At 33.9% G+C, this 115,343-nt stretch carries 94 protein-coding genes, 1 tRNA gene and 1 rRNA gene (1 of these 96 running past the window's edge); 32 read left to right on the top strand and 64 right to left on the bottom strand.

Going from position 1 to position 115,343, the window contains the following annotated elements; translation table 11 throughout:
• The 6 genes from BUB89_RS15495 to BUB89_RS15470 form a co-directional block, all read right to left on the bottom strand.
• On the bottom strand, positions 1-202 hold the beginning of the coding sequence (locus BUB89_RS15495) for an efflux RND transporter permease subunit (RefSeq protein WP_073246658.1). It extends 2,912 nt beyond the left edge of the window; 202 of the gene's 3,114 nt are visible here — the first part of the coding sequence; its start codon is at positions 200-202; its stop codon lies off the left edge, out of view.
• Between the two features lie 31 nt (positions 203-233).
• Positions 234-1,337, bottom strand: a complete 1,104-nt coding sequence (locus tag BUB89_RS15490; protein ID WP_073246656.1) for an efflux RND transporter periplasmic adaptor subunit — start codon at positions 1,335-1,337, stop codon at positions 234-236.
• Between the two features lie 209 nt (positions 1,338-1,546).
• Positions 1,547-1,909: a hypothetical protein gene (locus BUB89_RS15485; RefSeq protein WP_073246654.1), complete on the bottom strand. Its 363-nt coding sequence runs from the start codon at positions 1,907-1,909 to the stop codon at positions 1,547-1,549.
• A gap of 236 nt (positions 1,910-2,145) precedes the next feature.
• On the bottom strand, positions 2,146-5,322 hold the full coding sequence (locus BUB89_RS15480) for a CheR family methyltransferase (protein ID WP_073246652.1): 3,177 nt from the start codon (positions 5,320-5,322) through the stop codon (positions 2,146-2,148).
• Between the two features lie 71 nt (positions 5,323-5,393).
• Positions 5,394-5,681, bottom strand: coding sequence for a hypothetical protein (locus tag BUB89_RS15475; protein WP_073246650.1), 288 nt, complete (start codon positions 5,679-5,681; stop codon positions 5,394-5,396).
• 271 nt (positions 5,682-5,952) lie between these two features.
• A complete protein-coding gene (locus BUB89_RS15470) occupies positions 5,953-6,348 on the bottom strand; it encodes a YidH family protein (protein ID WP_073246648.1) in 396 nt (131 codons plus the stop codon).
• 248 nt (positions 6,349-6,596) lie between these two features.
• Between BUB89_RS15470 and BUB89_RS15465 the strand changes: the two genes are divergently transcribed.
• A complete protein-coding gene (locus BUB89_RS15465; RefSeq protein WP_073246639.1) occupies positions 6,597-7,181 on the top strand; it encodes a YciE/YciF ferroxidase family protein in 585 nt (194 codons plus the stop codon).
• A 93-nt stretch (positions 7,182-7,274) separates the two neighbouring features.
• On the opposite strand, the gene BUB89_RS15460 is transcribed toward BUB89_RS15465, so the two are convergent.
• On the bottom strand, positions 7,275-7,718 hold the full coding sequence (locus BUB89_RS15460) for an adenylyltransferase/cytidyltransferase family protein (protein WP_073246637.1): 444 nt from the start codon (positions 7,716-7,718) through the stop codon (positions 7,275-7,277).
• Between the two features lie 112 nt (positions 7,719-7,830).
• Positions 7,831-8,970: a glycosyltransferase gene (locus BUB89_RS15455; RefSeq protein WP_073246677.1), complete on the bottom strand. Its 1,140-nt coding sequence runs from the start codon at positions 8,968-8,970 to the stop codon at positions 7,831-7,833.
• Between the two features lie 440 nt (positions 8,971-9,410).
• Between BUB89_RS15455 and BUB89_RS15450 the strand changes: the two genes are divergently transcribed.
• Positions 9,411-9,785 carry a response regulator gene (locus BUB89_RS15450; RefSeq protein WP_073246675.1) on the top strand — a complete coding sequence of 125 codons (375 nt, stop codon included), beginning with the start codon at positions 9,411-9,413 and terminating at the stop codon, positions 9,783-9,785.
• Positions 9,786-10,026: 241 nt separating this feature from the next.
• Positions 10,027-10,920, top strand: coding sequence for an SDR family NAD(P)-dependent oxidoreductase (locus tag BUB89_RS15445; RefSeq protein WP_073246635.1), 894 nt, complete (start codon positions 10,027-10,029; stop codon positions 10,918-10,920).
• 282 nt (positions 10,921-11,202) lie between these two features.
• On the opposite strand, the gene BUB89_RS15440 is transcribed toward BUB89_RS15445, so the two are convergent.
• The 5 genes from BUB89_RS15440 to BUB89_RS15420 all read right to left on the bottom strand — a co-directional run bounded on the left by BUB89_RS15440 (position 11,203) and on the right by BUB89_RS15420 (position 23,796).
• Positions 11,203-14,106, bottom strand: coding sequence for an exo-beta-1,4-galactosidase (locus BUB89_RS15440; RefSeq protein WP_073246632.1), 2,904 nt, complete (start codon positions 14,104-14,106; stop codon positions 11,203-11,205).
• A gap of 10 nt (positions 14,107-14,116) precedes the next feature.
• On the bottom strand, positions 14,117-16,465 hold the full coding sequence (locus BUB89_RS15435; RefSeq protein ID WP_073246630.1) for a beta-galactosidase: 2,349 nt from the start codon (positions 16,463-16,465) through the stop codon (positions 14,117-14,119).
• Between the two features lie 169 nt (positions 16,466-16,634).
• Entirely contained in the window at positions 16,635-19,055 is a 2,421-nt protein-coding gene (locus BUB89_RS15430; RefSeq protein ID WP_073246628.1) for a beta-galactosidase, read from the bottom strand.
• Between the two features lie 2 nt (positions 19,056-19,057).
• Positions 19,058-22,336, bottom strand: coding sequence for a DUF5107 domain-containing protein (locus BUB89_RS15425; RefSeq protein WP_073246626.1), 3,279 nt, complete (start codon positions 22,334-22,336; stop codon positions 19,058-19,060).
• A 62-nt stretch (positions 22,337-22,398) separates the two neighbouring features.
• Complete coding sequence (locus BUB89_RS15420; RefSeq protein WP_073246624.1) at positions 22,399-23,796, bottom strand: sugar porter family MFS transporter; 1,398 nt, start codon at positions 23,794-23,796, stop codon at positions 22,399-22,401.
• A gap of 135 nt (positions 23,797-23,931) precedes the next feature.
• Between BUB89_RS15420 and BUB89_RS15415 the strand changes: the two genes are divergently transcribed.
• The 3 genes from BUB89_RS15415 (at position 23,932) to ligD (ending at position 27,956) form a co-directional block, all read left to right on the top strand.
• A complete protein-coding gene (locus BUB89_RS15415; protein WP_073246622.1) occupies positions 23,932-24,810 on the top strand; it encodes an AraC family transcriptional regulator in 879 nt (292 codons plus the stop codon).
• 141 nt (positions 24,811-24,951) lie between these two features.
• Positions 24,952-25,395, top strand: a complete 444-nt coding sequence (locus tag BUB89_RS15410; RefSeq protein WP_073246620.1) for a hypothetical protein — start codon at positions 24,952-24,954, stop codon at positions 25,393-25,395.
• Positions 25,396-25,412: 17 nt separating this feature from the next.
• On the top strand, positions 25,413-27,956 hold the full coding sequence (gene ligD, locus BUB89_RS15405; RefSeq protein ID WP_073246616.1) for a DNA ligase D: 2,544 nt from the start codon (positions 25,413-25,415) through the stop codon (positions 27,954-27,956).
• On the opposite strand, the gene ku is transcribed toward ligD, so the two are convergent.
• Together ku and BUB89_RS15395 are read right to left on the bottom strand one after the other, a co-directional pair.
• Positions 27,953-28,723 carry a non-homologous end joining protein Ku gene (gene ku / locus BUB89_RS15400; RefSeq protein ID WP_073246614.1) on the bottom strand — a complete coding sequence of 257 codons (771 nt, stop codon included), beginning with the start codon at positions 28,721-28,723 and terminating at the stop codon, positions 27,953-27,955. The two genes, ligD and ku, sit on opposite strands and share 4 nt — an antisense overlap.
• A gap of 79 nt (positions 28,724-28,802) precedes the next feature.
• On the bottom strand, positions 28,803-29,567 hold the full coding sequence (locus tag BUB89_RS15395) for an XRE family transcriptional regulator (RefSeq protein WP_073246612.1): 765 nt from the start codon (positions 29,565-29,567) through the stop codon (positions 28,803-28,805).
• A 93-nt stretch (positions 29,568-29,660) separates the two neighbouring features.
• Between BUB89_RS15395 and BUB89_RS15390 the strand changes: the two genes are divergently transcribed.
• Positions 29,661-30,287, top strand: coding sequence for an alpha-ketoglutarate-dependent dioxygenase AlkB family protein (locus BUB89_RS15390; RefSeq protein WP_073246610.1), 627 nt, complete (start codon positions 29,661-29,663; stop codon positions 30,285-30,287).
• A 321-nt stretch (positions 30,288-30,608) separates the two neighbouring features.
• Here the strand turns inward: BUB89_RS15390 and BUB89_RS15385 are convergent, their stop codons facing one another.
• From BUB89_RS15385 to BUB89_RS15275, 24 genes are all read right to left on the bottom strand, one after another.
• Positions 30,609-31,397: a 4'-phosphopantetheinyl transferase family protein gene (locus tag BUB89_RS15385; protein WP_083552841.1), complete on the bottom strand. Its 789-nt coding sequence runs from the start codon at positions 31,395-31,397 to the stop codon at positions 30,609-30,611.
• Positions 31,375-35,373, bottom strand: coding sequence for a non-ribosomal peptide synthetase (locus BUB89_RS15380; protein WP_073246606.1), 3,999 nt, complete (start codon positions 35,371-35,373; stop codon positions 31,375-31,377). Before BUB89_RS15380 ends, BUB89_RS15385 begins: the two co-directional genes overlap by 23 nt.
• A gap of 60 nt (positions 35,374-35,433) precedes the next feature.
• The gene (fbp, locus tag BUB89_RS15375) at positions 35,434-36,447 is read right to left on the bottom strand and encodes a class 1 fructose-bisphosphatase (protein WP_073246604.1); all 1,014 of its coding nucleotides are present in this window, start codon (positions 36,445-36,447) and stop codon (positions 35,434-35,436) included.
• 85 nt (positions 36,448-36,532) lie between these two features.
• The gene (locus BUB89_RS18090) at positions 36,533-36,700 is read right to left on the bottom strand and encodes a hypothetical protein (RefSeq protein ID WP_159434581.1); all 168 of its coding nucleotides are present in this window, start codon (positions 36,698-36,700) and stop codon (positions 36,533-36,535) included.
• 17 nt (positions 36,701-36,717) lie between these two features.
• The gene (locus BUB89_RS15370; protein WP_073246602.1) at positions 36,718-38,118 is read right to left on the bottom strand and encodes an exopolysaccharide biosynthesis polyprenyl glycosylphosphotransferase; all 1,401 of its coding nucleotides are present in this window, start codon (positions 38,116-38,118) and stop codon (positions 36,718-36,720) included.
• Positions 38,108-38,524 carry a VanZ family protein gene (locus BUB89_RS15365; RefSeq protein ID WP_073246600.1) on the bottom strand — a complete coding sequence of 139 codons (417 nt, stop codon included), beginning with the start codon at positions 38,522-38,524 and terminating at the stop codon, positions 38,108-38,110. Before BUB89_RS15365 ends, BUB89_RS15370 begins: the two co-directional genes overlap by 11 nt.
• 11 nt (positions 38,525-38,535) lie before the next feature.
• Entirely contained in the window at positions 38,536-40,854 is a 2,319-nt protein-coding gene (locus tag BUB89_RS15360; RefSeq protein WP_073246597.1) for a GumC family protein, read from the bottom strand.
• 86 nt (positions 40,855-40,940) lie between these two features.
• Positions 40,941-41,702, bottom strand: a complete 762-nt coding sequence (locus tag BUB89_RS15355) for a polysaccharide biosynthesis/export family protein (RefSeq protein ID WP_073246595.1) — start codon at positions 41,700-41,702, stop codon at positions 40,941-40,943.
• A gap of 55 nt (positions 41,703-41,757) precedes the next feature.
• Positions 41,758-42,519, bottom strand: a complete 762-nt coding sequence (locus BUB89_RS15350; RefSeq protein ID WP_073246593.1) for a glycosyltransferase family 2 protein — start codon at positions 42,517-42,519, stop codon at positions 41,758-41,760.
• Between the two features lie 165 nt (positions 42,520-42,684).
• Positions 42,685-43,770, bottom strand: coding sequence for an acyltransferase family protein (locus tag BUB89_RS15345; protein WP_073246590.1), 1,086 nt, complete (start codon positions 43,768-43,770; stop codon positions 42,685-42,687).
• A 65-nt stretch (positions 43,771-43,835) separates the two neighbouring features.
• Positions 43,836-44,387, bottom strand: coding sequence for a WcaF family extracellular polysaccharide biosynthesis acetyltransferase (locus BUB89_RS15340; protein WP_073246588.1), 552 nt, complete (start codon positions 44,385-44,387; stop codon positions 43,836-43,838).
• Positions 44,381-45,565, bottom strand: a complete 1,185-nt coding sequence (locus tag BUB89_RS15335) for a glycosyltransferase (protein WP_073246585.1) — start codon at positions 45,563-45,565, stop codon at positions 44,381-44,383. Before BUB89_RS15335 ends, BUB89_RS15340 begins: the two co-directional genes overlap by 7 nt.
• A gap of 315 nt (positions 45,566-45,880) precedes the next feature.
• Positions 45,881-47,050 (bottom strand): glycosyltransferase, encoded by a 1,170-nt coding sequence (locus tag BUB89_RS15330; protein WP_073246583.1) that lies wholly within the window; start codon positions 47,048-47,050, stop codon positions 45,881-45,883.
• Positions 47,051-48,349: a hypothetical protein gene (locus BUB89_RS15325; protein WP_073246581.1), complete on the bottom strand. Its 1,299-nt coding sequence runs from the start codon at positions 48,347-48,349 to the stop codon at positions 47,051-47,053.
• Positions 48,350-48,368: 19 nt separating this feature from the next.
• Entirely contained in the window at positions 48,369-49,601 is a 1,233-nt protein-coding gene (locus BUB89_RS15320) for a glycosyltransferase family 4 protein (RefSeq protein WP_073246579.1), read from the bottom strand.
• On the bottom strand, positions 49,598-50,188 hold the full coding sequence (locus tag BUB89_RS18325; protein ID WP_083552838.1) for an acyltransferase: 591 nt from the start codon (positions 50,186-50,188) through the stop codon (positions 49,598-49,600). Before BUB89_RS18325 ends, BUB89_RS15320 begins: the two co-directional genes overlap by 4 nt.
• 10 nt (positions 50,189-50,198) lie before the next feature.
• Positions 50,199-51,317 (bottom strand): glycosyltransferase family protein, encoded by a 1,119-nt coding sequence (locus tag BUB89_RS15310; RefSeq protein ID WP_073246577.1) that lies wholly within the window; start codon positions 51,315-51,317, stop codon positions 50,199-50,201.
• A gap of 51 nt (positions 51,318-51,368) precedes the next feature.
• A complete protein-coding gene (locus BUB89_RS15305) occupies positions 51,369-51,947 on the bottom strand; it encodes an acyltransferase (RefSeq protein WP_073246575.1) in 579 nt (192 codons plus the stop codon).
• Positions 51,948-51,994: 47 nt separating this feature from the next.
• Entirely contained in the window at positions 51,995-53,293 is a 1,299-nt protein-coding gene (locus tag BUB89_RS15300) for a lipopolysaccharide biosynthesis protein (RefSeq protein ID WP_073246573.1), read from the bottom strand.
• A 70-nt stretch (positions 53,294-53,363) separates the two neighbouring features.
• Positions 53,364-54,446 carry an acyltransferase family protein gene (locus BUB89_RS15295; RefSeq protein ID WP_073246571.1) on the bottom strand — a complete coding sequence of 361 codons (1,083 nt, stop codon included), beginning with the start codon at positions 54,444-54,446 and terminating at the stop codon, positions 53,364-53,366.
• Between the two features lie 3 nt (positions 54,447-54,449).
• Positions 54,450-55,574, bottom strand: coding sequence for a GDP-mannose 4,6-dehydratase (gmd, locus tag BUB89_RS15290; protein WP_073246672.1), 1,125 nt, complete (start codon positions 55,572-55,574; stop codon positions 54,450-54,452).
• Positions 55,575-55,673: 99 nt separating this feature from the next.
• On the bottom strand, positions 55,674-56,627 hold the full coding sequence (locus BUB89_RS15285) for a GDP-L-fucose synthase family protein (protein WP_073246569.1): 954 nt from the start codon (positions 56,625-56,627) through the stop codon (positions 55,674-55,676).
• 107 nt (positions 56,628-56,734) lie between these two features.
• Complete coding sequence (locus BUB89_RS15280; RefSeq protein WP_073246567.1) at positions 56,735-57,736, bottom strand: mannose-1-phosphate guanylyltransferase; 1,002 nt, start codon at positions 57,734-57,736, stop codon at positions 56,735-56,737.
• Positions 57,736-58,161 (bottom strand): adenylyltransferase/cytidyltransferase family protein, encoded by a 426-nt coding sequence (locus BUB89_RS15275; protein WP_073246564.1) that lies wholly within the window; start codon positions 58,159-58,161, stop codon positions 57,736-57,738. The genes BUB89_RS15280 and BUB89_RS15275 overlap by 1 nt, the downstream gene beginning before the upstream one ends.
• Positions 58,162-58,687: 526 nt before the next feature.
• Here BUB89_RS15275 and BUB89_RS15270 point away from each other — a divergent pair.
• From BUB89_RS15270 to BUB89_RS15260, 3 genes are all read left to right on the top strand, one after another.
• Positions 58,688-59,155 (top strand): UpxY family transcription antiterminator, encoded by a 468-nt coding sequence (locus BUB89_RS15270; RefSeq protein WP_073246562.1) that lies wholly within the window; start codon positions 58,688-58,690, stop codon positions 59,153-59,155.
• Between the two features lie 414 nt (positions 59,156-59,569).
• A complete protein-coding gene (locus BUB89_RS15265) occupies positions 59,570-59,800 on the top strand; it encodes a helix-turn-helix transcriptional regulator (protein WP_073246560.1) in 231 nt (76 codons plus the stop codon).
• Positions 59,801-59,896: 96 nt separating this feature from the next.
• Entirely contained in the window at positions 59,897-60,100 is a 204-nt protein-coding gene (locus BUB89_RS15260; RefSeq protein ID WP_073246558.1) for a helix-turn-helix transcriptional regulator, read from the top strand.
• A gap of 86 nt (positions 60,101-60,186) precedes the next feature.
• Here the strand turns inward: BUB89_RS15260 and BUB89_RS15255 are convergent, their stop codons facing one another.
• Genes BUB89_RS15255 through BUB89_RS15245 form a run of 3 tightly spaced genes read right to left on the bottom strand, consistent with a single transcriptional unit; the run spans position 60,187 to position 63,510 of the window.
• Positions 60,187-62,346 (bottom strand): hypothetical protein, encoded by a 2,160-nt coding sequence (locus BUB89_RS15255; protein WP_073246556.1) that lies wholly within the window; start codon positions 62,344-62,346, stop codon positions 60,187-60,189.
• Positions 62,343-63,080, bottom strand: a complete 738-nt coding sequence (locus tag BUB89_RS15250) for a hypothetical protein (protein WP_073246554.1) — start codon at positions 63,078-63,080, stop codon at positions 62,343-62,345. Before BUB89_RS15250 ends, BUB89_RS15255 begins: the two co-directional genes overlap by 4 nt.
• A 4-nt stretch (positions 63,081-63,084) precedes the next feature.
• On the bottom strand, positions 63,085-63,510 hold the full coding sequence (locus BUB89_RS15245; RefSeq protein WP_141384476.1) for a T9SS type A sorting domain-containing protein: 426 nt from the start codon (positions 63,508-63,510) through the stop codon (positions 63,085-63,087).
• Between the two features lie 388 nt (positions 63,511-63,898).
• On the opposite strand from BUB89_RS15245, the gene BUB89_RS15240 reads away from it, so the two are divergent.
• The 5 genes from BUB89_RS15240 to BUB89_RS15220 all read left to right on the top strand — a co-directional run bounded on the left by BUB89_RS15240 (position 63,899) and on the right by BUB89_RS15220 (position 68,374).
• Complete coding sequence (locus BUB89_RS15240) at positions 63,899-64,849, top strand: isopenicillin N synthase family dioxygenase (RefSeq protein ID WP_073246550.1); 951 nt, start codon at positions 63,899-63,901, stop codon at positions 64,847-64,849.
• 366 nt (positions 64,850-65,215) lie between these two features.
• A complete protein-coding gene (locus BUB89_RS15235; RefSeq protein WP_073246548.1) occupies positions 65,216-65,548 on the top strand; it encodes a translation initiation factor in 333 nt (110 codons plus the stop codon).
• Positions 65,549-65,626: 78 nt separating this feature from the next.
• Positions 65,627-66,493, top strand: coding sequence for a nucleoside phosphorylase (locus BUB89_RS15230; RefSeq protein WP_073246546.1), 867 nt, complete (start codon positions 65,627-65,629; stop codon positions 66,491-66,493).
• Positions 66,494-66,570: 77 nt separating this feature from the next.
• Positions 66,571-67,422 carry a substrate-binding domain-containing protein gene (locus BUB89_RS15225; RefSeq protein WP_073246544.1) on the top strand — a complete coding sequence of 284 codons (852 nt, stop codon included), beginning with the start codon at positions 66,571-66,573 and terminating at the stop codon, positions 67,420-67,422.
• A gap of 19 nt (positions 67,423-67,441) precedes the next feature.
• Positions 67,442-68,374 carry a transglutaminase-like domain-containing protein gene (locus BUB89_RS15220; protein ID WP_073246542.1) on the top strand — a complete coding sequence of 311 codons (933 nt, stop codon included), beginning with the start codon at positions 67,442-67,444 and terminating at the stop codon, positions 68,372-68,374.
• On the opposite strand, the gene BUB89_RS15215 is transcribed toward BUB89_RS15220, so the two are convergent.
• The gene (locus BUB89_RS15215; RefSeq protein WP_073246540.1) at positions 68,375-69,382 is read right to left on the bottom strand and encodes an LLM class flavin-dependent oxidoreductase; all 1,008 of its coding nucleotides are present in this window, start codon (positions 69,380-69,382) and stop codon (positions 68,375-68,377) included. It abuts the gene before it with no gap.
• A gap of 122 nt (positions 69,383-69,504) precedes the next feature.
• On the opposite strand from BUB89_RS15215, the gene BUB89_RS15210 reads away from it, so the two are divergent.
• The 9 genes from BUB89_RS15210 (at position 69,505) to BUB89_RS15170 (ending at position 80,583) form a co-directional block, all read left to right on the top strand.
• Positions 69,505-70,884, top strand: coding sequence for a sigma-54-dependent transcriptional regulator (locus tag BUB89_RS15210; RefSeq protein WP_073246537.1), 1,380 nt, complete (start codon positions 69,505-69,507; stop codon positions 70,882-70,884).
• Positions 70,885-71,116: 232 nt separating this feature from the next.
• Complete coding sequence (locus tag BUB89_RS15205) at positions 71,117-71,398, top strand: DUF7674 family protein (RefSeq protein ID WP_073246535.1); 282 nt, start codon at positions 71,117-71,119, stop codon at positions 71,396-71,398.
• Between the two features lie 83 nt (positions 71,399-71,481).
• A complete protein-coding gene (locus tag BUB89_RS18380) occupies positions 71,482-71,559 on the top strand; it encodes a potassium-transporting ATPase subunit F (protein WP_073246669.1) in 78 nt (25 codons plus the stop codon).
• Between the two features lie 2 nt (positions 71,560-71,561).
• Positions 71,562-73,262 carry a potassium-transporting ATPase subunit KdpA gene (gene kdpA, locus BUB89_RS15195; protein ID WP_073246533.1) on the top strand — a complete coding sequence of 567 codons (1,701 nt, stop codon included), beginning with the start codon at positions 71,562-71,564 and terminating at the stop codon, positions 73,260-73,262.
• 137 nt (positions 73,263-73,399) lie between these two features.
• On the top strand, positions 73,400-75,418 hold the full coding sequence (gene kdpB / locus BUB89_RS15190) for a potassium-transporting ATPase subunit KdpB (RefSeq protein WP_073246530.1): 2,019 nt from the start codon (positions 73,400-73,402) through the stop codon (positions 75,416-75,418).
• Positions 75,419-75,606: 188 nt separating this feature from the next.
• Complete coding sequence (locus BUB89_RS15185) at positions 75,607-76,167, top strand: K(+)-transporting ATPase subunit C (protein WP_073246667.1); 561 nt, start codon at positions 75,607-75,609, stop codon at positions 76,165-76,167.
• A 294-nt stretch (positions 76,168-76,461) separates the two neighbouring features.
• The gene (locus BUB89_RS15180) at positions 76,462-77,538 is read left to right on the top strand and encodes a porin (RefSeq protein ID WP_073246664.1); all 1,077 of its coding nucleotides are present in this window, start codon (positions 76,462-76,464) and stop codon (positions 77,536-77,538) included.
• A 114-nt stretch (positions 77,539-77,652) separates the two neighbouring features.
• Entirely contained in the window at positions 77,653-78,780 is a 1,128-nt protein-coding gene (locus tag BUB89_RS15175; protein WP_073246528.1) for a sensor protein KdpD, read from the top strand.
• Between the two features lie 75 nt (positions 78,781-78,855).
• The gene (locus tag BUB89_RS15170; RefSeq protein WP_073246526.1) at positions 78,856-80,583 is read left to right on the top strand and encodes a sensor histidine kinase; all 1,728 of its coding nucleotides are present in this window, start codon (positions 78,856-78,858) and stop codon (positions 80,581-80,583) included.
• A 109-nt stretch (positions 80,584-80,692) separates the two neighbouring features.
• Here the strand turns inward: BUB89_RS15170 and BUB89_RS15165 are convergent, their stop codons facing one another.
• Positions 80,693-80,944 (bottom strand): GIY-YIG nuclease family protein, encoded by a 252-nt coding sequence (locus tag BUB89_RS15165; protein ID WP_073246524.1) that lies wholly within the window; start codon positions 80,942-80,944, stop codon positions 80,693-80,695.
• 57 nt (positions 80,945-81,001) lie between these two features.
• Positions 81,002-81,079 (bottom strand) — tRNA-Val (locus tag BUB89_RS15160).
• A gap of 197 nt (positions 81,080-81,276) precedes the next feature.
• Between BUB89_RS15160 and BUB89_RS15155 the strand changes: the two genes are divergently transcribed.
• Positions 81,277-83,067 (top strand): ABC transporter ATP-binding protein, encoded by a 1,791-nt coding sequence (locus BUB89_RS15155; RefSeq protein ID WP_073246522.1) that lies wholly within the window; start codon positions 81,277-81,279, stop codon positions 83,065-83,067.
• Between the two features lie 71 nt (positions 83,068-83,138).
• Here the strand turns inward: BUB89_RS15155 and ettA are convergent, their stop codons facing one another.
• The 5 genes from ettA to holA form a co-directional block, all read right to left on the bottom strand.
• Positions 83,139-84,830: an energy-dependent translational throttle protein EttA gene (ettA, locus tag BUB89_RS15150; RefSeq protein ID WP_073246520.1), complete on the bottom strand. Its 1,692-nt coding sequence runs from the start codon at positions 84,828-84,830 to the stop codon at positions 83,139-83,141.
• A 101-nt stretch (positions 84,831-84,931) separates the two neighbouring features.
• The gene (locus tag BUB89_RS15145) at positions 84,932-86,749 is read right to left on the bottom strand and encodes a cytochrome-c peroxidase (RefSeq protein WP_073246518.1); all 1,818 of its coding nucleotides are present in this window, start codon (positions 86,747-86,749) and stop codon (positions 84,932-84,934) included.
• A 73-nt stretch (positions 86,750-86,822) separates the two neighbouring features.
• Entirely contained in the window at positions 86,823-88,301 is a 1,479-nt protein-coding gene (locus BUB89_RS15140) for a PhoX family protein (RefSeq protein ID WP_073246516.1), read from the bottom strand.
• Between the two features lie 234 nt (positions 88,302-88,535).
• Complete coding sequence (locus BUB89_RS15135; RefSeq protein ID WP_073246514.1) at positions 88,536-88,718, bottom strand: CAL67264 family membrane protein; 183 nt, start codon at positions 88,716-88,718, stop codon at positions 88,536-88,538.
• Between the two features lie 55 nt (positions 88,719-88,773).
• Positions 88,774-89,778: a DNA polymerase III subunit delta gene (gene holA / locus BUB89_RS15130; protein WP_073246512.1), complete on the bottom strand. Its 1,005-nt coding sequence runs from the start codon at positions 89,776-89,778 to the stop codon at positions 88,774-88,776.
• Positions 89,779-89,856: 78 nt separating this feature from the next.
• Here holA and BUB89_RS15125 point away from each other — a divergent pair, with 78 nt between their 5' ends.
• From BUB89_RS15125 to BUB89_RS15115, 3 genes are all read left to right on the top strand, one after another.
• Entirely contained in the window at positions 89,857-90,300 is a 444-nt protein-coding gene (locus BUB89_RS15125; RefSeq protein ID WP_073246510.1) for a type I restriction enzyme HsdR N-terminal domain-containing protein, read from the top strand.
• A 15-nt stretch (positions 90,301-90,315) separates the two neighbouring features.
• Positions 90,316-91,311 carry a glycosyltransferase family 2 protein gene (locus tag BUB89_RS15120; protein WP_073246508.1) on the top strand — a complete coding sequence of 332 codons (996 nt, stop codon included), beginning with the start codon at positions 90,316-90,318 and terminating at the stop codon, positions 91,309-91,311.
• A gap of 70 nt (positions 91,312-91,381) precedes the next feature.
• Positions 91,382-92,212, top strand: a complete 831-nt coding sequence (locus BUB89_RS15115) for an OmpA/MotB family protein (protein ID WP_073246506.1) — start codon at positions 91,382-91,384, stop codon at positions 92,210-92,212.
• Between the two features lie 88 nt (positions 92,213-92,300).
• Here the strand turns inward: BUB89_RS15115 and BUB89_RS15110 are convergent, their stop codons facing one another.
• The 3 genes from BUB89_RS15110 to BUB89_RS15100 all read right to left on the bottom strand — a co-directional run bounded on the left by BUB89_RS15110 (position 92,301) and on the right by BUB89_RS15100 (position 96,049).
• A complete protein-coding gene (locus tag BUB89_RS15110) occupies positions 92,301-92,921 on the bottom strand; it encodes an L-threonylcarbamoyladenylate synthase (RefSeq protein WP_073246504.1) in 621 nt (206 codons plus the stop codon).
• 233 nt (positions 92,922-93,154) lie between these two features.
• Positions 93,155-93,442 (bottom strand): GIY-YIG nuclease family protein, encoded by a 288-nt coding sequence (locus BUB89_RS15105; RefSeq protein WP_073246502.1) that lies wholly within the window; start codon positions 93,440-93,442, stop codon positions 93,155-93,157.
• A gap of 273 nt (positions 93,443-93,715) precedes the next feature.
• Complete coding sequence (locus BUB89_RS15100) at positions 93,716-96,049, bottom strand: ATP-dependent helicase (protein ID WP_073246500.1); 2,334 nt, start codon at positions 96,047-96,049, stop codon at positions 93,716-93,718.
• Positions 96,050-96,381: 332 nt separating this feature from the next.
• Between BUB89_RS15100 and BUB89_RS15095 the strand changes: the two genes are divergently transcribed.
• A complete protein-coding gene (locus BUB89_RS15095; protein ID WP_073246498.1) occupies positions 96,382-96,903 on the top strand; it encodes a DUF7935 family protein in 522 nt (173 codons plus the stop codon).
• On the opposite strand, the gene BUB89_RS15090 is transcribed toward BUB89_RS15095, so the two are convergent.
• Together BUB89_RS15090 and BUB89_RS15085 are read right to left on the bottom strand one after the other, a co-directional pair.
• The gene (locus BUB89_RS15090; protein WP_073246496.1) at positions 96,904-97,830 is read right to left on the bottom strand and encodes a patatin-like phospholipase family protein; all 927 of its coding nucleotides are present in this window, start codon (positions 97,828-97,830) and stop codon (positions 96,904-96,906) included.
• Positions 97,827-99,896: a M1 family metallopeptidase gene (locus BUB89_RS15085; RefSeq protein WP_073246493.1), complete on the bottom strand. Its 2,070-nt coding sequence runs from the start codon at positions 99,894-99,896 to the stop codon at positions 97,827-97,829. The genes BUB89_RS15090 and BUB89_RS15085 overlap by 4 nt, the downstream gene beginning before the upstream one ends.
• A 93-nt stretch (positions 99,897-99,989) precedes the next feature.
• Between BUB89_RS15085 and BUB89_RS15080 the strand changes: the two genes are divergently transcribed.
• Positions 99,990-100,727: a Dph6-related ATP pyrophosphatase gene (locus tag BUB89_RS15080; RefSeq protein ID WP_441316641.1), complete on the top strand. Its 738-nt coding sequence runs from the start codon at positions 99,990-99,992 to the stop codon at positions 100,725-100,727.
• 108 nt (positions 100,728-100,835) lie between these two features.
• Here the strand turns inward: BUB89_RS15080 and lon are convergent, their stop codons facing one another.
• From lon to BUB89_RS15040, 8 genes are all read right to left on the bottom strand, one after another.
• Positions 100,836-103,286 (bottom strand): endopeptidase La, encoded by a 2,451-nt coding sequence (gene lon / locus BUB89_RS15075; protein ID WP_073246487.1) that lies wholly within the window; start codon positions 103,284-103,286, stop codon positions 100,836-100,838.
• A 220-nt stretch (positions 103,287-103,506) separates the two neighbouring features.
• Entirely contained in the window at positions 103,507-104,379 is an 873-nt protein-coding gene (locus BUB89_RS15070) for a DUF6252 domain-containing protein (protein ID WP_141384578.1), read from the bottom strand.
• A 53-nt stretch (positions 104,380-104,432) separates the two neighbouring features.
• Positions 104,433-105,722, bottom strand: a complete 1,290-nt coding sequence (locus tag BUB89_RS15065) for an MFS transporter (protein WP_073246483.1) — start codon at positions 105,720-105,722, stop codon at positions 104,433-104,435.
• 122 nt (positions 105,723-105,844) lie between these two features.
• Positions 105,845-106,663: a M48 family metallopeptidase gene (locus BUB89_RS15060; protein WP_073246481.1), complete on the bottom strand. Its 819-nt coding sequence runs from the start codon at positions 106,661-106,663 to the stop codon at positions 105,845-105,847.
• A gap of 93 nt (positions 106,664-106,756) precedes the next feature.
• Positions 106,757-109,153, bottom strand: a complete 2,397-nt coding sequence (locus BUB89_RS15055; protein ID WP_073246479.1) for a glycoside hydrolase family 31 protein — start codon at positions 109,151-109,153, stop codon at positions 106,757-106,759.
• A 206-nt stretch (positions 109,154-109,359) separates the two neighbouring features.
• Positions 109,360-111,264 carry a 1,4-alpha-glucan branching protein GlgB gene (gene glgB / locus BUB89_RS15050; protein WP_073246477.1) on the bottom strand — a complete coding sequence of 635 codons (1,905 nt, stop codon included), beginning with the start codon at positions 111,262-111,264 and terminating at the stop codon, positions 109,360-109,362.
• 60 nt (positions 111,265-111,324) lie between these two features.
• The gene (locus tag BUB89_RS15045; protein WP_073246475.1) at positions 111,325-112,605 is read right to left on the bottom strand and encodes a glucose-1-phosphate adenylyltransferase; all 1,281 of its coding nucleotides are present in this window, start codon (positions 112,603-112,605) and stop codon (positions 111,325-111,327) included.
• Complete coding sequence (locus tag BUB89_RS15040; RefSeq protein WP_073246473.1) at positions 112,602-114,023, bottom strand: glycogen synthase; 1,422 nt, start codon at positions 114,021-114,023, stop codon at positions 112,602-112,604. Before BUB89_RS15040 ends, BUB89_RS15045 begins: the two co-directional genes overlap by 4 nt.
• A gap of 361 nt (positions 114,024-114,384) precedes the next feature.
• On the opposite strand from BUB89_RS15040, the gene BUB89_RS18375 reads away from it, so the two are divergent.
• Complete coding sequence (locus BUB89_RS18375; protein ID WP_373862915.1) at positions 114,385-114,657, top strand: hypothetical protein; 273 nt, start codon at positions 114,385-114,387, stop codon at positions 114,655-114,657.
• A complete protein-coding gene (locus BUB89_RS15035; RefSeq protein WP_234982660.1) occupies positions 114,575-115,036 on the top strand; it encodes an endonuclease III domain-containing protein in 462 nt (153 codons plus the stop codon). Before BUB89_RS18375 ends, BUB89_RS15035 begins: the two co-directional genes overlap by 83 nt.
• Before the next feature lie 215 nt (positions 115,037-115,251).
• Here BUB89_RS15035 and rrf read toward each other — a convergent pair.
• Positions 115,252-115,343: ribosomal RNA gene (gene rrf, locus BUB89_RS15025) — 5S ribosomal RNA — on the bottom strand; the annotation flags it as partial.

The following is a 115,343-nucleotide window of genomic DNA, read 5'->3' as shown; positions in this document are numbered from 1 at the left end:
CTCTTTCTAACGGAAGAGCAACAGCATTAGCAGAAACCTCAGCATTGGCTCCGGTGTATTTAGCTGTAACAGTTACAGATGGTGGTACAATATCCGGGAATTGTGTTATGGGAAGCTGGAACAAAGCCAACAAACCTAAAAGTACTATCATAACCGAGATGATTAATGACAATATCTTTCTTTTGATAAACATTTCTATCATTTCTTTTTCTTTTTAATAATGTATAATTGAATTACAGGTTTACAACTTTCGTTTCTTTAATATTGATTTTGTCACCGTCGCGTAAGGACTGAATGCCTTCCTGAACAATTAAATCATTATTTTTCAAACCTTTATTTAATATATATACATCATCAAGAGTACTTCCAATAGTAATGTTGGTCATTTTTACAATGCCTTCTTTATCCACTCTAAATACAAATTGTTTGTCCTGAATAGAAAAAACAGCTTTTTGGGGAATAACAATTGCATTGGTTTTGGGCTCTGAAATAATCAGTTTTCCTGAAGTCCCGTGTTTGATAAATCCTTGTGGATTGTGAAATTTAGCTTTGTATTGGATAGAACCTGTTTGTCTGTCAATATCTCCATCGGCAGTTTTTAATTCTCCTCTTTGATTGTAAATAACACCATTGGGTAAAACTAATTTTATCTCTTCTTTTGTATGGATACTTTTGTCAGCCATCATTTGGAAATAAATATTTTCCGGAATCGAAAAATAAGCATACACATCATCCAGTTGTGAAACAGTAGTAAGCAATGAACCGTTTTCTACAAGACTGCCTTCTTTAAAAGGAATACGATCCACTGTCCCATCAAACGGTGCTCTTATGGTTGTAAAACTTATTTGTTGATTTATGGCTTTTTTCTCTGCAGCAGCGTGAGCAACTTTGGCGGCAGCCGCTTCATATTTTGCTTTAGCTAATTCTAATTCGTTATCTGCAATTACTTTTTTATTGTATAGGGTTTGGGCTTGTTCAAGATGAACGTTAGCAATTCTAAGATCAGCCATAGCTGTTTTATAAACGGCTTGTGCTTTTAGCAATTGTATTTGAAGTTCTACATCGCTTATTTTAAATAAAAGTTGGCCTTTTTTTACTTTTTGTCCTTCGCTTACGTAAACTTTTTCCAGTAATCCCGGAATACGAACGTGGATTTCGACATTATTTTTGGCATGCACATCGGCAACAAATCGGTTTGTAATAATGGTATCTTTTAAAGTTACCTTGTAAACAGGAACTGTTTTTATGTTGTTAGCTCTCTTTTTTGCTTTATCTCCGCACGAGACTAAAACGAATAATGATAAAATAGACAGGAAAAATTGTTTGTAAATTCTCATAGTTAATTATTAAAAAATAGTATATAAATAGGTTTTCTCCCTGATAAAAAAACACAGAGAGTAATCGATAAGTGGTATATTAGAAAATGGGAAATATAACGGCCTCAGATTTGAGACTGCGCCATTTTAAAAAATATTTTACATAGTAATATTCCTTTTATATAAAAACATAAAAGGTCATTAAACTGAAAAATACGATAAAGTAAATTCTAAAAAAGATGATACAAGTGAAGATGAGTATGCTGTTGAATTTTAAGAATGCCGGCAATGCCATAAATTACACTGTCTTTTAAAATTCTGAAACCCACAAAGTTCGTGTGGTAAATATTTTTTAAAATACGATTTTGAGAATCTTCAACACGGGTTTTTACTTTCTTTTTAAGAATAAAATGCATCTGTACGTCGCAAGACATCGATGCCAGAGAGGACTCAAGCTGAGAGGTGTCCGAATCTGAAAAAATATTTTTTGTATGACAATAATTCGGTTCAGAAGAATATTTATAAAATTCTACACCGCCAGAAAAAGTAAGCAGTGATAAAATAATGATATAGATAAACTTAATAGATTTCATAAATTAAAGAATCAAACTTTTCTTTTGGGGTCGTTCAAAAAATATACTCTTATAAGTATTTTGACGCCAAATATAGCCATTTGAGAAGTTAATGTTTCTTAATTTTTCTTTAAAAAAAGATATTTCTACAAAGCTTTATGATGAACCAACAGGGATACAAAATTTAGTTTTTTTTTAAAATTAGGGAGTGTCTTACTAATTGTGTAAGTTGAAACTTAATTTCCGGACAGCCTTTATTAATTCAATAACGGAATATAAATCATCATCGTTGTTCCTCTATTTTTTTCACTGGAGGCTTTTATAAATCCGCGATGATTAGCCATTATTTTTTTAGCTAAAGTAAGCCCCAGTCCACTGCCTTTAAATTGGTTATCATGATGTAAGCGGTAAAATGGTTCAAAGACTTTAGTTTCATAATCTTTTTCAAAACCAATTCCGTTATCTATTACACAAATTTTTACATAATCCATATCCAGATTACCGTCCAGTGCAATGATTTCTTCACTGGATGCTGACTGAGATTCAATTTTTATTCGCGGATCTTCCCCTTCCTCTGAAAACACAATCGAATTGATAATCAAATTGCTGAATAATTGCTGGATTTGTTGTGGAATTATATTTAATACCGGAAGATGGGTAACCAAAATTTTAGCATTTTTTTCAGTAATGATATCCTTCAAATCTCTTATAATCTTTTTAAACAGTTTGTTTAAATCTGTTTTCTTATATTCTCTTTCCAGAAAATTAACCCTTGAGTAATTAATAACATCGTCTATTAACTGACTCATATTGGTTATTAAATACTGAATACGCTCCAGATAATGTCTGCCCAGTTCACTTATATTATTTTCGTTATCAAATGTTCTTTTACTAAACATATGAATCTTTCTGAGTGGCTCATGCAGCACGTCACTGGCTGCCGTGGTAAATGCTTCCAGCTGAGTGTTGTATTTTTGTATTTCTGCTTTTTTAGCCATCAAAATTTCGTTAACATGTACTAATTCTGTTATATCATTAAATGTTAAAAGAATGTCACTTTCGTTTGAAGTTTGTATAGGACGAGCATTAATCAGCATTATTTTTTTTCCAATGCCATCACAAACTACTTCAACTTTATTTTGTTCAATAATCAGTTGATGGTCTAGAATTTTAGAAACTTGTTCTTTAAACTCCGGAATATTCCATTGGCAATTTCCTATTTCGAAAAAAGAATGATCTTCAATTTCAGTCTCTGTCGTTTTAAAACACTCATAGAAAGCCGGATTTGCATTTTTTATAAAAAAATAGCTATCCATAATCAGCAAGGGTTCGTGGATAGTATTAATGATAGCTTCTCCGTAATCTAATGCCCGTCTTAATTCTTTCTGACTTTCTTTAAGTTCCGTATTGATACAAGACAATTCCTCCTTTGTAGAAGCTAATTCCTGATTTTTTGCTTTTAAAATTTCATCTGTAAAAAATAAATTATCACTATTTATTACCGGAGATTGTTTCAGTTCTTTGCTAGTAATGACATTCTCTGATTTGTTTTTCTTTATGTTTTGAGCTGATTCTTTATAAAAGATAATTACCAAATGCTGATAATCATTTTCAAGTACTACAATTTCAAAAGAAATAGTATCATGTTTTTTTCCAACCTCAATGTTCTCTTTTCGAATGTTTATTTTTTGTGTTTTTGCTTTTAATATTGCGTCCTGCAATTGTAATCCCACTTCTTCATCGGTCATTTTTAAAATATTAAAACTGGGTTTACCTTGTGAAGGAGATAAAAAGGGACTTGTATCACCATGAAAATGAACAATTTCTAAATTTTCATCTATAACTACACATACAGGAGTGTATTTTGAAAACAAAAGATCAGATACAATTTTTTGAAAATCTGTTTCTGTTTTTTTTCTAAATTCGGATACTTTTTCCGGTGAATTGTTTTGAACTGCTAAAAGTGTTTCTGAAACATTTTGACCCGGAATACCTTTTCGTATATAAATTGTTTCCTCTTTTTCTAAATTTTCAAATAAGTCTTCGGCATGATTCACTGTTTCTGATTTTCCAAGGAAAAGAATTCCTTTATCATTTAGCGAATAAAAGAAAGATACTAAAGCCTTATTTTGTAGAAAAGGGTTAAAATATTTTAATACATTGTGGCAATTGATGAAATCCATTTTGGCAAAAGGAGGATCTTTAACAAAATTATGTACGGCAAAAACACACATATCACGGATGATTTTACAAACACGATATTCTCTGTTATTTTTTACAAAATAATTTTGCAGTCTCTCTTTATCTATTTGCTGAACATCAAAATTAGAATAAATCCCAGCCCTCGCTTTTATAATTGCTTTTTCGGATAAATCAGAGGCAAAAATCTGAACTTTAACAGCATGGTGATTATTTTTCAGCAAATATTCCTGTAAACTAATTGCCAGCGAATAGGTTTCTTCTCCGGTTGCACATCCTACAATCCAGATTCGCAAAGTATTATTGGCAATATTGCTTATCAATGACGGAAAAACAACATCAGTCAAGTATTTAAAATAATTTGGATCTTTAAAAAAGTAAGTAACAGGAATCAAAAAATCATTGAATAAAATATCCTGTTCTGTTTTATTATGCTGAAGTGAATTATAGTAACTCTGTAAAGTACTTTTTTGCAGCACTGCCATTCGTATTGCAATACGTCTTTTTAAGTTAGCTTGTTTATAATTGCTAAAGTCATGTCCGGATTTCTCAGCTATAAGTTCAATAATCTGAGTAAGAAATTCTTTTTCATTTTGCAAAATATTCTCTTCTTCATTATCAAACTCAGTAAGGTATTTTTTTTGGATTTGGAGTAATTCAAAAGGAAAATTATCTGTAGTCATTACATAATCAACCATATAAATATCCTTCAAATGCTGAGTTATTCCTCTAAAAACTGCTTTTTTGGGATTTTGGATTATAGTAATTCCACCCTCTTCTTTGACTTTTTTAAATCCGCGAACGCTTTCAAAATTAGAATCGGACAATAACATTAATCCGGTTAAAGCGCTTTTATACACTTCTGCTAAGGATTCAAAAAAAACATCTATACTATTATTTTGTCTTTCATTACGTGTATAATGTTTCAGTTTTAACACACCGTTTAATGTGATCAGAACATTGTTTTCCGGCATCACATAAATATGGTTGGGTTCTAAATTTACTTCATTTATAATTTCATTTACAGGGATTTCTGTATGTGAAGCTAATATTTCAGATAGATTTGTAGGTAAATCTAATGTATGTCTTACAATTATATATGCTATTCCAGAATCCTGGGGTATATCTGAGAGTATTTTCTTTAATATATCTAAAGCCCCAATAGAAACTCCAATTCCTACAACGGAAAAATTGGATATATTGGTATGTACTTCTTTTGTGACAAGGATTTCCATGGAATAAATAAAAAATGTTTATTAATACAAACAAGAAAACCACTTGCACTATCAAGCGGTTTTCTTATTTTTTAAGATAAGGGGTAAAATATACGGGGATCGTTAGGATCAGTGTTATTAACATCGTCGTTATTCAAATTTTCATCGAATTCGTCCCTATACGTATTTTCTCTTTCAAAATCATCGTCTTCAAGAGGATCATTTTCTAAATCATCTTTATGAAGGTTAGGATTTATATATTGTTCATCATCTTCAAGGAAAGAATTATCCAGTGAATCTGAATCTGTATTATATCGATTTGTGCTGTCTTGAGAATACAAGTCGTCCTGATTGTAGTTCTCTCTTCTGTCTAAATTCATAATAATTCGATTTAAGGGTTATTTTATTTTTTACATCCAATTTCAAAACAGGTTTTGTTCAAAATAGTTTCCTTATAACTTCTGTTTTTTTTTAATTCGAATAGTAAAATTCTAAAGGTTTATGTAAAATTATATTTGTAAATGTATCAGTATGAAACAAGTGTATTTTATATAATATTTAGAGGTCGTTATATAATTCCCATATCAGAAAATTTTCAAACACAAAACTTAAAAAATAAATAAGCTGTTTATTTTTCTCATGGCCATATCGTTAGTCAAAAAACATAGGATATGCAGCCATAAGCAAATAAGCAATTATTATTAAACTCATCATAAAAATAATTACAGTTAAAACCGTCAATAAAACGGTCGAATAGAGAAATTTCCCTTCCGTTAATTCCTTATGGGTTTGCCTGTATTTCAAATAAGCTAACAGAATCATTATAGCTCCTGTAACTACAAGCACAATTCCCAAAAAAATGCTAAATCCGTTTTTTGGAATAGCAGCGCCTTCAAATAAACTTGCCGGTAATTCATTCACCACTAGTGAAAATTTAACGAGTACAAATCCAAATACCATAATTCCGATACCCGTGCGTATCCACGACAAAAACGTTCTTTCATTATCAAAATGTTCTGAAATTATAGGGTTGTTATCTCTGCTCATAGTAGTTCCTTTTAGTAATTAATTAGCATCTATTTTGATACTTATAAATTTATAAACCTTAGAAGGACTAAGCTTTATACAATTTTAACAGGAGTTTATATAATTCCAAATGCAGATTACATATTGACTCACAAGTAATTACAACTTCACAAAAGTGCTAATTTTATAATTACTCTCAAGAATTATGTAAAAAGGACTTCCCCTATCTCTTTATTTTAGGTTTTATTAATATTTAATTTAAAAGAGTTATGAAAACAGCAAAAAGTACAACAGCAGCTACTAAAACAAAAGCAAGTAGCAATTCAAAAAGAAAATCTTCGGCAGCAGATGGCTTAAGAGAATTATTTATAGAGTCATTAAAAGATATTTACTGGGCCGAAAAAGCATTAACCAAAGCATTGCCTAAAATGGCTAAAAATGCCACTTCAGAAAGCCTGATAACCACTATAAATGATCACCTTACCATAACAGAAGATCAAGTTACCCGTCTGGAAGAAGTATTTGAACTACTGGGTGAAAAAGCATCAGCAAAAAAATGTGAAGCTATGGAAGGCCTGATTAAAGAAGGCGAAAGCATAGTTGAAGAAACAGAAGCAGGACCTGTAAGAGACGCAGGAATTATAGGTGCTTCACAAAAGATTGAGCATTATGAAATTGCTACTTACGGTACATTAGCAGCATTTGCCCAAACCCTAGGCGAAGATGATGTCTTAGCTTTATTACAACAAACCTTAGAAGAAGAAAAGGAAGCAGATACGATGCTAACGGATGTGGCCTACAACAACATTAACTTTGAAGCCGCTTCAGAGGACGAAGACGAAAACGAAGACTAAGTATAAACAATCCGGTATTTAAAAAACGGGCTATCTGAGATTTACTATTCAGATAGCCCGTTTTCTATAAGGATAAGCTGTGTTATCAGTATACTATTCAATTAATTTTGAAGATTCACATTCGTATACTTCTTTTCTTAATCCGCTACTTGAAAAACGGTGATCGCGTTTATTAAATACAAGTTTAATACCCGTACTTTCACAATAGTCACGCCCGGTGAAATTTTTATCTTTGTATTCTTCTCCTATAATTCTAACATCTATTGGAAATGCCTGCAAAATATCCTGAAGATCCTGCTCAGTCGCATAAGGAACAATCTCATCGACAAATTTACATGCTTTAAGCTGGATATAACGCTCCACTACAGATTGTGTAGGTTTATTTTTCTCCGGTCTGTCTAATGTAGGATCTGTTTGTAATCCCACAATCAGATAATCGCAGTATAGCTTTGCTTCTTCAAGCATTTTAACATGACCTGCATGTAATAAATCAAAAGCGCTAAAAGTGATACCGGTTATTGTTTTTTTAAGTTCCATATTCTGTATTTTTAATTAAACATTATTTAAAAAAGACAATTCATTGAATGTCTTAGTATTATTTTTATCTAAAGTGATTGGTGTTTTTTATCAAAATTTCGAAAACCAAAAGCTATTTTGCATATGCTTTAATTACTAACTCCATTTTATAAGCAGTAGCGTCCCAGGAGGTCTCCTGCAAAATTTTATAGTATTCCATTTCCATAGACAAGCGATCTCTTTTTTCTAACAAAAAGCTAATGGCCTCACAAAAATCATCTGCGGTATCAATTAAGCTTACACAAATGCTGTAATCACGTACTACATCTTTAATTTTAGTCGAAATGATAGGTTTTGCCGCCGCCATATACTCTAATGTTTTAGTCGGGCTGCTATATTTAGTGGCATCTTTTAATGCAAAAGGCATCATAGCAATATCAAAAGCCTTTAAGTAATTGGGTAGCTCATTGTAAAATTTCATTCCCAAATAATGAATATTGGACTCCTTAGGTAAATCGGCTTCTTCAATTTTTGCCAAAGGGCCAATCATAACAAATGAAACATCAGGCATTCTTTTAGCCACTTCGTGAAGCAATGGCAAATCAATTCGTTCGTCAATCACTCCGTAATAACCTACAATGGGTGATTTTACAGCAGCAATATCATCCGGAATGGCAATACCGTTTAATGCTTTCGAAAAATGAAATTCATCTACCGAATTAGGAAAACAATGTACATTTTTATGAAGTTGCTTTTTTGATTCATACAATGATTTTCCTCCGGTAAAAACAATATTGGCCTGAGCCATCAAATATTTTTCCTGATGAACTAATTGAGCCGAAGCATCTTTTAATAAAGAAAGTTCATCGATACAATCATAAATAATATTTTCAAAATTGATGTGTTCCAGCAAAGGACAAAAAGCAGCTGAATAAAACCAGCCAAAAGAAACCGTATTGTTGTTTACATAATTAGGAATAATAGTAGCTATGGATTGAATATCGCGCACATTGGGCTGTAATACATGCAATATTTCATCTACAATGATAAGATTTCCCGACTTTTTATTTTCATCGTATGGCACAGGCTCTTCGATAAAAAGTACTTTCAGTTTTTTTGCCATTCGGCTAATGATATGCTGAGGCCGATGATAAACATATTGCCATCTTAAATGACTAAACACAATCATATCATAATGCTGCGGAGCATTTCCATAAGAGCGTTTTTTTCTATTTAACTTATTTTTTTGAGCATTTTTTACATTGTTTATCATACGTGCCATTTTTAGGTTATAAAAATTTGATTTGGGAAAACATATTGAAAAAGAGGGCTTGTTCTTCAATACCATTGACTACAAAAGTATTGGTAAGCTTTGATAAATTCTTACATATTAAAACGATAGATTTATATAATTTACAGTTATGCTTTTCTACTATAACTTTATTTTCACCTTTTATTGGGTGTAAATTAAATGCTGCGGGCTAGCGAAAGATGGATTCAAACACATAGATAGTAATTATATAATACTTAAGAAAAATTATATAAATTTGTACTTGCGTTCTAATCTATTTTTCATTGGAATAATTTCAAATAATTATTTTAATGGCTTTAAAAACAAATCTTGTTTGTACCGCTGATCACATACATTAGAATTTATTAACAATTACTTTCGAACATTTCCCAAAAATGTTGGAGAGACAAAAACCTACTAAAATGAAGTATAAAAACATTTTACAAATTGATGATGATTTTGATGATTGCGATTTTTTTGAACAGGCTGTAAAAACGGTAACTAATGCTGCTTACACTTCGATTCAAAATCCCATAGAAGCGCTACATAAATTAATAAAAGGAGAAATAAACCCCGATCTTATTTTTCTGGATGTCAATATGCCTTGTATGTCAGGAAAAGAAGTATTAATTGAAATAAAAAAAACAGAAAGCACAAAAAACATTCCTGTAATCTTGTTATCTACATCACCACTACATGTACAAGAGGCAAAAGATGCCGGTGCCAAAGATTATCTGGTAAAGCCTAATTCTTTGTGTGAACTGAAAAATCTTTTAAGCAAAATTCTTTTAATGTAATATGAAACGCTCATTTTACTCTAGCAAACTTGGGTATCTTATTATCAGATACCTGAAATTTTCTATGATTACTCCTCTGCTAACAGTTACAATCAACGGAAAAAATTCCTCCATATTCTAAAACGATTGCTAATTATATAATTTAAACCTCGAATTTTATAAATTAGTTTTTTCTTCTTCCTATAGATTTAATTTTAGTTAAACCTATATTATTCAACCATTTATACTAAAATAGTCTATTATGAAAAAGAAAAACGTATTAATTACAGGAGCCACCAGTGGAATAGGTTATGAATTTGCCAAACTGTATGCTGAGAAAAACTACAATCTCATTTTAGTGGCACGCAATGATGAAAATCTACAAAAGACTGCAACTGAAATGAAAGAAATTTCAAAAGACAAAACCATTCAGATTATAGAAATCCCTATTGACTTATTTGACAGGGAATCGGCTCACAAAATTTATCAAACCACTAAAAAATTGGATATTTTTGTTGACATCTTAATCAATAATGCGGGTCAGGGAGAATGGGGAAAATTCCATAAAACAGATATTGACCGGGAAATAGATCTGATTGAACTTAATATCAATACCGTATTAAGTCTTACTAAATTATACCTCAGGGATATGGTATTGCATAATAAAGGAAAAATCCTGTTTCTTGCTTCTTCAGTATCCAATGCACCATCGCCTTATTTCTCAGTGTATGCAGCAACAAAAGCATTCATCCTTTCATTTGCAGAAGCAATTGCTTATGAAGTAAAAGATACGAATATAACCATTACCGCTCTTAGACCGGGTCCTACAGATACCGATTTCTTTCATAAAGCAAAAGCCGAAAATAGTGTAACCTATAGAGAAAAAGAACTGGCCAATCCTGAAGAAGTTGCCAAAGCCGGTCTGGAAGCTTTGAAAAAAAAGAAGCATATAGCAATGCCGGGCTTTCAGAACAAATTTCAAAGTATGCTGAACAATATTATGACGGATGATAAGATTGCCGCTAATATGGAAAAACAATTGAAAAAAAGCACTAAAAAAGAAGGACGTGTTAAACCGAACCACCTAGCATCATTAAGAGAATGGGAATATATTAATGCTGTAAGAGAAAAAAGGAATATACTATTCGAACAATAATCTTAACCCGTTGGGCAATGTCATTAAGTTAAGCGAATTCTGTGTCATTTCGACAAAGGAGAAATCACATAACGTGAGCAGCTAGTGAGATTCCTCATTCTTCGGAATGACAAAACAAGGTGTATCTACCCTTAACTTAATGACATCGCCCGTTAGGTGTAATTAGTTTTTGATAATTACACCTAACGGAAAAAATACTTACATAAATATAATGGAAGAGCTACAACAGAAAATTTTTTATTAACTGTTGTGGCTCTGGGATTTATTCTATTTTATTTAGGTTTATTTCACTTTATTCTGATTCGAATTGGGTTTCAATTCGTCAGGACTGTCTTTAGTATAGTTTTGAAATTGCTCTTTTGAAGAACTTACAAAAATATCCTGGATCAAATCAAGAGTCAGTTGATTTTTAGGATTGAACTGATCTGAATTCATATAATTTTGCAGCGAGAAAAACAATTCTCTTGAAGCTGGTTTATCCTGAACTTCTGGTCCTAAATCAGCACTACTAACTATAATTTTTCCTTTTCCAACCTGTGCTTCAAAAACCAAAGCCAATCGGCGATTCATAAACCAGGTATCAATAGGTTGAATCAACGGACGAAAATCAGCCGGAAAATCTTCTAAATTCATCACCTGAGCACGGTTTTGAATATCCCACCACTGTAAATCACTATGGAAGCTAGTTGGAAAATCAGCAAAAGCGGGACTTTTATCCTGAATCAACATTCCTGTAACATGCGGCGGACGCATTTTAAACCAAGAGGTATTCCAGAAAACGGGTAGAAAATGCATTTCTACTTCTTTCCCTTTCACCACTTTTCCTGATGCATTCAAAAACACCTTTCCACCATTATTCAGTACTTCTTTTGCTTTTGCATCTAACACATTTGTATAATAAACAGAAGAAGAAATTTCAGGTTTTCTATTTGGATACACCCAAAAATCCCAATCGTTAGCAAAATCAGTACCATCCACTTTTACTTCTAATTTTAGTTGTGAAGCTGCTGTTATTTCGCTCAAAGCAAAATCAATATTGCCTGCAAAAATTCCATTTTCATTTTCGAATGTTTTAGGATCGAATTTTCCGGAAGAAACAGTTGCTCCTTTTTCGTTTTTAATGGTCCAACTCATGACTGCATTTTGCAATGGCGTTTTACCCGAGTGAAAAAGAACGATTTCAGCCTTAAAAGTTTCGTCATTAGTATAAACAAATTTTGGAATCTTAGCCAAAGGAACTGTTGAATTAGTAAATCTCGAATATTCTTTAGCTGTAACATATCCTTTTTCCTGAAAAAAAGCATCCAGCACTCCTACAAGAGCTGTTCCCTGACCTGGAAAATCTTGTAAGCCTAGTGCTTGAAAACCAGCATAACCTGGCGTTCTTAACATTTTTTCAATTTCGCCTTTATAACATAAAACCTGTAATTTTCCGGAAGCATTCAGGAAGTCTTGAGACTGATCGGCCATATTATGATCAGCTAAATCCTGACGGAACATCTCAAAGTTTTTAGCTCTGTAAACTCCTGTGTATTTTTGAATTTCTTCGAAATTTGGAAAAACACAATACTGACCAATTTCGTGAGCCACAAAGGGAACTTTAAACGGTGCAATTCCGGCACTAAAATCCGATTCGGTTTCAGGCATTTTTTTCCATTCTAAACCTCTTACACCACCACGTGACTGATATTCTGCATTAGGAACTACAGGCCAGCTTCCTCCTACTGACATTCCTGTATAGACTCTTCTGCTATCTTTTGCTTTCCAAAAATCAACAAAAGCATTCAAATATTTCACCTGATTTCCTGCTGGCTCATTTCCAGCTGATAACATAGTAAAAGAAGCATAATTGCCATATTCTTTAGCCATTCTGGTTGTTTCATCATACAAAAACTGATCAATTGGCTGACCCAATCCTATTTTAGGACCATGATTAGGCCAACTTGGTCCTTCCGGCTGTAAATAAAATCCAACAATATCAGCTGCAATAAAAGCAGCTTCCGGTGGACACCACGAATGAAAACGAACGTGATTTAATCCATAGGATTTGATTTTTCGAAAAATTTTCTCCCAGGCATCTACTGTAGTTGCGGGATAACCCGTCAAAGGAAATTCACAGTTATGCAAAGTTCCTCTCAAAAAAACAGGATTTCCATTGATTAAAAATCGGTTTCCTTCAATTTTGAATTCACGCATTCCAAACTGAACTTCTTTATTGTTTTCTATTCCTTTCCCAACCAAACTTACATCCAAATGATACAAAGCAGGATCAAATTCGTCCCAGCTCAGCATTCCTTTTCCAAATGGCAAATCCAGTTCAATAGTTTTAGAATCTGATTGAGCTACGACTATTTTACTCTCTATTTCCTTCGTTTTATCCGATTTAGAACTGTTGAAACTCTTTGCTGAAATCGCTATTTTTCCGCTAAAAATAGTTGGAGTACTATTATTGATTGTAATTTTTACTCGCGCTTTTCTGTTTTTTACATCCGGATAAATTTGTACATCATCTATATAAACGGGAGCAATTGCTTCCAAAGCTATTTTACCAATAATCCCGTTCCAGTTTCCCTGTGTATGATCAGTAATACTGTGCGAATCAGGCCCTACATTTAGTTCTTTGATACTGTTGTCTATTCGAATAGAAATACGCTGTTTGCCTTCCGTCAAATAAGACGTTAAATCATACACATGCGGTGCTACTAAAGAGTTTTGCAATCCTACTTCTTTATCATTTACCCAAACTCTGGTTTCGATATGTGTTCTTTCTAAATGAAGAATAATGCGTTTGCCTTTCCATTTGGCAGGAATATTCACTTCTTTTTGGTACCACGCAGCTCCAACATAATGTTTTGCCGGTGTCAGCCAAAAAGGAATGTGAATATTTCCCGGTTGACGGTATTTTTTTAAACTGGGTCTGAAATAAAAGGAACTGTCATAAATAGATCCTGTCCATTTGGTTTTCAGTGTAATTTCATCTCCCTTCAAAAATTCAGCCATCGAACCCGGTAACTTGATATTATCCGAAAGATTTCTGTTATACCATTTTCCGGTAATTCCTTCGTCATTTCGATCAATTTCAAAATGCCAATTGCCATCCAAATTGATTACTTCGTCTTTTCCTTTAAAACTGCTTAAAGAAAATAGAATTGCCAAAAAGAAACAGACGTAATTTAATTTTTTCATTAGATTATATTTATTTTTTAATTGTAAATGAGCTTGGTTTAATATAAAAACGATAAGTTTTTACATTTCCATTGGTACTTTTATCTGTACGGGGCAGGTATTTAAATCCTTTAATTTTAACGGTCTCTTCCATGTTTACAACAAGCTGATGCGGATGTGGCGTTTTTGAAACGGTCCAAGCAGTCGACCAAAAAGTAGACTCCTGTTGGTCGAATATTTTTTCAGCCGAATAATTTCCTACCGAGACTTCTTCGCTATCTGCATACGCAATTTTCCATTTAGAACGATTGACTGGCAAACCATCGGCGCCAATTAATTCCATTTCAGCAATACTGCTGCTGGTATCTTTAGGATTGTGAGAATTTAAGGCTTCAAAACAAAAATACTGCCCTTCGAATTCTTTTTCGAAAATGACTTCTTTCCAACCCTGACCACTGCTTAACTCTCCTTCATAAGCCGGAGTTTCAGCAGATAAATCCAAAGTTTCACCTTTTTTACGGTGCAAAAGCGATTCGTCTACTACAATTTTGTCTAAAACTGGAACCGTTACTCCTGCAACCTGAGCTTGTTTTGGAGCTTCTAAATCAAGAATGATAATCTCATTTTTTCCTTTTTTCAACCAACATCCAGGCATAAACAAGGTTTGTTGTGGTCCAATTTTCCAATAACGACCCAAATTATAGCCATTTACCCAAACCATTCCTTTACCCCATGAACTCATATCGATATAAGTATCGCCTACAGCATTCAATTCGAAAGTAGCTCTGTACCAGGCTGGACCATTGGCTTTGGTTTTTTTGAATTTCATTTTCTTCTGAAAATCATAATCAACCGGAAAATTAAAAACTTCCCAATTAGTCAGATTAGTAGCGGTGGAACCCACCAACATTTCTACTTTTTCAGTAATTCCTTTGCGGTCAATAATCGTTTTTCCATAATTAACCCGCCCCAAAGCATCTACTAAAATATCCAGAACATCGCCTTTTTTTGCTGCAGGTATTTTTAGGGTGTTCTGATCTTTACGACGATCTAAATTTCCTATCAGTTTTCCATTGACATAAATAGCTGCCCAATCATGCAAATCTGTAATTTTTATATCAAATGAAGTGGCACTTTCCGGTAATTTAGTACGATACAAAATGCGTCCCCAACCCTGGTCAAAATTTTCCATCGGTTGGATTAATTCCGATTTATTGGCTTTTGGAAGATTTTCAAAAAGCGATGCCGATTCATTAAATGTAATCTTAGGAATCGAAATCACCAGATAATTGGCTGGCGGTTCCGGAATGGTTTCACCCGGATTCAGATAATTTTTCATTAAATCACGCACCGCATAAAACTTGTCTGTAGGTTGTCCCGCTTCATTAATGGGAGCATTGTAATCATAAGAAGAAACCATCGCACCAAAAGGAGGTGAATTTGCTCCGCCCCATTGTCCAAAAGAAGTTCCACCATGCGCCATATACAAACTAAAAGATATATTGCGATCCAGCATGTCTTTTAAACTGCCTATAAAACTGCTGATGGATCGGGTTTCATGCGCTCTACCCCAATAATCAAACCAACCCGTCCAATATTCGCTGCACATAAGCGGCGCTTTCGGATAAATTTCTTTATACTTTTCAAACTGTTTGTCAATATTCGAACCAGCACCAAAATTTAATGCAGTGTAAACTCCCTCGACATCGTATTTGAAGAAATTAGAACTCCAGTCGCAACGGAACAATTGAACCTTGTCAAATCCTGAAGCACGAACAGCATCTTTAATTTGGTTCATATAACCCACATCATTCCCAAAAACACCATATTCATTTTCGACCTGAACCATGATGATATTTCCGCCATTTTGAATTTGGTACGGAGCCAATTGTTTCCCTACTTCTTTCAAATATTTTAAAGAACGTTCCATAAAATAGGAATCATTAGACGTTCGCACCTGAAGATCTTTCTTTTTCAATAACCACCAAGGCAAACCGCCCATATCCCATTCTGCACAAACATAAGGTCCGGGACGAACCACACAATACATTCCGTTTTTTTGAACGAGTCTCACAAATTCGGCTACGTCTTTTTGACCTGTAAAATCAAATTGATCCGGTTGTTGCTCGTGAAAATTCCAAAAAAGATAAATACAAATGGTATTCATCCCCATGGCTTTACACATTTGAATGCGTTGTTCCCAATATTCACGCGGAATTCGGGGAAAATGGATTTCACCAGCACGCACTAGAAATGGTTTTCCGTTCAATAGAAATGTTTTTTCTCCAGCCTCAAAAGTTCCGGCTTTTCCAGCAATTTGCGCTTGAGTTGCCAAGGTCATTAAAAAAGCAATAGCGAGAATTATTTTTGATATTTTCATATATTAATAGTAATCTTTTTTTTTCAAAAATACATTTACCTTGTAGTAAACCCAAATTAAATATCCTTATTTTCAGATTACTTTCAGTTTCTTAGATTAGATATTAATTCATTATCCAATGGCGGCTATTTTGAATCAGCCAAATTTGATGTTTGATGAAAATATATATTTACTTAAACTCAACATCCACCTTATATTCAACTGAAATTTGAGGCTGTTTTACTTCCAGAAAGCTTTTTTTATCACTAAAATCAGGTACTACTTTTTTGTCCAGATAACTCAAATAGGGAGCGTCTTTTTGCATTGGCATAAAATAAAAATACATATCTGTTGTTTTTAAAGCTTCCTGATATCTTTTTAAACCTATTGTCCAGGGCTTGCTGGTATAAAGATCGTCTGTTTGCAGCTCACCATTCATCATACAAATTCCACGATCGCCACGGTAATCAAAAGTGATGAAAACATCATTTACTTTCGATAAATCAAGACTGCCCGCTTTTAGCACAAAATGACTGTTATCAGCCTGAATCAATTGAATACCGGCAGCTGCTTTAGGTACACTCACTTTCCAAGTGCTGATATTTTTAATTGCTGATTTACCTTTCGTCACTTTTCCATCCACAGAAGTGACATTGGCGGAAGCCGGAAAAGTATAAAAATCAATTTGTTCCTGATTATTACTAACCAACGTTATTTTTCCGGTATCATCTAATACTACTGCCTCACTTACCACTAATTTTTGATTATTATTTTCACCTATCAAATATGCTTTTTCTGCTTCACTTTTGGGTAAAACTAAAAATGAAACGTCGTTTATTTCGAAAGTATTTGTTTTTCCTGCTGCACAAACTACAACAGTGTTTCCATTTCTAATTAATGTTTTAATCCCATTTACCTTTACTATTCCTTTAAGAACAATTTCAGGAGCAATACCATCAATAGAAACCATCACATTGTACTTTTTATTCGTATTTGTAAAACGGCAAAACGGCTGTACCGTTGCCATACGAATCGCAATCCCGTCATAATTAACATTAAAAGGAAAAATCGCCGAACTGCCCGATTTTAATGTAAAAGTTCCTGTCTGAGGAAAAGTTATTGCACCTGATTGGGTAGCAATATCAATTTTTAAATCTTTTAAATCTTTCGTTTCTAAATGATCCTGAAAATTGTGCATGAACAAATAACCTTTGTCGCCATCTCCTCTTACAGCATAACGCAAAGTACTAGTATCAGTAGCTTTGATACTGTCATTAGTCGAAGGCAATATTGGGTATAAAGGTGCTAAATCGTTACCATAGCTTTTCAAAAAGTAATTCATCAATTTTAAAGGATAATAGCCGCTGCTTACATTTCCAAATTCGCCAATTGGAGCCTGATAATCATACGATTTATTATGAAGTCCCGCTCCTTCGGTAAAAAAATAATTCCCAATAGAAGGTGTAGTTCCCCCATGATACATGTAAAACCCAAGTCCGTTAGTTCCACTTCCCACCGTACGAACCATCATAGGCAGGAAACTTTCTCCCAAAACACGTGGACGTCTGGAGTAAGTGACTGCCATTCCGGTTCCTAATTCTGCCGCCAATGATGGGTATAAATTGACATCATAACTTACAGGAGCATAATCCGGTTGCTGATGGATATTTTTAAACAAGTAAAATGGTGACGGACTGTTTCCAGCGGTCCAGAACGGATAGGCATAACCCGCCATAACTGGAATTGAACCTTTTTCGACAATCGTGGCATAACCCCAACCTGTCGCAGTATAAATAGGTGCTACTAAGCCCGCATCAATAGCCAGTTTCTTAAGCGTTTTCATGTGGTCTTTCCCTACATCGGCAAACTCATTCCCCATAGTATTGACACCCACACCATCCTGAATAATCTTTTTATCGCGTCCTGCGACAGTGCGTTCTTTAGGAGCATCCTGATACGTAAATCCCCAAGGCGCTGTTGAATGCTGGTATTCATTTTCTAATTGTACCCCAATAATAGGACCGTTATCTTTAAACAGCAATCCTTTCAGTTGTTTGCCAATTTCCTGATACAATCGGTTTACATAATACAAATACACCTGATCGTTGCTTCTTACATCAATAGGACGACCATACAACCAATCCGGTAAACCACCGTTACGGATTTCGCCATGAGCAAAAGGTCCAATACGCATGATAACTTCTAAACCATTTTTAGCACATAGTTCTGTGAATTTTCGAACATTCAAATCGGCTGTCCAATCAAATTTACCTTCTTTGAATTCGTGCATGTTCCAAAAAACATACGTTGCTACAACGGTAATTCCACCAGCTTTCATCTTTTTCAGCTGCTCATCCCAATATTGATGCGGATAACGACTGAAATGAAACTCCCCAATAACCGGAATAAAAGGTTTGCCATTTCGCTCCAGATAAAAACTATTTACTTCAATTTTGTCACCTTTAGCATTGCTTCCACCTAGATCAAGATGACCTCGTTTTACATCGGTTTTGACTTTGGTTATATCAATCGAATAATTATTTTGAGCTGATAATGAAACCGAAACAAATAGAAAAACTCCAATTATTGCATTAAATTTTGTGATTTTCATTTTTATAAATTTTGAAATTTTGCCGAATGTACCTGAACTCCCTGATGGTTTACATCCATTTTTGCAGCTTCCGCTAAATGTGTTTTGGCTGTAGCCAAATTATCTAATCCATAATTTCCCAATCCAAGCATGTAATGACAATGGATTTTATTTCGGAAAGTCAAATCATCTTCCCAAATTAATAAGTCTGGTAAAGAAACAGCAAAATAATCCAATTTTATGGTTTCGTTTAAATGTTTTTCTCCAAAAGCAATCAAAGAATCAAAACGTTGTTGGGCTTCGGTTCCCCGGTTTAATTTCAATAATGCTAATCCCTGATAAAATATTTTGTCCGGTTTTTGATCATTATAGAAAATGGCTGCCGCAGGTTCTGTATTTCCGTCTTTGGCTAATTCCCAATACTTTCGAGCTTCATCCAATTGTTCCAAACCTTCATAAGCACAACCCAACCAATAATGGAAGTCATTTTCCTGTGCGCCATATAATTTTCCTTCACCCAAATTATGCGGATATTCCAGGCATTCGTTCAATAACTGAATAGCTTCTTTGTATTCTTTTTTATCCAAATGTTGTTTCGCCAATTCGACTCTTGCTAATTGATATTGTGCCGGAACTTTTCCTTCGCCACCTTCCCATGGATGAAAAATACGATTATCAATTAGAGTAATTGCTTTGGCATAATCCCCTAACTGGTTACACAATGTAACGTATTCAAGATAAACATCATCACGCTGTTGTACCAGATTAAAATGTTTATCTAAAAATGCTAATCGCTCTGCGTGTGGTTTGCAAAGACGCTTGTACAATTGATCCAGTTCCATCAAGATGCGGGAATCAGTAGTATCCAATGAAAAGGCTTTTTCCAGATATTCAACGGCTTTTTCTTCCTGTTGCAATTTATTAAAATACGCTAACGAAAGATTTCTCACCACCGTAGGGAATGTGCCGTCAATTGTAACCGACTTTTCCCAACACGCAATCGCTTCCGGATATTGGCGTTTGTCATACCATAAATTCCCTAAATAATAAGGTGCTTTGGAATCGCTTGGATTGATTTTCTGTGCTGTTTCTAATGCTGAAATAGCTTCCAAACGATTAGGGAAACAATATTCCGGTGCATGACTTGCCGCTGCTTCAAATGCTGCTTTAGCATCTTTGTTGGCTAAATGCAATGCCCACCCCATGTAGTAATACGTCATGGGTGTTGTTGGACAAACTTTGATTCCTTCTTCCAACAACAAAACAGCTTCATCGTACATTCCTGCTGCGATATAATCCAGTGCTACCACTTCATAATTATGAATTTCGCCACGCATCAATCGATTCATTTCTTCCAAAGCAGCAACCGAATTTGAAATCAAGTATTCTTCAAAACGACATCCAAAATTGAACAAATCTATTTTCAAAGAATCTTCAATCAGTGTTAAAGCTTCTTTTTCTCTTCCTGATTTTCTTAAAATAGCCGTTTTCAACGTACGTGCTTTGTGATTGTGCCAGTTGCGGCTTAAAGATTTATCAACTTCATAAAGCGCATCAGTCAAATTATCCTGAACACAAGAAATTTGTGCACAACCAAAATAGCCAGCATCCTGCATGGCAGCATTCCAACAGGATTTATAAAATGCAGCGTAGGCTTCTTTATTTTTTCCCTGATACTGCAATGCTAATCCTAAATTGTAACGTGGTTCTCCGTCATACGGATTTGGGTTGCGTTGCAATTGGGTATCAATAGCCGCTTGGAAATACTTTTCCGATTCGGCAAATTTCCCACGACGCAGCAACCAAAGTCCCATTGCATTATTATTTCTCACATCAGATGGATCTCGTTTCAGGGCTTCCTGATAATAATCCGTAGCAACATAAGTAGCATGACGGTATTGTTCTAAATGCAATCCTGTAAGATACAATTGCTCACAAGTAGGCGTTTCTTCAGGAGAAAAAGCCGGTTTTGCAGCTTCAGGAGTTTCCTTTGCTTCTTGTTCTTCCGCTTTAATACTTAACAATTCTCTGCCTTTTTCAGAGTAAACGACTAACTTTAAATCAATCAGACTAATGTCACCAACTGAGATTTCGTGTTCGAAAACCTGCTCCGGACTTAAATCCAATATTTCTTCGAAAAAACCTTCGAGCACTACTCTGGCTTTTTTATGTAATGAAGTAGCAAAAATCTTTACAATAGCTTTATCGCCATCCTTATCCATATTTAAAAGCAAATCCTGTGAAGCATTTTTCACTACACCCAGTTCGCGATACGGCAGAAAATATTGGGTGAATGTTTTTTCCTCATAAGGTTGCATCCAGCTAAAATCGGGCTGATTATCCGTATAAACTCCTGCCATCAATTCGATGTAAGGACCGTCTTCATCAGTAAGATTTCTGTCCCAGGCTTTTCCAAAATCGCCATTTCCCCAGGTCCATTGCTTTTTTCCCGGCGAAATATGATGATTGGCCACATGAAGAACACCAGCTTTAGTGTCATTCTCATAACCTCCTACGAAGTTAAAATCCGAATTGATAGCCATATAAGAAGTAGGAACTGGGATATTTTTATAATTCGAAATATCAACTCCAGCCGAATAATCTATTTTATAATACGTTCCTGTTGCAATTGGGAATGTGGAAACATCACGTTTTCCATGGTCAAAAACGGCATGTACATCCGGCGGAAAAACCGATTGATAATGTTCGTTCACCGCCACAGCAGGATTTGCCCACCACAGGAATGTTTGGGGAACAGGCATTGGATTATACAGTTTTCCTTTGATTTCTAAATAGGCTTTTCCGGGATGTAACGTAAATCCTGCCATCCCTTTTTGATGGAACATCTTTTCGTTTTCGCTTACCCAAACGGTAATACTGCCATCGGCATTGTTTTCAATAGTATAATCTACTGGTAAAAAAGTACTCGGACGGTGGTGTTGTGGCCAGTTGAATTCGATACCGCCCGAAATCCATGGTCCTGTAAGTCCTACAAGAGCCGGTTTAATCACCTGATTGTAATAAATAAAATGACGCTGTTTTATTTTGTCATACGCCATTTGCACACGACCGCCTAACTCAGGCAAAATCATCACCTTGATATATTCATTTTCCAGATAAACTGCCTGATAGCTTTTATCTTTTTTTTCATCTTCAATTTTCTCCACCACAGGATACGGATAAACTACCCCACTACTTCCCTGATAAACCCTTTTTTCAAGAAAAATAGGATTTTTTTCGGCTTTACCAATTTCGTATGTAGGGATAATTACCTCCTCTTGCCAAGCTTTAACACTCATCATTTTATATTTTAAAATTATATTTTTTTTGCCACAGATATTTTTCTTTTAATAAATCTCATGAATTAATTCACCAATTCACTTTCAATTTCTTCTAGTGATTTCCCTTTGGTTTCAGGTAATTTTTTCAGGACAAATAAAAATCCGATAACACATATTCCGGCATACAACCAAAATGTACCTGCAGCACCAAATCCTTCATTTAAAAGTGGAAAAGTATAAGTAAGAATAAAACAAGCAATCCATAAAGTAAAAGTGGCCAATGCCATTGCAGCTCCCCGAATTCGATTAGGGAAAATTTCAGAGAGAATTACCCAGGTGATAGGTGCCAGTGACATCGCATACACTCCAATACCTAAAACTACTATGGACAATACGGCGATTCCTTTCAACTCAAAATAAAAGGCACCACCAAGAAGAATATAGCTAAGGGCTAATCCTGCCGATCCCAGAAGCATGAGTTTTTTACGTCCCCATTTATCGACTGTAAACATCGCAACAAGGGTAAAAATTAAATTCACACTTCCTGTAATTACAATATTAAAAAGGGTATCGCTTACACCATAGCCTGCTGCAGTAAATATCTCATCGGCATAATTAAAAACAATATTGATCCCGCACCATTGTTGAAAAACGGCCAGCACAATTCCAAGAAGGAGTACTTTTCGATACTTAAAATTAAACAAAGCCTTAAAATCAACTTTTTCAGCTACATCATCTAAGGTTGCTTTTATATTTTGAATTTCAATCTGAGCATATTCATCTCCTCCAATTTTCTTTAAAGTAGGATATGCCTTTTCTGTTTTTCCGGCTTTAATGAGCCAACGAGGACTTTCAGGAACGAAAAAGATAAAAATAAAAAAAGCGACTGCCGGAACAACTTCTGCCCAAAACATCCAGCGCCATCCCAGAGTTCCATTCCAGGAATTTCTAATAAAAGTATCCGTGGCATCAACAGGTACCTCTTCTGCAATAAGAATATTAATAATTTGGGCAGCCAAAATTCCAATTACAATGGTCATTTGGTTCAATGAAACCAAGCGTCCCCGGTATTTAGAAGGAGAAATTTCAGCAATATACATGGGTGAAAGTGCCGATGCTAATCCAATTCCCAATCCGCCTATAATTCTGTAAACAATAAAAACAGTATAAGTATCGGCAATACCGGTACCAAAAGCTGAAACGGTAAACAAAAATGCCGAAAGTAATAAAGGCCATTTTCGACCAAATTTATCACTAATAACACCCGAAATTACAGCTCCAACAATACAACCTATTAAAGCCGAACTCATAGCCCAGGCTTGTAAATTAGCAGAAGTAGTGATGTCGAAAAAGCGTTCATAAAAAGGTTTTGCTCCTCCTATTACCACCCAGTCGTAACCAAAAAGCAATCCTCCCATGGCTGAAACCATCGAAATAGCAAATAAATAGAAATTGTTAAATTGTTTAGTTTGAGTTGTCATAAAAATTATATTGGTATTGAATTAATAGCAAAACAAAAATACAGTTACGAATCGATTTACAAATGGATTATAAATTGAAATAAATGGACTATCTTACGACCTTAAATCAATTTACATCGAAATAGTACATTTATAATGAATAATCTAACGAAACCAAAAATAAAAGAAGGCTTTCTGGGGCAGAATATGGTGGTTTTATCTTCTGATCAAAAAGAAAAAATACATACTCATCCGTTTGTCCATCATCTTTTTCCGGATGCTATAGGTTATTTTCCAAATGCTAAATACCACAGCCGTTCCCGAAAAAACGGAACAAAAGAATATATTTTTCTTTACTGTCTTGAAGGAGAAGGCTGGATTAAAATGAATGGAAAGACCCTCAGGCTTACTCCAAACACTGCTTTTATTATTCCCGAAAACACAGGACATAAATACGGAAGTTCCTTAAAAGAGGCCTGGAGTATTTATTGGATTCATTTTTCAGGAGATTATGCAGCTACCTTTTACAAACGTTTTTCGGCATTAGCTGATGAAGCCGTCAAAATTGCTTTTGATGAAAACCGAATTACCCAACTCAATGAAATTATCCAACTTTTAGAAAGTGATCTTAGCGATGAAAAAATGGAACTTACTCATTTTAGACTCACAACGTTTTTAAGTTCTTTGTGTTATGTAAACACTTTAGAAAATACTATTGAAGATAAAATAAGTCTTTCGGTCTCTTTTATGAAAACGCATTTGAACGAAAGTTTAACTATCGAAATATTAGCCCATCAGGCTTGCTATTCCATCTCCAGATATTCGGAACTATTCAAACAAAAAACTGGCTATTCTCCCATTCAATTCTTTATTCGGTTAAAAATACAAAAGTCCTGTGAATACCTCAATTTCACCAATCTCAACATCAAAGAAATATGCAAAGAAGTAGGTTTCGACGATCCTTATTACTTTTCCCGAATGTTTAAAAAACAAATTGGTATTTCACCGATGCAATATAAAAAAGTACATCACTAATACCCTTCCAATTTTAATTGGTAAAGCGGGAACGCTGTGAGTTTTGAAAATTATAATTATACAATTAAAACTCTTAATTCTATAAAAAAGCAGCTATTCATTCTCCTAAATTTGTTTAATTACACTGTTAAGCAATAGATTATGATTTTAGAAGCTTTTATTCAAATCCTGATTTCTTCGTTGGTTGCAACCTCTGTAATGACACTTTTTAGTTATATCATTTCAGAAAGTTTCAGAGAACTATACAAAGAACCCGTTTTACTGAGCTATTGCCTTACTACCTTAGTAATTTCATTATCTGCAAAAACTAAAAATATATTAGGCTGGATTATTCATTATGCAATTGGTTTTTTATTTGTCTTAGGCTATTATTTAATCTGGGAAAACGAAATCATGAATAAAACCTGGACCGCTGCCTTAATTTTAGGAGCAATAAGCGGAATAATAGGTATTGCAAGTTGGGTCATTATTTTTAAAATCAGTGATTATAAACCTAAAATTGATTTTAAAGGATATTACCTCCAACTCTTTTTCGTGCATGTTATTTTCGGACTGTCTGCATTTACTGTTTATACACTTTTCTAATTTTAAAAATATAAAGTATGTCATTAAGTAAATACAATCAAAAACGTGATTTTGAACAAACAAAAGAACCAAAAGGTAAAATAGAAAAGTCAGAAAAAGACTTGCTGTTTGTGGTACAAAAACATGCGGCTTCTCATTTACATTATGATTTCAGATTAGAATTAAATGGTGTTTTACTAAGTTGGGCAGTACCCAAAGGGCCTTCTATGAATCCGGAAATAAAGCGTTTGGCGATGATGGTCGAGGATCATCCGTACAGTTATAAAGATTTTGAAGGTACTATTCCGGCGGGAAATTACGGAGCAGGAAATGTCATTGTATGGGATAATGGTACTTATACTCCTGCTGAGGATACGGCATCACCCCAAAAAACACTAACAGAAAATTTAAAAAAGGGACGTTTAAGTTTTATTTTAAAAGGTAAAAAATTAAAAGGGGAATTTTCCTTAGTGAAACTAAAAGGGAAACAGGAAAATGCCTGGCTGTTAATCAAAAAAAATGATAAATATGCTTCTGAATCGGATATTTTGCTCAAAAACAAATCGGTTATTTCCAAAAAAACATTAGAAGATTTAGAAAAGAAAGCAGAAAAGAAAACCTCAACTGCTGCTCCCAAAAAAAAGAAAACAATCAAAAAAGCTGTTGCCAAATCAGAAGCTGCTGTTTTTATAAAACCAATGTTAGCCAGCATTACCGAAAAACCTTTTGACGACGAAGATTGGGTATTCGAAAATAAATATGATGGCTACAGGACTATTGCCGTTCTTAATCCGGGTGAAGTAAAATTATGGAGCAGAAATCAGCTTTCTTTTACTGCTAATTTCGAACCTCTTATTCCTGAATTAGAAAAAATAAATCATACCGCTGTTTTAGACGGCGAAGTGGTGGTAGAAAACAGTAAAGGAAAAGCCAGTTTTCAGCTGCTTCAAAATTATCTAAAAACAGGCAAAGGAAATTTGAAATATTATGTATTTGATATTTTGAATCTGGATGGTAACAGTACCGTAAAACTAACTTTACTGGAGCGTAAAGAACTGCTTAAAATGCTGCTTGATAAGCACAAATTATCTAATGTTTTTTACTCCGAACACACCGTAGGTGATGGAATTAAAGAATTTGAAAAAGCGATTAAAAATCAAAGTGAGGGCATTATAGCTAAAAAAGCAGATAGTAATTACCTAATTGGTAAAAGAAGCAACGATTGGCTGAAAATAAAAATTGTACAACAGGAAGAAGCGATTATCATTGGGCTAACAGAACCAAAAAAATCCAGGCAGCATTTTGGCGCTTTGCTTTTAGGGCAATACAATGGTAAAAAATTACAGTTTATAGGGAAATGTGGTAGCGGTTTTAGTGATGCAACCTTAAAAGAATTGTATGAAACACTACAGCCTTATTTTACCAGTGAAGCTGCAGTGACTGAAAAATTAGCGTTGCGGGACAGCATTCAATGGGTAGAACCAAAACTGGTATGTCAGGTGAAATTTACCGAATGGACCGATGATTTGCATTTGAGACATCCCGTTTATCTGGGATTACGAACGGATAAAAAGGCTTCGGAAGTTCTTTTATCTTCAAAAAATAAAACAACAGCACCTAATACCGTAATTATGGATAAATCTAATGAAACACCGGAAACGAAAAAGGATTATGATTTAAAAATTGGAAAAATAACTTTGCATTTAACCAATCAAAATAAGATATATTTTCCGGATGATGGGATTACTAAAGGAGATATTGTACAGTATTACAATGAAGTAGCCGATTTAATTTTGCCTTATCTCAAAAATCGTCCGCAGTCAATGAATCGTTTTCCAAACGGCATCAATGCTTCCGGATTTTATCAGAAAGATGTGGATGTAGATAAGATTCCGTCGTGGTTAAAAACAGAAAAAGTATATTCAGAATCGAATGACAAACACCTGGATTACCTTATTTGTAATAATAAAGAAACCTTGTTGTATATGGCTAATCTGGGCTGTATTGACATTAATCCGTGGAATTCAACTATAAAAAAACCGGAAAATCCTGATTGGCTGGTAATTGATATTGATCCGGCAAAAGATAAATTTGAAGATGTTATAAAAACAGCTCTTACCGTTAAAGAGGTCATGGATGAACTGGAATCCGATTGTTATTGTAAAACTTCCGGGGCTACAGGATTGCATGTTTATATGCCGTTAGGAGCTAAATACAATTATGATCAGGTTAAAATGTTAGCCGAACTCTTAGCAATAGAAATTCAGCAACGACTGCCTGCTATTACTTCTCTGGAAAGAACTATCAAAAAAAGAAATCACAAAATTTATGTGGATTATTTGCAAAACCGCCGTGGGCAAACTCTGGCAGCACCTTATGCTGTACGTCCTGTTAAAGGAGCGTGTGTATCTACTCCACTAGAGTGGCATGAGGTTAACGCTAAACTCCATCCTTCTCAATTTACCATAAAAAACGTATTGCAACGTTTTGAGAAAAAAGGGGATTTGTGGCGTCCGGTTCTTGGAAAAGGAATAAATATCAAAAAGATTTTGGCATTATTGGAAAACAGAAAAAAAGATTAAGATGATTTTTTACTTTCCAGACTGGCTTTAAGCATACTCATTAAATCATCACTTTGTTTGTGCACTACTTTTAATTTTGGTGCAGTCTGTTTTTTGCCTTTGGCTTTGTTCTTGATTATTTTTAGAAGTTTGGCGGTGTATTCATCTTTAAAACTACTAATATCAAACTTTTCGGTAAGCTGATCAATTAGTTTTGTGGCCATGTCCATTTCTTTGGTTTTTCGTTTGGCAACAGCCGGTACTTTTAATTCAGATGTTTCTCTGATTTCCTGAGCAAAACGGATTCTGTTTAACAGAATAACATTTTTATAAGGTTTTAATATCGCTAAACTTTCTTTATTGCGCAAAACAAAACTGGTTACTCCTACTTTTCCTGACTTCTCTAATGCGTCACGCAACAAACCATAAGCTTTCATTGCTCCTTTATCAGGTTCCAGATAATAAGGCTGTTCATAATAAATACTTTCTATTTCTTTTTCGAAAGCAAAACTCTGAATGTCAATCGTTTTAGTTTTTACGGCATCGGCAGCTTCAAAATCCTTATCTTCCAGAATGATATATTTATCTTCCAGTTTGTATCCTTTTACAATATTAGAATACGTCACTTCCTTGCCGGTATTCTCATTCACGCGTTTGAATTTAATATTAGCATGATCTTTTTTGTCTAACATATCCATATCCAGACTACTTTCCTGTACTGCTGAAAAGATCTTGATAGGAATATTAATCAAACCAAAACTTATTGAACCTGTCCAGATTGCTCTCATACTGCTCCATTTTAGATACAGCAAGATCAAAAAAAACAAGCTTATTTAGCTTATAAAATTATAATAGAAGCTTACAATATTATGTGCTGCTTTTAATAGCATGAATGTCTTTTTTTAATTCTAAAAACATAGATTTGAAACTTTCTATATCATTAGTTTCATATTTTTTATCACTTCTTCCAATGTTGCATTCGTATTCCCAAATTTCCAGAATATCAGATACTTTTACTTCATAATTAGGATAAAAACTATTATCTGATTCTAAAACCAAAGCATTTTTTTTATTTTTATTCAGACGCTTATACACCATTCCTTCGCTTTTTGTAATCAGAATATAGGTTTTTCCGTCCTGTACTTCTCCTAAATTTTCTACATAACGACCAATAATGATACTTCCATCTTCATGTGGCGGCATAGAATCCCCTTCGATAGGAAATCCGCGATGTTTTCCAGGTCCTAAAAAAGGAAGCGAAATTTGCTGTAAATTTTCAATGTATTCGGGGTCAGCATAGCCGTTTAAATAACCTGCTTTTACTTTTTGTGTAACTACTTCTATGAAATTCTCTCCGGCCTGATCTACCTGAATGGGCAAAATCAATCGGTTATTTTCCAGTTTTAATAAATCCTGAATGTCAATTTTACGTACATCTACAGAGAGTAACAAATCAATACTGATATGAAAATAATGGGCTATTTTCTTTAAAATATCATACGGAGCTTCGGAAGTTCCATCTTCATATTTAACATATCTGCCTCGGGTGATTTGTAAACTCTGGGCGAGTCTTTCCTGAGAAATTTTATCTTTTGTTCGAAGCGCTCTGATATTATCTGAAAATAAAGACATAATAACATTGTTATGATTTGTAACATCAAATATAATGATTTTTGTTATAATCTGTATTATTTTTGGTGATGCCAAAATAAAATTTATTTTCTAATGAAACTTTTTAACGATACTGAACTGTTTTTCTCAGGACAGCGGGGTAAAATTATTTATGATTTGCCGGATACAGAACTCATTTTGATTGATAATTTCTTTTCTAAAGAAGAATCAGACCGCTATTATGATCTTTTACTTCACCAGACAGCATGGAGGGAATATGAAATGGAAATTTTTGATAAAACGGTCAAAGCTCCCAGAATGATTGCGTGGTATGAGGACAAAGAAAATGCAGCTGCTACTGAGAATGTTCCTGACTGGACACCTGAACTTTTAAAAATCAGAAACAGGGTAGAAAAACAAACAGCGCTTGACTTTAATAGTGTGTTGCTTAATTTATATCGAAATGGCAACGACAGTGTGGCCTGGCATAGTGATAAAGAAGGTAATTCGGGTCCCAATCCAGTGATTGCATCGGTAACTTTTGGAGAAACAAGAATGTTTAAACTGCGTCATAAATTTCGAAAAGATATTGCACCGCTTGAAATTCCGCTACATCATGGTACTTTTTTACTTATGGGCGGAACTACTAACAGTTTCTGGCAACATCATGTTCCTAAAACGTCCAAAGAGGTATTACCAAGAATTAATTTAACTTTCAGAAGAGTCAAACGCAAGAAGTAATCGGCTGTTTTTAAACTTCATTAAAATGCAAATGAGCTCCATTCGCCACAGATAAAAATAGACCGCAGATTCACAGATTTTTTTATTATAAATCTGTGAATCTGCGGTAAAATTTTTTAGGTCGTTTTTAATCTATGTAATGAGACAAAAAAAATCTCCACGAGGGAGATTTTATCGTTGAAGATTTCTATAAAGTTTTAAAAGTATAGCGCAATGTAAATTAAAAATAAACCGCAGATTCGCAGATTTTTTTTATTATAAATCTGTGAATCTGCGGTAAAAATTTCAGGTCATTTTTAAATTATAGCTGAGACCAATAAGTTAATCATTAATCATTTTTCTCAAAGCATTCATGTCATTTGGTACCTTATAAATAACGACCTCTTTAGAAAATGCTGACGAAAACTCACAAGCTATTGCCCCCATATAATGATCAGAAAGATTAAAATTACATACGTGCCAGTTCTCATTATTAGATAGTCCTGTATTAATACTATGCTCACCATCGGCACACGGAATGTGTTTAAAGTTGTCATTAATACCGGTTCCCAATCCTTTTACAAAGGCTTCCTTTCTGGTCCAATAACTGTAAAACAGTCTTTTTTTATCGTTTGAATTTTGAATTGCTGTAATTTCAGGCTCCTCAAAAACTTCCGGAATCAGATTGGTAAAAGGAAAATCCTGTTCCATATATTCAATATCAATTCCCAGATTGCTTCGGGAAATTGCAATCACTACATAATCTTCAGCATGGGAAATATTAAAATGCAACCATGGTTTTGAGGCTAAGTATGGTTTTTTATACAAATGGTAATCAAACTCCATTTTTTTTGCATCTAATTTAGAATAGGCAGCAAGAATAATTTTCAATATCGACCTGTAAATAATGAATTTATGGTCTATTTTCATATACCGGTTATGAGGTACAGAAAGTTCATTTACATTAAGATATTCCGCCAGATCCGATTTTAAATCTGCAAAATCAGGTAAATAAATGGAATAGATACGAATATCATTTTCATTCAAAGAAAACTCATTATCATGCATTAAGACATGCTTTCTTATATTAAAAGATGAAATAAACAGTTTAGCTGTTGGCGTGTTTTTCATCTAAAATAGTTTGCAGCATTCTGGCTAATACTTTATCATTTGGAGGTGCTGTGATACCCAGATGGTTACCTGTTATATTATGAATTTTAACACCGCTTAATGCAGCCTTTTTCCATCCTAAATGATTAGGGTCCAGTTTGTAATTTTCATCATCTTTGGCTCTGAACAATTCTACTTCAAAAGGCTGCGGAATCAGATGATACCGATTTACAATTTTGTCAACCATTTTATCCGCTTCAATAAAATGTTCCAGTGCTAATCGCTCTTGTTCGCTCATATCATCTTTAAGTCCCAGGTATTTTTTTTGCAAATAAATCTTTTTAGTATTCACACGCAATTTTAAAGAATCCCAACTGGTCAGCATTTGTTTTAGATAATCCAAACGTCTGTAAGTACGGTCATAATACCTCATCAACTTTTTTTGCGTAAGCGAAGGATAGTAATAGGAAGAATCAACATAAGTGTCTAATGCAGCAATAAGACTTACGGTTTTGCCTTGTTTTTTAAGCTGACGCGCTATTTCAAAAGCCACAATACCTCCAAACGAAAATCCGGCAATGGCATAAGGTCCTTTTGGGTTTACCTTCATAATGGATTCTATATATCTGGCAGCCATATCCTCAATAGACTCAAACCAATTGTTGTATCCGTTATTCCCTACTCCCTGAAAACCATAAACAGGCTGATCCTCATCAAAATGGTTGATAACATGTGCAAAATTCAAAATATTAAGTCCGGATCCATGCACGATGAAAAGAGGTGTTTTGGTTCCGCCTGGTTTAAGAGGCACCAGATGATCTGATGTAATCTTATTTTCTAAGTTTATTAATTTGGCAAATTTTTCAACCGTTGAATGTTGGAATAAAGCAGAAAGAGGAATGCGTATACCGGTCTTTTTTTCTATTTCGACCATTACATTTACAGCCATAATAGAATGACCTCCCATTTCAAAAAAGTTACTAAAAATATCGATACGCTCTTTTTTTAAACTTTCCTGCCAGATTGCCGCTACCATTTCTTCTTCGCTGGTACGAGGAGCTGTATAACTCTCAGTACTTTCAGCATCCGATTTATAGGCTAATAAGGCGGTACGGTCTACTTTGTCATTAAGCGTTCTGGGCATTTCATCCAAAATATGAAACACATGGGGTACCATAAAAGCCGGTAATTGTGAAGATAATTCATTTCTCCATAATCGGATTTCATCTGCTTCTTTTTGAATTTTGTAGTCAGCAACAATAAAAGCAACCAGAATATCAGCTTTAGCTAACACAATGGCTGATTTAATCCCTTTAATAGCCATTAAAACATGCTCTATTTCGCCTATTTCAATACGATGTCCCCGTACTTTTACCTGGTGATCAATACGTCCCAGACACATCACTTCATTGCTGGGCAGCAATTTTCCTAAATCTCCGGAAAGGTACATGACAGCATCTTTTTTATTCGAAAAAACATTCGGAATATATTTTGCCGCAGTCAATTCCGGTTTTCCTAAATACCCCTTTCCTACCCCATCTCCTCCAATGGCAATTTCGCCAATAGCGTTAGGCGGTAAAAGTTTACCCTGCTCATCCACAATATAATATTGCATATTAGCTATAGGAGCACCAACAGATATTATGGTTTCTGCGTTTTTTATATGCTTGCAGGATGAAAAAATAGTTACTTCGGTAGGACCATATAAAGTCCACAATTCGTCACTTCTTTTTATAAGTTCCTGAGCCAGTTTATGAGGCAAAGGTTCTCCACAGCAAAATATTTTTATAGGTAATTTTTTTGTCCATCCTGCATCTAAAAGCATTTGGTAGGTAGTAGGTGTAGCAACAACCAGCGAAATTCTCTCTTTATCCAGCATTTCATGAAACAATCTGCCGTCACTGGCGGTTTCATGTTCGGGTATCACTAAAGTAGCTCCTTTAAATAAAGGGAAAAACAATTCAAAACTTGCAATATCAAAAGAAATAGTAGAAATAAAAGGAAGTCGGTCCGTTTCTTTTATACCTGGCTCTTTTTCTAAAGAAAAGAACAAGTTCACTACATTTCTATTGGATATTTTTGCTCCTTTTGGCTTCCCTGTAGATCCCGAAGTATACAGAAGATATAAAATATTTTCAGGGTCTACACTCGTTTCCAGTTTTGTTGACGGATATCGATCTAATGATTCCATAGCCTCATCAATCAAAATAGTATTGGAACATTTAGGCAATGATAATGACAAAGCTTTGCTGGTAAATAAAAATTTAGCTTCAGAATCTTCCATCATGTATTCCACACGTTTACTAGGATATTCATGATCTAAGGGTAAATAGGCAGCTCCGCATTGTATAATTGCCAAAATAGCATATACTAATTCAGGACTTCGCGGATAGGAAACGGCTATATAATCACCGGATTGTACCCCTTTTGCCACTAAAAAATGGGCAAACTGATTTACCTTTACATGCAAATCCTGATAAGATATTGCAGTTTTATTATATTCAATAGCGATGTTATTGGGTGAAATTTCGGCTTGTTTACTTAACAATTCAGATAATGAAACGTAAGGATAAGGTGCTTCGGTATCATTCAGGGCTTTATAATTAGCTAAATAATCTTCTTTTAAAAGATCATTGATGGGACTTTCCTGATTTGATATTAATTTTTTTAATATTTCTTCAAATGAAATCATAATTTGCTTTATTGTTTCTTCTTTAAATAAGGAAGTATTATAGGAACATTGAAGTGTAGGTCGGTTTTTAGATATACAGGCATGCAGATTAATTTCAAATGAAGAGTAATTAGCAGGATTAATTTCAAACTCATAATTGAGTCCCATAAACGAAAAACCGCTTTCTATATCCCTGCTTAAATCAACCGTTAATGTCACGGGAATCATAGGAATTCTCGAAGAATCCCGGGCTATTGCCAGTTTTTGAAGCAGATGACCAAAACTAAGCTGATGGTTTATATACGCTTTTAATAATTGTGGATACCTTTGCTTTAAATATTGTAAAAAGCTGATATTGGTGTCTACTTTACTACGTATAGGAAGTAAATTGGCACAATCTCCTATTAAATGTTTCATGTCATACCTCCTGTTTCCTGAAACAGGGAAACCAACTACTAAATCATTTTGACCGGTCAGTTTACACAAAAAAACTTCAAAAGCGATCAGGAAGGTTGTTGCTAAACTGCAACCGGCACTGTTCCCAAGCTGTTTAAGCGAATTGATAAGTTTGATATCAATAAAATAATCAAAACGTTTACTCTTGTAAGTTCTTAAAGCCGGTCGGGCATAATCCAAAGGTAATTCGACATGAGGAACTGAATCTTTATAGCTATTTAACCAAAAATCCTCTATTTGCTTATAATCCTTATCCTGCACTAATGTATTTACTATTCCGGCATAGGCACTAAAACGTTCCGGAGTGGTCAGTTTTGGAATTGTTTTTTCTATAAAAGCCGAGTAAAGGATACTGAGTTCTTCCAGCATGATTTTGATACTTAAACCATCACCAATGATATGATGATAAGTTAAAACCAGAATGTTTTCAAGATCATCCGTTTTAATCAATTTAGATTTAAACAGCGGTCCATTTACAAGATCAAATAGCGTATTGACTTCATCCGAAATTATATTTGCTCTCGCTTTTTCTTTATCTTTTGCATCGAAATAAGAAATATCAACATGAGCTAAGTCTATTTTTAAATTCCTGGAAATATTCATATATACTCCATCAGAACTAAAGGTAGCTCTTAGCGATTCATGTCGCTGCACTAAAGTATCTAAGGCATATTCTAAGGCTTCTACAACCAATTTACCGTCAAATTTAATGGAATAAGACAGGTTGTTCGCTTTATTTGCATCATCACCTCCAATTAAGCAATCGGTCCAGATTTCTAATTGGGTGTTTGTTGTTTGTATTACGCTTTCAATTTCATGGGAAAGCAAATCGAATTCTAATGTATTCGCTTCGGGTAATTGTTTTTTCATAAGCTACTGTATTGGTTAATAATTTGGTTCATTAGTCATACGCAATAGTTTTTAATAAAATCAAACTTTATGGAGTCTGGATTTAGCTATAAATTCTTCCACTTTTTCTACCATCTTAATGCTTCCGCTATAAAAGGGAACTCTTTGATGTAAGCTTTGAGGCTCTATTTCCATTATTCTGGAATTTCCGTCAGATGCTTTCCCTCCGGCTTGTTCGGTTATAAATGCCATAGGATTGCATTCATATAAAAGTCGTAGTTTGCCGTTATTGGATTTGGTATTTGGATACAAATAAATACCACCTTTGAGCATGTTTCTATGCATGTCTGAAACCAGACTTCCTATATATCTCGAGGTGTAAGGTCTGTCTCCTTCTTCCTGCCTGCAATACCGGATAAAGTTTTTAATTCCTTCGGGGAAATGAGTATAATTTCCGTCGTTTACAGAATATATTTTACTTTTTTCAGGGAATTTAATTTTAGGATGAGAAAGATAAAAGGTTCCAATGGCGGGATTCAGCGTAAATCCGTTCACACCATGACCTGTTGTGTACACGAGCATTGTCGAAGTTCCGTAAATAACATATCCTGCTGCAACCTGGTTTATTCCAGGTTGCAGAAAATCTTCTAATACTACCGGAGTTCCTGGTTTAGAAATTCTTCTGTAAACAGAAAAAATGGTTCCTACAGAAACATTCACATCAATATTAGAAGAACCATCTAATGGATCCATTAGCAGGATATATTTGTTGGTGTTACTGTTATCACTCCCCTGAACGCTTATAAAATTGTCGTTTTCTTCAGAGGTAATACCGCATACAATCTGTCGGTTGATTAAGGTTTCGATAAAAATATCATTGGCATACACATCTAGTTTTTGCTGGTCTTCACCCTGAATATTTTTACCTCCTGCTCTTCCCACAATATCTACCAGACCCGCTTTATTAACTTTATGACTTACCACTTTTGCAGCTAATTTAATGGAGTTAAAAAGTCGGGATAATTCCCCGGAAGAATATTTGAATTCCTGTTGATTTTCTATTATAAATTCACCTAATGTTTTGTTACTTTCCATATGTAGTTTAGCTTTAAGTGTTTTAGGCGTAAAAGTTATTTTATTTACGTAGTCAATGCAGTTCTGTTGTTATGCAGCTGATCGTTTAAGCGACTTTAAATTTTTTGAATTTGTCATTCAATTTTAAAATCCGGTCTAATTGTTTCTTTTGAACTGTATATTTAGTGTAGTATTTATACAATTCTTTGCCTATAAAAAAGGCACTTACAGAAATTCCTGTAAATAAACCAATGAAAAAATAAGTAGTGTTCATAATTTTAAATTTTAAGTTTAAAAAGCATTTTCATCACCTTTTAACGTTACAATAACTGTTAAAATGCATATTTTAATATCCGTAATAATACTCCATCGTTGTACATAATCGATGTCAGTATTTACACGTCGTTTCATATCAGAGACTTTTTTAGTTTCTCCTCTAAGCCCTGTTACCTGTGCCAAACCGGTGATTCCGGGTTTAACAAAATGCCGAACCATGAAATTATTGATATGGCTGTTATAATCGGTAGTATGTTTAATCATATGAGGTCGCGGTCCTACAACACTCATTTTCCCCATGAGTACATTGAAAAACTGAGGCATTTCATCTAAACTGGTTCTGCGTATAAACTTACCAATAGGAGTAATTCGGGAATCACCTCTTTTAGCCTGTTCCGCTTCATCTCCCATATCAGTGTACATGCTTCTGAATTTGTAACACCAAAAAGGTTCATTCTTTTTACCTGTTCGCATTTGTTTAAACAATACAGGTCCTTTACTTTCTCTTTTAATAAGAAAAGCCAATAAAGGATACAGCCAGGATAAAATGAAAATTATTACCAGCAGACTAAACACAATATCAAATACTCTTTTAGCCAGGCGGTTATAAGCATCCTGCAAGGGTTCGTAGCGGGGTTTTATAACATGAAAATTATTTAAATGCGTAGAGCTGAAATGTTTTTTCGAAATAGATGAAAAATCAGGAATAAACTTTAAGCGCATGCAATGCTTGTCTCCTAATTCAAAAAAGCTATTTAAATCTGAAATAAAATCAGGTTTGCATACAATGTATAATTCGTTGATATTTGCTTTAGCAGCATCATCAATAGCTTCTGTAAGTGCCTGAGTAAACTCTTTTTTTGAGGAATAAGTAACCTGATTATTTTCGTTAAGGATGCCTACAAAATGAATAAAAAATGAATTGGTTTCTAGGTAGGAAGCCAGTTGAATACTGGTAAGATTAAAACCCCAAATAGCAACTGTAAAACGTTTAAAAACCCATTCTTTAATTTTTCTGATTACCAGCGTAAATATTGTTCTGGATAATAAAAAGTAGAATAATAAAAAGCTCAGCTGAATTAAATTGGCCTTACTTTCAAAAAAATAAGAGATATCATCCTGAAAGATATAAATATAAACATGCCATAAAATTCGCTGGGTGAGAAAAGCACGCCAGCTATTACGGAAAAAATGTTCTAAACTAAAAAGAACATCAATTTTATACAGTTTAAAATAAGAGACTGAAAACAACCAGCTTAAAACCGTTATTGGAATCATTTTATTCAGAAATAAAGCATCCCATCCCAAACTTTCTTCTGTAGCAAATTTCAAAAAAATCAAAGTTGAAACTATCATTGCTGACATGTCGGCAATGGCACAGGAAATTACAAAGGTAAATTTGTGTCTATTTCGCATTTTTAAATCTTATTTTGTTAACTAAACTATAGGTAAAAGCTCCTACAGCACTACCAATAATGGCAAAATAAATATCCATTAAATCCGGATTTCTACTTTGTATTAAAAATTGCCCGCCTTCGGCAATAAAAGCTACAATTCCAGCCACACCAAGGTTTTGGATAAAAATTAAATTGGTGTTTAGTTCTGGTTTGTCAGAGTTCATCATTTGTGAATAAGCTGCCAGAAAATAACCAAAAGGCACAAATGGAACTCCGGTACGCAGGTTGTAATTTTTATTACTCCAGTCTAAAATCCATTTGGGCAAATAAGCTTCTGATTTCATGTTAGGGTCTGGCAACCAGGAATAATAAAACACTAACAGACTAACTATCAGCAGTGTGAAAAAGATTGCTTTTTTTTCCATATTAAGTGTTATTAATTATTAAAAGCCATACTTCTTTTAAACCATGGTACTTTTACCTTTTTTTCCTGATAAGTATAACTATAGCTGTAGCCGTAAACACTCTTTTTATTAATTCCGTTAATGACCACACCCACATTTTTCAGTTGTCCTTTTTTTATAAAATCATGCAACTGTAAAAGCATCTCTTTATCTGAAAAGTTCGATTTAGCCACATATACCGTCACATCAGCCAGATAGCTGAAATTAAGCGTGTCAGAAACAATTTGTACAGGAGCCGAATCAATGATTATAAAATCATAGAATAACTTAGCTTCCTCCAGTAATGTTTCTAAATTAGAATTAGTCAGTAATTGTGTAGGATTAGGAGGGATTTCTCCTGAAAAAAGGACATCAAGGTTTCCTGAAAAATCAGTTTTCTTCACTAAAAAGTTTTTCCAATTCTTAGTATTATCATATAAATAATCCGAAAGTCCGGGAATACTTTTTTGAACTTTGTAGTAATCATGCAATTGAGGATTTCTTAAATCAGCACCAATGAGGAGTACTTTTTTATTTAAATTACCAATGGTAACCGCATTATGAAAAGCACAAAAGGATTTTCCTTCTCCCTGAATGGAGGAAGTAAACAATACTACTTTTCCTTTTTGATCCTTATTGTGAGGCAACAAATACGAAATATTAGAAAATAATGTACGTGTTGCTTCGGCAATTAATGATCTGGAAGTAGCTGAATTATCCAGTTTTTCATTCGAATCAATTTCAGGAATATTTCCAAGAAAAGGAATATCAGCCAGTTGCCCCGTAAGATCTTCCTGAGTATGAATTTTAGAATCCATTTTAAGTTTTACATAAACAAAACCAAAAGGAAGTAAAAAGCTAAACAAAATAGCACCAAGCATGAAAGGCTTTGGCTTTGGAGAAATAGCAGCATAATTAGTTTGTGGATTATCAAGTATATTTAAATCAGAATCTAAAACAGCTCCGTTTAAGATAGCCTCTTCCCGTCTTTGTAATAAAGCCGAATACGTCTCCTCTTTCAAACTCAAATCATTATCAATATTACCTAATTCTTTGTTTTTTGTAGGGATACTTTGTGCTTCCGAAATGGCGTTGCTTTGTTCAATACTATTGACAATTTTAGTTTGTTTTAATTGATTTAAATAATCACCTAAGGTGTTTAAAATCGTTTGTTTCTGAACTTGTAACTGAGCCATTACACTCACATAAGCAGGATTGTTTTTTTGTGCTCTTTGCAAAATCAATTCACTTTCTATAAGACTGGAATTGTAATTAACAAGCAACTGGTTTAAAGACGGTATTTCCAGGTTATAATCCGTACCTAAAGGTGTTGAATAGCCTGACTTTCTAATGTCATTAATTGCAAAATTAGTCAATGCAATTTGTTTGTCATTAAGTGCAGAATTAGCTGTTTTAGTGGTTTTTTCATTAGTTTTAGAAACAATATACTGATCTAAAACATAAATGTTATTATTACGCAGGTAACTTTCTTTAACGCTTTCAATGGAATCTTTTTCTTTTGTAAATGCTGCTATTCGCTGGTTTAAATACGCCACTGTTTTACCCAGCTTTTTTTGTTTTTCAGCTACTATATCCTCATCCAGTGATTTAATAATCCTTTTTAGAATTTTTTTAGACTGCATCGGATTCGTTCCGGTATGGCTTAAACTTAAATTGGTTTTTATATTTTCATCAGAAGCGATATTTAAATTAAGTTTTAAATTTTTTACCGCCATTTCTGTAGGCTCCAGAGTCACTACATATTCCTTATCCAGATAATTAGAAAGATTTTTTTTTGCTTTTGAAGTCAGCTCTATCGAAAATGGAATCCCGGAAAGGTCATAAATGGTATTATTCCGAATTAAAGAAAGTCCATCGGTAACCGATTCATTTACAATAAATCCGTCCTCAGTAACTTTAATATTATACGTTACTTTCGACAAAGAATCATTTGAAATGTGAGTCTTAAATACAAATGGAATGTCTGCTACGACTTTATTGGCTATCAATCCTTTTTCAAAATAATTGATATTGAGTTTTAAATCAGTTACCAATTTCGATAAAAAATCATTAGAAGTGATGAATACTTTTTCTTTTTCTAAATCTTCTTCTTTATCGGTTTTCACTTTATCAGTACTTATTATTTCACTGTCTTTTTCGTCCATTTTATCAATGTTAATCAAAGCTGTGGTTTCATAGGTAGGTGAAACTGCACCTAAATAATAATAGGCAGCAGCTGTAAACAAGACAAAACTCACCAAAAACCACGGCCAGTACTGCACATATTTTAAAAATTGCTTTTTTGAATTCATACTATTTAATTTATTATTTACAGTCGTTTTTATAATGCGAAATCCTATTCGCCATTAAATTTTAAAGAACCTGAAAAGGCAGGTATTTATCTCAGTAGTAAGAAAATTGTCAGTAAAGAAGCTGCTACGCTAAAAAGTTGTAGCGGATCTTTAATTAAACCACCACTGTTAGCTTTAACTTTATTAGGAGTTACTACGATTACATCATTTTGTCTGATGCGAAAGTTGGGATCAGATAACCAGGAAGCACTGGTTAAGTCAATGTGATAAACGACACGTTTACCGTCTAATTCTCTGATTAGTTTTACATCTTTTCGAACAGCAAAATAAGTAAGATCACCGGCTAACCCTATGGCATCCAGCAAGCTGATAGACTCCTCGCTAAAATTGATGACACCCGGGGAATTAACTTCTCCCAGAATGGTAAATTTATTATTAAGAACCCGCACCGATACTGTAGGACTCACGAGATAACCTTCGTTAACCAAACGGTCTTTAATGATGTTTTCTAACTTTGAAGGTGTTACTCCTGCAGCTTTTATTTCATTTAAAACAGGCATCGTAATGGTACCTTCCGGTGAAACCAGATAGCCTTTCAGTTTCATCATTTCGACTGAGCTTTCTGAGGTATTCGAAGAAGTTCTGTTAAAAGGTGCAGCAACTGTGGGATTGACATCACCCACATCAATTTTTAAAATATCGTTAGGCTGTATGGGTGTCATTGGATATTTTATTGCTGAATTAGAGTAGGCATCTAAATCCTGTAAATACAATGTCTGTTTCCTTGTTGTACAAGACTGTACTATCAATAAAAGCAATAAAATTATTGGTAAGTGTCTTTTTTTCATGGTAATAAAAGTTTTTAGTGATTTGAGTTTAGTGCTGTTAAAAAAAGAAGGTCCGTTAAAAAGAACTAGTCATTCCGCCCAGGTATTGGCGTAAAGCCATAGTCTTTTTTAGAAAAACGGTTTGAAATGCCATCAATCCATGGTATTTGTAAATTTTATAATCTTCGTATAAAACTTCAACGGCACGTTTTGCATTGGTACTCATCCCTCCCATTCTCATTTTTACAATATAATCATCAACATACGTCATGTTGATTTTGTATTTATACAGATAGCGAAGTAAAAATTCAGTATCTGAGGCTATTTTAAAATCAAGATTATACAATCCGTACTGATCAATTATTGATTTTTTTAGATACACTGTAGGATGTAGTGGCAACCAGCCTCTTTTTATTTTATTCAGACTAAAAATCCCCCCGATTCTGTTTCTGATTAACCGTTCTTCTGTATCATTAGACACATAAATTCCGTTGCCGTAAATTCCGTCAGCAGTTTCAGATTTTTTAAATCCTGCTACTATTTTGCTGATGGTTTTGCTGTCGTAAAATTCGTCGTCAGAATGCATCAGCCCAATTACTTCACCACTTGCTAAATTGATTCCTTTATTGATTGCATCATACATCCCTTTGTCCGGTTCCGAAATATATTCACTGATCCTATCTCTGTAGGATTCAATAATTTCTTTGGTTCCGTCTTTAGAATTTCCATCGACAATAATGTATTCGATATCATGATAATCTTGTTCCAATACACTTTTGATGGCTTTTTCAATAGTAGCTTTTCTATTGTAACACACTGTTATTATGGTTATTTTCATGATTATTGTTATTTTAAAAGGGAATAATTATTTTAAATTTTAACATACAAAAAGTGGATTCCTCAATAAGAAAACTGAGGAAAAATAATCGTACCGGTAAAATGGAATGAAAAATTAATGTTTGTTAATTCAGTACAATTACTCAAAAACAAACCGCCACATTAATCAGCTTTTTTGATTTTTTTTAGATACTGCTAAATATTGAATTTTTCTGAAACAGGAAATAAAATAATCCAAATTAGAAGTTGCTTTTTGGGTATTAGTTGCTTTTTCACCTAATAAATAAAACCGTAAAATCCTGCTTTTCCTGATAGTAAATATGCCTGCCAATGAAAAAAGAAATACGGAAAATGTAACCAATAACTTCACTGTTAAATCGTAATATAAGATAATGTTGCTCTGACTAATGATAAATTCGAATACCTCTAAAAACAAAACATGACTGAGATAAATCCCAAAAGTAGCCGAAGTTAATGCTGAGGGTAAACGAAACTGATCAAATAATCCAATACACAATAATAATATTCCAAATGCCATAAAAGGAGAGATATAAGTATATCCGAAAAAACTAAATGAAAACGGAATAATATTGAAAATGGTTGTAACTACTATAATGAGTATTCCCATCCATATATTGACAGTATTTTTTTCATTCGAATTAAAAAATGTGGCTGAAAATGCCAACGAAATGAACAATGGAATGCCCACAAATATAAATCCCTTAGAAATTGCAAAACAATTTTCGAGAAGTCCGATTGTTAAAAAAGCAACTACAAATGTCAAAATAACAATTCCCCACAGTTTGTTTTTCAGGTTTCCTTTTAGCAATAAATAGATGGAAATGATGAAGGCCTGCATCGAAAGTAAATTAGGTATAAAATAAAGTTGTACCGCGCCATCACCATAAAACAATACTTTCCAGAAAACAATATCAGATGGTTCTCCTAAAAACACGGCTTTAGTTAAACGCAAACTCACATAAATTACTGTCCATACTAAATAAGGTATTATCAGTCTGTAAAAAATTTTAGTTACAATATTGTTTACCCCTTCATTTTTCCTTTTTTTTAGTCCAATAATTAAATAAAAAAGGGAAACTATATAAAAATAGGGAACTCTGAAACCGGCAAACAAACGTCCCACCATCTCAGCACTATCCGTATTGCTTTGCACATGGATGGCAATTACACCAAATATTGCAAAAACTCTAAAAGCATCAATTGTACTATTTCTTTTGATTATTTTCTCCATCCTTTAGTTTTAGAATTGCTTCAAAAAGCAAAGTGATTAATTTTTCAGAACCTGATTTGAATAGTTTACCATCTGTTTTTTAGAAAAACGACCGGATTTCCTTTATAAATACCATTATTTTCTAATGTTTGAGTGATTACCGAACCTGCACAAACAATAGTATCTGTACCTATAACCACATTAGGACCTACAAAAACATTGGCTCCTACCCAACAGCCGTTTTCTAATACAATAGGGCCGTTTCGGTAAGGCATTGAAGGTTGTTTGTAATCATGATTTCCACCACATAAAAATGCCCTCTGGCTGATACAAACATTATTACCTATACTTAATAATTCAAAGTTTAATAAAAATGCCTCTTCACCAATCCAGACATGATCTCCAACTTCCAGTTTCCACGGAAAATGAATATTTACACGCGGTTTGATTACCACACCCTTCCCTATTTTTGCTCCAAAAAGCACTAACAGTTTAGATTTAAAACCGGAGGGATAAGGAACAGAGCTCAGGAAAAAAAGAATCTTCACTCCATACCACAAAATTTCTTTGAATTTTCCAGCTCCTCGAATTAATCCTTTTGAAGCATCAAATTCAGCTAATGTTACTCTGCTCAGCATTCGGGTTTTATTACATTATTTAAGGTTGCAACAAATATCTTGGACTGATTTCGAACATTAAATTTATCTTCAAATGTTTGCTTTGCCTGCCTGCCTGTCTGTTTTATTTTTGCAACTGGCAACGCTGCTATTTCCTGAAGTTGCTGTTCGATACTTGCTACTGTTAGATCTTCTAAAATCCATCCGCTGTTATCAGCTTGAATTTCTCTCCAGATATTAATATTTTTAGTTATGAGTACCGGTTTTTCGCAGGCCATAGCTTCTACAATCGCAATCCCAAAATTCTCCTGATGACTGGGTAATAAATAAGCCTGACAACCGTAAAAAGCGCCCCACTTAGCCTTACCGGATAACATTCCTACGAAATGAATTTTAGAATTATCCTTAGCCAGTGCAATCATTTCTTCAGCATACAATGAATGGGTCGGACCTGCAATAACTAAATCAGGAATATTTCTGGTCTTCAAACAAAGGTTATTGTAAGCAGTAATTAAAAGATCAATTCCTTTTTTAGGATGTATGCGGCTTAGAAAAAGCCAGTAATTATTAGGAACAGACGGGCTCAGCAGTTTGAATGCTGATCTCATCTCAGTAGTCTCTGCCGGAGGATTTGGAATTCCGATACCTACATTAATTGCTAATTTTGGCTTATACCCTCTAAAAGTAGTACGAGCCAGATTTAATTCTTCCTCGCAGGTAAAAAAAACAGCATCAGCAGCATTAATCGCTTTTTTCTCTGTTAATCTCCACACAATTTCATTACGTAATGCTTTCCATTTTCGGTCTGCTGCTTTTTGAAAATAAGGATCCAGCATTCCGTGGGGCATAATAATTACTTTGGGAAGTTTAGACTTAGACTTTTTTACTTTTTTGATCGCTTTGTAAATTCCGTAATTCGCATATTGCCAGATACCATGAACAACGACAACATCATAATATTGTAATTTTTTTAAAAACCAGTCTGTCAATAAAGGGCTGTATTGATAACTGGTTTTGCCTTTACCAATTTTATATACATTAAAATTATCTTTTAATCCATAATCTTGGTCTTTGGCATCCAGACAAACAACATCATTCTTTACATTCAAAGACTCAAGATTAGGAATGATATTTCGAATGGCCTGGGATGTTCCTCCGGAAAGAGGACTCATCGAGCTTATTACATGAAGTAGTTGCATTCTAATTGATTTTGTATATTATTTTGACTTTTTAGGGGAAATAATTTTGGATTATCGTTGTCCGATTAAATTTGATTAAGTCAACAGGTCGCTCCTCTGGAGCTTGTTTTCGACGAATAGCTTTTTCTACAAACAGAACGTCCCGATGGGACTAAAAACAGCTCCGTTAGGAGCGAAATGTTTGTAGAAAATTGTGTTTCCTGAAAAATAAAGCTCCAGAGGAGCGACCTCTTCCATATGTGTCATAAATAGTAAGTTTAAATTTTATTTATGTTTTTTATCGAACAACAAAGATTTTGAACACCAAAACCTGTTTTAATTCAGCAGAATTTGTTTATAGAGCTTCTCAATAGCATTGACAAAACCCTGAGCTGAGAATTCTTTTGATCGCAAAATCGATTTTTGAACAGCCAGAGCATTTTGCTCGGGAGTTAATTGCAGGACATGTTCTAATTGTTTTGCAGCAACCGACTTCCATTGAGTCAATTCTTCGGATTCAAAAACTTTTTTAGGAATATAAAACCCCGCATTGCCCGCTACTTCTTTCATCGGATTTTCATCGGTAGTAATAACCAGAGTACCTGCTGCCATTGCTTCGACTATAGGCCAGCCAAAACCTTCGTATAAAGAAGGAAAAAGCATAACTGATGCTCCCTGATAAAAATGTTGCAATTGAAAATCATCAATATTGGCTATAAAATAAATCGATTTTGAAAATTGAGATTGTTCTTTAAATGCAGTTAACTCTTCAGAAGGTGCTTCGCCTACTAAAATCAGAGGTACTTTTGACGTATAATCAGTAGCCCATTGATCATAAATTTCGAGTACCCCTAATTTATTTTTATAAAAAGCATTCCCTCCTACATGAAGAACATAACCTTTAGACAAATCAATCCCAAAGTTATTTGTTAGTAATTCTCGTATTACTGCTTTACTTTTTGCAGGTTCAAAATTTTGATTCAAACCATTGTAAACTACCTTTGAAAGTTTAGGAGGCTGTGTCAAAAATGAGTGTAAATCAGTTTGGGTTTTATTTGAAATACTAATAAAATTTTCAGCCTTATTATATCCCCAATGAATAAATTTTTGATAGTACCTTCCTGTGAAACCTATCTTATTTTCTGCCAGGGAACCATAAGCCGATTGCTGTGCCAAAAAATCATGACAATGAACCACATGCTTTCTTTTATTCACTAATGGTATCCAGGGACCTAAAGCATTATCAGCAAAAACAAATAAAGTATCTCTGGAACAGCCGAGTACTTTTATTTTAGTAAGCATTGGAAATACTACATATTGATCCAGATATCCAAACCACTTTTGCAGCAATGGTTTTCTTAAAGCCAGTTTAAAAAAACATGCTTTGGGAAACCATATTTTTACTTCATGTCCTTTTTGAATCATGCCCTCGCTTATCATCCGGGCAAATCGGGGCATACTCTGGTGAGCTAAAAACTGTGGGTGAGTAAAAAGTATAATTTTCATCTAATTTTTTTCTTTATCAGTGTTTATAGTCGCTAATAAAAGTCCTGAAACAATTATCGCAGACCCCAGAATACTAGGTTGTGCCCATTGTCCCTGAGTGATGGACAACAAAACGGTACCACAAAAAATTATCGGAAGAATGTTATTATTTTCTTTTAAAACTTTGATAGAAGCTACAAATAAATCAATGGATAAAAATAACCGCAAACCTATCAGTAAGCCGCCAAAAATCAGGCCCTGCTCACCGGCTAGTCTGCCTATTTCACCTTCAGAAATTATAAAATGACGGTTTCCGTTCAGCATTTGAGCACCTGCATTTGTTCCCATTCCCAGATTCCCTAAAAACAAAGGTTTATCAAATAAATCGACAATAGGATCTTTAAAACTGTCATACATTCTTAAAAAAATCGATTCTTTAATTGTTCCTCCCTGATTAGCATTATCAACACGGGTTAAAAAAACTTCAGTTCCTAAACTAAAAATAGATGTGGTACTATTTAAAATAATCACTATCCCGGCAAAAACCCCAATAATGGAAAGTACTTTTACTACTCTGTTTATGCTGGTACTGGAACCCATTATCGCAAAAAATCCTACTACCAGAACTCCCATAACAGCACCGCGGCTGATAGTAAGCGGCATTACAAAAATTAATGCCAGTGTACTTGCTATTAATAAAAGCTTAGAGCATTTTTCTTTGGATAACCAAAAATAAAAGATGTAAACCGCTGTTGAAATATAAAAACAAGCCAGACCCGTAATAAATGAAAAAGTTCCTGAAGGACGACTGTAACCTAAGGCTCCTGAAAAACCGGAACTTCCCTCTCCGCCAAGACCTACATTGATATAGGCTGTTTGCGGACTGATGAACTGAAAGTAAACAACTACAGCCATCAATATGTTTACCGCCAGAAAAAAATAACCTGTTTTTAAAACATCTTCTTTACTGAAAACGGAACCAATTATAAAAATTAATGGAAAATGAAGTAACATAATTCGGGCTCCATACAGGCTGACAAACAAATTAGCATGTCCAAAAGTTAAGGTAATTGCTAAACCTAACAGGGTGAAAACAGTACTTAAAACTACATACGGGTTGAGAAATTTTACATTTGAATAAAATGCCTGTATGATAATATAGATTGCAACGGGATCCCGCACTACCAGTAAGGGCGTGGCTAATCCCGGCAAAATCCATTTGCGTAAAGCACCTTCAAATATCCAAAGTATAAAATAAAGCCAAATGGCTGATTTCAGATATTTATAGGATGGGGTAACAGCTTCTTTTGTAATATCCATTTATTCTAAATATTTGTAATTATAACGAAGAAAGCGAATCTGCCATTTCCTGACCGTAAACGGACCATGGTCTGGTTTTAGATTTCTGCTGGGCTGCGAGTCCAAATTGTTCCAATATTTCCGGTGTTTCCAGTATTTGAAGAAAAACTTCTTTGATAGCAACGGATGAAGCTGCCGGAACAATCCATCCATCTGCACCATGGCTGATTAAATCAGGTCCGGCGGTGCGATCTGTTGTAATAACGGGAACTCCCTGAGACATCGCCTCTGTAATTACCAAACCAAAACCTTCAAAAAGCGACGGAAAAACAAAGATGTCATGCTCTCGCATACACTCTAATACCTGATTATGGGATAAGGAAGGAATCCAGTTGTGGTATTCTAAAGCTTCATTTAAAGCCACACAATCAGGAATTGCTTTGTGCCCCACTACTGTCAACTCAACATGATCTTCTAGTCCGTTTACAGCATCAAACAAATACGAAATCCCTTTTCGCTGGGACAGACCGCCTACGAATAAAATTTTAAGTTTGCGTCCTTGCAGTGGTTTGTATTCTTTTTTAGTATTAACTTCCGGAAAACCATATGGAATTACCTTTATTTCTGCTAAACTTCCGGAATATTCTTCTAGTGTCTTTTTAGTAAAACTACTGGCTACATAAATCACATCTGCCAGAGCCAGTTCCTTGTCTTTTTGATCCAGTTTTGACTGTGAATCATTAAATCCGGTAAGTGTAGCAGACCACTCTGGATTGATTTCAAACTCTTTTTCCATCAATAAACGGGCACTTTTCCAATAACCGATAGGCAAATCATAAATGCAGGTAATCCCTAATTGTTTTGCTTTTATAAAAGTTTTTAAAGCTCCGTCCTCATAAGCATATACCGCTTTCAAACCTTTCTTTTTTGATTTTGCTAAACTGTCTGCTACCCATTGATCCTGTTTTTGATATACCTTATCTATGCAAAACAAACCTTTTTCGTGTTTTATCAGCGCGTTTATTTTTGATTTGGATGCTAATAAACGTCCGAATTCAAAAAAAGATTTTGATACCGTAAAAGGTTTCCATGAAGTGTCTAAGCTTCTTCTTTTTAAATCTTTTAATTTGGGATTTTCCCCTAATTTAAATAAAAACTGTCCCTCAAAAATAGCAATGCAAGTAAATAATTTATATAAAATTTTGTTTTTAAATAAACCATTAATCAATGCTTTTGCATTTGCATTTAATGTGGGGTGTGAAAATAATATCATTTTAACCAGGCGTTATTTGCTGCAAGAAAATCACAGGGATTGTATTCCAGCACATTAGTTCTCTTTTTTTCAATTTCTTTAGCAGGATTTCCTGTTACTATCGCATAATCTCTGACATTTTTACTAACAACTGCTCCTGCTCCTACCACTGCTCCTTTACCAATAGTTACTCCGGGTAAAATAATGGAATTGGTTGCTATCCATGCATAATCATTAATAACAATAGCCGCTTTTTTATGACGCCACAAAGGATCTGAAATATCATGGGAGCCACTCAAAATAACCGTTCCGTCGTTGATACAAACGTTTTTTCCAATAGTTACTTTATCGTGCAGTGCAATTTCTACTCTGCCCAATGTTGTGAATGCGCCAATTGATAAAAGTTCTTTTTTACCTTCAATTTTAGCAATTCCTATTTCGGAAGTTTCAGCGATTCTGGCTCCTTTGTTAATTAATTTTTTTCTTCTTCTGTTACTTTTAACTAATTCGGGAAAAGTAAGTATTCGCTTAGCCCAGGAAATAAAAAAGGCTTTACTAAACAAGCTAAACTGCACTCTGTTGTTCCATAAATATTTTAAACCAGCCATAAATTCTACCTTATTTTCTTAATCCTTTTAAAAACTGTAATACAACCGACTCAGGATTGTTCTCGCTAGAGAGTATAAACTTTTTATCGAGAAATTCTTTAACCGATTCTTTATTTTGATATTGAATTAAGTTCAAAAAATTTTGCTGATTAAAGCCATCCACTTCCCAGTTTCTGGCCACGCATATAGCCGGTATCTGGTGATCAAACATGGCTGTAAGACTTCCGCTTTTCTGATTTAAAATATAAGGAGTAGTAGAAATACCATAATGACAATGTGATAAAAAATAGCTGATTTCCTGATCAGTAACAAAGCCGGTAATTTCAAAATTAATGCTATGTTTTTGCAGCGCTTTTTTCCATTCTTCAATAGCGCTTCCACAATGACCTATAAAGATAAAATTCAATGATTTTTTATTTTTTGATGCCAATATAATCCGCTTTAAATCATCAATAAATTTTTCTGCCGGTGCACCGTAATGAATAGTTCCAAAAATGCAGAATCGTAACTCCTCAGCTTCTTCAGCTGATTCTTTAGCTGTAGCCGGCTTTTTGATAATATTGCTGAACAGCGGCAATATCTCTGCATTATATCCCAAAAAACCGAGTTTGGACTGATATAAATTGGTTTGCGTATTAATGATTATTTTCGATTGTGTTTTTAACATTTTTACAATTAAAAACTTTTGTAAAAAACCAATAATACTGTTTTTAAACGTGGCATTTACATCCATGCCTACCCATAATTCATGGAACATAATATGCCATTGGTGATTTCCTTTTACCTTTTTTAAAAAAGAAGGAAGCCAGAAAGGCAGTCCTTTTGTATTAAAACTATAGGGTACATATTGTAAAGAAATATAATCAGGCTGGAAATCATTTATAATATGCTGCAGTGCTGATAATCGTTGGTTATTTTCTGTAGCTCTGGGAATTCTGTGTACCAATACAGTAGTGTTTTCCACCATTTGATTTTCGCTGATAAAGGATTCTGCCTGCAAATCGCACAAAGATAAAAGCTGAGCTTCATGTCCTAATTGAATCAATTTTCCACAAAAACGGCGTGTATAATCACCCACTCCATCTTTGCCCGGTGCCGCAGAACCACATAAAAAAAGTACTTTTATCATTGTTATACAAGGTATTTGCTACTCGTTAGTCTTTTTTAATTTTGCAAAAAGCTATTTCCTGTCACCAATTTTTTTTGCGGGAACTCCAGCCCAAATTTCATAAGAAGGCACTGATTTTGTAACCACAGATCCGGCAGCAACCACCGCACCTTTCCCTACTAAAACCCCTTTAAGAACAACAACATTACAGCCAATCCAGACATCTTCTTCTATTTTTATTTCTCCGGACGCAGAGGGCTGATTACGCATTAAATTTTCAACAGAAGTACCGTGATTGTGATCAATAAATCTGGAACCTGATGCAATCAATGTATCTTTGCCTATCACAATTTTGCCTGAACAATTAAATTCACAACCCGAACCTATAAAAACATCATCAGCAATTTCAATTGAAAAACCTTCTTTCCAGATACCATCATATTTAAAATAGATATTTTGTTCCAGTATACAATTATTCCCTATAGCAACCTGATGAGGCCAGGTAGTGTAAAGTTTAGGGATTACTGTTCCTTTCCCAATTTTCATTCCCTGTAAACGATAGTAGCCTTTTCTAAAAAAACTATTCACTTTCATCAAATACCGATATCTGATTACAAAAAGAGATTGCTGGAAAAAGTAGCTTTTTTTCATTTAAATAAAATTACAGCAAACAAAACACAAAAAAGTGGTGTTAAGAATTAAAGAGAATGTGATTTATTTTTAATCTTGAATATTCTGAAAAGATTATAATAAAGTAGCATTAAAGCCTGTGATGATGCTACAACTATATTGAGATAAAGAACTCCTGACAATGTTGAAACATCAATTAACTGCACCCCGACTATCAGCACTACAATCATGACTGAAATGTAAATTAGCGGATTTATAATCCAGCCTCGGCTGTTATTTAAACCAAAAATACATCCCTGAAAAAAAGTGATACAACCACCTATTATACTCAGTACTAATTCAAAATTTAAATCTTTATAATCGTTACCTAATACAGAAAGGAGTTCCTTAGAAAAAAAATCAGTAAAAGAAATAGCGAAAATCGATAAAATGATACATCCAATACTAACATAAAATATTTTTTTCAGGAGTAAGCCACTATCCTCTTTTAGCTTAGCAAAATTAGGAACTATCAGCATGCCAAATATTACTGTAAACAAATTAAAAACCATACTGAGTTTGCCTATTGCTCCAATACTTGCCAAAGAACTTGTAGATCCGAAGATGGAAAGAATCCAAATGGTTATCTGACCTGAAACACAAAAAAAAATGGTTTCAGGAAGCATTCTTTTGACAAAAAACAAAAGCTCTTTTTTTACCTTTTCATCTGTTTTTTGCTTTGCATCGGCATTATTGTAAGCAATTTTTTTTAAATGAATATTTCCATAAATACGCGGAATTCCATTGGCTAATAGCGCTATAAACGTTAGCGGAAATAAAAACACTAGCAAAACATTCAGTAACAGCCTTCCCATAGCCACGATAATCTGATTCTTTTGCAGCGGATGAATATCCTGATGTAATTTAGGAACTACTTCTAAAAGTGAATCAGACAAAGCAGCCAAAAATGCGGGAATAAGAGCAGCTACAATTAGAAAAGTAGTTAACCACGAGGCTCCGTTATGTACTAATAAATAAATTAAAATGGGGGTGGCAACTAATAAACTCCCTATTGCAAATTTTCGTCTTAATTCCAATCCTGTTTCCAGAACGACACCTAATTTTTCTTTGTCTTCCCAAACTTTTGCACCAATAGACATAATTCCTGTTGAGATTCCTCCGTTTGCCAGCATAATCATGGTTCCCAGCATAGTATTAGCTAAAGTATAAAGCGCATATTCCTGCGTAGATAAAAGTCTGATGATTAATATTCCACTTGCAAAACCCACTGCCTGAATGATTACCTGAGCTGATCCGGTAATGCTTAATTTTTTTCCCCATTGAATGGTTTTATCGTAATATGCATAGGACTTGATTTTTTTTAACATTTGTGTATTTTAATTATTGGTACAAAATCTACAAACAACAAACTCCTGTTGGAATTTATTAAATAGCTTATCAAACCTTTTTTAAATTATTGCTGGTTTTAATATCATTTTTTTTTAACCAGCTCCTTCTTTTATCTTCTAATTCCATATCAATATACCTGCTTATAATGTAAGATAAAACAATGCAAATTATTAAATACAGCAATGCATATGCCATTTTAAGTACCCCTGAAGTGCTATTTTCTACCGCAAAAGAATAGATCTGCAATAGCGGCCAGTGCAATAAATAAACGACAAATGACATAGAAGAAAGCAAAGAATCTGTTTTAAAATTTTTAACCGGTTGTCTGATATTATAAATAATAAAAGGTGAAATAACTAAAGTCAATATGCAGTTAAAAACTTCCGAAACAGCATAACCTAAAAACAGGTATTGCTCCTCTTTATCTAACAGTATCATCCTGAAATCAGTAACAACATGGCTTACTACAATTAAGCCTATCGCCAGTAACAGCGCTGTTTTAGCCACTTTGTAATTGACTTTCAGATTCCAAAAATAGACGATACCACCCAGCAAAAAATAAGGCAGATATAACAAAATAGAATCATAAGCAGCAATTTGTACATTGAAATAAACTAAAATGATGCTGACTAAACTGCTTATTATAAAAAATGTAAAAACGGTATTTTTACTTTTTTGCAAAAGCACTAAAAGTGGCGCTATGATATAAAATTGCAACTCAACTGCCAGAGACCAGGCCGGAAGTATAAACCAGTAGGTGTTTTTTATTCCGTTGCCAATTACAAAAAAATTAGATACAAAGTTGGAAATTACTCCGCCTTTAGAATTTTCTAAAACGGTATCCCAAACTCCGGGCAGAATGATGTAACAGCTTAATGTAAAGAATAAAATGACCCAATAAATGGGATACAATCTTAAAAATCGGCTTTTGAGGTAAACCCAATAAGAATCATCAAATTTTAAATATTTTTCTGAATACATCTTAAAAATCCAATAACCGCTTAGTACAAAGAACATATATACCACCGCGTGACCAAAAGATATAAAGGAAACAGCATGAAATACCACAACTGTCAAAGCTAAAATAAGTCTGAAACTTCCCGGAGAAATATTTACAATTTTTTGAAGCATTGCTTATTCAAAATAATTTAAGATTGTATAACCTCCTTCTTTCAGATATTGGTCTTTTCTCATCAGTTTTAAATCTGATTGCATCATGTCTTTTACCAGTTCTGCTAAATCATATTTACATTTCCAGCCCAGTTTAGTTTGTGCTTTTGTGGCATCACCTATTAGTAAATCTACTTCGGTAGGTCTAAAATATTCCGGATCAACCGCCAGAACTTCTTTGCCTATTTCCACCTGATAATCAGGATCACTGCAGGATTTTACATAGCCTTTCTCATCAATACCTTCTCCTTTAAATTCCAATTCAATCCCTACCTGAGCAAAACTCATGCGTACAAATTCACGAACAGGAGTTGTTGTTCCGGTAGCAATTACCCAGTCTTCCGGTTCTTCGGCTTGCAGAATCATCCACATCATGCGTACATAATCTTTGGCATGTCCCCAATCTCTTTTAGCATCCAGGTTTCCTAAATACAGTTTGTCCTGTAATCCTAAAGCAATTCTTGAAGTAGCTCTTGTAATTTTACGGGTTACAAAAGTTTCTCCTCGAATGGGTGATTCATGATTAAATAAAATTCCGTTGCAGGCATACATTCCGTAAGCTTCTCTGTAATTTACCGTAATCCAGAAAGCATACATTTTAGCTACTGCATAAGGAGAGCGTGGATAAAATGGTGTTGTTTCAGATTGCGGTACTTCCTGTACTTTTCCGTACAATTCAGAAGTTGACGCCTGATAAATTCGCGTTTTCTTTTCTAATCCTAACAAACGAACTGCATCTAAAAGTCTTAAAGTTCCTAATCCGTCTGCATTTCCGGTATATTCCGGAGTTTCGAATGATACGGCTACGTGACTCATGGCGGCCAAATTATAAATTTCGTCAGGCTGAATTTCCTGAATCAATCGTGTCAGATTTGTACTGTCAGTCATATCACCATAATGCAAAATGAAATTTCTGTTTTCAACATGCGGATCCTGATACAAATGATCAATTCTGTCGGTATTAAATAATGAAGAACGTCTTTTTAATCCGTGAACGATATAGCCTTTTTTAAGTAAAAATTCACTTAAATAAGCTCCGTCCTGACCTGTTACTCCCGTAATGAAAGCTGTTTTTTTTATTTGATTCATATCTTTAATATAAGGCACAAGGCATTGTGGCGAAAAGTCGCAAAAAGTTAAAATTGTATTGTAATTTTTAAAGGGTAATTAGGATATGGAACTTAAAGTTTAAAATTCCTTTACTTTGAAATCTTCAATGTTTTCCAAAAACCAGTTATATGTTTTTTGAATACCGGTTTCTAAATCTACCTGATGCTTCCATCCGATGCTGTGCATTTTAGAAACATCCATTAATTTACGCGGGGTTCCATCCGGCTTCGTAGTATCCCAGATAATATCACCTGTATGCCCCACAATTTTCTGGATAGTAGCAGCTAATTCATTGATTGTCAAATCTTCTCCAGTCCCTACATTGTACAGATAATCAGGTAATTGATTTTCTAAAGCAAAAACTACTGCTGCTGCCATATCATCTACAAAAAGAAATTCCCGCATGGGTTTGCCGGTTCCCCAAAGAACCACTACAGCATTATTATTTTCTTTTGCTTCATGAAATTTCCGAATCATAGCAGGTAAAACATGTGAACTTGTGAAATCAAAATTATCATGAGTACCGTATAAATTTGTGGGCATCAAACTCACAAAATCTTTTTCGTATTGTTTACGGATGGCTTCGCACAATTTTACACCGGTAATTTTTGCTAAAGCATACCATTCATTAGTAGCTTCTAAAGGAGCTGTTAGTAAATATTCTTCCTTTAAAGGTTGCGAAGCTAATTTGGGATAAATACAGGAACTTCCTAAAAAAATGAATTTTTTTACCCCCAGATAATGAGCTTCACTAATAAGGTTATTTTGAATTTGCATATTCTCCATTAGAAATTCATATGGAAAATTATTATTGGCCAAAATCCCTCCTACTTTTGCTGCAGCATCAATGATAACATCTGGTTGTATTTTTTGAAGGTAGTTTCGAACTGCTTTTTGATTTCTTAAATCTAATTTTCTGCTTGAAATCCCATTAAGATTAACATATCCTTCTTTAGTCAATGTTCTCCAAATTGCACTTCCTACCATTCCTTTATGGCCTGCGATATATATTACGGAATTCTTATCAATCATTTTGAGACTATTTTGTATTTAGAAATTAAGTAAGAAATGCAATTGCAGCATCTTTATTATAAAGGTAATGGAATATTATAATTTATTTTTCATCTGTTCCAAAAACCTTACAGCAATGGTGACGCAATCGATTCTAATTGTTGGTACACTTGTTTTACTTCCTGAGAATTTTCTTTTTGTAAAACCATTAAAGCATCGGCAGTATAAACCAGAATACAGTTTTTAACACCAATAAATGTGGTATGCATTAAGGTTCCTATTACAATGTTTTTATTGGCATCCATGGGATAACTTCTCTGAACTAAATAATCATATACGGATTCGAAAGAACCTAAGTCAGACCAGGCAAAATGAGCAGGAACTACTTTGATGTCTTTGCTCCTTTCCATCACAGCATAATCAATACTTATCGAAGGAATTTCCATTGACAAATCATAATCTAAAAATCCATTTTTATTAGATTCCCACACTTTTTTTGAAGCCTTGTAAACTTCCGGTTCCTGTTTTTCAAGTTCTTCTAAAAATTTCCCTGATTTAAAACAAAAAAGTCCGCTGTTCCAAAAGTAATTTCCCTTTTTTAAATAGGTTGTGGCGGTTTTAAAATTGGGTTTTTCATGAAAAGCAATGACATTTTCATTTTCAAATTCAATGTAGCCATAGCCTGTTTCGGGTTTAGTGGGTTTTATACCAAAAGTGACCAGATAATCCTGATTAGCTAATTCAATTGCTTTTTCCAAAGCAGTATTGTAATAGACACCATCTTCTATAATATGGTCAGAAGGTGAAATCAGCAAAATATCTTCCGGTTTAGAGGCAAAAGCGGCAAAAGCAATTGCTGCAGCAGTATTACGGGGAACAGCTTCAACAATATGGGTAAAAGTGGTATTGAACTTTGCCATAATGGTATCAGTCATTTTATGATTTTCAATATTTCCAACTACTATAGTCTTAGTAGCAAAACTTTGATTTCTGGTGACTGTTTTTTCAAAAAGTGATTCTCCGTCAAAAAGATCAAGATACTGTTTGGGCAGACTTTTTCTGGAAAGAGGCCATAAGCGGCTGCCAATTCCTCCAGTCAAAATTACGTTAGTTATCGTGTTCGTTTTCATTAAATAACTTTTAAGAGTTCATTTTGATATACTTCCTGACGTAAAGAAGTACTTGAAAAACGGTGATCCCGTGTATTAAAATACAACTCGATTCCTTTTTTCTCACAATAACTTCTTCCGGTAAAATCTCTGTCTTTATATTCATCCCCTACAATGCGCAAATCAAGTTTAAAAGATTTTAAAATATCTTCTAAATCCTGCTCCGTTGTATAAGGTACAATTTCATCAACAAACTTACATGCTTTAAGTTGTATATAACGCTCGACTACTGATTGAGTCGGTTTATTTTTAGTAGGGCGGTCAATAGTCGGATCTGTTTGTAAACCTACTATTAAATAATCACAATGCTGTTTTGCTTCTTCAAGCATTTTTACATGACCTGCATGTAATAAATCAAAGGCACTAAATGTTATTCCAGTTTTCATTTTTTCGTTTTTTAAAAATTAAAAAATCTTTTTTGGTACTTCGAGTGTAGAAAGTAAAACCTGTTAAGGCTTTCGATGGTGTTTTTTTTGGAAATTGAATAAGGGTACCCCGTGAATAGTTACATTTTAACTATTCAAAAAAAAATTAAAAAGTTGTAAAAACTAAAAGAATATCTTTTTTAATTCTTACTTATTGATTTAAATCTCTTTTGATAAAAAAACAGAAATTTAAATCGTTGCTATCCTATAAAATTATAGTTTGATAACAAGGGTAAAATTAGAATGGTAAGCGGAATTTAGAATAAATTTTTAGTGGTTATAAATCCTTAATCAGGAAAAATTAGTAGAAAAGTAACAGGCTGATTTCAGACGGTCAATTTATTTTAGCAATGTCTAACCTTGCTATTTTTGGTTAAAAACACATTGACAGTCAATATATTGTAATATTTATAATTAACCGGCAACAATGTATGCAAACCGTTTACCAGGCTAGATAAAATGAAAAGGAACTTATAAATGTAACGGTATGAAATGGTATGTAGTTTATACAAAACCCAAATGGGAAAAAAGAGCCACTGAACAATTAACAAAGTTTGGAGTAACTTGTTATTGCCCTATGATTAAAAAAGTAAAACAAAGATCAGACAGAAAAATTAAGGTAGAAGTGCCTTTATTTGATCACTATATATTTGTAAAGCTGGCTGAAAAGGATCGGAATATGGTTTTTCATTCTCCTGGTATAGTAAGATATTTATTTTGGCTGGGCAAACATGCCATAGTCAAAGATCAGGAAATTGAAACTATAAAAGAATGGCTCAAGCATGGAGACACTGCCAGAGAAATATCAGTTATGCAATATCAGATAGGTGATCGAATACATTTGAATTCCGGTCCTTTTTGCGAGCAAAATGCAGTAGTAAAGGACATAACAAAAACGCACTATGTATTGATTTTAGAATCTTTAGGATATGTTTTAAAGGTAAAACACCTTTAAAAAATCAGGATTTGTAAGTTTATTATTAATTGCTTTTGTATGCTTTTAAAATGAGAATTTATTTATTTTTTATTTCAACAAACTTGTGTAGTTAATCGGTTTTAAATGTATTATATCGAGTAATTAGTTAATTTTCATACAAGTGAAATATTTTTATATAAACTTTGTAATGATGAAAATAATGTAGCGATTTTGTATGTTTTTACAATATTTCCTAAAATAACACGTTATAACAATGATTTTTATGTTATATCATTAATGTTATTTTAACACAAATTTGATAATTTTATAATATAAATATTCATTTAATAATTAGTACGTAGAAGCTGAATTATTAAGGTAAAACAGCAATTTTTTGTCTTAAAATAAATTTATATATCAAAGCGATAATTGCTGCTCAATAATTTTTTTTTTATGAATAGGAAAGTATACGAAAATATAAGAAAAATAAGAGAATTAAAAAATTTAACCCGAGAATATGTGGCTGCAGAATTGAAAATGAGCCCTAGTGGATATGGTAAAATTGAAAGAGGTGATGTAGATTTGACTGTTTCAAAACTAATGGAAATTTCAAAAGTTCTGGATGTTTCGACAGAATTTATATTCAAATTTGATGTGTCACTCTTTTTTAATGATACTAAATGATTCTGAAGCATAACATAAAATGGTTAATTTTTAAAATGATTCATCACATAGAATTGTTTAATAACTGAATAAAATTAGTATTAAAAAATTAAGGCCATGAAAAATTACTATTCAAAAATTAGAGAGTATCGGTTAAGGAATAATCATACTCAGGAATATATAGCTATTCAAATGGAGATTAGTGTTAAGAAATACAGCAATATTGAAAAAGGAATAGACGATCTTAAATTATCAAAACTGGATAAATTAGTGAAGATTTTAGGAATCAAAAAAAGCGAAATTTTTAAATTAGATAATTAATAAACATATCCTCAAAAAGAGCATTCGGTTCGTTTAAATAGAAATGCAAATCATTTAAAACCAAGTATCCTCGGGACTTATTAGTTTTAATGAGTGACTAAAAGCTGAGGGTAAGGAATAGGTTTTGCATCAATAATCACTGTTGGCTTAGCCAGGTTGATATTGACCAGCATCTTATTAAAACCCGGGTTAGAAAGCATACTGCTATTAACAATCATACCTGAATTTAATGTCCCTATATCGGCAGTTATGGTCGAATTAGTGATGAAAGCAGTGGATGAAAAAGTTTTAAATAAGCTGGAACGGTCTAATAGCGTACAACCCTCTAAATAAGCTCCATAGAGTCTAAAAGTAGCATTGCTTGTATTTTTATCAAACAGACAGGAATAAAATTCCACTTTTGATTCTCCTCCCACAACATAATCTCCGGTTGTATTGGTGAAATTACAGTTGGCAAATAAAGGGTAAACATAGTTTCTCATTTCGGCAACAATTTTGTTGTTATCAAAATTACAATCTATCCAAGCGTTTAGATTAGACCCTCTGAAGGAGAGTAAACTCAATGCTTTAGTATTGTTAATCCATTGGCATTTGTAAAAAACTACCTTGTCCATAAACATCATCGTAGCAGTTTCTCCAACACCTTTATAAAGGGGATCAACCTCCTGATAGAAACCAATATTGGTATTCACAAAACTTACATGCTCTATAAAATTATTATCAAATCCGTAAAACTTATCTAAATGAATACCATAATTCTGGTTTCTAAAAACTAAATGCCTGAATATACAGGCACTCACTGAAATCTGAGAGCCGTTTAAAGGGTGTATTCTAAGTCCTGTACTTCCACCCTGAAGTGTTAAATTAGACAGATAAAACTTCACCTCCCCTTTGCTGTTTTCTCCTGTAATAAGCGGAAAATCATCTTTTAAACCTACAATAGCTGTTTTTCCCGTTCCTTTACCTATAATTCCCTGGTTACTCTTGATGGTTAATGTAGAACCTATATAATAAATACCTTCTTCTAATTCAGCAATATTATTGGTATTTATCAGATTTTGAATGTAAGCTGCCTGATCTGTTTTTCCGGCTCTGTTTGCCATCCAGTTTTCGCCTGAAGGGTTAGGAACAGCCTCAAAAACAGGCCTTTCCCATGGTTTTTTCTGAGTCCCTAAAATAGTATTGCTCAGTTTATTTAGTGTAGGAGTATCCGTAACAGCGCTGCTGATATCAACACCATTTAACGAGACGTTTTTATTATTAAAATGACCTTTGAAATCAAATCTTGTCGTGGTTTCTTCGGTATCATAAGTTTCCGAATTACTTTCTATCAGAAACATATTAGTATTTCCTCTCAAAATACTTTTTTTAGCAGCTTTCGAACTTATAAATTTTCTAAAAATGGATACATTATCTGCTGCAATATCAAAAACCGGAGTTGGTGTAGCAGTTAAATTTCCTCCTGAAAGGGAAGCAATTTTTACCTCTCCCATGTTTTTCATTTCTATTAATGGCTTAGTGCTGTAATTATACCAGTTCCAACTTTCAGAATCGACACCCACCCATGTTAATGATTTGAGATTGTCTATTTCTGCACCATTACCTCCGGGAGTAAGCATGTTTATCCATAATTGAACGTTTCCGTAGCTGGGAGTCGCACTGTTGCCCTTCATTACTATTTGCGGGTAATAAGCATGAATGCGGTGCTTAATTATTTTATTATTTCTAAAATAGCCGGAATTACTCATATCCCAGTTTAAAACACATCTTGATAAATTAATAAAAGTGTTATTTTCGATAATTCCGCCTACGGAGCGTATTGGAGAGGATTCTATGTTTTTAAATTCCGAATTGCTTATTGCTGCTCCTGCCTGAAAATTGATTCCGCCGGATGAAATGATATTATGGATTTTTAAATTACTGCTGCCGGCTGCTATGGTAATATTTGAGACTTTAGTTAGTGAAAGATGCCCAAAAAGTCTTTGATTGCTGCGCAATACTATGTTTACACCTGAATAATCTCCTTTTTCTAATCGTACAGAACCATATCTGTCTAAAGCTGCCTGAATACTCAACTTTTGTGTGACAGGTAATAAAAAGGCATTAAAATATTCAATTTCTTCAAGTTGATTAGTACCCGCTTGTGATGATGCCGAAGCTTGAACCGGAACATCATCCGTGGCATACTGGTAATTTTGTGAAAAAATTGCTGTTGAAAAGAATAAAAAGAGAATTAATTTTTTCATTGTCCTGATATTATATAGGAATTCGAATCAGTCTTTCGGAGAAAACCAAACCGAACATTTCCTGTACTACTACTAAATACTGCTTTTCCGTTTTCATTGTAATTAATTTTGACTCCGGGAGGTGCTTGTATCGTTAAAACCGCACCATTATGAGCTTCTAAATTAATGGTATCCCCTGTTAACATACTATCAAATCCTGATGTCATCGTTAATGTAGCTGATGAAGTACATTCAATAGTATTGTTTATATCTGAATCAGCAACATTTCTTGAAGAGTTAAATATAACAATTTTAGCTTTATAAGGGTTAGTGTTATCCGAAGATATTAGCCTTTCAGCCGTTTTAGCATGTAGCGCATAAGGAACACTTAAAAGTTGGGTAACTCCGATGATATTATAATTAGCTCCACCGCTTGCATCTACTTGTGTTTCTATAAAAAAGGGTCCGTTTTCCCAAGGTATAGCCGCAAAACTCCCATTAACATTACTTCCTGTTCCTATTTCCACTGCAATAAGCCCGTTAGCATTAGTGTACACGGAATGAGTTTCCTGAAACACATTCGTACCATTTACCGAATGTTGCCGTATAATAATGGCAAGGCTAATCTTAGAATTAACGACCAGACTATTATCCTGCCCCCTTATAATTGCCTGATAACTTATTTTTTCCGGTGACTGAGCCCAAATATTAACTGCAAAAGTTAAAATAAACAATAGGTTAATTATAAATTTCATTATTTTATTTTTTAATTATTTTGAACGTTTTTAATAGTTTATTATTTCGATAAACCTGAAGCAGGTAAAGTGAAGGCATTAAGTCATTTAAATAAATTTTACTTTCTTCCTGATTGATATCACTCTGTTTTAAAAGCATTCCATGAAGATTAAAAAGTTTATAACTCATTAATTCTTTTTCTAATGCAATTTCTGCTGTAGTTAAATAAATAAAATCTTTAGCAGGATTAGGAAAGACGAACATTCCTGTCTTAGGCTTACTACTCTCTATTTTAGTAGTTAAAGTTGTTTTTACTTCCGTTTGTTGAACACCCTGAGCTACATTAAAATCAGCTGTTTCAAAGTTGGTATAAAACAACTGACCTATTGAATAAGAAATGCTGCCACTACTTCCTGTTGCATTACTGCCAGCGGTAATAAATGATTCCATCCTGCGATTAGAATCCGTGACAGTATTTTGGGTTGTACCCTTATAAGAAAAAAACAGGATTAAAACTACAAGATTAATATCTTTAAAGCTAAGATGTTTCACCGGATTTGTTTATTTACCACAAAATTATTGAAAAATCAAATAAAGTCGATATAATAATACAAAAAGACGATTAACTACACTTTATTTTAATATTTGCAAACATTTACTTATATAATTAAGCTGATTAGCCCATTCCGTTTATTTCAACCAAATTGAAAATTAAAATTCAGCAAGCTTATTTTATTCTGACGATTTAGCTTTTATTTTTACAGTTAAAAATAATTTATTAAATACATTTGTAAAGAGAAGGCACAACTCATAAAAAATGATATCAAAATAAAATAATATGCAAAATATCCTCAGCGTTGATTTACATGATTTCCTTTCAGAAGATCCTGTACGCAAACAGAAATTTGTTGACGAAATTGGAAATGCTTTTGAAAATATTGGTTTTGTTGCTCTAAAAGGACATTTCCTGGATCAGCAATTAGTTGAAGAGTTATACCATGAAATCAAAGCCTTTTTTAATTTACCGGTAGAAGTCAAAAAAAAATATGAAGACCCTGAAATTGGAGGGCAAAGAGGCTATGTTTCTTTTGGTAAAGAACATGCTAAAGGTCGAAAAGAAGGAGATCTAAAAGAATTCTGGCACTTTGGTCAATATGTGTCCAAAGATTCAAAATATGCCTCCGAATATCCCGAAAATGTAACGGTAGAAGAGCTGCCCCGTTTTAACACCATAGGAAAAGAAGCGTATCAAATGCTGGAAAAAACAGGAATTTATGTCCTTCGAGCATTGGCTTTAAGATTGGGACTTGACGAATTTTACTTTGATAATTATGTAAAAGAAGGAAATTCAATCTTACGGCCTATTCATTATCCGCCCATAACTTCAGAGCCGGAAAATGCAATTCGCGCCGCAGCTCATGGAGATATCAACCTGATTACGCTGTTAATGGGTGCTCAAGGCAAAGGATTACAGGTTCAAAACCACAATGGCGAATGGATTGATGCCATTGCACAACCTGATGAATTGGTCATTAATGTGGGCGATATGCTTTCCAGACACACTAATAATCAATTAAAATCAACTATTCATCAGGTAGTTAATCCGCCCAGAGAGTTATGGGGTACTTCCCGTTATTCAGTGCCGTTTTTTATGCATCCCGTTAGTGATATGCCACTTGACTGCTTAGAAAATTGTATTGACAATGAGAATCCCAAACAATTTGAAAATATTACCGCAGGGGATTTTCTATACGAGCGTTTAGTAGATCTAGGGTTGATTAAAAAATAATATTCAGTAACACCGATTTTAGAAATAAAAGAAATTTAAAATAATTATTGTTGTCCGATTAAATTTGATGGATAAGCAAACAGGTCGCTCCTCTGGAGCTTTATTTATACTGAAACACCATTTTCTACAAACATTTCGCTCCTAACGGAGCTGTTTTAGTCCCATCGGGACGTTCTGTTTATAGAAAAAAGAGAATCGTCAAAAACAAGCTCCAAAGGAGCGACCTGTTCATGTACCAAAAATTAAATTCAAAATTGTATTTATACTTTTGTCGGATTGTAATGTAAAATGCATGTCATTAATTCCTGAAATTTTATAATTATTTCTCTAATTTCTAAAATCTGTGTTCCAAAAAAAATAAAATTTATGGATTTACAAGACCAATTAAAAAACTTATTTCCAGAACATGTTCCCAGTAATGAACCTGAGGAAATAGACACTACACCACACGAATTATTTGTTCAAAAAGAACCTATGATTTGTAAATTCGAAAAAAGAAAAGGAAAACCCACCACTATCATTGAAGGTTATGAAGGCGATGACGAGGATTTTAAAATTCTTGCCAAAGAAATCAAGACCAAACTAAGTGTGGGCGGAAGTTTTAAAGACGGAGCCATTATTATTCAGGGAGATTATCGGGACAAAATCATGAAAATTTTACAGGAAAAAGGTTTTAAAACCAAACGTGTTGGCGGATAATAATTTTAGATATTAGATATCAGATTTTAGATAGTAGAAAAAAACGTAGCAACTTAGAATCTTAATAATTCAAAAAAAATGATACAAGCATCAGAATTAATTCTGAATCCGGATGGAAGTATTTATCATCTGAATTTAAAACCCGAAAACATTGCCCAAAATATCATTTTTGTAGGTGATCAGGATCGGGTGGAGAAAATTACCGCTCTTTTTGATGTTGTCGAATTCTCCACTCAAAAAAGAGAGTTTAAAACCCAAACCGGAGTTTACAAAGGCAAAAGAATCTCGGTGATTTCTACAGGAATTGGTCCTGATAACATTGATATTGTTTTAAATGAATTAGATGCTTTGGTCAATATCGATTTTGAAACCCGGAAAATAAAAGAAAAACTCACTTCTCTGAATATTATCCGGATAGGAACTTCGGGTTCGTTGCAGGCAAATATTCCTGTGGATAGTTTTGTTATGAGTCAGTATGCCATTGGCTTAGATAATATGCTTCGCTCCTATTGCATTGATTCGGTTTCTAATCTGGAAATAGAGACTGCTTTTATCAAGCAAACCAATTGGGATTTACAAAAAGGAAAACCTTATGTAATTCGCTCTGACGAAACTTTAAAAAATCGATTTGACTCGGCAGCAATTCACAAGGGTTTTACCGCCACAGCGGGAGGATTTTATGGTCCTCAGGGACGTATTTTACGTTTAAATATTCAAGATAACAATTTGAATCAAAAAATGGATCAGTTTAATTATAACGGAATCCAAATCACCAATCTCGAAATGGAAACAGCCGCTATTTATGGGCTTTCGGCTCTTTTAGGACACAAAGCCATTTCGCTGAATGCTATTATTGCTAATCGTGCCAATGGAACTTTCAGCGACAATCCATACCAGAGTATTGACAGATTAATTGAGTACACTTTGCAAAAGTTAAGTCAATAATAAACATAAAAACACCTATTTAAGAAATTTATAATTGCATCGATTTTTTTTAAATAGGTGTCCCAAAAGAAAAAAACATGAAAACAATAAAAATAGCCGGAGTACCGGAACATTTTAATTTACCTTGGCACTTAGCCATTGAAAACAAAGAATTTGAAGCCGAAAACATCGATTTACAATGGACCGATGTCCCTGAAGGTACAGGAAAAATGTGCCAAATGTTACGCAACGGAGAAACTGATATTGCTGTTATCCTGACCGAAGGAATCGTTAAAGATATTGTAGCCGGAAATCCCAGTAAAATTGTTCAGGTATATGTAGATTCACCATTAATTTGGGGTATTCACGTGGCTGCAAAATCTAATTATAATACCCTGGCAGATATAGAAAATACTAAAGTTGCTATTTCCCGCCTGGGTTCGGGATCTCAATTAATGGCTTATGTGAACGCTAATAATCAGGGGTGGAAAACAGATAACCTTCAGTTTGAAATTGTAAATACTATTGATGGCGCCGTGGAAGCTTTAAGCAATGGAACTGCCGATTATTTTATGTGGGAACGTTTCATGACTAAACCATTAGTCGATAAAGGTATTTTTAGAAAAATAGCCGACTGCCCTACTCCTTGGCCTTGTTTTGTGATAGCGGTTCGTAACGAAATATTAGAAAATAATCCCGAAGCTATTCAGCAAATACTGCATATTATTAACAAAATGACGACTTCTTTTAAATCGATAAGCGGAATTGACAGTATTTTAGCTTTTGAATACCATCAAAAAATTAACGATATTCAGGAATGGCTTTCCCTTACGGAATGGTCTCAAGGACAATTGTCGCCAGAAATGTTAAACAATATTCAAAATCAGCTATTAGAACTTAAAATTATTGATAAAATAGGTACTTTTGATGAAATAGTTAAAACAGTGTAGTTTTACTTTTTTTCTTTGCATGATAAACTTTAAAAATCTTACTTTTCAAAATATAAAGCAAAAACTTCAGGTCAGAAAACCCTGGGATGAAGTGATTATTTTTGTATTAAACATTTTGATTAGCATCCCAACTTTTATCATTGCGCATCAAAATTTAATTGAATTAAACTGGCCTTTAAATATAGATCGGATTCTGTTATTTATCTTTATTTTAGTTGCCATACAATTCCTTTTAAGGTTATTGAGAACCATAATTATTGTTTGTATTATCATATACCTACTCATATTATTTTATGGCACAATATCCGGAAATTACGGATTTGAAAGTATTTATGAAGATTATGATTCGATGATTTATACGATGTCTGACAATCCTCATCCTCAGGATATTATTATTTCTAAATTACTTCCGTTTCCTAATAAATCAGAAATTCTTCAGGCTATCCAATACAAAAATCCGAAGGTTCGCAATTTTGCTGTTATGGCTGTGAATAAGAATTTTAAAGACATTAAAGGATATTCGGAGTATCGAACAATCATTCAGTGTTTTGCTGTTTTTAGAGAAATTAACAGCCGCTGGAATTATGTGAGCGACCCTAAAGATGGGGATTATATTGCTACAGCAACAGAATCCCTTAATTATTTATCAGGCGATTGTGATGATCATTCTATTCTAATGGCGGCCTGTGTAAGAGCCATTGGAGGTACTCCGAGATTAATTCATACCAAAGGTCATATTTACCCTGAAATTTTGATAGGAAATAGGAATGACCTTGAAACAGTCAATTTTTTGATAAAAAACAAACTTTTTGAAAAAGAAAGTGATGGCGAGCAACTTCATTATCATATTGATGAACGCGGTCAAATCTGGCTGAATCTGGACTATACTGCTAAATATCCCGGAGGTCCGTTTATGTCGGAAGAAATTTTAGGAGCTTTGACTTTAAATTAATTAATTCCCCTTATTTAATTCTCCCAAAATTTCATACGAATGCAATCTTGCTTCGTGATCATAAATTGCTGAAGCAACCATTAGTTCGTCTATTTGAGTAATTTCGATAAATTTTTCCAGCTCTTTTTTGATTTTTTCAGGACCACCGGTAAAAGTATACTGAATCATTTGTTGCAAAGCAGCTTCTTCCATTGGATCCATAAAATCTTCATCCGGTTCTACAGGCGCCTTTAATTGCTGTCTGTTTCCGGTAATAATCCCTAAAAATAATTTCTTAAAGGAAGTAGCCAGTTTATTTGCTTTATAATCATCATCGGCAGCAATTACATTGACACAGGCAATAACATACGGTTCTTTTAACTGATCCGAAGGTTTAAAATTTCGTCGGTAAATAGCTAATGCATTATGCAATTGAGCAGGAGCAAAATGACTGGCAAAAGCATATGGCAACCCTAACGAAGCGGCTAAATAAGCACTATCTGTACTGGATCCTAAAATCCAGATGGGAATATCAAGTCCTTCCCCCGGAATGGCTCGCACTCTTCCGTTTTTGTTTCCTTCAGACAAATACATTTGTAATTCCTGCACATTAGCCGGAAATTCCATTGCAGCATGCTCATCTCTTTTTAAAGCGGCAGCCGTAAACTGATCAGTTCCGGGAGCACGTCCTAATCCCAAATCAATGCGATCCGGATAAAGCGTCGCTAATGTTCCAAATTGTTCTGCCACAATTAACGGAGCGTGATTAGGAAGCATAATTCCGCCTGAACCTATTCTTAATGTTGAAGTTCCCCCGGCAATATGCCCTATTAGAACCACTGTGGCTGTACTGGCAATGCCTTGCATATTATGATGCTCAGCCAGCCAAAAACGGTTATATCCCCACTTCTCTGCCTGCTGAGCTAAATCTAAACTGTTTTTAAAAGTGTCCTTTGCATTGCCTCCGTCTCTTACTATTGCCAGATCGAGAACAGAAATTTTTATATCAGAAATTTTATTATTAGTCATACTGTATCATCTTATTTGTATATACAAAGATAAGAATTGTAAAATGCTTTAGAGAATATGAAATACTAATAGAACGTTAAATAGGGTTTTCAAGCAGAAAAATTATCTGAACCAGAAAACACATGTTATTAATACCTAAATTTGTTTGCATTAAATTTTTACTCTTGAAGAATATATTAATCATAGACGACGAAGAAAAACTGAGAAGTCTGTTAGCACGCATTATAAAATCGGAAGGTTTTGATGTTATTGAAGCAGGTGATTTAAAATCGGGCTTCAAAAAATTAGAATCGAATGATATTGACGTTGTTTTATGTGATGTAAAATTACCTGACGGAAATGGCGTTGATTTTCTTGAAAAAATTAAGTCGAATTTTCCTTTGGTTGAAGTAATTCTATTGACTGCTTTCGGGAAAATTGCCGATGGTGTTCAAGCCATGAAAAACGGTGCTTTCGATTATATCGTAAAAGGCGACGACAATGATAAAATCATTCCGCTTTTATATAAAGCTTTGGAGAAATCACAATTGCAGAAGAAAGTCAGACAACTTGAAAAACGTATTTCTGATAAGTATTCTTTTGATACCATTATTGGAAAATCAAAAGCTTTAGAGCAAATAATTGATTTATCAAAAAAAGTAGCCAAAACGGATTCAACCGTTTTATTGACAGGCGAAACTGGAACAGGAAAAGAAGTTTTTGCACAGGCGATTCACGAAAACAGCAATCGCGTAGGCAAATCATTCGTAGCTTTAAATTGCAGTACGTTCAGCAAAGAAATTCTGGAAAGCGAGTTATTCGGACACAAACAAGGTGCTTTTACGGGAGCTTTAAAAGATAAAAAAGGTTTTATTGAAGAAGCCAATGGCGGCACTTTATTTCTTGATGAAATTGGTGAAATGCCAATCGATTTGCAAGCCAAATTACTTCGGGTTTTAGAAACTAACGAATATATTCCGGTTGGAGATACTACTCCAAAAAAATCAAATTTTAGATTAATTGCAGCAACCAACCGTGATTTAAAAACCGAAAGTGAGAACCATAATTTCCGTTCCGATTTGTATTTTCGGTTAAATATTTTCGAAATTATTATTCCGCCATTACGGGAACGCGTAAAAGATATTTCGCCCTTGACGAGTTATTTTGTCAAGCAATTTTCAGTTAAAACCAATAAAAAGGAACTTCAAATATCGAATGATTTTCTTCAAAAACTAGAAGCGTATCATTGGCCTGGAAATGTCCGTGAGTTAAAAAACATCATTGAACGTTCCGTTATTTTAGCAGATGATATTTTGACAATTGATGTCTTGCCCTACGAAATTCAGCATCAACAAGACAATTCTAATAAAACGATGTCGGCTTTCTCCATGCAAAGTATTGAGAAATTACACATTCAAAAAGTTTTAAACTATACCAAAGGAAACAAAGCAGAAACCGCAAGATTGCTGGAAATTGGTATTGCTACTTTATATCGGAAACTAGACGAATACAATATTCATTAGTTTTACCGCAAATTCGCAAATTAAAAAATGCTAAACTAATTTGCGAATTTGCGGTTATTTTTAAATTTAAAGACCTTCCAAAACAATAAAAGCCTATCATTTTGATAGGCTTTTTTATGCCCAATTTTTGGCACATTAATCACAAATATAACAAATACAATAACTTACAATATTTTCTTTTTATTGGAACAGCTTTTGGCATTAGACGAATGAACATAAAAATTCATTCACAATGAAAAATCAGGTTACCACAATCTACAAACAAGCCGAACGCTTTGCTGAAATTACCAAATCAGCCATCGTTTCAGGAAATATTGTAAGAGCCAAAAAATGTTTGGCTTTAGCCGAACAACTATTGGCTAACGGAAGCTACGAAACCAGAAACGCCATTTCTAATGTCTATGTTTTCTCGGTTTCTACTTTCATGGAATTGCGTCATTGCAGCATTTCCAATCTATTTCCTCAATCGCTCAAGGCGGAATATCTAAAACAAATAAACACTTCTGGAGTATGATGGCAATTATTCTTTCTGCAAGCGGACTAATTTTATTCGCCTTGTTCTTTAAAATGATTCAATTCTTTGAAAAAATCTAAATTATGATACCACTTTTCATCATCGCCATAGCCGTTTTTATTTACATCTGCTATGTTTTAATTAAACCCGAAAAATTCTAAATATGAACTCTGAAATACTCGGAATTATCGTTATGTACGGATTGGTTATGCTTTTAGCCATTCCGCTAGGTCGTTACATCGGCAAAATATTCAATTATGAAAGCACTTGGTTGGACAAAATTTTTAATCCAATCGATAAAATATTCTTCAAGATTGGTGGCATCGATCCGTCCAAGGAAATGAACTGGAAACAACATTTGTTCGCCCTTTTGACTATAAATGTCGTTTGGTTTATCATTTCGTTGTTGGTCTTAACCAATATGGCTTGGTTGCCTTTTAATCCCGATGGAAATCCTTCTATGAGTGGCGATTTGGCATTTAATACGACAGTAAGTTTTATCACCAATACCAATTTGCAGCACTATTCTGGCGAAAGCGGATTGTCCTATTTAGGTCAATTAACGTTGATGCTTTGGCAATTCATCAGTGCTGGTTGTGGAATGGCAATTTGTGCCGCAGTTTTTATGGCGATGAAGGAAAAAACGTCTGCAACTTTAGGAAATTTCTATAGTTTTTTCGTTCGTTCTTGTACAAGGGTTTTGTTACCGTTGTCATTTATTGTGGCAATTATTTTGGTAATGAACGGAACGCCAATGACTTTTGAAGGAAAAGACACCATTACAACTCTTGAAGGAAACGAACAAAATGTGAGTCGCGGACCAGTTGCTGCTTTTGTGGCTATCAAACAATTAGGAACAAATGGCGGAGGATTTTATGGTCCAAATTCAGCCAATCCAATGGAAAACCCGAATTACTTGACCAATATAGTGGAGAATGCTTCCATCTTTTTAATTCCGATTGCGATGGTTTTTGCTTTAGGTTTTATCTTGAAACGAAAAAAACTTTCTTGGACGATTTATAGTGTGATGACTTTAGGTTTTCTGATGCTGTTGATTCCTGCCGTAATTAGCGAAGTCAATGGAAATCCTGCTATTTCCAATATGGGAATTGCTCAAAATATGGGAAGTATGGAAGGAAAAGAAGTACGTTTTGGTGCTGCTGCTTCCGCAAATTGGGCAACGTATACAACAGTTACAAGTAATGGATCTGTAAATGCGATGCACGACAGTATGACGCCAATTGCAGGAATGACAACGTTACTCGGAATGATGATCAACTGTTTTTATGGTGGAGTTGGCGTTGGATTTTTGAATTTCTACATCTTTATCATTCTCGGAGTTTTCATCAGCGGATTAATGGTAGGTAGAACACCTGAATTTTTAGGAAAGAAAATTGAAGCCAAAGAAATGAAAATCGCCATGACTATTGCCTTGTTGCATCCATTTTTAATCTTGGTTGGAACCGCTTTGGCGAGTCATTTATATGCTGGAAATCCAGAAGCATTATCTGGTTGGTTAGCCAATCCTGGTTATCACGGATTCAGTGAAATGTTATACGAATTCACATCATCATCAGCTAATAACGGAAGCGGATTTGAGGGTTTAGGCGATAATACGCCGTTTTGGAATATCGCTACAGGAATTGTAATGTTGTTTGCACGATACCTACCAATCATCGGACCAGTTGCTATTGCTGGAATGTTGGCCCAAAAACAATACATTCCAGAAAGTAACGGAACCTTAAAAACGGATACATCCACTTTCGGATTGATGGTTTTTGCAGTGATTTTTATCGTAGCCGCTTTATCGTTTTTCCCAGCTTTAACTTTAGGTCCAATCGCTGAATATTTTTCAGCTCAATAAATAGTGAAAAATTTAAACCATTAAGATATTAAGAAAAATTAAGTTTTTATTGAATCTAAACTGATTCTTAAACTGGACATCTTAATGAGCCTTAATACCTTAATGTTTTAAAAAAAACAATCTAAATTTTAAATAAAATGAGTGCATCTCAAAATAATTTATTTCAAAAAGAGTTGGTTAACGAAGCCTTAAAACAATCGTTCGTGAAACTCAACCCCAAAATAATGTTCAAAAATCCGGTAATGTTTACTGTCGAAATTGGAACAGCCGTAATGCTTTTTGTATGTCTTTGGATTTTAACCGGAGAAGGGTCTCAAGGAAGTTTTGCTTATAATTTTACGGTTTTTCTTGTCTTATTTCTAACGTTGCTTTTCGCAAATTTTGCAGAAGCCATCGCCGAAGCAAGAGGAAAAGCACAAGCCGATAGTTTAAGAAAAACGCGTGAAGAAACCCCAGCCAAATTAGAAAACGGGCAAACCATTTCTTCTGCCGAACTAAAAAAAGGTGACATTTTTGTTTGCGAAGCTGGCGATATTATTGCCACCGATGGTGAAATCGTCGAAGGTCTGGCAACCATCGACGAAAGTGCCATTACTGGCGAAAGTGCTCCTGTAATTCGTGAAGCAGGTGGCGATAAATCGTCGGTAACTGGTGGAACAAAAGTACTTTCGGATAAAATAAAAGTAATTGTAACATCAGAACCAGGAGAAAGTTTTCTGGATAAAATGATTGCTTTGGTTGAAGGTGCAAGCCGTCAAAAAACACCAAACGAAATTGCATTGACAATTTTGCTTGCTGGATTTACTTTAGTATTTATAATTGTGACAGTTACATTAGCACCATTTGCAAAATATGCGAATGCACCAATCACGATTGCAGCTTTTATTTCGCTTTTTGTGTGTTTGATTCCAACAACCATTGGCGGATTATTATCAGCCATCGGAATTGCCGGAATGGACAGGGCTTTACGTGCTAACGTTATTACAAAATCAGGAAAAGCCGTGGAAACTGCCGGAGATATTGATGTTTTACTTTTGGATAAAACGGGAACCATCACCATTGGAAACAGAAAAGCGACTGCATTTTATCCAACCAAAGGAATTTCTCAAGAAGATTTTATCAAATCTGCTGTGTTGAGTTCGCTTGCAGATGATACACCAGAAGGAAAAAGTATTGTGGAATTAGCCGGTCAAGAGGTTGCCAATAAATTATCGATTGAAGGTGCAACTTTGATCAAGTTTACTGCCGAAACCAGAACTTCAGGAGTGGTTCTGAAAGATGGAACCAACATTCGTAAAGGTGCTCAAGATGCTGCAAAAAATATTTCTGAAACTGCTGGACATTCGTTTCCACAAGATACAGCGCAAAAAGTAATTGATATTTCGTCTAACGGAGGAACGCCTTTGGTGGTGATCAAAAACAATCAAGTGCAAGGTGTGATTGAGTTGCAGGACATTATCAAAACCGGAATGAAAGAACGTTTTGAACGCTTACGAAAAATGGGGATCAAAACGGTAATGGTTACTGGTGACAATCCGTTGACAGCAAAATTTATCGCAGAAAAAGCAGGTGTTGATGATTTTATCGCCGAAGCCAAACCTGAAGATAAAATGAATTACATTAAAAAAGAGCAAGCCGAAGGAAGATTGGTAGCGATGATGGGAGACGGAACAAATGACGCTCCTGCTCTAGCCCAAGCCAATGTTGGTGTAGCGATGAACAGCGGAACTCAAGCTGCAAAGGAAGCCGGAAATATGGTCGATTTAGATAATGATCCAACTAAGTTAATCGAGATTGTAGAAATAGGAAAGCAACTTTTAATGACCAGAGGAACGCTTACAACTTTCTCTATTGCGAATGATGTGGCGAAGTATTTTGCGATTATTCCGGCACTTTTTATCACAGCGATTCCAGCATTACAAGGTTTGAATATTATGGGTTTACACAGTCCAGAAAGTGCTATTTTATCGGCCGTGATTTTCAATGCGATTATCATTCCGTTCTTGATTCCTTTGGCTTTACGTGGCGTTGCTTACAAACCAATTGGTGCATCGGCTTTGTTGCGTAGAAATTTATTTATCTACGGAATTGGTGGTATAATTGTTCCTTTCATCGGAATAAAATTGATTGATTTACTAGTATCAATGTTTGTTTAATTATAAAAATAAAATCTGCCACAGATTAAAAAGATTCTCACAGATTTTGAAAATCCTTTTAATCCTTTTAATCTGTGGCAAAAAAAAACTTTGTGTCTTCGTGCCTTCGTGGCAAAAAAAATAAATATCATGAAATGAGCATTTTTGCGAATTACATAACACCATTAAAAAACAATAAATATTTAGTTATGAAAGAAAATATAATACCAGCGATCCGATTAACCGTTTTTTGTGCCGTGTTTTTCTCCGGAATTTACACATTAAGCATTCTCGGAATTGCACAACTGGCTCCCAATCAGGGAAAAGGTGAAATTGTTACCGTAAACGGAAAAAATCATCATATCAATGTGGCTCAAAAATTTACGGAGAATAAGTACTTTTGGTCTAGACCATCAGCGGTAGATTATAATGCTGCAGGTTCTGGCGGAAGTAATAAAGGACCGAACAATCCTGAATATTTGAAAGAAGTTGAAACCCGAATTGAAGCCTTTTTATATAAGAATCCATCAGTAAAACGTAGTGAAATTCCATCCGAACTGGTAACAGCATCAGGAAGCGGATTGGATCCTAATATTTCAATAATTGGTGCCAAAGTTCAAATAGAACGTATTGCAAACAGTAGAAATTTGTCAGAAGAAAAAATAGCAGAAGTCATTAAAAACAATACAGAACGCCCCCTTTTTGGAATGTTTGGGCCTGCTAAAGTAAATGTTTTGCGATTGAATATTGCATTGGATAAATTGAATTAAATTTATTTCCCGTAAGGTTAAAAAAACCTTGCAAGATTGAAATATTGTAAATAAAAGTTCTTTAAAAACGAAAAGTCCTAGCCCAGATAGAAGTGGAAATCCTTTTCTTTTTTTTCTTTAAAAAAAGAAAAGATTACTTCACATTGAATTTATCTTCAGCGGAGTTCAGTGAACTTCGTTTGAAACGTATAGCTGGATTAGCTTCAAATAAAAAATAATTAAAATAGAGGATGAGATTAGCTTCGCTCAGTTCGCTGTGCTCGAGTGTCTTCGTACCTCGCAATGACAGATAAAATGAAAAAAATAGTATTTACTACTCTTTTCGCCTTGGGATTTTTAACAGGAAATGCTCAAGAAAAAGAGAAAAGTCCGTTGACGTTTTCTGGATATATTGAAACGTATTATAGTTATGATTTTGGAAATCCTGACAATCATGTTCGTCCAGGATTCATCTATAGTCACAACAAACACAATGAACTGAACCTGAATTTGGGCTTGGCAAAAGTGAATTATGCAAAAGATAATGTTCGTGGAAATTTGGCAATTATGGCTGGAACGTATGCCGAATATAACTTGGCTGCCGAACAAGATTTATTAAAAAATGTTTTTGAAGCAAATGTTGGAGTGAAAATTTCTTCGACGCATAATTTGTGGATTGACGCCGGAATTATGCCTTCTCATATTGGTTTTGAAAGCGCGATTGGAAAAGATTGCCAAACTTTAACCCGAAGTATTTTGGCTGATAATTCACCTTATTATGAAGCTGGAGCAAAAATTGGCTATACTTCGCCATCCGAAAAATGGTATTTGGCGGCGATGTATTTGAATGGTTGGCAACGTATTCAGAAGATTGACGGTAATCAAACGCCTGCTTTTGGAACTCAAATTACGTATAAACCAACTGGTAAGACGACTTTAAACTGGAGTACTTACGTAGGAAACGAGCAACCTGATAACGATAGAAAATGGAGGTATTTCAATAATTTTTATGGACAATTTAAATTTTCTGATAAGACTAATTTAACTGCTGGATTTGATATTGGAGCACAACAAACCGTGAACGGAAGTAGTGATTATGACGTTTGGTATTCGCCAGTTTTGATTTTGCAACACAAGCCATCTGCCAAAACTCAAATCGCTGTTAGAGGTGAATATTACCAAGATAAACAAGGTGTCATTATTGCAACTGGAACAGAAAACGGATTTAAAACTTATGGATTTTCGGCAAACTTTGATTATTTAGTTGCTGATAATGTGATGTTCAGAATTGAAGCTAGAAATTTATCTAGCAAAGATGATGTGTTTTTGAAAGATGGAAATCCGACGGATAATAATACTTTTTTGACGACTTCGTTGGCGATTTCGTTTTAATTATTCGCCACGAAGACGCTAAGTCGCAAAGTTTTTAAAAGTAAATGATTCTAAAATTTTAAATTTATGATTGAATTTGAACTTCGTGCCTTAGTGCCTTCGTGGCTATAAAATATGGAACAAGAAAAACAAAATAACGCCCAACATTTCCTCGATTTAATTCAGAAATCACGAAAAGGAAAGTTCAAAATCTACATCGGGATGAGTGCTGGTGTGGGTAAAACGTTTCGTATGTTGCAAGAAGCTCATACGCTTTTGAAAAACGGAATCGATGTCAAGATTGGCTATATCGAAACCCATTTCCGGAAAGAAACACACGAATTACTTGATGGTTTGCCGATAATTCCGAGAAGAAGTATTTTCTACAAAGGAAAAAATCTGGAGGAAATGGATGTGCAGGCGATTATTAATTTACGTCCCGAAGTTGTGATTGTAGATGAATTGGCTCACACCAATATCGAAGGTAGCAAAAACGAAAAGCGTTGGCAGGATGTTTTGGAGATTCTGGAAGCTGGAATTAATGTAATTTCTGCCGTGAATATTCAGCATATTGAGAGTTTGAACGAAGATGTGAGACAAATTACGGGAATTGATGTTCAAGAACGTATTCCTGATACAATTGTGCAACTTGCAGATGAAGTCGTTAATATCGACTTAACATCTGATGATTTAATTGCAAGATTAAAAGAAGGAAAAATTTATACTGCCGATAAAATTGAAAGTGCTCTGAAAAACTTTTTCAAACCAGAACAAATCCTGCAATTACGGGAATTAGCACTTAGAGAAGTAGCGAGCCAAGTAGTTCGTAAAGTAGAAAATGAAGTTCCGAAAAATTTGGCTTTAAAACATGAAAAACTATTAGCATGCATAAGCAGTAACGATAAAACCGCTAAAATTGTAATCCGGAAGACGGCTCGTTTAGCAAGTTATTACAACGGGATTTGGTATGTTTTGTATGTGGAAACACCTAAAGAAAGCAGTAACAAGATTGCATTAGCCAAGCAACGCTATTTGATTAATAATTTTAAACTAGCGAGCCAGCTGGGTGCTCATGTAATAAAACTGGAGAATAATAACATAACCGACGCTATTTTAAAAACTGTCAAAGAAAAAGAAATTACAACTGTATGCATTGGAAAACCACATTTGAATTTATTTAAAGTAATTTTGTCTACAACTATTTTCAGACGTTTACTCAATCAACTTTCTTTATCGAATGTTGATTTGATTATTTTGTCTTAAAATACAAAAACTAATATTATTTTGTACCCCTAAAATGCGATATATCCTGAATTCATTTGTACCAAAACGAAAATTATGAGAATTAAAACCAAATTAAATCTGGGTGTAGGATTGTTATTTATACTAATAATTATACTTTCTCTGGTGAGTTCTTTTTATGTGTTTTCGATAAAAAAAGATACAGAAAATATTCTTAGAGCCAATTACAATACTCTGGAATATTCCCGAAATATGCTTTTATCATTAGACCAAATGACAACAGATTCTATCAAAGCAAGAGCCGCTTTTCAGGTGAATTTACAAAAGCAAATTAAAAATATTACTGAATCCGGAGAGAAATTGGCAACGGATAATTTAAAAAAGAAATTCTCTGTTCTGGAACAAAACACTTCTGATGAAAATCTGAAAACACAAATAAGACAAGATATATTTGCGATAATAAAGCTTAATATGGACGCTATTAAGCAAAAAAGTGATAAAGCGAAACAAACAGCTGAAACAGCCAACTTTTGGATAGCAATTGTAGGTACATTGTGCTTTTTAATCGCTTTTAACTTATTAATAAACTTACCAAATAATATTGCGAATCCCATTAAAAAACTAACCAGTAGTATTCAGGAAATTGCCAATAAAAATTATTCGGAACGAGTACATTTTACCAATCATAATGAATTTGGCGATTTAGCCAAATCCTTTAATACCATGGCACAAAAACTCGAAGAATACAACAACAGTAATTTGTATAAAATTTTCTTTGAGAAAAAACGACTGGACACGCTCATCAATAATATGCACGATCCCATTATAGGATTAGATCAAAACGGAATCGTATTATTTGCAAATGATGAGGCACTCAAAATAATCGGGATAAAATCCGAAGAAATTATTGGAAAAATCGCTACTGACATTGCTGTTTCTAATGATTTAATTCGCTCAATGATTTTAAAAGAAACAAATGCCGGAATACAAAAAAACAAAGCTTTGAAAATTTTTGCTAACGGAAAAGAAAGTTATTTTGAAAAAGAAACCATTGCTATTACTATTGTACCTACAGGTGAGGAAAATCCAATTGACATAGGAAACGTTATTATTCTTCGAAATATTACCCCTTTTAAAGAATTGGATTTTGCAAAAACTAACTTTATAGCTACTGTTTCACACGAATTAAAAACACCTATTGCATCCATAAAATTAAGTCTTCAATTGCTTGAAAATACTCAAACCGGTTTTATGAATAAAGATCAGAAGCAGTTGATAGAAAGTATCAAAGAGGATAGTCATCGCTTACTAAAAATTACGGGAGAACTTCTTAATTTATCTCAGTTAGAAACAGGAAATATTCAGCTGAATATCGAGCAGAGTAATCCATCTGAAATTATAGATTATGCTATAAACGCTGTAAAAATAAAAGCGGAGCAAAAAAACATACAATTAATAACCGACATTCAGGACAATTTACCAAAAGTGAAAGCTGACAAAGATAAAACATCCTGGGTTTTGATTAATTTTTTAACCAATGCCATTACTTATTCTTCCGAAAACAGCCTTATAATTATAAAAACAATAGCTCAAGGTAGTACCATCACTTTTTGTGTTACTGATTTTGGAAAAGGAATTGACAATCGATACAAAGACAAAATATTTGATAAATATTTTCAGATTCCCGGAAGTAATAAATCAGGAACAGGATTGGGACTTGCCATCAGCAAAGAGTTTATAGAAGCTCAAAACGGAACAATTTACGTAGAAAGTGAACTGGGACTGGGCAGTACATTTGGAATTTCGCTACACGCAGTTTCCTGAAAAGGCATAAAAAAACTCCCTAATTGCTTAAGGAGTTTCTTGGTGGGCGATGAGGGGTTCGAACCCCCGACCACTTCCGATGAAATCGGAATGCTCTAAACCAGCTGAGTTAATCTTTAGGATTAATTAATTCCTGAATTTTAATTCTGCTTTTCCATGATTTAATCTGAAGTTCTCTAATATGAGCAAGTTCTTTAGTATCGTAGTTTTCGGTATAAACTATTTTCCAGTCTTTAGTATTTCCTGTGAAGCCTTTGCTCTTTTGATTGTGACGAATAATTCTTTCTTCTAGATTAGAAGTGAATCCAATGTAAAATCTATTTTTACTTTCACTAAATAAAATATAAACAGTAAAGCTCATAAGTGTCTTGAATAAAAAAAACCTCCAAAATCAATGACTTTGGAGGTTTTTAAATTTTGGTGGGCGATGAGGGGTTCGAACCCCCGACCCCCTCGGTGTAAACGAGGTGCTCTGAACCAGCTGAGCTAATCGCCCTATTTTATTGTGCTATCATTGCTGATTGCGTGTGCAAATATACAGCTAGATTTTATATTTACAAGTGTTTTTCAAAAATAAATTCATAAAAAAACATCATTAATTTCTTAGCACCTCACTAACAACATTTTAATGATTTACTATTTTTTTGTAATACCCTTTGAGAGTATTACATTTGTGAAAACAAATTCAATACTATGGCTCGTTTCAAAGAAAATGATTTACCTAAAGCAAAATTAACAACCAGCTCACTCCAAAAAGCCTTACGAATATTCAAATATTCTAAAAATCATAAATTTAAATTTTTTATCGGATTAGTTTTTTTATTACTAACCAGTGCTACTGCCCTTGCTTTCCCTAAATTGATGGGAATGTTAGTAGACTGCGTTACCAATAAAGATTTAGACAAAGCCAATGAAATAGCTATAGCGTTGATGGGAATCTTAATGCTTCAGGCTATTTTTTCTTTTTTCAGAATTTCGCTTTTTGTAAATTTCACCGAAAACACCTTATCTAATATTCGTTTTGCATTGTACGAAAATTTGATTAAGCTCCCTATGTCGTTTTTCTCTCAAAAGCGTGTAGGTGAATTAAACAGCCGTATTAGTGCCGATATTTCACAATTACAAGACACACTTACCACAACTATAGCCGAATTCCTTAGACAGTTTATCTTAATTATAGGTGGATTTGTCATTTTAGGAAGCATTAGTCCCAAGTTGACTATTATGATGCTTTGCATTGTTCCGGTTGTTGCGGTAGCAGCAGTAATTTTTGGAAGATTTATTCGAAAATACGGAAAAATGACGCAGGATAAAGTTGCTGAAAGCCAGGTAATCGTTGAGGAAACCTTACAAGGAATTAGTAACGTAAAAGCTTTTGCAAATGAATGGTACGAATTACAACGTTACAAAAACAAAATTAAAGAAATTGTAGCCATTGCCATTAAGGGTGGTCAATACAGAGGTTATTTTGCTTCCTTTATTATCCTGTGCCTTTTTGGTTGTGTGGTAGTCGTAGTTTGGTACGGAATAACATTAACTATCAAAGGTGAAGTCGAAGGTGTAGGTGATTTGATTTCATTTGTACTATATACTACTTTCATAGGCGCTTCCTTTGGCGGAATTGCTGAGATGTATGCTCAAATCCAAAAAGCGGTAGGTGCCACAGAACGTGTTTTTGAATTATTGGATGAAACCCCTGAAAAAATCAATACTCAAGTTCATGAAACTACAACTCCTAAGTTAAAAGGAACCGTAGATTTTAAAAATGTAGCTTTTAGTTATCCTTCAAGAAAAGAAATCCAGGTTTTAAAGGATGTTAATTTCTCAGCCGGTTTTGGACAAAAAATTGCTGTAGTGGGACCAAGTGGTGCCGGAAAATCAACGATTGCTTCTTTGTTATTACGTTTTTACGATATTAGTAGCGGATCAATTCTTATTGATGGTAAAAACATTTATGAGTACGATTTAGAAGATTTACGTGGTAATATGAGTATTGTTCCGCAGGATGTAATTTTATTTGGAGGAACCATCAAAGAAAATATCGCTTATGGTAAACCAAGTGCGACCGATGAAGAAATTTTGGCTGCAGCCCAACAAGCTAATGCCCTGAATTTTATTGAAAGTTTTCCTGAAAAAATGGAAACTATTGTGGGAGAAAGAGGAATCAAACTTTCCGGCGGACAAAGACAGCGTATTGCTATTGCCCGTGCTTTGCTTAAAAATCCTAGTATTTTAATTCTTGACGAAGCCACATCATCATTAGACAGTGAAAGCGAAAAACTAGTTCAGGAAGCTTTAGAAATTTTGATGGAAGGAAGAACCAGTATCATTATCGCGCATCGCCTGGCCACTATCCGTTCAGCTGATCAGATTTTAGTAATTGATAATGGAGTGATTAGCGAACAAGGAACGCATTTAGAATTAATTGGTCTTGAAAACGGAATTTATAAAAACCTGAGTAATCTGCAGTTTAGTAATTCATAAAATAATAGGTAATAAAAAAGGGATGATTCAAATAAAATCATCCCTTTTTTCATGCTATTAATCCAGATTTATTATCTGATTAATTTCTTGTATTTCAAACGTTTTGGCGTTAAATCACCACCAAGACGTTTCTTTTTATTTTCTTCATATTCAGAGAAGCCTCCTTCAAAATAATACACTTCAGAATCTCCTTCGAAAGCTAAAATGTGCGTACAAATACGATCTAAAAACCATCTGTCGTGCGAAATAACAACCGCACATCCGGCAAATTTTTCTAAACCTTCTTCTAAGGCACGAAGTGTGTTTACGTCCAAATCATTTGTAGGCTCATCCAGCAACAATACGTTTCCTTCTTCTTTCAAAGTCATCGCCAGGTGCAAACGGTTACGTTCTCCTCCGGATAGCATCGATACTTTTTTGTTTTGTTCACCCCCACCAAAGTTAAAACGAGATAAATAAGCACGAGAATTTACTTGCTTTCCTCCCATCATAATTAATTCCTGGCCATCAGCAAAGTTCTCCCAGATAGATTTATTAGGATCAATATTCGAATGGGACTGATCTACATAAGCTATTTTTACAGTTTCACCAACAGAAAACTCCCCACTATCTGTTTGTTGTTCGCCCATAATCATTTTGAAGATAGTTGATTTACCGGCACCATTCGGCCCAATAATTCCAACAATTCCGGCTTGTGGCAAAGTAAAGTTCAAATTATCATACAATAATTTTTCTCCAAAAGCTTTAGCTACATTTTTAGCTTCAATAACATTGGTTCCCAATCTTGGACCATTTGGAATATAAATTTCCAAATTTTCGTCCAATTGTTTTTGGTCTTCGTTCAATAATTTATCGTAATTCTGTAAACGTGCTTTTTGCTTCGTTTGGCGTCCTTTAGCTCCCTGACGTACCCAATCCAACTCTCTTTCTAAGTTCTTTCTGCGTTTAGAAGCTACTTTTTCTTCCAGAGCCATTCTGCTTGATTTTTGGTCTAACCAGGAAGAATAATTCCCTTTCCATGGAATACCTTCTCCTCTGTCCAACTCTAAAATCCAACCTGCAACATTATCTAAGAAATAACGGTCGTGTGTTACTGCAATTACAGTTCCTGAATATTGTGCTAAGTGTTGTTCTAACCAAAGTACTGACTCAGCATCCAGGTGGTTAGTAGGCTCATCTAATAGCAATACATCCGGTTGTTGCAATAATAAACGACACAAAGCAACACGACGACGCTCACCACCTGAAAGGTTTTTAATAGGTGTATCACCATCCGGAGTACGCAAAGCATCCATGGCAATTTCTAACTTAGTATCAATTTCCCAGGCTCCCAATGCATCTATTTTGTCCTGTAAAGCAGCTTGACGATCCATCAACTTATCCATTTTGTCCGGATCAGAATAGTTTTCTTCAAGACCAAACAAGTCGTTAATTTGATTGTATTCTGCTAAAACAGCCATCGTTTCTGCTGCACCTTCCTGAACAATTTCTAAAACAGTTTTAGAATCATCTAAAATAGGTTCTTGTTCTAAGTATCCAACAGTGTAACCCGGTTGAAAAACCACATCTCCCTGATAGTTTTTATCAACACCTGCAATAATTTTTAAAAGAGAAGATTTTCCTGAACCATTTAAACCCAGAATACCAATTTTAGCTCCGTAAAAGAAACTCAAAAAGATATTTTTAAGAACAGGTTTATCTGCTCCCTGATAGGTTTTACTCAATTTTTGCATTGAGAAAATTACCTTTTTATCGTCTGACATAATATTATAAATTTAATTTTTTTAAAGAATACAAATATAACATTATTAGAGAAACAATAAATAGCTGAGCAGACATTCCAATTTATTTTTTACGGTACCAATTATTGATAAGCCTTATCAGTCAGGGTTTTCATAAAAGCAACTAAAGCTTTGATTTCTTTTTCGTTTAATTCCAATGGATCAGCGGGTAAAGTTTGATTTTCAACAGCAATTCCCAGACCAACACCGCCTCCTTTATTATAAAAATCAACTACTTCTTCTAATGTGGTATAAACTCCATTGTGCATATAGGGTGCCGTAACAGCAACATTTCTTAACGATGGTGTTTTGAAAGCATTTTTTAACTGAGGCATTTGGTATTGTATGTATCTCCCTAAATCAGGACTGATTTTTTTACCATTTTTATCCGCTGGTGTACCAATCACTTCCTGCTCTGTTTTTTGATAATTTGGAGGAACAGTTCCATTAAACAAAGGAATAAAATGACAAGTAGCACATTTAGCTTTTCCTGCAAAAAGATTAAATCCTAATTTTTCTTCGGCGGTAAAATCATCTGAATCACCACGCATATACTTATCAAATCTACTGTCAAAAGCATTCAATGAACGTATGTAGCTCGCTAAAGCATTTTGAACCTGCCATTCTTCAATTTTTTCAGATTTTGGAAATGCTTTTTTAAACAGTTTTTGATAAGCTGCATCTTTACTTAATAGTTGGATTGCGTTAGCCACATTCCCATGCATTTCATCTTTATTAGTAATTACATCCAGACTTTGTTTTTCCAAATCCAATTGACGCATGTCCCAAAATTGTGCATTCTGCAATGAAGCATACGTTAAGGTTGGTGTATTTCTGTTTAAGTTACTTCCGGTTAACGATTGGTTCGTTTTCAGGCCATCCGTAAAAGCTTTTTCAGGATTATGACAGGAAGAACAGCTTCTGGTTTTATCATCTGACAAAGCGTTTTCATAAAATAATTGCTTCCCTAAAGTGGCCTTATCTGCAGAATAAGCATATTCTTCCGAAGGAATAAATGCATTTACATCAAAAGCATCTTTATCAAAAATAGTTATTGCTTTAGGGTTCACAACATTATTACGATCCACATTTTCTATTTTATTGATTTTTTGAAAAGCAACTAACTTTTTGCTAATCGGATTTAGAAAATTTTTGATAAAATGAGCTCTGTCAAACGTTTTAAAATCACTATTCGAATCACAATAATGTATTGCCTGATTTACTAATTTATTAATTTCATTTTCACACTGAACAGATTCAGCGCTTTCAAAATTCATTTTCGAAATTAATTTACCTATTGAACTCAGGCTGCTAGCTGCTTCCGGAATAGACTGAAAAGCTATTGGCGAATCAAATCCTGTAATTCCTAATGCCAGAATTCGGTTGATTTCCATTTTTGAAGCATCTAAAATATGTGCATCAGAAATTGTAATTGCACTTATATGCTGCTGGATTTGCTTAAAATTTCCATTTAATATTTTAATGGTACGAATTAAATCGGCTTTGTTTTCAAGACGATAATCCGGAAAAATCATTTCTTCAATTACCTGAAAACCATTGGGTGGAATAAAGGTATTTTCGGCAACTTCCAGTTCGTCTAAAGCAGGTCCGTTTACAAATCGGGCTGGATGGGGTGTAAAATATTCAACCGCCCATTCTATCTTTTTGTATGATAATCGTGCCTTTTTAAAGGCTTGTTGAATCTTTTTGGAGTCGTTACTTTTTTCAGCAATTTTCTCAAATTCAACAACTTCCTGATTTAGTTTTTCAATATCTGAAATTAACTCCTGCTGTGCAGTTATCTCAACATATTTTTTTTCGCAGGCTGATAATAAAATTAAAAGTGCTAAATTGAGAGTAAGGATTACTTTTGTGGTACAATTACTTTTAAACAATTTCATTTTTTTAGGTAAATAAAAGCAAAAAACAACCCTGTAAAAGGGCTGTTTTTTTGGTATGTATAAATTTCAAAAATTATCTTTGAACGTTTCTTATTATTACGGTTTGACCACCTTCCATATTGGTATTTACTTTACTTCCATCAGCATATTTGAAAGCTTCTTTCTGCCATGTATGAGGGTGAATATTTACGATAAAAGTATTTGGAACCCCAATAACATCTGAGATATCTTCCATGGCACCATATTCCCAGCTACCAAATTTCATTACACCTGTCTGGTTGTAAGTTGCATTCCATGTTGCATCCTCACGCTTGTGATTCATAGTCAACCAAGGTTTGTTTACTTTAGTCGCAATGTTGTATTGCCAAATATAAGAGTCATGTTTTGCAGCGGTATAATAAGAATCTCCATCTTCCTGAATGTACACATAGTTTTCAGTTACACAAATGTTATCCGGATTGATAATTCCCGTACCCGGTGTAGAATCACCTTCAACTACTAATTCCAGTTTACCAACTAATGGATTTTTATCATCTAAGTTCAATTTATAAACTCTTCCCCACATCGTGTATCCATCCACAGGAGCGTTACTACTTGCCTGACCTGTAGCAGTAAAATAGATTTCACGGTTATTTTTTGCAGAACCTTTTCTGTAATCAACATCTTCTACTCTTGAAAAACGAATAGCACCTAAACTATTTACAGTAGTATTAATTTGTGCACCTGTCAGGTTCTTAGCATTTGGAATTTCAACAAATGAAACATCAAATGAACTTCCAATTCCCATAGTCATTTCAGCCTGAACTCCGTCATTTCTTTTTAAAGCATACAATTTTCCATTATTTAAATCTCCAACAGTATTACTTACATACATAATTACCTGTCCCGCACTGGCGTGAGAAGTTCCGTAAGATTGATCCTCTCCAATTAAAATTACCGTTTTTCCGGAATAAGCTTCTTTAGTAAGCGGTACAGCATTTTCCATACTTGCTTTTCCTAAAGCTGGTAAAACTCTGTCTTTTCTGCTTTTTTCATTGGATGAACTAAAAGGATCAATTCCGTGAACCATACTTTCTTCACCGCTTTCTCCTGCTGTTAAAAACATTGGACCAAATCCATTTATCGCAGGAGTCGCTAATGTAGCAGAACATAAACGAGTCATTCCTCCAATTCCGTCAACTATATATTCTCCTTTTACAGGTTTAAGTGTTTTATCAAAATAAACTCTGGAAACTGATTGTAAAATCTCGTGATTTGTAATCATCATATAGCCATCTCCATTAGGATCTTTCATAAATCCCGCTCCGTCAGGTTGTGCACCGTAAACAAAGTTAGGTGATTGAGATAATACATCAGGACTACTAATCATTGAAGTAATTTTCAGGTCTTCAAAACCTTCTTTTGCCACTACTAAAGCAGGAACTGAGGAAACATTTGCAAAATCAATATCGGCATTTTCTTTATTTGAATTATCGTCATCATTTTGACAACTTAAAACTGCTAATCCTAATACTGACAAAACACCAGCTCTTTTTAGATAATTTAATTTCATAGTTTTTGTTATTTTTATTTTTGTCAAAACTAAGCCGTTAAAATCAGGAAGAGGTTAATTGATATTATTGAAATAATGACCATTATGTTAACACATTTTAACAAAATGATTACTAAGTAAATTTTAAGTAAATAATTAGAACAAGTATAAATAATAACCGCTACATGTATTGAGAAAGCATAAAAAAACGACCATTACAAAGTAACAGTCGTTATAATTCATAAAGTATAAAATCTATACTCTTCCTTTAAGGGAACTAAACACCCAGGCGATAGCAAAGAATCCTATGCCTACAGCTGCAAATCCTATTCCTGAAATATCTCTGTATTTAAATATTCCAAGACCTATCAATATTAGTCCCATTACAATCATTATAAAGGTAGCCCAACCTAAGATGGTATTTTTATTCATTCCCATTATTGTAATATTTTGTTTAATTTTTTAGAAATACAAATATCGCTAAATTTAATAGCTAATTAAAAATATGATAAAGCATTTCTTTTAATAAATCAGCATTAGATAAAGCATTCGCTCCTACTCCTTTACTTTTAACATCGATTTCCCGTAAGGAAGCCACAATCTGACTTACTTTTCGCATCGGATAATTGCGTATCGCTACATCATATTCCTTTAAGAAAAAAGGATTTACTCCTAAAACGGCAGCAACATTTTTAGGATTTTTATCTTTCAGACCGTGGTATTTTAATAATTGGACAAAGAACCCAAAAACTAAACTTGTAGTAACTACCATAGGATTATCCTTTGGATTATTGGCGAAATTTTCGGCAATGGTATAGGCTTTCAGTTGGTTTCGTTCACCAATAGCTTTTCGCAATTCAAAAACATTAAAATCTTTACTAAAACCAATGTTTTCTTCAATGTCTTTTGGCGAAATTGTGCTTCCTTTTGGTAAAATTATCTGAAGCTTTTCCAATTCATTGTTTATTTTACTCAAATCAGTTCCTAAAAACTCCACTAACATCGCTGCAGCTTTAGGTTCGATGGCATATTTTTTTCCTGATAAAACACGCTTGATCCAATCGCCCACCTGATTTTCATATAACTTTTTACTCTCATAAACGACTCCGGACTTCGCAAGCAATTTGGTTACTTTTTTTCGTTTATCGAGTGTTTTGTATTTATAGCAAAAAACTAAAACCGTAGAAGGCATAGGGTTTTCGGCATAACTTTCTAATCGGTCAATGGTTTTTGTCAAATCCTGTGCTTCTTTTACAATCACCACCTGACGCTCGGCCATCATGGGATAACGTTTTGCAGTCGAAACAATATCTTCTACCGAAACATCCCTGCCGTACATTACCGTTTGATTGAATCCTTTTTCATCTTCCGACAAAATATTTTCTTCAATATAATCGGATAATTTATCAATATAATACGGTTCTTCCCCCATCAGAAAATAAATGGGCTTGATGTTTCCTGCTTTTATATCGTTAACAATTTTTATGACTTCGTCCATTTTTAGATCTCAGATTTTAGACGTTAGATTTCAGATTTGAAAACCATAATCTTTAAACATATTTTCTATTTTTGCCACATGCAAAAACTCAATTTTCCTTCTTATTCATTTCGTTTCAAAAATAGCGAAAATAAAGTGGCTATTTTTGATGAAATAAGAAAAAAGTTCATCATTCTCACTCCCGAAGAATGGGTTCGTCAGCATGTGGTACGATTTTTATTAGAAGAAAAAAAATATCCTAAATCTTTAATTAATGTCGAAAAAGTATTGTTAGTGAACGGCTTAAGAAAAAGATATGATGTGGTAGTTTTTAACTCCGATGGTTCTATTAATGTTTTAGTTGAATGCAAAGCTCCGGAAGTAAAAATCACTCAGGGAACTTTTGACCAGATTGCCCGTTATAATATGACAATGAAATCCACTTATTTAATGGTAAGCAATGGTTTGAATCATTATTTTTGCCAAATGGATTATGAGAATGAAAAATATCAGTTTCTAACAGCAATTCCAGATTATAAATAAGTAAATAAAAGTAACTTGAAAAAATTAGCAGTTGTAATTCTGAATTGGAATGGTGTCCAATTATTAGAGAAATTTTTACCTTCTGTAATCAAATATTCAGCTGAAGCTACTATATATGTTGCTGATAATGCTTCGACAGATGATTCTGTATCATTTGTAAAACAACATTTCCCAACAGTACAAATTGTAAAAAACACCGGTAATTTTGGTTTTGCACAGGGTTATAATGAAGCTTTACAACACATTGATGCTGAAATTTATGCCTTAGTGAATTCGGATATTGAAGTGACTGAAAATTGGTTACAACCTATTTTAGAAACTTTTGAAAAAGAACCGGAAACAACAATAATACAACCAAAAATTTTAGATTATAAAAACAAAACCTATTTTGAATATGCCGGTGCTGCCGGAGGTTTTATTGATAAATACGGTTATCCTTATTGTCGCGGACGAATTTTTGATACTATCGAAAAGGACAATGGACAATACAATAACTCTTGCGAAATAACATGGGCTTCGGGTGCCTGTTTTTTTATTCGAAGCAAAATCTATCACGAATTAGAAGGATTTGATACTGATTTTTTTGCCCATCAGGAAGAAATAGATTTGTGCTGGCGGGCTAAAAACAAAGGATATTCTATCAAATTCAATCCCAATTCGGTGGTTTATCATGTGGGTGGAGCGACTTTAAAACAAGGGAATCCGAAGAAAACTTATTTGAATTTCAGAAATTCATTATTAATGTTGGTTAAAAATCTGCCGAAGAAAAATTTGTATGCTGTTTTGTTTACACGCATGATTTTAGACGGAATTGCAGGAGTTCATTTTATTTTACAGGGAAAATTCAGTCATTGTTTTGCAATTCTGAAAGCGCATGTTGCTTTTTATGCTTTATTTTCAAAAACTTACAAAAAAAGAGCTTTTTTTCAATCAAAAGAATACTATACTGTTAAAAGTATCGTTATTAATTATTATCTCAAGAATGGCAAGGTCTTTGCTAAAAAAAATTAACATTAATTTATATTTAATTTCTAAACATTAAAAACTAAATTTGTAAAAACTCAAAAAACTAATAAAATTTATGAAAAAAGTTGTTATCGCCCTTTCGGTACTCGCTCTTTTAACATCTTGCGTTTCTAAAAAGAAATACGCAGATTTAGAAGCAAGAAATAAAGAAACTCAGGATTTATTAAATACTGCTACTGTAAAATTAAATACATGTCTTGAAGAAAAAGCTGGATTAACCGCCAGAGTTGAAGGTTTGAAAGAACACAATCAAACCTTAATTGCTACTTCTAAAGATATGACCGTTTTAACAGCTAAAGGTGCTGAAAACATCGAAAAAGCTTTAGAATCTATCAAAGAGAAAGATTTAAAAATCTCCAGAATGCAAGATGCTTTAAACAAGAAAGACAGTGTTACTCTTGCTGTTGTTACAAGTTTAAAAAGCGTAGTAGGATTGAACGATCCGGACATCGAAATCAATGTTGAAAAAGGAGTGGTTTACATCTCTATCTCTGACAAAATGTTGTTTAAAACAGGTAGTTATAATGTATCTGACAGAGCTAAAAGCGTGTTAGCAAAAGTAGCTAAAGTTGTTAATGACAAACCTGATTTTGAATGTATGGTTGAAGGTCATACTGATAATGTTCCTTACATTGGAAACGGAGTTTTATTAGACAACTGGGATTTAAGTGTGAAACGTTCTACTTCTATCATCCGTGTGTTAACAAACGAATTAGGAGTTAAACCAGAGCAATTAATCGCTGCAGGTAGAAGTTCTTATGTTCCTTTAGTTGATAATAATTCTGCTGAAAACAGAGCTAAAAACAGAAGAACACGTATTCTTGTTTTACCTAAAATTGACCAATTCTATGATATGGTTGAAAAAGAAATGAAAAAACAAAGATAATCTGTTACAGATTCGATAATACTAAAAACGTTCCGAAAAATTTCGGAACGTTTTTTTTTATGCTTTAGCTTTTGAAAACTGTTGAGTCTTAAAGTATATCCAGATCTCCTTTTCCTTCACGAATTACTTCGGGTTCATGACCTGATAAATCAATAATCGTTGATGCTACATTATCCCCATAACCACCATCAATAACCATATCAACCAGGTTCTGCCATTTTTCGAAAATCAATTCCGGATCAGTAGTATATTCTACTACATCGTCTTCATCACGAATAGAAGTTGTAACAATAGGATTCCCCAACACTCTTACAATTTCCAGAGTGATATTATTTTCAGGGACACGAATACCTACCGTAGTTTTCTTTTTGAATTCTTTTGGTAAATTATTATTTCCCGGTAAAATAAAAGTATAAGGTCCCGGCAAAGCTCTTTTTAAAATTTTGAAAGTTGCTGTATCAATTTGCTTCACATAATCCGAGAGATTACTCAAATCATGACAAATAAAGGAGAACTTTGCCTTATCAAGCTTTACTCCTTTGATTTTTGCAATGCGCTCTAAAGCTCTGGAATTAGTAATATCACAACCTAAACCGTAAACAGTATCCGTAGGATAAATCACTAAACCACCATCTTTTAAAACCTTAACCACCTTAGCAATTGCTGCCTCAGAGGGTTTGTCTTCATATATTTTTATAAATTCTGCCATTTTTTTGTTTAAATTTAATTTTTAAAAATAAATTATCATGGTTCTCGATACAATTTTTAAAGCATTAGACTTTTACTATAATCGACATTTGTCTAGCTTTAAAAATCACTCGAACTGACGAATGCTTATTCAATATTACTTACTACACCCGTCACTTCGAGTGATTTTTAATAGTAATGCGACAGCCTTACTTTTAAAAATTGTATCGAGAAGCATTTTGTAATTTAAGTTATCTAAAAACTTTTCTTTGCTAAATTAGGAAGTTTATCATATTCTTCATTAATCAATGCCTCTTTTTTAGCTCTTGACCATTTTTTAATTTTTTTCTCTATATCAATTGCAAAATTGATATCTGTGAATTCACAATAATAAACTAACTCAACTGGTCTTTTGTTTGCAGTATAACAATCAGGATAAAAACCTGTTTCATGTTGAAAAAGCCTTTGGGTTAAATTACTTGTAACTCCAGTATAATATGAATTATCAGAACACTTTAAAATATAAACGTAAGATTGTTTCATATTATTCAAGGAATTAGATTATGGTTCTCGATACAATTTTAAAGCATCGGCATTTTCTATTTAAACACAACCTATTTGGCTTTAAAATCACTCGAACTGACGAACGATAATTTACATACCTACACAGTCGTCACTTCGAGTGGTTTTTACTGGTAATGCGATAGCTTTACTAGTAAAAATTGTCTCGAGAAGTTTTTTAAACTATAATGTTTTTGATACATTTTATAAAAATAGCTATCTCATTTTTTTAAGAAATACTCGAACATACGTGCATTACCCAATCACATCCAATTTAGCAAAACGCAGCAATAATTTTTTAATTCCTCCTACTTCAAACTTAATTTCGGCCTTTTTATCGGCTCCCACACCTTCTAAATTGATTACTTGTCCGCGGCCAAAGCGTTCATGCATAACAATGTTTCCTATTGTAAGTTGGTTATCAAACAAACTCGTTGTTCCTGAAGGTGCATTTCCTGAAACAGGTTTTAATTTTCTGATTTGTGTTTCTGGTTTGGGTTGGTTATCCGTTATATATTTGGGAGGCGTTCCATTAGAAGGCTTTGCTAATCGCAGTTTAGATTTATCAACATCACCAAAAATATCTTTATCAATCATCGGCTTAAAGCGATAATTGGTTTCAGCAGGCGTTAAATATTCTAAGTACTGGCCATCAATTTCTTCAATAAAACGTGAAGGCTCACTGTCAGTCAATTTTCCCCAGCGGTAACGCGATTGGGCATACGTCAAATAAGCCTGATGTTCAGCTCTTGTCAATGCCACGTAAAACAATCGGCGTTCTTCTTCCAACTCCGAACGGGTACTCATACTCATCGCCGATGGAAACAAATCTTCCTCCATTCCTACCACAAAAACATGAGGAAATTCCAGTCCTTTTGCTAAGTGAATGGTCATCAAAGCCACTCGGTCTTCATCACTGGTGTCTTTGTCTAAATCAGTAGCCAAAGCCACATCCTCCATAAATTCAGCCAATGAACCGCGTGCTCCGTCAATTTCTCTTTGCCCTTCGGTAAAATCTTTAATACCGTTTAACAATTCTTCAATATTTTGAATTTTAGCCATTCCTTCAGGTGTGGCATCCTTTTTCAATTCCTGAACTAATCCGGTTTTTTTAGAAACATGATCCGTTAAATAAAAAGCATCCTGATTTTCATTAATTACCTGAAAACTCTGAATCATAGTAACAAAATCCTGTAATTTCTGCTTGGTTCCCGAATTCAGTTTCAAATCAATACGATCAATATTTTGCATGATTTCAAAAATGGAACGCTTATAATGATTCGCAGCCACAGTCAGTTTCTCCACTGTAGTATCCCCTATTCCACGTGCCGGATAATTGATTACACGCATCAATGCTTCTTCGTCTTTTGGATTTATGACTAATCGCAAATAACACAAAACGTCCTTAATTTCCTTTCTTTGGTAAAAAGACAAACCTCCGTAAATACGATACGGAATATCTCTTTTTCGAAGCGCATCCTCCATAGCACGTGATTGCGCATTGGTACGATACAAAATTGCAAATTGACCGTTGGTCATTTGATTCTGCATTTTTTCTTCGAAAATAGTACTGGCCACAAATCGTCCTTCTTCTGCATCAGTCAGACTGCGGTGGACTTTTATCTTTGGTCCAAATTCATTAGCGGTCCAGACCACTTTATCCAGTTTGGTTTTATTTTTATCAATAATCGTATTTGCCGCTTCCACAATGTTTTTTGAGGAACGGTAATTTTGCTCTAATCGAAAGGTTTTTACACCCTGATAATCTTTTTGAAAATTCAGGATATTATTGATGTTGGCCCCACGAAACGCATAAATACTCTGAGCATCATCTCCTACCACGCAAATATTCTGAAATTTATCTGACAAAGCACGTACAATCAAATACTGCGAATGGTTAGTATCCTGGTACTCATCAACCAAAATATAACGGAAACGATTTTGATATTTAGCCAAAACTTCCGGAAAACGAGTCAATAATTCATTGGTTTTTAATAACAAATCATCAAAATCCATAGCCCCTGATTTAAAACAGCGATCTACATAATTTTGATAAATTTCGCCCATTCTTGGTTTCTTAGACATCGCATCCGCTTCCTGTAAATCAGGGTCATTAAAATAAGCTTTTACCGTAATTAAACTATTTTTAAAAGTCGAAATCCGGCTTAAAATCTGTTTGGGTTTATAAATATCTCTGTCCAATTGCATTTCTTTGATAATTCCCGAAATAGCACGCAGCGAATCCTGAGAATCATAAATAGTAAAATTAGACGGATAGCCTAATTTATCAGCTTCCGAACGCAAAATCCGGGCAAAAATAGAGTGAAAAGTTCCCATCCAAAGATTTTTAGCTTCGCTGGCTCCTACAATATCTGCGATACGATTTTTCATTTCCCTTGCCGCTTTATTGGTAAATGTAAGCGACAAAATATTAAAAGCATCCACGCCCTGATGCATTAAATAAGCAATTCTTATCGTTAAAACACGGGTTTTTCCTGAACCTGCTCCGGCAATAATAATCATTGGACCGTCTTTTTGTAATACAGGTTCGCGTTGCGCTTCGTTGAGTTGGGAAATATATTGTTGCATTTTTTTTCTCTATTTATGCAAAAATAAGTATTTAAGAATTAATTACAGACTATGATTTAAAAAGAGTAATGTATTGATTTATGACGCAAAGATTCTCGAAGATTTCGCAGAGAAACACAAAAGATTTAAAATTTAAATTTTAAAAGGAACTATGCTATATATTTTTTCACAGAGACACAAAATAACAAATCTTTCTTTGCGAAACTTCGTGTATTCTCTTTGCGAATCTTTGCGTTATTATTTCACAGAGAAACACAAAATAACTAACCTTTCTTTACTAATCTTTGCGTAATAATTCTAAAAGTATATTTTTGCTTTAAAAATTTACACCAATGGATTCCACAAAAATTATAGAAATATTTGCTTACACTATTCCTTCCATAATTACCGGAGCAGTCGCTTATTATTTATTTAAAACGCATTTTAAAGATCAGCAAAACACCAGAAATTGGCTGATTCAGAAAGACAATCAAAAAATAGCACTGCCTTTACGATTGCAGGCTTATGAAAGATTAGCATTATTGATGGAACGCATCCAGCCATCTCAATTAATGGTGCGGATTAACCCGGTTTCTCATGATAAAAATGATTATGAAAACTATGTAATTGCTCAAATCGAACAGGAATTTGAACACAATATTGCACAGCAAATTTATGTATCAGATAAATGCTGGACCATTATTGTAACTGCCAAAAATGCAATTGTTCAAATGATACGATTAGCTGCTAAAAATGAAAAAGTTACAAATGCAGATGAATTAAGAACTTTTGTAATAACCGAATTATTAGAAAAAACTTCTCCTGCTGCTACAGCATTGGCGTTTATTAAAAATGAAGTAGCTGAATTATGGTAATCATGCCGATTTTTCATCGGGCATTATTGATTTAACAGCTTCCATGGCTTCACTTTTCTTTTTGGCATATTGAAACCCTTCTTTCCACCATTGCGTCATTTTTATTTTATTAAAAATCAAAGCATTATTAGTGAGATCTATCGGAGTATAATACATATTGAGTTTAACGTTATTATGTGTAGCAGACAATGTTCCTAAGAGTATATTATGCTTCTCGATTTGGTCTAACTGAATCTGAAATATATCAATCAGTAACGAAAAAGGATTTTTCCCAATAACTGTTCTTGGGGTTGCTTTTTCCGTTTCAAGAATAACAACATCTATTTCTGTTGCCCCACGATTGATAGCTTCCTGAATGGGTACCAAACTGGAAAAACCACCGTCAGCATAATCTTTATTGTGAATTTTTACAATACTCATAAAAGGGATATAATTACTCGAAATCCAGATCCAGTCGCAAAATTCATCATAGGTACATTCCTTAATTGACTTATATTCTGCCTGATTGTCTGTTAAATTAGTAACTGTAACTATAACATCCGTTTTCATTGCTTTCAACTGATTAAACTCAGTAATAGGAAAATGTTTTTTAATGTAGGCACGTAATTTTTTGCTTTCGCCAAAGGTTCTTTTCCCTCTGAAAAACTGCAACAAAACATTAAAGTGATTGATACTGACTACATCAATTCCGTTTTTCTTTTTAACGATAAACGGATTAATATTAAAGATTTTGCTCATATCAACATTCGTATAAATACTACGAATTTTTTCTATGTTACCTAATGCCAAATGAGGAATCAATAAGCTTCCGGTAGAAGTTCCAATAAACAAATCGTATTTTATTTTTTTATTTTCTAACAGAAACTGGGCTACACCACCCGCAAACGCTCCTTTACTCCCTCCTCCGGAAATAACTAATGCTCTCATATTTTTTCATTTAATAATCGATTCAGCTGAAATTGTTCTTTTTCATTCAAATTGGTTATAATTTGTGCAAAAGAATCTCTATAAACCTGGTTTTTTAATAATGTACGAATAGTATCCCGCCCAAATTTAGAAAATTGCCACATATGATGTGTTGTTGCTTTGACCAAGTTAATCAAAACTGTCTGATTAATAATTTTAAAACCTATTAATTTTTCTAATGCATTTTGACGGGTTGTTGCCTCATATTTCTCAGAAGAATAATCAATTAATTCGTCAATTAAAACGGTTTTATCACTTACATAATCAGTTGTCAGGAGTGCCAGAGATAACCATAATGTTCTTAAATTATAATCGTTAAAACCTATCCAGCTTTTTGATTTTTCTAAATATTCGAAACGTTTTTCAGGAAAATTTCTCCACAAATACAACAACGCAATCTCCTGAGTCTGGTAAGAAGCATCATCCAAAAGACTCTCATAATCCGTTCTGAATTCTTCCGGAATTTTAGGTAAAGAGTAGGCAACAGCCTGACGAACAGGAAGATTTTTAGTATTCATTACCAATTCTAAAAATGGTTTTTTAGCTTCAAAAGATTCATTTTTAAGTTGGTTTACAACCATTACTTTAGCTGAATAATGCGCATCTGACATAAGAATTAATTTAAAAAAACCTTCTTTTTGTGCCAGAGGCTTCGATTTAATTTTATCCAGTTCTAATAGTATTTTTGTTATTTTATTTTTAACTAATAACTTATTGATATTTTGAGTATTAATCACAGTAGACTCAAGCCATTCTTTAGAAAACAACTCCGTATCAAAACGACTTACTTTTTTTACTTCGGCTAAAAAATCATCAGTAGTTACAGTTTTAAAAGCATATTTTTTTAAATAGTTTTTTATCACTTTTCTAAATGCCTTATCTCCTATTTCCTGATGCAATGCAAACAATGCCCAGGCTCCTTTTTGATAATAAGTTAATGAACTGGCCTTTTCATTTAATACAGGAATAGTATCGGTACGCGAAGCATATTTTATTTGCTGAATGGATTCATACATTTTAGAATAAAAATAATCTTCCCCATAAATAGCTTTTTCGGCTAACAAAGCATAATACGTCGCAAAACCTTCCTGCAACCAATGGTGTTTGCCACTTGCGGCAGTAACCAAATCCCCAAACCATTGATGTGCCAGCTCATGGGCATCCACATTCGTGTAATTTCGATCTAAAAAACCGGTTGAATCAACGACATAACGGCTAGCAAACAAAGTTGCAGAAGTGTTTTCCATTCCGGCATATAAAAAATCACGAACAGGAACTTGTTTGTAAATTTGCCAGGGATATTTGATGCCAATTTCTTTCTCTAAAAAATCAAATATTCGAGCCGAATAGCGATAAGTGGGTTCAAAACGTGACTTATCTCGATTTTCTAAATACATTTCAAGCGGAATTCCACTTTTTGAAAATTGAGTTTGCTTTTCGAATTTTCCAATAGCCAGCATTAATAAATACGAACTCATTGGTTTTTGCATTTGGTATTGCCAAAGCGTGGTTGTACCTAAAATCTTTTTTTGCTCTAAAATACCATTTGAAATTACCTGAAAATCAGAATCAAATTCAACCTGGAGATTAAAAATCACTTTTTCATTTACATCATCAAAACTTGGAAACCAATTACTGGTATATTTCCCCTGACCTTGTGTCCAAATTTGTAAATCTTCTGGGTTTTGTGAGTGTATAAAATACAAAGCCTGTTTGGGAATTGCATTATATTCAAAGCTAATTTGATTTTCTCCTTTTTGAAAAGGATAAATTAGCAACAATTGCTTTCCTGAATTTACATGGTGTATGTGCTCTTTATTCAGTTTTACACTTGAAAATTGCATGTTTTGGGCATCAATTTTTATAGTATCAGTGGGTTCTAAAACTTTAAAGGAATAATTAACTGTCCCTGAAATTGAATTTTCAGCTGGATTTAATTTTAAATGCGCTGAAACAGAAGTAAAATCGACAAACTTTGTTTGCTGTGCAAAAATAAAAGAGGAAACAAAAAGAAAAAAGTATTTCATTTAAAGCGGATTAAAACCAGAATTTCAAAGTTACAAAGGTTTGCTAAACTAAAAGAAGTATTTAGTAAGTTTACGTCTTAAATTTTTAATAAAATTACGTTGAAAAAAGCCCTTTTTAACTGGAGCAGCGGTAAAGATTCTGCTTTAGCCTTATACAAAATACTACAAAACCCTGAATTTGAAATTAATTACCTGTTAACGAGTGTAAATCAGCAATTTCAGCGCATTTCCATGCATGGTGTGAGAGTAGAATTACTCGGACAACAAGCGCAAAGCATTGGAATTCCTTTAGAAATCATGCAAATTCCCGAAATGCCTACTATGGAAGTGTATGAAGATGTGATGCAAAAATCACTAGAAAAACTCAAAAACAAAGGCATTACCCATTCTGTTTTTGGGGATATTTTTCTGGAAGATTTACGACAATACCGTGAGGACAAATTAGCAAAAATGGATTTTGAAGGCGTTTTTCCCATCTGGAAAATCCCAACAAAAGAATTAATTCAGGAATTTATTGCTTTAGGCTTTAAAACGATTGTTGTTTGTGTTAATGAACGCTATCTGGACAAAAGTTTCACAGGCAGAATAATTGACCAGCAATTTATTGATGATTTACCAGAAAATGTAGATGTATGTGGCGAAAATGGTGAATTTCATACTTTTACTTTTGACGGCCCAATTTTCAAAAAACCTATCGATTTTGAAATTGGCGAAATTGTCTATCGAAAGTACGAGAAACCCAAACAGGCATCCTCTAATACGGCTTGTGATACTAATGATACTTCCGCCTATGATTATGGATTTTGGTATTGTGATTTAATTCCGAAATAACACAAGGTTATAAAAAAACAAACCGCAAATTCGCAAATTATTTAAAAGCATAAATAATTTGTGAATTTGCGGTAAATCTTTTTTACACACTTACTGAAATCTACGTTTTTACAATTTCTTAGCGTTTTTCACCTTTTGATCTGTAATTGCTATTTCCAGTACTTCACTCATTTCTTTCACATAATGAAAAATAACTCCGCTTAAATATTCCGGTTTTATTTCGTCAACATCACTTTTATTTTCGTGACATAAGATGATTTCTTTAATATTAGCTCTTTTGGCAGCAAGGATTTTCTCTTTAATTCCGCCTACTGGTAAAACCTTTCCTCTCAAGGTAATTTCACCTGTCATCGCAATATTTTTCTTCACTCTTTTTTGTGTAAACAAAGAAACCAGCGAAGTCAGCATTGCAATTCCTGCACTTGGACCATCTTTAGGTGTTGCTCCTTCCGGTACGTGTAAATGAATATTATATTTCGATAATAACTCAGAATTTAATCCCAGTTGGTCCACATTTGCCTTAATGTATTCTAACGCAATGGTAGCAGATTCTTTCATTACCGGACCTAAATTTCCTGTAATACTCATACTTCCTTTTCCTGGAGAAAGCAAAGATTCGATAAATAAAATATCTCCGCCTACACTAGTCCAGGCTAAACCGGTAACTACTCCTGCAACATCATTACTCTCATATTTATCACGCTCTAAACGGGGAACACCCAGAACTTTCACAATATCTTCATCAGTAACTTTTTTATTGTATTCTTCCTCCATAGCAACTGATTTTGCTGCATTTCGGATTACCTGAGCAATTTTAGCTTCTAACCCACGAACACCGGATTCACGGGTATAACCTTCAACAATTTTTTCTAATTGTTTTTTTCCAATAGTCAAATCTTTCGAAGTTAATCCGTGTTCTTTTAATTGACGCGGAAATAAGTGTTGCTTAGCAATTTCTACTTTTTCTTCAATCGTGTAACCGGACATTTTAATGATTTCCATACGGTCTTTTAATGCGGGCTGGATTGCTCCCATATTATTAGACGTAGCAATAAACATCACTTTGGATAAATCATAACCTAATTCAACAAAATTATCATAAAAAGCACTGTTTTGTTCCGGATCTAAAACCTCTAACAAAGCGGAAGACGGATCACCCTGATTACTGTTAGACAATTTATCTATTTCGTCTAAAACAAATACAGGATTAGAAGTTCCTGCTTTTTTCAGACTTTGGATAATACGACCCGGCATCGCTCCGATATAGGTTTTTCTATGTCCGCGAATTTCAGCTTCATCACGCAATCCTCCTAAAGAAATACGAACATATTCTCTTCCCAAAGCTTCAGCAACCGAACGTCCAATGGATGTTTTACCCACACCCGGAGGTCCTGTTAAACAAATTATGGGCGATTTCATGTCGTTTCTTAACTTTAAAACAGCTAAATGCTCAATCATTCTTTTCTTTACTTCTTCTAATCCAAAATGATCTCGGTCTAGAATTTTCTGAGCATTTTTTAAATCAAAATTATCTTTAGAATATTCGTTCCAAGGCAAGTCTAAAAGCAATTCCATATAATTTCTCTGAATTCCATAGTCAGGTGCCTGTGGGTTCATTCGACGCATTTTGGCTAGTTCTTTTTCGAATATCTTTTGGGTTTTATCATCCCATTTTTTTTCTTTAGATTTCACTAACATCTCGTCCATTTCTTCTTCCTGAGTCGAACCACCTAATTCTTCCTGAATGGTTTTCATCTGTTGGTGCAGAAAATATTCTCGTTGTTGCTGGTCTAAATCAAAGCGTACTTTAGATTGAATATCATTTTTTAATTCGAGTTTTTGCAACTCGACATTCATGTATTTCAAAGTTTCTAAAGCTCTGTCTTTTAAATTATTAATAGCTAATAAATCTTGTTTTTCTTTAACCGATAAATTCATGTTAGAAGTAACAAAATTGATTAGAAAAGACTGACTTTCAATATTTTTGATTGCAAAAGTAGCTTCGCTTGGAATATTTGGGCTTACTTTAATAATCTGAATAGCCAGTTCTCTCATCGAGTCCAGGATTGCTAAAAATTCAGAATCTTCTTTATTAGGTCTTTCCTCTGAAAAATCTTTGATAACGGCTGAAATATAGGGTTCCTCAGAAGTAACCGCTTCAATTTCAAAACGCTTTTTACCTTGTAGAATTACCGTTGTAGTACCATCAGGCATTTTAAGTACTCGTAAAATACGTGCCACAGTACCTACCGAATTAATATCCTCTTTTGTTGGGTCTTCGATTTCTTCATCTTTTTGAGCCACAACACCTATAATTTTCCCTGAAGCATTGGCATCATCAATTAATTTAATTGATTTATCCCTTCCTGCTGTAATAGGGATAACAACTCCCGGGAAAAGAACCATGTTTCTTAAAGGAAGAATAGGTAATGAATCCGGCAATTCCTCGTTAATCATTTCTTCTTCATCTTCCGGCGTTAATAATGGGATCAATTCCGCTTCTGAATCAAACTCCTGAAGTGACATATTGTCAATAGTGAGTATTTTATGTTTTGACATAGTATAATTTAAGTCTTTTTGTCATTAAACCAATCAATCAGTTAATAACAAAGTTAGTATTTCTATATTTTATAATACTGAAAATCAAATAGTAAAATAAAAAACGATAGTTATATCGCTTTAATAAAACAATCTTTATGCCATAATACTATAAATCAATAGCCCTCAAAAAAACAGATTTCAATTTGAGGGCTATTAAAATTTTAAAGATGTTTTTTATCTAATATTCTACATCAAAATTACCTTCGGTTATGGTAAACGGAGGTGTTCCGTTAGTTGTAAAATTAAAAGTTCCTTTGATTCTATCATTTGTTTTAGAAGTGATTGCAATATTTCCAGAAACAGCTTTATACTCATCATTTACATCTTCATAATACCCCTGAACATCAGCCCCAACAGTATTTACAATAGTATAACTTCCGGTTCCTAAGGAACTTTTTATAGCAATTGACAAATTATTTTGATTAGCATCTAAAGCGCCAATAGTTATAAAATTATTAATTTCAGCAGTCAATATATCAGTCGCCACAAAATTAGTACTACCTACTTTTGCTGTAAAAACATCAGCCGTTTCTTCCTGACTTATATACGGAATATCTTTAAAGACTCCATTTGTAAACTGAATGGCCGCTTTGGGATTATCCGTATCTGACCAATATCCTTTAAAACTAAAAGTTCCTGAAATTGTTTTGGTTTCTGTATTGATACTTGTAATAATTACTGAACCTGTATTTTCGGTAGGATTATCATCATTTATAGCCCAATAACCATACTCACTCCCTGCTGGTGTATAAGCCACAATATTCACATTGGCAGCATACGTTCCCGCAGTATTACCTTCTATCAAAAATCCAAAACCTCCTCCCTTTGAATCAATTGCTGAAATTTCGATAAAATTTCCTGAAATAATTGCCTGAGTTTCTTTTGCTGTCCACGTTTGTCCACTAAAGTCCGCTTTAAATACTCCTGTATTCGCATTTCCGTCGTCTGGATCCGGTTCAACAGTGCCATCAACCGGCTCATAAGTACAAGACGCCAATAATGTAATTAAAAACAAAACTATTAGCTGTGACGTAGCTTTTAACATTCTCATAAAGGAGTTTTTTGATTTTCATCAAATATAAATTATAATTTCATTTTTTGCAATTATTTTCTAGGTATTTTTCTTAATAAAAACACTCCGATAATAAAGAAAACAGCTAAAAATACAATTGCAAAACGAGGACTTCCGGTAATTTGATCGATAATACCATACACTAACATCCCTATTACGATTCCTATTTTTTCGGCAACATCATAAAAACTAAAGAAAGAAGCAGTATCCTGAGTTTCCGGTAACAATTTAGAATAAGTAGAACGAGACAAAGACTGAACGCCTCCCATAACCAAACCTACTAATGCTGCCATAATATAAAAATGCAGAGGCAACTTTATAAAATAAGCCGCTACACATAAAAGAACCCAAATGCTGTTAATAAAAATCAATACCGGGATATTTCCATATTTTTCTGAAGCTTTTGAAGTAGCATAAGCACCTAAAACTGCAACCAGTTGAATTAACAAAATGCAGGTTATTAATCCAGTTGTAGCTGCACCATCTGACTCCCATTCAATTTCTTGTTCTCCAAAATAAGTAGCTACTAACATCACTGTTTGCACAGCCATGCTGTAAACAAAAAAGCTGGTTAAATATTTTTTTAAACGGTGGTTTTCTTCAAGTGAAATCCATACTTTTTTGAGTTCCTTAAATCCATTAAAAAGAATAGCCCTGGTTACTTTATGCTCTGAAGTTCTGTTTCCTTTAGGTAAATAATAATAGGTATATTGGCTAAAAATAATCCACCAGATTCCAACCATCACAAAGGAATACCTCATTTGCATTATTTTCTCATCATCGGGAGCTGTCATAATCATAGCCAAATTGATAATCAGAAGAACTACACTTCCAATGTATCCCAATGAATATCCCTTAGCACTAATTGCATCCTGTTGCTCTTCAAAAGCAATATCAGGCAGATACGAATTATAAAAAACCAGACTTCCCCAAAAACCTATTAAACCAAAAAAATATAAAAGTAAACTAATGTAAATATGCTCTAAACTAAACCAATATAAACCAATACACGAAAAAGCTCCTAAATAGCAAAAAAACTTCATGAAAAACTTCTTATTTCCCACATAATCAGCAATTCCCGATAAGAGTGGAGAAATAAATGCCACTTTTAAAAAAGCAGCAGCAGTTACAAAACTTATCAAAGCAGAGTTTTTTATATCGGTTCCAAAAACATGAATATACGATTGCTCTTTAGTAAACAATGCCATGTAAAAAAGTGGAAAAACTGCCGAAGCGATTACCAAACTATACACTGAATTTGCCCAATCATAAAATGCCCAAGCATTCAATAATTTTTTATCTCCTTTTTGTAATGGATTCATAGCTGTTTTTTTTTGACGAATTTATTATTTTTTTTAAACAGTTTCTACTTTAATTTTCGAATTTTATTACATAAAAAAAGCCAACTCTGACGAATTGGCTTATAACTTATTTTATTTTTTTTTTATTTAAATGTAACTCCAAATTTAGCAGCAACTGCTTTTGCCTCCGGAACCATCGCTTTCAAATTAGCAATTCTGGTTGCATCCGATGGGTGCGTACTTAACATTTCGGCAGGGGCCTGACCATTAGAACTAGCTGACATTCGTGTCCAGAAACTAATTGCTTCTTCAGGATTGTAACCTGCAATTGCCATTAAAATCAAGCCTATTTTATCAGCCTCCGTTTCATGGCTTCTGCTAAAAGGAAGCATCACTCCTACTTGGGAACCAATTCCGTAATATTGTTGCCACATTTGTTGTTTTTCAGCACTTTTACTTCCTGTTGCAACAGCCACCCCAGCCGCTCCTAAAGTTTGCAATTGAGAGGCACTCATACGCTGTGCTCCATGATTAGCAAGCGCGTGAGAAACTTCGTGTCCCATTACAGTAGCTAATCCGGCATCATTTTTAGTTACCGGTAAAATACCTGAGTAAACTACAATTTTACCACCCGGCATACACCAGGCATTTATATCCTTACTATCTACTAATTTATACTCCCACTGATAACCGTTTAAGTAATCGGTTTGCCCTAATGAGGCCAGATAACGTTCGGCAGCCGATTTAATTTTCATCCCTACCGTTTCTACTTTTTTAGCATCGGCAGTACCTGTGATCACCTTATTTTCATTCAAAAAAGTTTTATACTGTTGAAATGAAGAAGGAAACAATTCGCTATTAGAGACAAAATTTAATGTCTTTTTTCCAGTCAATGGATTCGTTGCACAGGAATATATTAAACCTGCAACAGCAATACCTATAAATAATAAATTCTTTTTCATAATACTTAAATTTTTCTTAACAAAAATACAATTATTATTAATTTGAATTTTATAAAATTAATTGCAATTGTATCAAGATATTAATTTAGTTGGTTAACCAATAATATGTAAAACGTTAAAATTCTTAGGAACAATCAGGTACTGATTTTCTTTAAAAAGATTTTTATCAAAAACGATTTCTTCATTATCGATTTCTATAGTTTTAATTTCAAATGGCAATCCAATAAAATTAATTTTAAAATTAGAATAATTGGTATCGTACTTTCCATCTTTGTGTAATTGAATATTAACTTCTTTTTCTTTTCCTGTTAATTGAAATGATAAGAAGCTAAATCTTCCTTTTTTGTAATCATAACCATCTTGTGCATCTTCATACACTACCGATTTTTCTTTTCCTTCTTTATAATACACATCCAATGTTAATTCATCAAATTCTAATTCTCCTACATATTGCTGTACCGGATATTTAGGAATAATGGCTCCGGCTTTTACAAACACAGGGATTTCATCAAATTTACTGTCCACCCACATTTCTTTTCCACCTTTTACCATACTGTTAGTCCAGTAATTGTACCATTCTCCTTTTGGCACATACATTCTTCTTCCTAAAGAATTAGGCTCTAAAATAGGACAAACTAATATTTGGTTTCCAAAAATAAATTCGTCATTTCGATAATAAGTCTGAATATCTTCCTGATCAAAATATACTAAAGGTTTTAGCATAGGTGTTCCTTCCTCAATATATTGCCAGAACATAGTATATAAATAAGGTAGTAACTGGTAACGGAGATTGACAAATTTTCTGGTAATATCAATAACTTCTTCATCAAAAGCCCATGGTTCCTGATTACCATGATCTCCGGAAGAGTGTGTTCTGCAAAAAGGATGAAAAACACCTAACTGGATCCATCTGGCATATAATTCTCCCGAAGGCTGCTCTGCAAATCCTCCAATATCTGAGCCGGTGAATCCCATTCCTGAAATTGACATTCTTTGCACCTGAATATTAGCAATCCAAAGATGTTCCCAGGAAGCAACATTATCTCCAGTCCAAGACGAAGAATAACGTTGTGCTCCTGAATAAGCGGAACGGGTTATAATAAAAGGTCTCTTTGGATAAGCAAAACGTTTCACACCATGATAAGTTGCTCTGGCCATTTGAGTTCCATAAATATTATGTGCTTTTCGATGACTACAAGGATTTCCATCATAATTATGACGCACATCATTAGGGAATGTTTTATTAGGAACTTCCATAACTGCGGGTTCATTCATATCATTCCATACTCCTTTTACGCCAATATCTGAAATTAATTCCTTAAACAATCCGGCCCACCACTCTCTTACTTCGGGATTTGTGTAATCCGGGAAGTTACATTCACCTGGCCACACTTTTCCTTTCATATAAGGGCCATCGGCTCTTTTACAAAAATAATCTTTCTCTAAAGCTTCTTTATAAACCCAGTATTCTTTGTCTATTTTTATTCCGGGATCAATAATCACAATGGTCTTAAAGCCATCCTGAGCCAGTTCAGCAACCATTCGTTTAGGATCCGGAAAATAATCTTTATTCCAGGTAAAACATCTAAATCCGTCCATATAATCAATATCCAGATAAATGGCATCACAAGGAATTTGTAATTCTCTGAACTTAGCAGTCACTTCTTTAACATTGCTTTCAGGGTAATAACTCCATTTACATTGATGATATCCTAATGCCCATAAAGGCGGAAGCTCTGGTTTTCCTGTCAAATCAGTATAAGAAGTCACGACATCCTGCATATTAGGTCCGTAGAAAAAATAATAATTCATTTCTCCTCCATCTGACCAGAAGCTGGTTACATTTCTTCTTTCGTGACAAAAATCAAAAAATGTTCTAAAGGTATTATCAAAGAAAATTCCGTAGGCCTGCTTATTATGTAAACCTATATAAAAAGGAACAACTTTATACAGAGGTTCCTGTTCTTTTTGAAAAGCATATTGATCAGTAGCAAAGTTTTCAACTCTTTTTCCTTTAAGATTCATTTGAGTCGCCTTATCGCCTAAACCATAAAAACATTCTCCTTCTCTGGAAGCTTTACTCATTTTAACAATGTTCCCCCCAAACTCATAAGATTCCTCCCAATGAAAACCTAATTCATCTTCTAAGAGCACATTTCCTTTTAAATCATATATAGATGATCTTAAATCTGTTTTTTGAATTTTACAGATGACTTTGTTTGTGGTTATTTGATAATACGTATCTTCTTCTGTAATCTCTAAATGATTGTATCCATGAGAATGCCCTTCATCAATTGCATATGAAAAATCATTACTAAAATAACCTTTTGTAGTATAACGAAACCTAATTAAACTGTCTCTTAATACCGTTAGTTTTAAAATAACGTTATTCTCAGTGTAAAAATAAACGGAATCAACATCTTGTTTAAAAGAAACTATTTTTGATGGATATAAATCTCCTTTATATTCTAATTCTGTATTTGTAATCATGTCAACCCTATTTTTGATTATTACTATGCACTCCTCTCAAACTTACAAAAAATCCTTTTGATAAATAAAGAATACTATTTTTATTCACGAAAACGATTTAGCTGTTTATTTGGCAAAAAAAAGAAGTATTAATATTTTAATTAATACTCCTTTATAAAAAAAATTAATTTTATTCAACCATACTTTTTTGGTTTGCTGTTAACTGCTTATGAAATTCTAAAAACAGTAACACTTAATGGCGGTAACAACAATTCTGCTGAGTAATCCCGACCATCATAAGGTGAAGATTCTATCTCCACTTTTGATGTATTGGTTACATTACTTCCATTATATTTTTTCAAATCACTATTAAAAACTTCAGTTAATTTTCCTTTTTTAGGAACCCCGATTCTGTAATTTTCCCGAATCACCTGGGTGAAATTACATACTACAATTAGATTGTCTTTTGGATCATTTCCTTTTCGAATGTAAGAAATAACTGCGTTCTGATGATCTGAATAATTAATCCATTCAAAACCTTCAGGACTAAACTGTTTTTCATATAAAGCTGGTTCTGATTTATACAATGAATTCAAATCTTTAATCAGCTCTTTTACACCATTGTGAACCGGATATTGCAATAAATGCCAATCCAGACTTTCCTGAAAATTCCATTCCTTCATTTGTCCGAATTCGCCACCCATAAACAATAAATTCGTTCCAGGATGCGTAAACATATAACTGTACAACAAACGTAAGTTGGCAAACTTTTGCCATTCATCTCCGGGCATTCTGTCAGCAATAGATTTTTTTCCGTACACTACTTCATCATGAGATAAAGGCAGCATAAAGTTTTCGGTAAAACCATACGTCATTGAAAAAGTCAAATCATTTTGATGGTACTTTCTGTAAACCGTATCTTTTTGGAAATATTTTAAGGTATCGTGCATCCAGCCCATCATCCATTTCATCCCAAAACCAAGTCCGCCTACATCTGTGGGTCTTGAAACCATTGGAAACGAAGTACTTTCTTCGGCAATAGTTTGTACCCCTTCAAAATTAGAATACACTACTTCGTTAAATTCTTTCAGGAAACTTATGGTATCCAGATTTTCCCTGCCTCCAAAGATATTAGGTTCCCATTCACCATCATTTCTGGAATAATCCAAATAAAGCATTGAAGCTACCGCATCAACTCTTAATCCATCAATATGGTAATAATCCAACCAGAATAAAGCATTACTAATTAAGAAAGAACGAACTTCATTCCTTCCATAATTAAACACTAAACTTTTCCAATCCGGATGATATCCTTTTCTGCGATCAGGATGTTCATATAAATTTGATCCGTCAAAATAACCTAATCCATGTGCGTCATCAGGAAAATGAGAAGGAACCCAATCCAGAATAACTCCGATGCCTGCCTGATGTAGTTTATCGACCAGCACCATAAAATCCTGTGGATTTCCAAAACGGGATGTTGGCGCAAAATAACCTACAAGCTGGTATCCCCAGGAAGGATCATACGGATATTCCATTATGGGCATAAATTCCACATGCGTAAAGCCCATTTCCTTAACATAGCTGACCAAGTCTTCGGCTAGTTCAAGATAAGTTAAAAACCGGTTTTCTTCGGCACGTTTCCACGAACCTAAATGCACTTCATATACTGAATAAGGTTTATTTAAATCATTGTGTTCTTTCCGGTTTTTCATCCATTTAGAATCTTCCCACTTATGATTTAAATCCCATACAACAGAAGCTGTATGTGGTGGTTTCTCACAATATAAAGCAAATGGATCTGCTTTTTCTGTAACAAGACCACCATTATTAGATAAAATTTTATATTTATAAGTAGTGCCTTTTTGGATATTTGGAATAAAACCTTCCCAAATTCCTGAAGAATCCCAACGTACAAAAAGCTCATGTTCTCCCTGTGTCCAGAAATTAAAATCCCCCACGACAGAAACAGAATGTGCAGTAGGTGCCCAAACAGCAAAATAAACCCCCTGAACTCCATTTAATTCAATTAAATGAGCTCCTAACTTTTCATATAATTTAAAATGTTTTCCAGCTTTGAATAAGTTAATATCAAAATCAGTAAATAGGGAATGCGAAATAACTTTACTCATAGTATTATTGGTATAATTCTAAATCTCAAAATAGAATATTGATAAAAACAGTTTGCTAACTTATTCAATTCTAAAATTATCAGGCAAAGTTACACCTTTCTTGATTACTACAATTCCATCTTTTATGGTATATAATTTTGTGGTTAGATTTTCTAAATGCGGTCCACCGTTAATATATACATTATTACCTATGCGGCAATCTTTATCCACTAATGCATTGTTAATATAACAGCCTTCTCCTATCCCCACTAATATTTTATTTTCCTTAGCATCTTCTTCCATATCTTCAATGCTTTGATAAATATCATTACCCATTACATACGTACTGTTGATGATAGAATCTTTACCAATTCTGGATCGAATACCAATTACAGAATTTTTAATTTCCTTAGCATTGATAATACAACCTTCAGAAATCAATGATTTATCAACCATTGTATTTTTAAATTTTGATGGTGGTAATAATCGGGGTCTGGTATAAATTTTATTATCGTTATCAAATAAATTAAATTTAGGAACATCCTCAGTCAATCCTATATTAGCTTCAAAAAAGGAATCTATGTTTCCAATATCAGTCCAATAACCTTCATATTGATAACTAAGTATTTTTTTATTCCCAACAGCATTTGGAATAATTTCTTTACCAAAGTCTTTTGTATCGGGATCTGCCATTAAATCTACTAAAAGCTTTTTGTTAAAAATATAAATACCCATAGAGGCTAGATATTTTTTCCCTTCAGCTTCCATTTGTTCACTTACCTCAGATTCCCAATCCGGTAAAAGTTCTTTTACTGGTTTTTCTATAAAAGATTCTACACAACCTTCATTATTTGATTTTAAGATTCCAAAATCAGGAGCATCCTTAGCATTTACTGGTAAAGTTGCAATTGTAATATCTGCTTCGTTTTTAATGTGCTCTTCAAGCATATCATTAAAATCCATTTGATACAATTGATCTCCAGATAGAATTAAAGCATAATCAAAATTATGGTTTAAAAAATGGGGCATACATTGCCTTACAGCATCAGCCGTTCCCTGAAACCAGGTTGGATTATCCGGTGTTTGCTCTGCTGCTAATATGTCTACAAATGCCTGACTAAAAGCACTAAAAACATAGGTATTCTTGATATGTGCATTCAGCGAAGCCGAATTAAATTGTGTCAATACAAACATTCTGTAAATATCTGAATTCATACAATTTGATATAGGAATATCAACTAATCTATATTTCCCTCCCACTGGTACTGCCGGTTTTGATCTGGTTTCTGTCAACGGATAAAGTCTGGATCCTTGTCCCCCGCCTAAGATAATAGCAATAACGTTTTTTCTTTTTGCCTTCATATTTTGTTTAGTATTAAGTTGTACATTTCTATATATTCCTGACTTGCTTTTTCCCAGGAATGATCCGTACTCATTCCTTTTTTTCTTATTTCATTCAAATGCTTTTTATCTTCGTACAAACTTACCGCCCTTTGAATAGAATAACAGATGTCACCCACAGAAGATTGGTCATGACAAATTCCGTTTCCATTATCCCCAAAATCAATTACAGTATCTTTCAATCCTCCTGTTCTCCTCACTATAGGAATTGTTCCATATCGTAAGGAATACATTTGATTTAGTCCGCAAGGTTCTACTCTGGATGGCATTAGTAAAAAATCTGCTCCGGCATAAATTAAATGAGCTAACTCTTCATTGTAACCAATAAACGTATTGTAATTTCCTTTATAATCTACCAATAAACTATTCAGCTGATTTTCTATTTGTGCACTTCCTGAACCTAATATTAAAATATTAATTTCTTTAAAATTTTCAGAAAGAGCTAAAGCCGAAGCCTGAGGCAATAAATCTCCCCCTTTTTCATCCCATAATCTGCCTATAAAACTAAATAAAGGTTTGGATGGATCTAAATTAAAAAGAGTACAAAGTGTTTCTTTATTTTGTTGCTTTCCTTTTTCGAAATTTTGAATCGAATAATTTTTCTCCAGCATTTTATCTTTTAAAGGATCCCAAACCTCTGTATCAATACCGTTTAATATCCCCCTAGACTTATAACGCACTATATTAAATAAAGATTCTAAACCATTAGCTGAATTATTTATCTCATTTAAATAACTTGGAGAAACAGTAGTAACCGCCGAAGCACATTTGACACCTACCGCCAACGAGTTAATTTGATGATTCCATTCTAATAGTTTAACATGAGTCCTATCAAATTCCGGAAAATAATTGATCTTATCAAAACTAAACTGTCCCTGATACAAACCATTATGAATAGTAAGCATCGATGGTGTATTTAATAACTGATGGTATTTATAACAATGTTGCATCATAAAAGGAATCAATCCCGTATGATGATCATGGCAATTAATAACATCAGGCATAGCCTCTCTTCCTATAATCCAGTCCAGAGTAGCAATCTGAAAAGCCATAAAACGCTCAACATCGTCTTCATACCCATAAACCTCTTTTCGGTCAAAAAGTTCCGGTATTTCCATCAAATACAACTCAAACCCTAACTTATCACTAGTTTCCTTTAAAACACTAAATGGAAAATTAAAATTTCCTAACTGAAGAGTCCCCCAATGTACACATTCAAAATCATTCTCTTTCCTAAACTTAGTTTCATAACAAGGCATCACTACCCTCAATTTATGTCCCGCTTTATTCTGATATTTAGGCAAGGCTCCAACCACATCTGCTAACCCTCCTACTTTAGCTACCGGATAACATTCTGCACTTATATGAAATATTTCCATTTATCGTTTTAAATTTATTTATGGTTAAAAAAATGTAATATAAAATAGTTCTGTTAAATTATCTTCAAATCAATACAAATCCAGTCAAATCACTTAGAATACTTTTTCTTAAGTTTTTCTAAATATACTAAAAAACAAAAACAATTACAGTAAAAATGTAAAAAAAATAACGCTAAAAACAAAGTTTTTTAATTCTTAAAAACATCTGAAAAGTATTATTTTTGAAGAATTAATTATGATTTGATAATTTAAAAATAAATAAGAATTATATCGTTATTTTCTCTTATTTTATTGCTTAAAATTATATAATTATAATTCCAAAATCAGAACATTACTGTGAAAAATAATAATTTAGTAACAAATGAAAATAAAAATAGACTTATTTGATGAAACCACCAATTGGAATAAAGAATTAAATCCGATTTTAGAAAAATATTTTCATCGAAAGCACCCGTTGGAATATCAAAACTTATTTCAATTAATAGTTATGGTAGTTTTATCAGCCCAGGACTCAGATAAAAATATAAATAATATAGCTCCTCAATTATTTAATGCGTTCCCTACTATGGAAAGTATCGCAAATACAACCAAAAAAAGCATTAATCCCATATCTTACAGCAGTAAAATATCATGAAAATAAAATAGATTGGTTACTAGAGATTGCTAAAGAAATTAAAACCGACAAAAATATTCCATTAACACTAACAGCATTAACATCTCTAAAGGGCATTGGACGTAAATCAGCTAATGTTATTTTGAGAGAAGCCGGTATTCCTGCAGAAGGAATTATTACTGATTTACATGTAATTCGGGTAGCTCCCAGAATAGGAATAATTAACCCAACAAAAAATGGTTTGAAAGCTGAAAAAGAACTAATGGCTATTCTTCCTAAAGAAATATGGAATGAAGTAGGTATGGCAATTTCATTTCTGGGCAGAGAAATTTGCCGTCCAACACCACAATGCGATCAATGCCCAATAACAAATTGTTGTAAATATTTTAAAGAAAATTAATCTTTTTATTTTATCCAATAAAAGCCTTTAGATCGCAATTCAGAGGAGTCAGAAATGTGGAATTCTTCCTTTTTAGACTAACTAATATTTATGCTTAATTTTATCGCTCCACAGGTTTTTGGATTGATCCAATACTTATCCCTTTTGAACTTTACCTCTATTCCAAAATAGTATAAAACAAAAAACCCCGTTTCGTTAGAAACAGGGTTTTCAAAGAAAGGCGACGACATACTCTCCCACAAAACTGCAGTACCATCTGCGCAGGCGGGCTTAACTACTCTGTTCGGGATGGGAAGAGGTGAGCCCC

The organism is Flavobacterium flevense (genome assembly GCF_900142775.1).
Classification (GTDB): domain Bacteria; phylum Bacteroidota; class Bacteroidia; order Flavobacteriales; family Flavobacteriaceae; genus Flavobacterium; species Flavobacterium flevense.
This window is presented reverse-complemented; position numbering and strand designations above follow the sequence as displayed.

Bases quoted from the DNA above. Each gene is read 5' to 3' on its own strand.
- BUB89_RS15490 (WP_073246656.1), bottom strand. From the start codon at position 1,337: ATGAGAATTTACAAACAATTTTTCCTGTCTATTTTATCATTATTCGTT.
- BUB89_RS15485 (WP_073246654.1), bottom strand. From the start codon at position 1,909: ATGAAATCTATTAAGTTTATCTATATCATTATTTTATCACTGCTTACT.
- BUB89_RS15480 (WP_073246652.1), bottom strand. From the start codon at position 5,322: ATGGAAATCCTTGTCACAAAAGAAGTACATACCAATATATCCAATTTT.
- BUB89_RS15475 (WP_073246650.1), bottom strand. From the start codon at position 5,681: ATGAATTTAGACAGAAGAGAGAACTACAATCAGGACGACTTGTATTCT.
- BUB89_RS15470 (WP_073246648.1), bottom strand. From the start codon at position 6,348: ATGAGCAGAGATAACAACCCTATAATTTCAGAACATTTTGATAATGAA.
- BUB89_RS15465 (WP_073246639.1), top strand. From the start codon at position 6,597: ATGAAAACAGCAAAAAGTACAACAGCAGCTACTAAAACAAAAGCAAGT.
- BUB89_RS15460 (WP_073246637.1), bottom strand. From the start codon at position 7,718: ATGGAACTTAAAAAAACAATAACCGGTATCACTTTTAGCGCTTTTGAT.
- BUB89_RS15455 (WP_073246677.1), bottom strand. From the start codon at position 8,970: ATGATAAACAATGTAAAAAATGCTCAAAAAAATAAGTTAAATAGAAAA.
- BUB89_RS15450 (WP_073246675.1), top strand. From the start codon at position 9,411: ATGAAGTATAAAAACATTTTACAAATTGATGATGATTTTGATGATTGC.
- BUB89_RS15445 (WP_073246635.1), top strand. From the start codon at position 10,027: ATGAAAAAGAAAAACGTATTAATTACAGGAGCCACCAGTGGAATAGGT.
- BUB89_RS15440 (WP_073246632.1), bottom strand. From the start codon at position 14,106: ATGAAAAAATTAAATTACGTCTGTTTCTTTTTGGCAATTCTATTTTCT.
- BUB89_RS15435 (WP_073246630.1), bottom strand. From the start codon at position 16,465: ATGAAAATATCAAAAATAATTCTCGCTATTGCTTTTTTAATGACCTTG.
- BUB89_RS15430 (WP_073246628.1), bottom strand. From the start codon at position 19,055: ATGAAAATCACAAAATTTAATGCAATAATTGGAGTTTTTCTATTTGTT.
- BUB89_RS15425 (WP_073246626.1), bottom strand. From the start codon at position 22,336: ATGATGAGTGTTAAAGCTTGGCAAGAGGAGGTAATTATCCCTACATAC.
- BUB89_RS15420 (WP_073246624.1), bottom strand. From the start codon at position 23,796: ATGACAACTCAAACTAAACAATTTAACAATTTCTATTTATTTGCTATT.
- BUB89_RS15415 (WP_073246622.1), top strand. From the start codon at position 23,932: ATGAATAATCTAACGAAACCAAAAATAAAAGAAGGCTTTCTGGGGCAG.
- BUB89_RS15410 (WP_073246620.1), top strand. From the start codon at position 24,952: ATGATTTTAGAAGCTTTTATTCAAATCCTGATTTCTTCGTTGGTTGCA.
- ligD (WP_073246616.1), top strand. From the start codon at position 25,413: ATGTCATTAAGTAAATACAATCAAAAACGTGATTTTGAACAAACAAAA.
- ku (WP_073246614.1), bottom strand. From the start codon at position 28,723: ATGAGAGCAATCTGGACAGGTTCAATAAGTTTTGGTTTGATTAATATT.
- BUB89_RS15395 (WP_073246612.1), bottom strand. From the start codon at position 29,567: ATGTCTTTATTTTCAGATAATATCAGAGCGCTTCGAACAAAAGATAAA.
- BUB89_RS15390 (WP_073246610.1), top strand. From the start codon at position 29,661: ATGAAACTTTTTAACGATACTGAACTGTTTTTCTCAGGACAGCGGGGT.
- BUB89_RS15385 (WP_083552841.1), bottom strand. From the start codon at position 31,397: ATGAAAAACACGCCAACAGCTAAACTGTTTATTTCATCTTTTAATATA.
- BUB89_RS15380 (WP_073246606.1), bottom strand. From the start codon at position 35,373: ATGAAAAAACAATTACCCGAAGCGAATACATTAGAATTCGATTTGCTT.
- fbp (WP_073246604.1), bottom strand. From the start codon at position 36,447: ATGGAAAGTAACAAAACATTAGGTGAATTTATAATAGAAAATCAACAG.
- BUB89_RS18090 (WP_159434581.1), bottom strand. From the start codon at position 36,700: ATGAACACTACTTATTTTTTCATTGGTTTATTTACAGGAATTTCTGTA.
- BUB89_RS15370 (WP_073246602.1), bottom strand. From the start codon at position 38,118: ATGCGAAATAGACACAAATTTACCTTTGTAATTTCCTGTGCCATTGCC.
- BUB89_RS15365 (WP_073246600.1), bottom strand. From the start codon at position 38,524: ATGGAAAAAAAAGCAATCTTTTTCACACTGCTGATAGTTAGTCTGTTA.
- BUB89_RS15360 (WP_073246597.1), bottom strand. From the start codon at position 40,854: ATGAATTCAAAAAAGCAATTTTTAAAATATGTGCAGTACTGGCCGTGG.
- BUB89_RS15355 (WP_073246595.1), bottom strand. From the start codon at position 41,702: ATGAAAAAAAGACACTTACCAATAATTTTATTGCTTTTATTGATAGTA.
- BUB89_RS15350 (WP_073246593.1), bottom strand. From the start codon at position 42,519: ATGAAAATAACCATAATAACAGTGTGTTACAATAGAAAAGCTACTATT.
- BUB89_RS15345 (WP_073246590.1), bottom strand. From the start codon at position 43,770: ATGGAGAAAATAATCAAAAGAAATAGTACAATTGATGCTTTTAGAGTT.
- BUB89_RS15340 (WP_073246588.1), bottom strand. From the start codon at position 44,387: ATGCTGAGCAGAGTAACATTAGCTGAATTTGATGCTTCAAAAGGATTA.
- BUB89_RS15335 (WP_073246585.1), bottom strand. From the start codon at position 45,565: ATGCAACTACTTCATGTAATAAGCTCGATGAGTCCTCTTTCCGGAGGA.
- BUB89_RS15330 (WP_073246583.1), bottom strand. From the start codon at position 47,050: ATGAAAATTATACTTTTTACTCACCCACAGTTTTTAGCTCACCAGAGT.
- BUB89_RS15325 (WP_073246581.1), bottom strand. From the start codon at position 48,349: ATGGATATTACAAAAGAAGCTGTTACCCCATCCTATAAATATCTGAAA.
- BUB89_RS15320 (WP_073246579.1), bottom strand. From the start codon at position 49,601: ATGATATTATTTTCACACCCCACATTAAATGCAAATGCAAAAGCATTG.
- BUB89_RS18325 (WP_083552838.1), bottom strand. From the start codon at position 50,188: ATGGCTGGTTTAAAATATTTATGGAACAACAGAGTGCAGTTTAGCTTG.
- BUB89_RS15310 (WP_073246577.1), bottom strand. From the start codon at position 51,317: ATGATAAAAGTACTTTTTTTATGTGGTTCTGCGGCACCGGGCAAAGAT.
- BUB89_RS15305 (WP_073246575.1), bottom strand. From the start codon at position 51,947: ATGAAAAAAAGCTACTTTTTCCAGCAATCTCTTTTTGTAATCAGATAT.
- BUB89_RS15300 (WP_073246573.1), bottom strand. From the start codon at position 53,293: ATGTTAAAAAAAATCAAGTCCTATGCATATTACGATAAAACCATTCAA.
- BUB89_RS15295 (WP_073246571.1), bottom strand. From the start codon at position 54,446: ATGCTTCAAAAAATTGTAAATATTTCTCCGGGAAGTTTCAGACTTATT.
- gmd (WP_073246672.1), bottom strand. From the start codon at position 55,574: ATGAATCAAATAAAAAAAACAGCTTTCATTACGGGAGTAACAGGTCAG.
- BUB89_RS15285 (WP_073246569.1), bottom strand. From the start codon at position 56,627: ATGATTGATAAGAATTCCGTAATATATATCGCAGGCCATAAAGGAATG.
- BUB89_RS15280 (WP_073246567.1), bottom strand. From the start codon at position 57,736: ATGAAAACGAACACGATAACTAACGTAATTTTGACTGGAGGAATTGGC.
- BUB89_RS15275 (WP_073246564.1), bottom strand. From the start codon at position 58,161: ATGAAAACTGGAATAACATTTAGTGCCTTTGATTTATTACATGCAGGT.
- BUB89_RS15270 (WP_073246562.1), top strand. From the start codon at position 58,688: ATGAAATGGTATGTAGTTTATACAAAACCCAAATGGGAAAAAAGAGCC.
- BUB89_RS15265 (WP_073246560.1), top strand. From the start codon at position 59,570: ATGAATAGGAAAGTATACGAAAATATAAGAAAAATAAGAGAATTAAAA.
- BUB89_RS15260 (WP_073246558.1), top strand. From the start codon at position 59,897: ATGAAAAATTACTATTCAAAAATTAGAGAGTATCGGTTAAGGAATAAT.
- BUB89_RS15255 (WP_073246556.1), bottom strand. From the start codon at position 62,346: ATGAAAAAATTAATTCTCTTTTTATTCTTTTCAACAGCAATTTTTTCA.
- BUB89_RS15250 (WP_073246554.1), bottom strand. From the start codon at position 63,080: ATGAAATTTATAATTAACCTATTGTTTATTTTAACTTTTGCAGTTAAT.
- BUB89_RS15245 (WP_141384476.1), bottom strand. From the start codon at position 63,510: ATGGAATCATTTATTACCGCTGGCAGTAATGCAACAGGAAGTAGTGGC.
- BUB89_RS15240 (WP_073246550.1), top strand. From the start codon at position 63,899: ATGCAAAATATCCTCAGCGTTGATTTACATGATTTCCTTTCAGAAGAT.
- BUB89_RS15235 (WP_073246548.1), top strand. From the start codon at position 65,216: ATGGATTTACAAGACCAATTAAAAAACTTATTTCCAGAACATGTTCCC.
- BUB89_RS15230 (WP_073246546.1), top strand. From the start codon at position 65,627: ATGATACAAGCATCAGAATTAATTCTGAATCCGGATGGAAGTATTTAT.
- BUB89_RS15225 (WP_073246544.1), top strand. From the start codon at position 66,571: ATGAAAACAATAAAAATAGCCGGAGTACCGGAACATTTTAATTTACCT.
- BUB89_RS15220 (WP_073246542.1), top strand. From the start codon at position 67,442: ATGATAAACTTTAAAAATCTTACTTTTCAAAATATAAAGCAAAAACTT.
- BUB89_RS15215 (WP_073246540.1), bottom strand. From the start codon at position 69,382: ATGACTAATAATAAAATTTCTGATATAAAAATTTCTGTTCTCGATCTG.
- BUB89_RS15210 (WP_073246537.1), top strand. From the start codon at position 69,505: ATGTTATTAATACCTAAATTTGTTTGCATTAAATTTTTACTCTTGAAG.
- BUB89_RS15205 (WP_073246535.1), top strand. From the start codon at position 71,117: ATGAAAAATCAGGTTACCACAATCTACAAACAAGCCGAACGCTTTGCT.
- BUB89_RS18380 (WP_073246669.1), top strand. From the start codon at position 71,482: ATGATACCACTTTTCATCATCGCCATAGCCGTTTTTATTTACATCTGC.
- kdpA (WP_073246533.1), top strand. From the start codon at position 71,562: ATGAACTCTGAAATACTCGGAATTATCGTTATGTACGGATTGGTTATG.
- kdpB (WP_073246530.1), top strand. From the start codon at position 73,400: ATGAGTGCATCTCAAAATAATTTATTTCAAAAAGAGTTGGTTAACGAA.
- BUB89_RS15185 (WP_073246667.1), top strand. From the start codon at position 75,607: ATGAAAGAAAATATAATACCAGCGATCCGATTAACCGTTTTTTGTGCC.
- BUB89_RS15180 (WP_073246664.1), top strand. From the start codon at position 76,462: ATGAAAAAAATAGTATTTACTACTCTTTTCGCCTTGGGATTTTTAACA.
- BUB89_RS15175 (WP_073246528.1), top strand. From the start codon at position 77,653: ATGGAACAAGAAAAACAAAATAACGCCCAACATTTCCTCGATTTAATT.
- BUB89_RS15170 (WP_073246526.1), top strand. From the start codon at position 78,856: ATGAGAATTAAAACCAAATTAAATCTGGGTGTAGGATTGTTATTTATA.
- BUB89_RS15165 (WP_073246524.1), bottom strand. From the start codon at position 80,944: ATGAGCTTTACTGTTTATATTTTATTTAGTGAAAGTAAAAATAGATTT.
- BUB89_RS15155 (WP_073246522.1), top strand. From the start codon at position 81,277: ATGGCTCGTTTCAAAGAAAATGATTTACCTAAAGCAAAATTAACAACC.
- ettA (WP_073246520.1), bottom strand. From the start codon at position 84,830: ATGTCAGACGATAAAAAGGTAATTTTCTCAATGCAAAAATTGAGTAAA.
- BUB89_RS15145 (WP_073246518.1), bottom strand. From the start codon at position 86,749: ATGAAATTGTTTAAAAGTAATTGTACCACAAAAGTAATCCTTACTCTC.
- BUB89_RS15140 (WP_073246516.1), bottom strand. From the start codon at position 88,301: ATGAAATTAAATTATCTAAAAAGAGCTGGTGTTTTGTCAGTATTAGGA.
- BUB89_RS15135 (WP_073246514.1), bottom strand. From the start codon at position 88,718: ATGGGAATGAATAAAAATACCATCTTAGGTTGGGCTACCTTTATAATG.
- holA (WP_073246512.1), bottom strand. From the start codon at position 89,778: ATGGACGAAGTCATAAAAATTGTTAACGATATAAAAGCAGGAAACATC.
- BUB89_RS15125 (WP_073246510.1), top strand. From the start codon at position 89,857: ATGCAAAAACTCAATTTTCCTTCTTATTCATTTCGTTTCAAAAATAGC.
- BUB89_RS15115 (WP_073246506.1), top strand. From the start codon at position 91,382: ATGAAAAAAGTTGTTATCGCCCTTTCGGTACTCGCTCTTTTAACATCT.
- BUB89_RS15110 (WP_073246504.1), bottom strand. From the start codon at position 92,921: ATGGCAGAATTTATAAAAATATATGAAGACAAACCCTCTGAGGCAGCA.
- BUB89_RS15105 (WP_073246502.1), bottom strand. From the start codon at position 93,442: ATGAAACAATCTTACGTTTATATTTTAAAGTGTTCTGATAATTCATAT.
- BUB89_RS15100 (WP_073246500.1), bottom strand. From the start codon at position 96,049: ATGCAACAATATATTTCCCAACTCAACGAAGCGCAACGCGAACCTGTA.
- BUB89_RS15095 (WP_073246498.1), top strand. From the start codon at position 96,382: ATGGATTCCACAAAAATTATAGAAATATTTGCTTACACTATTCCTTCC.
- BUB89_RS15090 (WP_073246496.1), bottom strand. From the start codon at position 97,830: ATGAGAGCATTAGTTATTTCCGGAGGAGGGAGTAAAGGAGCGTTTGCG.
- BUB89_RS15085 (WP_073246493.1), bottom strand. From the start codon at position 99,896: ATGAAATACTTTTTTCTTTTTGTTTCCTCTTTTATTTTTGCACAGCAA.
- lon (WP_073246487.1), bottom strand. From the start codon at position 103,286: ATGTCAAAACATAAAATACTCACTATTGACAATATGTCACTTCAGGAG.
- BUB89_RS15070 (WP_141384578.1), bottom strand. From the start codon at position 104,379: ATGAGAATGTTAAAAGCTACGTCACAGCTAATAGTTTTGTTTTTAATT.
- BUB89_RS15065 (WP_073246483.1), bottom strand. From the start codon at position 105,722: ATGAATCCATTACAAAAAGGAGATAAAAAATTATTGAATGCTTGGGCA.
- BUB89_RS15060 (WP_073246481.1), bottom strand. From the start codon at position 106,663: ATGAAAAAGAATTTATTATTTATAGGTATTGCTGTTGCAGGTTTAATA.
- BUB89_RS15055 (WP_073246479.1), bottom strand. From the start codon at position 109,153: ATGATTACAAATACAGAATTAGAATATAAAGGAGATTTATATCCATCA.
- glgB (WP_073246477.1), bottom strand. From the start codon at position 111,264: ATGAGTAAAGTTATTTCGCATTCCCTATTTACTGATTTTGATATTAAC.
- BUB89_RS15045 (WP_073246475.1), bottom strand. From the start codon at position 112,605: ATGAAGGCAAAAAGAAAAAACGTTATTGCTATTATCTTAGGCGGGGGA.
- BUB89_RS15040 (WP_073246473.1), bottom strand. From the start codon at position 114,023: ATGGAAATATTTCATATAAGTGCAGAATGTTATCCGGTAGCTAAAGTA.
- BUB89_RS18375 (WP_373862915.1), top strand. From the start codon at position 114,385: ATGAAAATAAAAATAGACTTATTTGATGAAACCACCAATTGGAATAAA.
- BUB89_RS15035 (WP_234982660.1), top strand. From the start codon at position 114,575: ATGCGTTCCCTACTATGGAAAGTATCGCAAATACAACCAAAAAAAGCA.